This is a genomic window from Mycoplasma sp. 480 (assembly GCF_051353065.1).
Classification (GTDB): Bacteria; Bacillota_I; Bacilli_A; order Mycoplasmatales; family Metamycoplasmataceae; genus Mesomycoplasma_A.
This window is the reverse complement of record NZ_CP195722.1, coordinates 230,686-346,028: the sequence shown is the minus strand read 5'-3', so window position 1 is coordinate 346,028 and position 115,343 is coordinate 230,686. Positions and strand designations below refer to the sequence as shown.

Sequence of the window (115,343 nt, the reverse complement as noted above, 5' to 3'; positions counted from 1 at the left end):
ATTAGGTTTTAAATTAAATTTAAATAAAACATCTCTTAACTTAACCCCTTTATCGAAAAATAATCCGCCTTGATATGAAACAGCTCCTGAAATTTCTAAAAGAACTTTTTCTTTTTTTAAGAAATTTTTCTTGTTTTGTTGCTTATAAATAAAGAAAGAAACTCCGCCAACAAAAACTAAAGAAAAAAGCAACAAGGAAGATATAAAAAATTTTTTTCTTTTCTTAACCATATTAAATATTTCTTTTTTTGATAAAAAAGTCAAAAAAAGGAAAAAAATAGGAAAAATGCTTTTATTTTGCTAAAATAATATAGCATTGGTCAATTGCTGCAAATATATTGTAGAGGAAAGTCCGCGCTAGCACTATCTGAGATGATAGTAGTGTTCATGTTGGATCTAATAAATCCAAGCTTAGACGACAAGTGCCACAGAGACGAGCTTATTAAATTAAGGTGAAACGCGGTAAACTCCATGAGCTAGAAACCCAAATTAAGGTAGGGGAACTTTATTTTTTGAAATGAAAAAAAATAAAGAGGTTTTAAATCTAGATAAATAATTGACACTTTTATAAAGTACAGAACGCGGCTTATAGATGCAAAAAAACCAGTTTTTATTTAACTGGTTTTTCTTTTTGAATATTCACTAATAAGTCGCTTATAAAATTAAAAGAATTTTTTAATAAATAAGGACTTATTTTTCTTATTCCATATATTTCTTGTAAATCTACTAAAATTAATGTTTCATTATTCACAAATGCTTTTTTATAAGAAAAGAGTATTATATTTTTATCTCTTTCAAGTAAATTGGATACAAAACCCTTTAGTGCAAAATCATCATAAAAATTATCAAAAATGATATAAATATCATCATTTATAACATTATTTTCAATTATTACATTTGTATTAGAATTCAATATAATTTCTTTTCTTTTAATTTCAGAATAAAATTTTATAAATTCATTTACATTATAGTTATCTTCTCCTAATTTAAAAAGGTGAAATCTTGAATATTTTTCTAAAACTAAAAATATTTTTTGTAAATTTTTATAATTAGTCATTAATCCTTCAATTAAAAAATCTAAATCATACCCAATTACAGTCTTAAATAAAGCATCTCCAAAAGGATTTTTATCTTTTTCCTTTTGTTTTATATAGTTTTCAGTTACTGTTTTTCTAAATTCTTTATAATTTTCATAACCGATTTTCTTTACATAATGACTTATCGTACATGCTGTATTCATGAAAAATTGTTCAGCAAATTCCATTTGAGTTAATTTACAAAATAACTCAGTGTTATTTTCAATTCAATCTTCCATTTCATGCTCAGTTTTTGATAATCTAACTTCAACTTTATGTTTTACTACCATAATTAAATTTTATCATTTTATTGAATTTTTATGAAGATTTATTAACATATCATTAATTTTTTTGAAAATTTGTGAATTTTTTAAACTTTTTGAGTAACTAAATGGCGAAGGATGGGATGTTATTAAAATTATTTGATCTTCTAAATTAATTAATGGGATAACTTCTTCAGCCTTTTTACCCATAAATAAAAAAATTAGATTTTTTTGTTTATTTGAAATAAAGTTTAAAAAATTAAAAGTAAAAGTTTCTCAACCAATATGTTTATGAGAAAGAGGTTTTCCTTTTTCTACTGTTAAAATAGTATTTAGTAATAAAACACCTTGTTTAGATCATCTTTCTAAATTTCCATTTTCACTTTGAAAATCAGGATAACTATTTTTTATTTCTTTATATAAATTATTTAACGATGAGGGAATTCTTTTAGATTTGCTTGAAAAAGCCAAACCATCCGCAAAACCTTCTGTATGATAAGGATCTTGTCCTAAAATTATAACTTTTAAGTCATTAAAATTTGTAATTTCAAAAGCTTTGAAAATATCTTTATAATCAGGAAAAATAGTTGCTTTTTCATATTCTTTTTCAATTTTTTCACAAATATTCAAAAAATATTTTTTACTTTTTTCTTTTTTTAAAAAATTAAAAACTTCTTCTTGATTCAACATATTAAAATTATAAATAAAAAATAAAAATAACACTTTTTTTATTATAATTTAATAACTATGAGTAATAAAGAAAAGAATATTCAAAATATAATAAATCATTTAAAAAATTCAGGTTTTGTTTTTCAAGGTTCTGAAATTTATGGAGGTTTAGCAAATACTTGAGATTATGGTCCTTTAGGTGTTCTACTTTCTAAAAATATTAAGGACTTTTGATGAAGAGAATTTATAACTAAAATACCAGAAAATTATGGATTAGATTCTAAAATTTTAATGAATCCAAAAGTTTGAGAAGCATCAGGTCATGTTTCAAATTTTTCCGATCCATTAATAGAAAATAAAAAAAATAACAAAAGATATAGAGCTGATCACATTATGGAAGAACTTTTTCCAGAAATAAATGTCAATAAATTATCAAATGAAGAAATTACAAAACACTTAAGAAATAACGTTAAAAACTATGATAATAGTGAAACAGATTGAGGAGAAATTAAACAATTTCACCTTATGTTTGAAACTCATCAAGGAGTTGTAGTAGATAAAAAAGATAAAATTTATTTAAGACCTGAAACAGCACAAGGAATTTTTGTTAATTTTAAAAATATACAAAGAACAATGAGAGCGAAAATTCCTTTTGGAGTAGGACAAATTGGTAAATCCTTTAGAAATGAAGTAACTCCAGGAAATTTTATTTTTAGAACTAGGGAATTTGAGCAAATGGAACTTGAAATTTTTAGTTCTCCAGAAGATTCACTAGCAATATACAAAAATTATTTAGAAAAAGTGTGAGCTTTCCTTTTAAATATAGGAATTAAGAAAGAATCTATTAAATTTAGGGAACACTCTAAAGAAGAGTTAGCTCATTATTCTCAAGCAACAAGTGATGTAGAATTTTTATTCCCTTTTGGTTGAGGTGAATTACTCGGAGTTGCACATAGAGGTGATTTTGATTTAACATCACACAGTAATTTTTCAGGAGAAAAATTAGAATATTTAGATCCAGTAACTAATAAAAAATACATTCCGCATATTATCGAACCTTCTATTGGGATGGATAGATTACTTTTAGCTTTAATTGTAGATGCCTATGAAGAAGAAAATATAGAAAATAATGATACAAGAATAGTTTTAAAATTAAATAAAGATATCGCCCCATATAAAGTAGCAGTTCTTCCTCTTGTTAAAAAATTATCAAAAGAAGCAATGGAAATTTTTAATTCATTAATAGAAGATAATATAAGTGCTTCATTCGATGAAAGTGGAACTATTGGTAAAAGATATCGTCGTCAAGATTCAATAGGAACTTTTTATTGTATAACTTTTGACTATGATTCTTTAAACGATAATAAAGTAACTATTAGAAACAGAGATACAATGCAGCAAGAGAGAATTTTCATTGCAGATATTAAAAAATATATTAAATAAATTAGGAAGGTAAATGAATAAAGAATTAGTAAATAAAATAATAACTGAATTGGATATAATTTCAGTTATTTCCAGTTTTTTACCTTTAGAAAAAAGAGGAAATAACTATTTGGCCATATGTCCATTTCACCAAGATAGCAAACCATCATTAACTATTTCTCCTTCTAAAAAAATTTTTAAATGTTTTAGTTGTCAAGAATCAGGAAATGTTCTAGATTTTGTAATAAAATTTAATAATTTTTCTTTTACCAACGCACTAAAATACTTAAACGAAAATTTTAACTTAAATTTGAATTTGGATGAAATGTCTTCTTTTGAAAATAAACCCCTATATAATGAGTTTGAACAAAAATTAATTAAAGCAAATGAAGATGCCAATATGTTATTTAAATTGTTCTTATTAAATCAACAAAAAAGTAATTTTGAAATTTCCAGTTTTATTCAAAATCGCTTTATAAATGACGAAATAATAAAGGTTTTTGAATTAGGTTTCGCTCCAAATGATAATAAAATTATTGAACTTTTATCTTTAAAAAATAACCAAAAAGACATATTAATTAATGCATCACTTATAACTGAAAACGAAAACTCTTTTTTTAAAAACAGAATTATGTTTCCTATAAAAAATCAATTTGGAAACATTGTAGGATTTTCAGGAAGAGTTATTTCTGATAAAAGTAATCAAGTTAAATATTTAAATTCAGCTCAAAATAAAATTTTTTCAAAATCAAAAATACTCTTTAATTATAAAAATGCGATTGATTTTTTAGGAACAAAAAATGAATTAATAATTTGTGAAGGATTCATGGATGTTATCGCTCTTTATAAAGCAAACATAAAAAATGCCGTTGCATTAATGGGTACTGCTTTAACTGAAGAACATATTAAATTGTTGCTAAACAAACATGTAATTCTACTTTTAGACGGCGATAAAGCTGGTGTAGAAGCTACTAAAAAATCTCTAAAAATTTTATTAAAAAATAATATAAAAGTAGAAATCATTAAAAATGATACAAACTATGATCCAGATGAATATTTAAACATTTTTGGACAAGAAAAACTCAAGGAAATGCTTAATAATAGAATATCACCCCTTTCTTTTTTATATAAAGAAATGATTATTAATGTAGATAAAAATGATTTTATATCAGTTGATAATTTTATAAAAGACTTTAAAGATTTTTTAGTTTTAGCTGATTATAAAGAAAAATCCTTTATTTTAGAAAAAATTGAAAGAGAATTAAACATAAATCCTAAAATTTTTAATCTCCAAAACAATGAAATAAAATACAAAAGTTTTTCAAATTATAATCAAAACCCAAATAAACAAAAAAAAGTATTAAATTTAGAGAGTAATGTAGAAAAAATAAGAAAACAAATAATAACTTCCATTTGTCTTATAGAAGAGATTGAAAAAAATTTTATGCAAAATTCTGAAAAATTCAATCTTCTTGTTTCTGATAAAAAAAATATTAATAAAATTCTTAAATATAAAACAGTTCAAGAAAAAACACAAGCTCTAAATGAAAGTCAATTATTTATAGAAACTTATGCAAAAGATCTTAATGATTTAAATGTTTTAATTAACAATTACAAAAAAATCAATGAAAAAATAAAAGTATTCAAGATACAGAATATAATAAAAGAATTAGAAAAAGAAAAAGAAAATTGTTCCGATATAGATGAAAAAGAAAAAATTGATGAAAAAATTTTATCATTTATTTCATTATTGAATAAATAAAATCATTTTTATGGTATAATTTTTTATACTTTTTAATTGATAAATTTAATTAAAATCTAAAAAACTTAAGGTGACAAATGGCTAAAGATAAAAACTTATCAAATTCATACACAACAATTATAAATGCATTACAAAAAGAGTTAGCAAGACAAAAAAAGAAGAAAAAAGATAAAACTTTTCTTACTCAAGATGAAGTTTTTAAATTTTTATATGCAAAAAAACTTTCTATAGATGAAGATGAAGCAATGGACTTGCTTCCAGTTTTAATTTCTGAAAAAATCTTAAATGACGAAAGTGATAAAGGTGATTTTGACGAAATAAATGAAAAAGAGATAGAAAAAGAAATATCTAAATCTAAAAAAAGAACTAAAAATAAAAAGATATCTGATGAAGATGTTGATTTTGATGATATCGATGAAATTGATGATTTAGAATTAAAAGATTATGATTCTGATGATGTTTTATCTATGGAAGATGATGAAATTTTTGAAGAAGATTTTAACTTAAACGATTCTCAATACAGAAATAAACTAACCGAAACTAATGATATTATAAAATGATATATGCGTTGAATTGGTAAATATGGAAAATTATTAAGCCAAGATGAAGAAATTGCTCTTGCTAAGCAAATTAAAGAAGGTGGTAGAAAAGGTAGAAAAGCTCGTCACACATTAATTAATAGAAATTTAAGACTGGTTATAAATAATGCCAAAAAATACAAAAATAGGGGTTTATCCTTTATAGATTTAATTTCTGAAGGTAATTCAGGGATTTTAAAAGCCGTTCAAAAATATGAATTTGAAAAAGGATATAAATTCTCAACCTATGCAACTTGATGAATTAGACAAGCAATAACAAGGGCAGTTGCTGATCAAGCAAGAATCATAAGAGTTCCTGTTCATATGGTAGAAACAATTAATAAATTGACTAAAATTGAAAGAGAATTACATCAAAATTTAGGAAGAATACCAACAGATGAAGAGATTGCTGAAAAAATGGAAGATGATTTTACAGCTGAAAAAGTTCAATATATTAGAAAAATTAATATTGATCCAATTTCATTAGATAAACCAATTGGTAAGGAAGATGATTCATTCTTTTCTGACTTCATAAAAGATGAAACTGTAATTTCTCCTGTTGATTTTGCTTCAGGAAAAGAATTGGAACAAATTTTAAAAGAAATGCTTCATAAAAATCTAGATGAAGATGAAAGAATCTTAATAATGAAAAGATTTGGTGTTGGTGAAAACGAACACGGAGAAAGATATAGAATACATAGTTTAGAAGAATTAGCTAATGAAAAAGGTGTTTCAAAAGAAAGAATAAGACAAATTGAATCAAAAATTTTAAGAAAATTAAAAATAACTCAGAAAAAAAGAAAATTAAAAGATTATTACCAAGGTGAATAATTCAAAAGAATTTTCTTTATTTCTTGATTCAATTTTCCCTCAAAATTCTAAAGAAGATTGAGATAAGGTAGGGTTTTCATACTTTTTTGATAATCAAATTTCTAAAGTTCTCATTTGTTTAGATTTAACTAAAAAAGCATTAGATTATGCGATAAAAAACAATTTTAATTTTATTTTAACTTATCACACTTTTCTTTTTTATAAAGGATATTTAAAAAACACTTTTGAAAAAGAACCTTACAAAAAATCAATGCATAAATTAATAAAGAAATATAAAATTAATGTTTTTTCAATTCATACCAATTTGGATTTTTTACCAAATAGCGGTGTTAAATCTATACTTGAAAAAATCAATTTAGAAGGTGATTTAACTCCTGTAAATAAATTTAATTCTATTGTTAATTTAAAAAGCGAAATCTCTTTTTTTGAATTGATAAACAAAATTAAAAATATGCTAAATTTAAATAATTTGCAAACAAATTTGCAAAAAAATAAAAAAATTAAAAAAATTGTAATTTTGCCAGGAGCTGCTGGTATTGAAAATATATTAGAAACTTATAAAGTAATTAAAAATAAAGCTCTTTACATCACTTCAGACTTAAAATGAAATGAATTGTTAACAATCAATAATCTAAAAATTGATTTATTGGTAGTTCCGCACTCAATTGAAAAAGCAAATATTGATTTTATGTATAAAATAATAAAAAAATCTTTAACCAATTTAAAAGTAGAAAAATATTTGGAAAATGAATTTATAATAAATATATAATAATTTAAAAATTAAAAGGAAAAATATGATTAAATTAGGATCACACGTTTCATTCAAAAAACCCAATTACTTATATGGAGCAATTGAAGAATCTATAAAAAATGGTGCAAATTGCACAATGATTTATTTAGGAGCACCACAAACAACTTTAAGAACAAATGTTTCTAACTACAAACTATTTGAATATTTAAAAGTCTATAAAGAAATAATAAAACCAGAAGACATAGTGGTACATGCACCATATATAACTAATCCAGCAAATCCTGAAAAAGCTGATTTTGCTAATAAATTTTTAATAGAAGAAATAGAAAGAATGAATTATATAGGTGCTAAATATTTAGTTTTACACCCTGGTTCCCATACTACATTTTCTAGAGAAGAATCACTTAAACAGTTAATTAAATCCCTAACTTTTATTTTAAATAATACAAAAAATGTAGAAATTATACTTGAAACTATGTCTGGAAAAGGTTCTGAAGTAGGAATTAACTTTGAAGAATTACTTTTTGTTTTGAATGAAGTGAATAATCCCAGAACAGGAATTTGCATTGATACCTGTCATATTTGAGATGCAGGTTATAATTTGGAAAATTATGACGAATTTATAAATGAATTAAAACAAAAAAATATTTTAAAACATTTAAAAGTTATTCATCTCAATGATTCGAAAAATCCTTTAAATTCGCACAAAGATAGACACGCAAACATTGGAGAAGGTTTTATTCCTAAAGAAATTCTTAAAAAAATTGTACACGATCCTTTATTTGATAATATACCTATTATATTAGAGACTCCTTGAAAAGAAGAAGGACCAATTTATGATAAAGAAATTGCTTTTCTGCTAGATAAAGAAAATAAAAATAACTAGGTTTTACCCTAGTTTTCTTTTATCAAAATTTCTGCTGCCTTACAGATCATAGCAGCATTATCAGTGCAATATTCCAATTTAGGAATTATAGAATTTGAATGTAGTTTAACAAATTCATTTCTTAAATGTTTATTAGCAGAAACTCCACCTGCAAGAACTATAGAATTAGGTTGAAATTCTTCAATTGCCATTTTTGTCTTTTCTATTAAATAATCAACAATAGTTTTTTGAAAAGAATAAGCTATTTCTTCAACAGGAACACTTAATCTTCTATTTTCAAAGTTATTTATAATATTTATAACTTGTGTTTTTATACCACTTAAAGAAAAATCGTATTTTCCTTCCGTTTTTGGTTTTGAAATTTTTATATTATTAACAAATTGACTTTGTTTGCCTATATTATCAAAATATATTTTATCAATAATTGGTCCGCCAGGAAAGGATAAATTTAATTTTCTAGCTATTTTATCATATGCCTCACCAACTGCATCATCTAAAGTTTCGCCAATTATTTCTATTTGCTTAGGATTTTTAGCATATAAAATTTGAGTATGTCCCCCAGAGACTAAAAGTGAAATAGCTGGATAAATTATTTCATTATCTATTGCACCTGAAAAAAAATGACCATTTAAATGATTTATCGGAAATAAAGGTTTATTTAAAATTAATGAAATTGCTTCTGCAAATAATTTCCCTATTTGCAAAGAACCAATTAAACCAGGTTCTTTTGTAAATGCTATATAATCTATTTTATTTAAGTCTATTATCTTTTTTATTTCTTCTAAAATAATAGCTATATTATTAACATGTTCTCTTGAAGCGATTTCCGGAATTGTACCTCCATATTTAGCATGAATTTTGATTTGACTAAATGTAATATTAGAAAGTATTTTACCGTTTTTTAAAATAGCTACAGATGTGTCATCGTGTGAAGTTTCTATACCTAATATTGTCATTTTTCTTTATTTTTCCTTTATTTTATTCAAATATTCTTTTAATTTTTGTTCATTTTTATTATTACCAAATTCAAAAAATTTATTGTTTTTTATTTCTGAAGGTAAATATTGTTGATCAACATAATTATTTAAAAAATCATGTGGATATAAATAATTTACCCCGTGATTAAATTTTTTAGCACTTTTATAATGAGAATCTTTTAAATGATCTGGAATTTCATATATTTTGCCAGTATCAATTAATTCAGAAACTTTTTGCATCGCTTGATAAGTTGAATTGCTTTTTGGACTTAATGCCAATTCAATAATGATAGTAGAAAGTGGTAATCTAGCTTCAGGCATTCCGAGTCTTTCTGCTGAATTAATTGCTGCCATAACTTTCAAAGAAATATTAGGATGAGCAAGACCTATATCTTCATATGCAACACAAAGCATTCTTCTATATAAACCATCAAAATCTCCGCTTTTTATAATTAACATACCATAATATAAAGCTGCATTAGGATCGCTTCCTCTTAATGATTTATGAAAAGCACTTAAATTATTATAATGTGAATCAGCGTTTTTGTCACTATAAAAATTAACATTTGGTAATAATTTTTCAACAATTTCTTCACTTAAAGGTTCATTTTTACTTAAAGTTAAAACAAAATCTAAATTTCTAAAAATAGTTCTTATATCAAAATTTGATAAAAATATTATTTTTTCTATAATTTCTTTTGCTAAAATGAAGCTTTTTGAATGAAAAAAATTTATTATTTCTTCCAAAGAAGGCTTGTTGAATTTTAAAATTTGCATTCTGCTTCTAATTGCTGGATTGATTTTAAAATATGGGTTTTCTGTTGTTGTTGCATAAATTATAATTTGGTCTTTTTCCAAATAACTTAAAAGTAAATCTTGTTTATCTTTATTTAAACGATGAATTTCATCAATAATCAAAATGTCATTATTTTTAATTTTCTCTAAAAGCGAATCTTTATTTTCTATAGTTGCATTAAATGTAGTGTATTTTAAATTAAGCTTTAAAGCTAAAACATTTGCAACTGATGTTTTTCCAATTCCGCTTTCTCCATAAAAAATAAAAGATGTTCTGTTTTTTAATTCAATTACTCTATTTAAAAGAAATTTAATATGCTCTTGACCTATAATTTCATCCAGTGTTTCTGGTTTAAATTTTTTCAAATCTAATTTTTTATTCATAAATTTTATCTATTTTTTTTGTTATTTTTTGAATAGCAAAATTTTCTATTTTATTTTTTACTGTGTTTAGGTGAATATCAACCACTAAACTAATAGATTCTTTTATTTCTTTTGCGTTTTTTTCTATTGTTTCTGCGTTTTTTAAGATTTTTTCAGTTTGTGTTCTTATGTGTTTAAGAGAATTATCTAAAATTTCATTTTTCATTTTATCAAATTGTTCTAAAATATCCTTTTTTTCTTGGAAAGTTATTTCAGCATCTGCTATTTTTTCTCTTTCCATTATAAAATGTTTAAGTAATGATAAAAAGGGAATTAAATATGCAGGTCTTATAACATACATATTTTCATAATCAAATACCTTAGAAATTAAAAAATCCTTTTCTGGTTCTAATTCGCTAACCAGAATAGCGAAATCAGCTTGTTTTTTAGTTTGGTCTCTTTTTAATTTATCATAATAATCAGAATTCTTTTTATTACCTGTTTCACCTTGACTTTTTGCTTCTATTATTATTTTTCCTAATAATTTTTTATTATTATTTCTACTATAAATATCATATAAAAAATCTGCTTTAGTATGATCTTTAACTTCATTATCTTTATAAAAAGAACAGTTGTTATCAAACGAAAGATTTTCAGAAGCTTGAGAAATTATTCAATTTTCTAAATCTTCACCGATAAGTTTTATATTTACATTTTTTTTCCTTTGTAAATCATTTATAGTAGTTTTTAGTTCAGTGTTTTCCTTAATTCATTTTTGTATTTCATTAGAATGTTGAATTTCTTTTTTAGTCATTTCTACTTGTGATTCACTTTGCATATTAAGTTTAATATTTTTCATTCTTTCTACTAAAGTTGCATTTTCTTTTCTTATGTTTTGCAATGAATCAATTAATTCAAGATATTCAAGAGATTTTTTATATTCATTTATAGTCTTAATTTCAGCATTAACTAATTCATGTTGTAATTGTGTTTTTTCTTTGATTAAATTCTCTTTTTCAGCAACTAAATTATCGATTTTCTTTATTTTTTCTGTAAATTCTTCATTATTTCTAAAATCTTCTATAGCTCTTAAAGAAGCGTTTTCTAATTCTTGTTTGTGATTTTTGATTATATTATTTTTTTCGTTTAAATCATTTTTTAAATTAATGAATTCTTCACTAGTTTTATACTCTAAAAGTGCTTGGTTTTTAGCTGTATTAAATAAATCATCGTCTATTTTTAAACGCACTTCATTTAAATAATTTTCTACACCTTCATCCTTATATTCATCTATAAAGAAAAAATCTCCTTTTTTTGCATCTTCCAAGATTTCAAATTTGATTCTTGGCTCATGTTCTATAATTCTAACTTTTATTTTATTTCCCATTTTTTTGCCTTTCTATATATAAATAATATTATATTAATTTTTACATTTAAACAGTAAAATTTCGAATTTTATTTTCACATTTACTCTTTTAAAATAAAATATTTACATTTCCCCATATTTTCTAAATAAATTAAAGAAAAATATTCTCCATAAGAACAATAATATAAATTATATTTAGAATGAAAAATGATAGTATTTCCATGTTCTGGACATAATTGCAATTCACTTGGTAAAATATATTTTCATTCATTTATTATTTCTTTTTTTGCAATAATTCTATTTACATTTTTATTAAATTCATTAAAAATTTTTAGACTTCATTTTAATTTTCAAAAGTCTTTCTTATCAATTTTTCTTTTTTTATATTGGAGCTTGAATTTTTTTCACTGGTTTTTATTTTCATTTTTAAAAATCAAAAAATCATTAATAGATTCAACATATTTATATACAAAAATAAATTGATATTCTTCTTCTAAAAATGATTTATTTTCCTGTAAAAAATTAAAATATTCATGTTTAGTATGTTTGTGTCTATTAAATTTAGAATAAAAAATTATAATTATTCCTATTATAGTAGGAATAAAAATTAAAAGCATTAAAAATAGTATAAGTAATCACTCTAAACCAGAAGAAAAAATTAAAATAAATAAAGAAAATAAAAATAAAATCAATACATAAAATAAAATTATTATTATTTTTTTTACAATATAAACAACAATATCTTTATGGTAAAAGAAACTATTAAATTTTTGTCTATTTTTTTTATATTCAATATGTTTTTTCCTATCAAATAATCATTCATTTATTTTTTTTCAAATTATATAATAGATAAAAATTAAAGTTGATTTAAATAAAGTGTTAATTATTAATGAAGATATAAATTCAAAAAATTTAATATTTCAAAATCAATTTTTTATAAAAATATCTGGTTTTTTTTCTTGTAAAATATTTTGAAATTGCTCAATTAAATTGTTAGATATTAAATGAAAAACATTAACAAATGAAAAAATAGTAGTTAATATTAGAACTGCTATTTCTATATAAATGGTAGGATTCAAAAATTTATTTTTTATTTTCATTTTTATTATTTCTGATAAATCTGAAAATTCAATAAATTTTTTTACTTTAAAAATTTTATTTTTTTCTTTTTCACTTAAAATAACGTATAAAAAAGCAATTATATAAAAAACTGTTATTGTTAATCAAATAAAACCCATTTTAAAATACCTATAAATGTAATAAAAGTAATAAAAAAATGGCGGGGCAAACAGGATTTGAACCTGCGCGGGCGGTTAAGCCCCTAACGCGTTAGCAATGCGTCCTCTTCAGCCTCTTGAGTATTGCCCCCCAAGTTTTTACTATATAATTATATAATAATTTGCTTAAATTAATAAGCATTTTTTTTATTTTTCAATAAGTTTATAAAATTCCTTTTCATTAATTATTGGAGTTTTGTGTTTTTCTGCTAATTTTAATTTAGATTCACCTGGTAAATCTCCAACAACTAAATAGTTTGTTTTAGAAGTAATTGTATTAGAAAGTACCCCAGAATTAGATACTACTAATTTTTTAAATTCATTTCTTGTTATGGATAAAGTTCCTGTAACAACAAAAGAAATATTTTCTAAATTTTTGCTTTCAATCTTGTTGTTTTCCTTTATAAAATTCAAATTTTGCTCTTTTAATTTTAATAAAAATTCTTTATTTGCTTGAATACTAAAATAATTTTTTAATTCTTTAACAATGGTTTCACCAAATTTATTTACTTCTAAAAATTTTTCATAATCATAATTTAAAAGTTCATCAATATTATTGATCCTTTTACTAATTTCAATAGATGCTTCAACACCTATATTTTTAATTCCAAGTGCATAAATAAATTTACTAAATTCTATGGTTTTAGAATCATTTATGGCTTTTAATAATACAGTTGTGGAACGCATCTTAAAATTCTTAGTTCATTTTTTATTATTAGCACTAATTAAAGCAATATTTTTTTCTAACTCAAATACATCAATAACATTTTTTATTACGCCAAAGTCATAAAATTGTTTAATAGTTTTTTTAGAAAGTGTTGAAACATCGAAAGCATTTTTGGAAAAGAAGTGGATAATTTTTCTAACAATTTTGTCTGAACAATTTTCATTTTCACAAAATTGTTCTTTTTCTGTATTATGTAAAGGAAAATTACAACTTGGACAGTGAGTTAAAATATCAATATTGGTATTTTCGAATTTTTTTACAGATGAAATTACTTGTGGAATAATTTCTCCAGATTTTTTAATATAAACATCTTCTCCAATTCTAATTTTAAGATTTAAAATGTTTTGAAAATTATGTAAATAAGCTTTTTCAACTTTAGTTCCATTTAAAAAAACTGGTTCTAAATTGGCAACATAAGCAATTTTTCCTGTTCTTCCTGTTTGGTAATCAACTGAAAGTAATTTAGTTTTTACGATTTCATCATAAAATTTATATGCAATAGCTCCTTTAGGAAATTTAGAAGTATAACCCAATTCTTCGGAGAAAATAACATCATTTACCTTAATTACCATTCCGTCTATTTCATATTTCAAATCATCTCTATTTTTATCCACATATTCTATAATTTCCTGTATTTCAAGTAAATTATGTACAGTTTTTCCTATTGTATTTACAGGAAAATGATTTGTTTTTAAAAAGTTGATAGTTTGCGAAACAGAATTAATATTATGGTTAATAGGTTCTACAACTTGATAAAAAAATGCTTTAATTTTGTGCATTTCATCAGTGGAAACGTTTTTCAATTTTCTTACTATTCCTGCAGCTGCATTTCTTGGATTTAAAAACAAATTTTTTCTTTCTAAAGATTTAATTTTAGAGTTCGAGGATTCTTCATCGATTTTTTGTTGGTTATATTCATCAATTTTTGCTTTAATTTGTGAATTTAAATCAATAAAATCATCTTTATCAATATATATTTCTCCTCTAATTTCAATGGGTTTATCATATTTTATTATTTTCGGAAAAAATTCATCTTTTGTTTTTAATATATTATTAATGATATTTTCACCTTCAATACCATTACCACGAGTTAATGCTTTTATTAATTTACCATCTTTATAATGAAGAGCAACAGAAAGTCCATCAATTTTAGGTTCAATATAAAAATCTTTAATTTCCTTTATAACTTCTTGAGAATCATTCAAAAATTTTTGAATTTCTTCATATGAATAAGCTTTATTTAAAGATAACATCGCAAAAGAATGTTTAACTTTTTCAAATTGAGTAGAACTTATAGAATGAATTTTTTGAGTTGGTGAATTTAAATTTTCTTCTCAAGAAAATAAAGAAAAATATACATTTTCTAATTCTTTTAACTCTTTCATTTTGTCTTCATATTCTAAGTCGCTAATTTCTTGTGTATTTTCTTCAAAATACAATTTATCATGATATGAAATTTCTTGTCTTAAATCTTCAATAATTTTTTTAATTTCTAAATCGGTTTTTCCTTTTATTTTATCTTTTGTTTTTTTTCTCATAAATCATCCTTATTAAAATTGTTGAGCTGTATAAATTCAAAATAGCGGTAATGGTCCTATTACATTTTGTTCTACTAATATAACAAAAACTATAAAACTAATTAAAAATAATAAAAATAAGTAGTCAAATCATTTTAAATAAAGACGACGATATTTTGTTCTTTTTTCATAAGGATCATAACCTCTTACTTCCATTGCGTTTGATAAATCTTCTGCTCTAGAAAATGATAAAACAAATAGTGGAATTGTTAAGGTAATCATTGCCTTAACTTTATCATTAATTTTTCCGTGTTTAAAATCAACTCCTCTTGAAGCTTGTGCTTTAATAATTCTATTTGCTTCAAGTAATAAAGTAGGAATGAATCTAATTGCAATTGAAATAATCATCGCTATTACATTGGTATTAATTTTTACAAGTTTTAATGGGAAAATCAAATCTTCAATAGCTCTTGTTAATAATACAGGTTTAGTAGTATAAATCAAAAGAGTAGTGATTAAAATCATACAATAAATTCTTAAACCAAGAACAAAAGCCCTTATAAAAGATAAATTAGTATATTTTAAAGTTGTAAATTTTAAGTTCAATGAAAATCATTCTTGACTTATAAATTTATAAGATTGATCGTGATCTAAACCTTTTATAATGAATTCTGGTTTATTAAAATTACTTAAATCATTTAATATAAAAGAATAAATTATAGACATAAATAAAAATATAAAAATAGGTAACTTAGCTACTTTTATTAAGTGAAAAGGTTTTTTAGTGGTAACAGCAAACAAAATTATCATAGGAATTATTAAAAAAGAAAGAGTTAATAAATGTGTTGTTACAAAAAACAAAGTAATAAAAATAATATTAAATATTAATTTAATTCTTGGATCTAACTTATGCAAAAACGTATTTTTAGGTACATATTTTCCAATTACTATATTCATATTACTCCTTTATTAACTTATTTATTTCTGAAATTAACTCATTAATATTTTTAACTTTTGGAATATTTATTCCTTTTTGTTTTAGTTTATTAACAAAACTTAACAATTTAGTTGGTTGCATTTTATTATCTTCTAAAAACTCTGTGTCACTAAGTATTTCGTAAGTGTCTCCATCTTTAATTATTTTACCTTCCTTGAATACAATTGTTCTATTTGTTCAAGTTAAAGCGTTATCTAAATCATGAGTTACAATTACTATAGTTTTTCCTGCTTTGTGTAAATTATCAAAAATTTCCAAAGTTTCTTGAATCCCCACCGGATCTAAACCTGCTGTTGGTTCATCAAAAAAAATGATATCAGGATCCATTGCTAAAATTCCTGCAATTGCCACCCTTCTTTTTTGTCCACCTGATAAATCAAAAGGTGATTTTTGTAAATAAGATTCATCTAAACCAACAAGTTTAATTATATTTTTAGCTTTTTCAATAGCTTTTTTCTTTTCTTCTCCCATTGAAACAGCACCAAATATAATATCTTTTTCGATAGTTTGCTCAAATAGCTGGTATTCTGCAAATTGAAACACAACACCAACCCTTTTTCTTATTTGTTTTAACTCTTTACCTTTAACTCTTTTTGCAAAAAGTTTTTTCTTTTTTAAAATAACATTTTTCTGTATATTTTCTTTATTTTTGTTTTCATTAACATAAATAAATTCCACTTCTCCATCGTCTGGATAAATTAAACCATTCATATGTTCGATGAATGTGGTTTTTCCACTACCTGTTTGTCCTATAATTGAAATGAATTCACCTTTATTTATTTCAGTTGAAACACCATCTAAGGCATTAAATCTTGAAGGTAAATCTTTATCATAAATTTTAAATATATTTTTTATTTTAATTTGCATATTTCCTCTATTAATTCATTTTCATCATATGTTGGTTTTATTTTATTTATTAAAGAAGAAATTTTATAAATAAATGGTGAATCTAATTTTGCTTCTTCTAATACTTTTTTATCATTTAAAATGTTTTTTGGAGATCCTTGTGCTATTACCTTACCTTTTGCTAAAACTATCACTTCATCTGCTAAAACAGCTTCATCCATATCATGAGTTATGGAAATTAAAGTTTTTGTTCTTGTAGATTGAATTTCTCTAATTATGTTTAAAACATCGTGTTTTCCTTTAGGATCTAGCATTGATGTTACCTCATCAAAGATTATAATTTTAGGACTTAAAGCTAAAATGGAAGCAATTGCAACTCTTTGTTTTTGACCACCAGATAAATTTTGCGGTTCTCTTTCAAGATGATCTAGCATATCAACTTTTTGAGCTAAATTGAAAATTATTTCCTTCATTTCCTTTGGATTAACACATCTATTTTCTAAACCAAAAGCAATATCATCTTCAACTGTTGCACCAACAAATTGATTATCTGGATTTTGAAAAATAATTCCAATATATTTTCTTGCTTCATTTAAAGTGCTTTTGGATAATAAAATATCATTTATTCACACTTCACCTTTTTTAGGTTTTATAATTCCTGTTAAAATTTTAGATAAAGTTGATTTTCCCGAACCATTGTGTCCTAAAATGGCAATATATTTTCCTGCTTTGAATTCTAAATTTATATCATCTAATGCTAATTTTGCATTTTCTTCATCGCTGTAACTAAAAGATACGTTTTTAAGTTTTATCATAATTTTTAATTATACTATTTATTGCTTTTTTTATTATTATTTAATAATAAATTAGCAGAATTTATATAAGATCTAATCAAACCACCTGCTCCAAGTTTAATTCCACCAAAATATCTAACAACAACAATGAGACTATTTTCTATTTTTTTTATTTGAAGCAAATTTAAAAGTGGTTTTCCTACAGTTCCTTGTGGTTCTCCATCATCGCTCATTCCATAATGTGTTATACCATCATTATCAGTGAATAAAAAAGCATAACAAATGTGTCTAGCTTTTTTATGTTCTTTTTTTAGATTTTCAATTATTGTTTTTACTTCGTTTTTGTCTTTAATTTCATATAAAAAGGAGTAAAATTTAGATTTTTTAATTTCAAATAAGTTATTCATTATTTTATTTTAAATTGAATATTTCCTTCTCCTACAACATGGAATTTTATACTTTCTAAAACATCTCCCAATGAAATAACATCAAAATTTTCTCTTTTTACAAAATTAATTTTTTCATCTAATGCATAAATTGTTAATGTATAAATTCCATTTGAATCTGAAATATTTGGTATTTTTACCAATCCATAATCGTTTGCTATATACCTAAATATCTCATTACTTTCTCCAAAATCACTAGCTATTCTTTGCGCAAGGTGAGTACCAAAAGTATTAATATAATGATATTTTTGTTCTTTATCAATGTTAAATTGATTAATTATTCTTGAAGGAATTTTTATGAAGTTATCAGTTTCTAAATTCACATTTTCATTTTCTAACTCAGTCCTAATTCAAAATATTAAAGGTGTAGCATAGTTTTTTACTTCAGCGTTTCCCAAAAGTGTCACAACATAACTTTTAGCTTCATTTATTTTGGAAAATTCTAAAGGTAGTGATATTGCATGAAATAAATTATTATGTTTTTGTGCTACATAAAATTTATTTAAAAATATTTCATTGTTTTCTCTATAAAAAGCGCTAGATTTAATTTCAATATTTGTCTTTTTATTACTCTTATAAAAGAAAATTTTATCTTTTTCAAGTCCTTTGTTTAATTCCTGACTTTCTTTGTTATTTTCTACAAATCTATCATTCATAAAAACATATTTTGTTCTATATAAAAAAGTATAAAATCCTGAATCAATAACTTTTCCTTTTATCAAATTTTGAAAATCGTCAAAAAATAATTTATCTTCTTTATTGAAATTTGAATTTTTTAAAATGTCTTCTGTATTTAAAGCATAAATTCTTAATTCATAATTATGGTCACTTTCTACAGGGAATGGTCCTACATAAACACCATTATTTTCAATTGAAACAATTTGTTCCAGTAAATGTTTTTTAGCAAAGGATGACATAGAATTTTCAAATTGAATAATTCTATCTTTATTTTGAAATGAAAAATCCCAATCTACCCTATTTTTCTTTATATTTGCAGCAATTCAATGAATAAAAGGTACTCCTAAAGATTTAGAAGCTTCCTTATCAATTAATGTTATAGCATATGATTTAGCATTTTTTACTTTTGACCATTTTATTGGGAAACTTACAGAATTGTCTTTTAAATTAGAATTACCAAATTGAGTTTCCAAAACACCATTTTTTACATTTTTTACAATTATTTTCATAAATTAAATTTTAACAAAAAATACACAAAATTAAACTTAAATAATTTAATCTTGTGTATTTTGTAAATAAATTGAAAAAACTATTTTCTAATATTAAGTTTTTCAATAGTTTTTTTGTAAGAATCAAAATTGTTTTCTTTTAAATATAATAAAAGTTTTTTACGTTTATTAACCTTTGCCATAAATCCACGTTTTGAATGTTTATCTTTTTTATTAACTTCAAAATGTTTTTTTAATGATTCAATATCTTCAGTTAAAATTGCAACTTGAACTTCAATCATACCTGTGTTTTTTTCGTTTCCACCGAATTCAATTGTTAATTCTCTTTTACGTTCTTTTGAAACCATATTTTCTCCTTTGATTTAATCCCAGCAAAAACTTGAACGAATGTTAAAACCGAGAAAAAATATTTTATATTAATTTTATTAATATTTAAATTTTATCACATTATTTGTTTAATGTTAATAATTTTATGAAAGAATCTGCTTTTAATGAAGCTCCACCTACAAGTGCTCCATCAATATCTTTTTGATTCATTAATTCTTCAATATTTGTTGGACTTACTGAACCTCCATATTGAATAACAACATCTTTATGTGTGTTTTCTCTTATAAATTCACAAACTTCTTGTGCTATTTGTGCAGTTGCTGTTTTTCCTGTACCAATTGCTCAAACAGGTTCATAAGCAATTACAATTTTAGAAAAATCTTCTACATTTTTTAAAGAATTTTTTAATTGATGTAAAATAACATCTTTTGTTTTATTATTTTCGTATTCTTCTAATGTTTCTCCAACACAAACAACAGGAGTTAATCCTTCTTTTAATGCTTGATGAACTTTTAAGTTAACTAATTCATCTGTTTCACCAAAATATTGTCTTCTTTCAGAGTGTCCTAAAATTACAAAAGATACAGATAAATCCTTTAACATAGATGCAGAAATTTCCCCTGTATATGCACCAGAATCAAAATTTGAAAAGTTTTGTGCTACTATTTTTAAATTTGATTTTTCAAATAAAAATAAATTAGTAAAAGGTGCAGCAATTCCGAAAGTAACTTCATCTGAAATTTTTGTTTTGTTTTCACTGTATAATCTACTAAATTCATCTAAAAATGCTTTTGTTTCTTGAGCATTTTTATTCATTTTTCAATTACCAATAATTGTTAATTTTTTCATTTTTCTCCTTAAAAAATAATCATTATTCAAATTATACTAAAACTCTTGAATTAATAAAAAAATTAATTATTTTATTATAAATTTCAATAACAAAATCTTCAGTTTATAGTAAAATTTAAATAATATTAATATAATAATAAATGTTAGAAAGCAGGCAACAATGAAAAGTATAAAAAATGTAATATTAAATGCTAAAGAAAATGATAAAAAAATTTTTAGTATTCAAGGATGACTAACAAACTTAAGAGGAAATACAAAAATTAAATTTTTAGAAATAAATGATGGTTCTACAATAGTTAATTTGCAGGTAGTTTTAAAAAACGAAAAAATCAATTTACAAGAAGTCGATAAGGCAAGGGATGGAGCAGCTATTTATGTTAAAGGTGTTTTAAATTACACTCCAAATTCAAAACAACCTATCGAACTTCAAGCTGATGAATTTAAGTTATTAAAAAATACAGATGAAGATTTTCCAATTCAGAAAAAAGAAATTTCAATGGAATTTTTAAGAGAAATACCTCATTTAAGACACAGAACAAAATTAATAAAAGCTATAATGCTAATTCGTTCTACTTTGGCGATAGAAATTCATAAATTTTTCTCTAATCATGATTTCCTTTATGTTTCAGCACCTATCATAACTTCTAACGACGGAGAAGGAGCAGGAGAAACTTTTGTTGTGGATTCAGAAAATGAAAAAATGTTTTTTGGAAAAAAAGCAACTTTAGGTGTTACTGGTCAATTACACGCTGAATCTTATGCAATTGGAATGAAAAAGGTTTATACTTTTGCTCCAACATTTAGAGCTGAAAATTCTCACACTAAAAAGCATGCAGCAGAATTTTGAATGGTTGAACCTGAAATCGCTTTTTACGAATTGCAAGATGTGATTAAATTATCTGACCATATGCTAAAAACTGTTATTAAAAACACTTTAGAAAAACATAAATTAGAATTTGATTTTTTAGAAGAAGTTGTTGATAAAAACTTGAGAGAAAAACTAAATTTATTTTTAAACAAAACACTTTCTATTATCTATTATAAAGACGCTATAGCAGAATTAGTAAAAGTAAAAGATATTTTTGAAGAAAAAAATATTTATTTTGGTTTAGATTTAGCTACAGAACACGAAAAATACTTAGCAGAAAAATTATTTAACGGGCCTGTTGCTGTTATAAATTATCCAAAAGAATTCAAAGCTTTCTATATGTATCAAAATGATGATAATAAAACAGTTGCTGCTTTTGATTTATTAGTTCCAGGTATTGGTGAATTAATTGGGGGTTCCCAAAGAGAAGTTCGTTATGAAAAATTACTACAAAGAGTTCGTGAATTATCAATCCCAGAAGACGATTTAAAATGATATTTAGATTTAAGAAGATTTGGTGATGCTGGTTCATCAGGATTTGGACTTGGTTTTGAAAGACTTGTTATGTATGTTACAGGAATCGACAATATTAGAGATACTATTCCTTTCCCAAGAACAGTTAATAACTTAAAAATGTAAATAAAGGAGTAAAAATGAAATTATCAATATTAATCCCATCATATAAACAAAAAAATGAACTTAAATCTCTTTTAGACTCTTGTTATGTTCAACAGAAAAATGAAGATTTTGAAGTTATTGTCACAATTAACAAACCTACAAATGATGAATTGAATTTAGTTTATGAATATAAAGAACTTTTCAAAGATAAATTAAAAATTTTAATTAATACAAAAAGACAAGGTGTTATTCGCGATATTTTTGATATGCTTACAAAAGCAGTTGGAGAATATTTTATTGTTGTTTTTCCTGAAACTAACTTAAAAAACTTTTTTGTCAAAAGATTTATTGAAATTGAAAAAAAATACAAGGTTGACATTATTGAATTTAAGCCTAAATTTAAAGGTTTTTTTCAATTAGAACCTAAAAAAAGAATTCAAGACAATAAAATTTTTAAAATTCAAGAAGATAAAAAGGTAATTGCATACACTTTTCCAATTATTTTTAACAAATTTTTTAGCACAAATAAATTTTTAGAAATAACAGCGAACACAAATTTTAAAGATGCTAGTTCTAAATATTTGATTGAAATACTATACAAAACACTACCCTTTTTAGAAAGTTATGTCTATATCGATGAAATCATCGTTAATGAATGAAATAATGAAATAAGCATTTTTAACCCTTCACAAGTTATTAGGGACTGAAAAAATATTGAAAATTTCACAAGAGAAAATAAAATTGAATTTATGGAAGAGATTTTATATGCCAAACTTTACTTTTTACAAATTTTTATTCCTGTAATTTTAGGAGTAACTAAAAAATCTCTATTAACAAGACTATTAACAAGACAAGAAGAATTTCCAATAACTGTTTTAAAATATTATGAAAAATTAAAATTATTAAGAAAAAATGAATTTAATTTACTTTTATCAGTAAATAAATACATCCTATTAAACAGTAACGAAAGTAAACTTATTACAGAAAATACAGCCCCATCAAAATGACATTCAATTTCCAAAAAAATTTAACTAAAGCAGAAGCGAGTATTTCAATAAAGTTTCTCTCTTCTTTAATTGATATTTTATTATATTTCTCTTTTGCTTTTTCTTCTTTAGGTTTTTTATTCTTTTTAATATTTAAAAACGATTATAACTTAGCTTATTATTTTTGACTTTTCTTTCAAATTATATTTATTTTGGCTTTCCAATTACTCATTCCTTTGTTAAATCAAGGCAAGAGTATTGGAAAAATAATTTGTAAATTAGAATTACAAACAGAAAAAAAAGTAAACAAAAAAGAATTACTTTCTTGCTTATTAAAAAGAAATTTATTTTTTTCTTTAAATTGAGTTATATTAATTTTTCTTTTTATTCTTTTAATTAACCCTCAATTATCACAGAAAATTGTTTCTAGCAACAGTTTACTAAAAGATAAAAATAAGCAATTTAGTAATTTGACTTCATTAGAAAAAGTTTTAATAAATATTTTTATTGCTTTTTCTAACTTTAACTTTATTTTGCTTTTAATTTTATTTTTTTTCAACATATTTAATCCAAAAAAGAACATCATAAATATTTTTTCCAAAAGCAAATTAGTATACAAAAACAAATTCATCGAAACTCAAAAACCTTTAGAAATTAAAAACCTAAATTGAACCAAAGTGCAATGAGACACGAAAGGAGATTATTATGAAGAATGATAATAATGTAAAAATTCTCTCAAATTTAAATGATAAACAAAAAAGTGCTGTTGTTTATAATCAAGGTCATCTTCGAATAATTGCCGGAGCTGGTAGTGGTAAAACAGGAGTATTAACAAGAAAAATAGCTTACTTAATTGAAAATCAAATTACTGATGCTAAAAAAATTTTAGCAGTTACTTTTACTAATAAAGCCTCAAACGAAATGAAAGAAAGGGTTATAAATTTAGTTGAAGAAAAAGGAAATGAAGTTTTTATAAGTACTTTTCACTCTTTATGTAACTATATTTTAAGAAGAGAAATCACCAATCTCAAAGATTATAATTCTAATTTCGATATTCTTGATTCTTCAGATCAAAAAAATATTTTAGAAAACATATATAGAAAATTAAAAATAACAAATAGAGACATTAATTATTCAACTGTTTTAGAAAAAATTTCTAAATGAAAAAATTTAGAAATTTTGCCAGAAGAAATAGATATAGATAAATTAGAAGAAGATGATGAAATAATAGTTGATCTTTATACTGAATACTCAAAAGAATTAAAATTATTAAAAGCATTAGACTTTGATGATTTAATGATTTTTACCGTTAAAATCTTTCAACAATTTCCAGAAATAAAGGAAAAATGAAGAAATAAATTTTCTCATATTCTCGTTGATGAATTTCAAGATACATCAGAATTGCAATTCGAAATTATTAAACATTTAACAGGAGAAAAAAATATTTTAACAGTTGTTGGAGATCCTGATCAAACAATTTATACTTGAAGAGGTGCTGATGTAGAATTAATTTTAAATTTTGATAAATTTTTCCCAGGTGCCTTAACAATTACCCTGGATCAAAACTACCGTTCTACCAATCAAATACTAAATGCAGCTAACTCTTTGATTAAAAATAATAAAAATCGTTTAGAAAAAAACTTATTCACCGATAATATTTCAAATGAAGAAATTATATTTCACCATTCTTTTAACGTAGAAGTTGAAGCTAGATGAGTTGCAGAAGAAATAAATGATTTAAAAAGAAAAAAGGTTCAACTTAAAAATATAGCAATTTTATATCGTTCCGGTTTTTATTCAAGAGCTTTTGAAGAAGCTTTAATTAAAGAAAATATCCCTTATCAACTTTTAGGTGGAACTAAATTTTTTGAAAAAAAAGTTATAAAAGATTTAATCGCTTATCTAAAAGTCATAAATGATGGTTCAACTGTTGGTTTACTAAGAATTATAAACATTCCTTCTAGAAAAATTGGTCCTTCAGCGATTCAAAAATTAACTGAATATGCAAACAAAAGAAATGTTGCCCTTTTTGATTGTTTAATTGATTATTTCACTAATAGAAAAACTTATATGAAAGAAGAAGGATTTGAAGAATTACCTTTAAATCATTCTCTTCAAAAAGAACTGGTTGATTTTTTAAATTCTATTAACTTCGCAAGAAAACTGCTAAAAAGTGAAAAAAGTATCTCCTTTGTTCTTGAGAAATTTATTGAAAAAATTAAATACATAAGTTCAATTAAAAACATTTTAGATAAACAAGATGCTCTAAATAATTTACATAGTTTAATGCAAGGGATTAAATCTTGAGAATCTAAAAATCCTAATTTAACATTAAATGATTATTTACACGAAATTTCTTTATTAACAGATAGTGATGACTCGAACTATGAACCAAATACTGTAACTTTAATGACAATACACAGTTCCAAAGGTTTGGAGTTCCAAAATGTATTTTTAGTAGGAATGGCTGAGGGTATTTGTCCAAATAAAAGAACTTTAAAAGATGAAGAAAATATAGAAGAAGAAAGAAGACTTGCTTATGTAGCTATCACAAGAGCTAAAGAAAGATTATTTATTTCTGATTCTGGTGGAAACTACTTTGAAAATCAAGCATATTCTCAAACTTCGAGATTTATTTCAGAAATGGGAATAAAATCTGAAATTTTACAAAATTTCACAAAAAGAACCAATGATGGACAATTAAACTATAAAAGAAATGATAAAACAATCAATTTAGTTGCTGGTGATTTAGTAAATCACATTGTTTTTGGAGAAGGAATAGTTCTTACTGAAGAAGGTGATACAATAATTGTTAAATTCAAAAACTTACCTGAAAAAGATGCAACCAAAAAAATAATGAAACAGCACAAATCTTTAGAAAGGATAACACCTATCTAAGATTATGAATAAAAATAATTTTCAATTAGATCATTTAGGTATTATTTTAGTAGTTATTATTATTTTGTTATGTATAGCGGCATCAGGAATTTTATTTTTTGTTTATTCCAAAAATGAAAAACATATTTTAAAAAATAGTTCTATTATCATTCCTTTAAGTTTTGATGAAGAAAACGAAAGAATAAGAGTAATAGATTCTAAATTTAAAGACAGTGTTTTAGAAGTTTTTAAAAATAAATTAAATATTTATACAGGAAATTGAGTTAAATTAAATGATTTTATACTTTTAATTGATGCAAAAGATCGTAGCAAGTTTATTGAAAATATGAAAACTTGATCTAATAAAGAGTTAGATTTAAATATAATTGATAAAGAAAACAAAAAAGAAACAAATAAAAAATATAAATTTATTTTTTCAAATGAAGGTGGAAAATATATATTTATTTATAGAAATAGATATAGCAAAATAAATATTAAATTTTTACAAAAAATTGTAAAAAAAATTAAAATTATGAAAATCAAAAATTTTAAAACTAATAAAAGATTTTCCTTATTTTTCAATTTTTCTTTAAGTACATGATTTATAAATGAATCTATTTCCAAAAACATTTTAGAAGAACTTGTGTATAATAATTTTTTACTTTATTTTAAAATAAAACAACTGTTTTTAGAAGAAGGAATATTAATTCTAGCTTTTAATTCCAATAATAAAAGAAAAATAAACAAAATAAAATATAAACTATATAAGTTATTTTCAAAATTAAAAAATAATTTTTTCTTTTCAGAACAATCTGTTGTTATTATTGATAATAAAACTCAGCAAAATTCAAGTTCAGGAAAAATAAAAAAAATGATTAACTTCTCACTATGAAAATCTAAAAATGTTAATAAAACTATTGAACTTGAACATCCTTATTTTTTAGAATATACAGAAGAATTAGAAAAATACGATAAGGCTATTGAAGAATTTAAAGAAATTCTTAAAAAAGATGTAATAACAACAAACAAATTAGAATTAAGAAAAGGAAAAAGAAAAATTGGCGAAATAGAAATAGATAACATTCGCCCCGAAATTAAAAAATTTCTTTTTGTTAGAGAAAAAATAAAAATAGCTGAAAAAATTCTCAAAAAAGATATTGAGTTAAAAAGTGAAGAAAAAAATCATAATTTTATTTATACATATACTGATGTATTTTTAAATTATTGAAATAAATTAGATAAAAATACTTCTAATTTAATTATCAGAATTAAAAGTTATTCTATGTTTTTAAAAAAATTTAAAGAAGCATCCAAACATAAAGAATTAACTTTTGACAGATGGGGAATTTATGTTCAAAAAATAAATTTATCGTTATTTTCTATATTAAAAGAAATAAAACCTAAATTTTTAGTAATTTCTTACGAAATACTAAATAACATAGAAGATGATTCCTTTTTAATTTCTTTAGAAACATTAAATAAAATTTGTTCTACCAACAAAATAACAATAATTTATGAAAACAAAAATAATATAATTAAAAACGAAAGGATTCTTGAAAAAATAGGTTATAACTATTATTTCAATATTTAAAATGCAAAAAATCAATCAAGAAGATGTAACAATTTTAATTAACGGAAAATATGATAAATATACTAAAAAAAGCATTAATTCATTAAAAAAACGTTTTCCTAAATCAACAATTTTGGTATCATGTTGAGAAAATGATGAAATTGATGAAAATCCTAAAGTTAGTAAATTTATTTTAAACAAGGATCCTGGTGGTTTTTATATAACTAAATTTAAATATGGTATTAATATTAATAGAATTATTGTTGCAACTCAAAATGGTTTAAAAGAAGTTAAAACCAAATATGTTTTAAGAATTAGAAATGATTTATATTTCAAAAACGATAATATTCTAAATGATTTTGCAAGTTTTTTCCACAAAAGAGATGAAAAATATAAAATATTTGAAAAAAGATTAATTTCTTCTACTTTTTTTAGTTGTGATTACAATAATTTAAGTTATGGTAAAATTGATTATGCTTATTTACATATATCTGACTGATTAAATTTTGGATTAACAACAGATGTGAAAAAATTTTGAGAACCAGTTCAGTTAATAAAAGACTTAAATGAATTTGCTTATTTTAATAAGAAAAATGACTTTCTTCCTGTAAAAATGCATCCAGAAAATTATTTACCTCAGTTCGTTTTTAAAGAAAATACTAATTTAAATTTAGAAGAAGTTGTTGGTGATGATTTAAAGAAAAAAGAAGAATTTGACAAGTATGTAAATGAAAATTTTATAACTTTAGAATCTAAACAAATAGGTTTTTATAATTTAAAATCCAGATATAAAGCGGTTACCAAACTTTCTTTACTAAATCTTGCTACACAGCCTTTTAACAAAAAATATATTTCTTTTTTAAAATATTATATAGATACATATGAACCTAATTGAAAAATAGCAAATAAATATAAGTTTGAAAGAAAAGAACAACTTCCTAGCATACCTTACAAAATACCTACAAAAAACTCTAAAATTCAATTTACTTTTTTTAAGTTAGCAATAAAATTTTGCATTAAAGAATTATTCAAACAACATTTAATTAAAATATTTTTTATCTTTTCTAAGAAAAATATTTTAAAATTAAAGAAAGAAAAATCCCAAAATAAAGAACATTATCTAAAGGAATCTACAAATGACAGAAAAAATAAATAAAGAATTTTTATCAAGATATTTTAATTCAATAGAAAAGAAAAATAACTTGATATATAAAAGTTCTGCCGATAAAAACAAAATATTAGATGAATACTATTGATTTATAAAATTACCTCAAAATTTGAAACAATTCATCCCAAACATTTATTTATATCAAGAACTAAACGATTTTAATACAATAGTTATGGATTTTGTAGATTTTCCTAATATTTATAACTATTTACAAAAAGAAGTTTATATAAATAATTTTTATGAATTAATTGACAAATTATTTTATGTGTTAAAACAATTTAAAGATACTTCTTTTTTAAATCCTTATGAAAATAAAGATGATTCTTTATCTCGTTTTATTTATATCGAAAAAACAAATAATAGAATAAATCAAATAAATGAATCAGAATTTGTAGATATTAATAAAAAAATAATTTTCAATAATAAAGAATTAAAACCTTTCAATCAAATTAAAGAAAAAGTTTTTAATTTAATTGAAGAAAAATTAATAAATAGAGAGTTACTTTCAATTGTTCATGGAGATTTTTTCTTTAGTAACATTTTATTTGATGAAAAAACAAAAGAAATTAAATTAGTAGATCCAAGAGGTAGATTTGATTATTACAGAGATGTTATAGGAGATTTGAGATACGATTTAGCAAAATTAAGTCATAGTATTTCTGGAAAATACGACTGAATTGTACACAATAATTTTTCTTTCCAAGAAAATTCTAATAATTTTATTCTAAAAGAAAATTTTCCTTTTTCTGACAAAGAAAATAAAGAAATTTTGCTTTATTTTAATAAAAAAATTATTGAAATATTTCAAATTTCTTTTGATGAAATTAAATTAATTGAAGGTTTATTATTTTTAACTATGATTCCGTTACATAAAGAATCTAAAATTCATCAAAAAATCTTTTATTTAAAATCTATTGAAATTTTCAATGATTTATTAAAATCGGAGGGTAAATGAGAATAGTTATAGATTTAGATGGCACTATTTGTGAAATAAAAAAAGAAAATCAATCTTATTCAGAAGTAAAACCTTTGCCCGGAGCAAAAGAATTTATAGATGAAATGAAACAAAAAGGTCACACAATTATTATTAATACAGCAAGAAATATGCAAACTCAAGATCATAATATAGGAAAAGTTATGAAAAATATAGGATTAGTAACTTTAGAATGATTAAAGAATCATAATATTCAATATGATGAAATTTTTTTTGGAAAACCTAATGGTGATATTACAATATGCGATCGTTCCATCCACTTTGAAGGATGAGATAAAATTAATGAAGATTTTTTAAAAAAATATGCAAAAGAAAGATAAAAAAACACAAAAAGCACAGATTGTAATATTAATGGCTGGAAACGGAAAAAGATTTAAAGAGAAAGGTTATACAACTGATAAACCTTTTATTACAGTAGAAAATAAAACATTCTTAGAACTAGCAATTGAATCTTTTGACAAGCAAAATACATTTATTCTAGCAATGAAAAAAGAATTTACTTCAATTTATAAAAAAGAAATTAGTTCTTTACAAAAAAAATATAAAATTAAAATTTTTACTGTAGATCAAACAACTACTGGAGCTGCTTCCACTGCTCTTTCTATTTGAAAAATTATAGATAATAAAAAACCTGTTATTTTTGCTGATGTTGATAATTTTTATTTAGAAAAAGAAGCACAAAAATTTTTAGAATTTTCTCTACAAAACAAATTTGATGCTGCTGTTTCAACTTTTTATTCTACATCTAATAGTTTTTCTTTCATAAAATACAAAAATAATTTAGTTTTAGAAACAAAAGAAAAAGAAGTTATTTCTAATCAAGCAATTTCTGGTCTTTATTTTTTTAAAAATGGAAAAAAATTTATTGATTATTGCATAAAAATGCATATTTATAATAAAAAAATAAAAGAAGAATTTTATATGTCTAATATTTTTAATTTAATGCTAGAAAATAAAGAAAAAATAGGATGAATGCCTTTAAAAGAAAACGTTTATATTTCACTTGGAACTCCTGAACAACTTGAAAATTATTTAAATAACAAATCTCCTAAAAATTAACGGAATAAAACTAAATATTTTTAAATCAAGGAAAAAGTTATATAATTATACTTATGAAAAAATTAGGTATTTTATTAGACTCATTTGGTGGTATTTCTAAACAAACTATAGAAAATAATGGTTTTGAAATGGTTCCATTGCAATTTACAATAGATGGAAAAGATTATATAGATAATGGAGAAGAATTAACAAATTTACAAATTTGAGAATTAGTCAAAAAATCTAGCAGTGCTTCCACTTCTTTACCTGCATTAGCAACCATACAAGAAAAACTTAAAAAAATGAATAGCGAATATGAAAATGTTATCGTTTTTTTAACTTCTTCAAAACTTTCATCTACTTATCAAACAGTTTTAGTAGAATCTAAACAATATGGAGACAAATTTCACATTATAGATAATCACTTTTTTACAGATGAAGCACTAGAACTGGGTAAATTTTTAGTTCAAAAATCTAATGAAGGCGTTGAACTAAATAAACTTTTAGAAATATCAAAATGAGTTGCTAAAAAAAGTATGAATTTTTTAATTGTTAAAGATCTAACTTCTTTAATTCGTGGTGGAAGATTAAAGGGAGTAAAAAAACTCTTACTTAATTCTCTTAAATTAATCCCTTTACTCAAAGTAGATGAAGAAGGAATTAATTTTGGTGGATTAAAAAGAACATTAAAAGGTTCTTATGAAAAAGTTTTAGAAAAATTAATCGATTTTATAGGTGGTAAACATAATTTAGAAAATTTTGAATTTAAATTTATGTATGCCAATGATTCAGAAATGAAAAACGAAATTATTAACTTATTTAATAAAGAAAAATTAGAACTTGGAAATATCGAAATAGCTTCTGCTACCGTTATGATACATACTGGAGTAGGTTGTTCTTCATTAGGTATTTGACCTAAATTATCAAAAATTAAAATATAAAAAAATACCCTTATTATTTTTTAGAAAAATTTGCCTTTTGGGTATTTTTTTTATTCAAAATTGCTGTTACTAACATTATTGGAATTATAGAAAAAGAACACAAAATAATTAAAAATATTCTTAAAATAATTCAATATTCAGTAAATTGATAAGTAATTAAAATGACAAATAAAGATAAAATTAATGGGAAATTAAAATTAAAAAAATTTATTTTTAAAACTTTAAGATATACAAAAATTGTTATTATTATAAAAGATAAAATAACATAAGAAAGTCCTATTAAACATAAATATTTATATTCTATGATTTCCTTTTTTTGAATTTCAGGAGAAAATAGAAAATAAATAACTAAAATAGGAATTATAACTATTAAAATAGTAAATAATCAACTTGGAGCTTTTGTAATTCTCATTATTTTTTATAATGTAATTTATGAAGCATTTTTATTATAAAATTATCAATATTTTCACTGGTTGAGTTTTCTTCACCGTATTTTCTATAAGTAACCAAATTATTTTTAATTTCATTATCACCAATAATAATTTGGTATTTTGTCTTCATTAATTGCGCTTCTCTTATTTTTTTATTAATTCTTTCATCTCTATCATCTAAATCAACATTAAAGTTTAATAATTGTAATTTTTCTTTTATTTTTTTTGCAAATTCTAAGTGTTTATCATTTTGAATTGGAATTACAACAAATTGTCTTGGACTTGCTCAAAATGGTAAATTCCCCTTTGTTTGTTCAAGAACAATAGAAATAAATCTTTCATATGTCCCTATTAAACCTCTATGGATTAAAACTGGAGTTTCCTTTTCATTATTTTCATTTATGAAACTTATTTTAAATTTTTCAGGAAGCAGAAAATCTAACTGTAATGTAGACATAGTAATTTCATGATTTAAAACTGTTTTTACTTGAAAATCAATTTTTGGTCCGTAAAATGCTGCTTCTCCTATTTTTTCTTCATAATCAATATTCAATTCTTTTAAAACTTTTTCTAAATCACTTTCTGCTTGGTTTCACATTTCATCATTATTGAAAAACTTTTCTTTATTTTCAGGATCTCTTTTAGAAAAAGAAACATAATCTAATTTAATATTAAACATATTTAATGTTTCAATAATCATTTTATATAAATGTTTAAATTCATCTACAATTTGACTTTTTCTAGCAAAAATATGACCTTCAGTTAAATCCATACCCCTTACTCTTTCAAGTCCTGTTAAAGCTCCTGATTTTTCATATCTATATAGTCTTGACTGCTCAGAATAACGTATAGGTAGTTCTTTATAACTTCTTTTTTGTCTATCAAATAAAATAATATGATGTGGACAAGTCATAGGACGTGCAATTAATCTTTCATTTTCTACCTCTATAGGTTTAAACATATCATCTTTATAATGTTCTAAATGACCAGAAGTTTTGTAAAGTTCTTCTGAACCAAAATGTGGAGTTAAAACTTCTTTAAATCCATATTTTTTGTCAAAAAATAAAATTCTATCTCTAATTGCGTTTCTAATTTTCATTCCATCTTCTAATCAAATAGGAAGTCCTTGACCTGAAAGATGTGAAAAAGTAAAAATATTTAATTCTTTCCCAATTTTTCTATGATCTCTTTCTTTTCTTTCTTTTAAAATTTCTAAAAATTGATCTAATTCTTCTTTAGTTTCTCAAGAAGTTCCGTAAATTCTTGTCAACTGTTCATTTTTTGATTTCCCTCTTCAATATGCACCAGCTATTGATAGTAATTTAAAATGTTTAATTTTTGATGTTGAATCTTCATGACCACCTGAACAAAGGTCTTCAAAAAGAATCTTATTGTTAGAAGGATTTATTAAAGAATAAAATGTTACTTCTTGATTTTTAGAAATTATTTCATCATATAATTCTTTTTTAAACGGTTTATCTGTAAAAGAATAATTTTCTCCACTTGTCTTTACCATTTTGTAACCACCAGAAGCTAAACTTTTCATTTTCTTTTCAATTTTATTTAAATCTTCATCACTTATTGGCTTTTCAAATTTAAAATCATAATAAAAACCTTCTTCAGTTGAAGGACCAAATCCTAATTGAACATTGGGATATAATTCAATAACTGCAGCAGCTAATAAGTGACTTGTTGTATGGTTTAATTCTTTATTAAATTTCATTTTATAATCCTATTCTTTCTTTAAATTTTTCAATTGTTTTTAAAGCTACTAAATTAGCTTTTTCTTTTCCTTTTAATGATAATTCTTTTATATCTTTTTTACAATCTCTGTATTTTTCCTGTAAATTAGTTAAAAATTCTTTAACTACAGTAGCAACTGATTCTTTAAATTCTTTATAATTTTTTTCTTTAAATAATGTTTCAGTTTCTTCTAAAGTGATATCTTTCAAAGAACTATAAATCGTTAATAAATTCAATATCCCAGGTTTGTCTTTTGAAATATAAACTTTGTTTTCAGAATCAGTAACAGCTTTCATTATTTTTTTATAAGCAATTTCTGGATCATCCAATAAAAAAATGGAGTCATTTTGATTAGTATTAGACTTGGACATTTTCTTAGTTGGATCCTGTAAACCCATAATTTTTGAACCCGTTTTTTGCACATAAGCTTCTGGTAATTTAAAATTCATTTTATAACTTTTATTTAATCTTTCAGCAATGTTTCTAGTTAATTCTAAATGCTGAATTTGATCAATTCCTACTGGCACAATATCAGCATTATAAAGAAGGATGTCTGAAGCCATTAAAGTAGGATAAATAAAAAGCCCTGTTGGAATTAAATATGTTCCATTTTGATTTTTTATTTTACTACTTTTATCTTTAAATTGCGTCATTCTTGATAGTTCACCCATAGTGGTGTTTACTAAAATAAATCAATTCAAAACTGAATGAGCATCAACATCAGATTGATAAAAAATTGTGCTTTTTTCTGGATCTAAACCACAAGCTAAATATAAAGCAAAAACATCTTCTCTAAATTGTTTTAAATCTTTTCTTTCTATCGGCAACGTTAAACTATGTAAATCAGCGATAAAAATAAAAGATTCATATTCTTCTTGAAGTTTTACTGTATTTTTAATTGCTCCAATATAATTACCCAGTGTTATTTTACCAGTTGCTTGAACGCCTGTTACTAATCTTTTTTTCATATATTAAATTATATAATAATCTATTTAAAATATTCTATTAAAATTTATAATTAAAGAATGATTATAAAAAAATAAAAAGGAGTAATAATATTTTATGGTTTTAAACCATTTTATATTAAAATAATAGTTATATGGAAAAACAAGATTATCAAGCACTTTATAGAACTTATAGACCAACTAAATTCAGTGATGTAAAAGGTCAAGATTTTATAATTAAAACATTAGAAAACATTATCATAAGTAATAAAATCTCTCATGCTTATCTTTTTTCAGGTCCAAGAGGAACTGGAAAAACCACAGTTGCAAAAATTTTTGCAACTGTTGTTAATTGTGCTCATAGAGAAAATATTGATGCTTGTGATTTTTGCATTAGCAACATAAACAAAAATTTTGATATTATCGAAATGGATGCAGCATCAAATAACGGAGTTGATGAAATAAGAGAATTAAAAGAAAATATTCAAAATTTACCAACTAATTCTAAATTTAAAATTTATATTATCGATGAAGTTCATATGCTTTCTAAATCAGCATTTAATGCTCTATTAAAAACTCTAGAAGAACCACCAAAGCATATAATTTTTATTCTAGCTACAACAGACCCACAAAAAATACCTTTAACTGTTTTGTCAAGATTACAAAAATTTAATTTTTCTAAAATTAATCTAAACATAATCACAAATCAGTTAGAAGAAATTTTAAATAAAGAAAAAATTTCTTTTGAAATAAAGGCTTTAGAAAAAATAGCAAAACTTTCTGATGGCGGTTTAAGAGATGCACTGTCATTGTTAGAACAAGCAATTTTGTTCTCTAATAATGATTTAACTTTAACAAAAGTGGAAGAAATTTTCTCTCTTATTTCTAATGGTGATTATGTTCAAATATTAAATTATTTAAATAGTAATTCTGTAGAAAAAATTATAGAAATTGCTGACTCGCTTTTTGAAAAGGGTATAGATTTTGCATCATTTATCAACAATTTTTTAATCGTATTGAGAGATTATATAATTTTTTCTAAAACAAAAAAAGTTAATATTTTAGAAACATTATCACAGCAAGAAGTTGAAAATATTAATATAAATATAAAATATGCTTTTAATATTATTACTGAATTAAATAATTCTTTAAAAAATTTATATGTAATTGAAAATAACAAAACTTTTATTGAAATTTTATTATTAAAACTCCTGTTTTTAAATAATAATTCTTCTGATGAAAATTTAAAAAACGAGCAAAAAGAAACAATAAAAGTTGAAAGTATTTCTGAAGTTGCAAAGGCAATAAAAAATTTAGAAATTGACAATTCTGTCAATATTATAAATAAAGAAAATACAACAAATAATTTACACAAAATAGATAATTTATTCTTAGAAGGAAAAGAAATAAAGGAAAATCCTATTAATAGAACTTCTTTAATAAAAGAAAAAACAGAAATAAAGAATGAAAATTTAAATTCAAATATTTTTAAAGAAAGTTTTTTACAAGATGAAATTTCAGAAGAACAAAATGAAGAAATAGAAAATAAAAATACTTCCATATTTCAAATAAATAACAATCCTTCTAAAGATAATAACAATAAAGCAACTCAAGAAATTACTTCAATTTTTTCTCAAGACTTAAATAAAGACTTAACCGATACAACTTTATTAAAGAAAAGTACAGAAGTTATTTTACTTGATAATGAAACTATTGATGAAAAATACCAAGAAACAGAAAATATCATAAATAGTCAAGATTATTTAACACAAACTAAAGAAAACATATATCAAACTAATCAAATTAATTTAGACAACAAAAAAGATGAAGAAAATATACAAACTGAAAAGCATGAAATTAAAGTTTATGATGATTTATCTTTAGAAAATACTGAAAATATAAAAATAGAAACAAAAGAAAAAAAATCTGCATTTTCCCTTTTAGACGATGAAGATGAACCAATACCAGGTCTCAAAACAGAAAGTATAGATATCGGAATTATCGAGGAAGATATTTTAACTGTAGATGAAGTAATTAATTTGTTTGGTTTATTCAAAACCAAAGCAAATTCAAAAGATTTTCTTCAAAAAAGAAAAGAGCAACTAAAGAATTTGGAACTAATTTCTCTTGGCAATAAACAATATGAAGAATACATTAATTACTTATTAGATGTTAAAATTATTACTGCAACTGATAAATTTATTTTAGTTTCTGCTAGTCCAGAAAATGAAAATTCAATTTGAGCTTTAAATAGTGTAAAGTCTCAAATTAATTTTAGAGAGTTAAATAAACTAATTTTTGAAGAAGAAATTCATTTCTTTGCAATATCTAAAGAATTATTTGACTTAGCGTCTCAAAAATGAAAAAGAATGCAAGAATTAAAAACTCTTCCTGATGTTTTTAATGAATTACCAGAAATAGTTTATAAAACTCAAAAAGAAATCGAAGAAGAAAAAATGATTTCCATATTCGGAGATAAATTTAAAAAATAAAAAAGAGGTAAAAATGAATATACAAGAAATGATAAAACAAGCAAAAAAAATGCAAGAAAGTTATACAAAAAAACTTAATGAATTAAACTCTACAGTTTTTGAATTAGAAAAACAAGGAATAAAATTAGAAATGTATGGGGACAGAACATTAAAATCAATTAATGTGCATGAAGCATTAATTGATCCTGAAGATAAAGAAACACTTGAAGATGTTATTATTTTAGCAATAAATGAACTTGTTGAAAAAATAAATAAAAAACATGATGAAATTGCACCAGCAAACGGAATGATGTAATGATAGGAAGTGAATTTAATGAGTTAGTTGAGAATTTAAAAAAAATTCCTGGAATAACAAAAAAACAGGCTGAAAAAATAGCTTTCTATACTCTAAATCTTAATTATGAAGAGTTAGAAAAATTACTAAATTCTTTTAAGCAACTCAACCAAAATTTAAATAAATGCATTTCATGCAATTTTATTTCCAAAAACAAACAATGCGATATTTGTTTAGATGAAAAAAGGGAGAAAAAATTATTAATAATCGAAAGTGACAATGAATTATTAAAAATAGAACAAAGTGATTTTTATAAAGGAAAATACTTTATTTTCGATATTAAAAACAAAGAAAATTATCAACTTGAAATTGAAAAAATATTGAGTTTTTCTTCTCAATTTCAAGAAATAATAATTGCTCTTTCTCCAACAATTGATGGATTAAAATTAACAAATTTAATTCATAAAAACCTTAAAGAAAAAACTAAAAAAATTATTATTTCTCAAATAGCTTTTGGAATCCCAATGGGTGCTTCATTAGATTATATGGATATAATAACAATCAAAGAATCAATAAACAATAGAAAAGAGTAAAATTATGTTTATAACTTTTGAAGGATTAGATGGTAGTGGAAAATCTACAATTTTAGAAAAATTAAAAAAATATTTTAAAGAAAATTATTCTAATTTATCTTTTGTTTATACAAGAGAACCCGGTGGAAATAATTTAAAAGAAGCAGAAAAAATAAGAGAGATTATTCTTGATCCAACCAACTCCATCGATGCAATGTCTGAAGCAGTTTTATTTGCTGCTTCCAGAAGATTACATTTAGAAAAAATAATTTGACCAAGTTTAAAAGAAAATAAAATTGTTATTTGCGATCGGTATGTAGATTCTTCAATTGCATATCAAGGTGCTGGACAATTAATCGGAACAAACAAAATTAAAGAATTAAACGATATAGTTATTAATGGTACATATCCAAACTATACTTTTTTATTTGATTTATCACCTGAAGAATCAAGAAAAAGATTGATTTCACAAAATAATCATTGTGACGATAGAATAGAAAAAAATGCTCTTGAATTTTTTCAAAGAGTTTATGATTCATATCATCAAATGGCAAAAAGTGATTCAAAACGTTATATAATCATTGATGCTTCAAAATCCGTAGAAACAGTTTTTGAGCAAGTAAAAAATAAAATAGATAAAATTTTGGAGTTATCAAAAAATGGATAATATTGCAAAAACTATAATTGAAAATTCTTTTTCTACAGGTAAAACCTTTCATTCATGAATTATAAATTCTCAAAATAAACAATTAGCAGAAAATATTCTGTTATTTTTAATTTCTAAAATACAAAACACAACCATTGAAAAAATAAACAAAAACTTTTTTCATTTTACAAAGGAAAATCCTTTAGATAAAGATATTTTAAAAGAAGTAATTAAAAAAATGACTACTTCTGCAGAAAAAAACGAAAATAATATTTTAGTTATTGAAAATGTTGAAAATTTACATATTGCTACATTAAATTCATTACTTAAGTTTATTGAAGAACCTAATAAAAATACTTTTATTATTTTTACAACTAAAAACATTAAAGCTGTTTTAAAAACTATAGTATCTAGGTCTTTTGTTTTAAATTTAAAAAATCCAAAACATGAATTATTAACAAAAAACGATGTTATTAATGAATTATTAAGTTTAACAAATAATTCAAAAGATAAAATTGAAAAATTTATTAATTCTTTTGAATCAGAACTACATAAAATAAAAACTACAAAAGATTTTTTTAGTTTTTTAATTTTAAATTGGCAAGAAGAAAATCATTCCATTTTTTGATTTATTTTTTTTGCACTTATTAAAAATTTAATTTTAAATAAGCATTCTTTTATTCAAAAACAAACTATTATTAATTTACAAAAAATTTTAAATTTAAGTTACAAAGATTATGAATTCATAATGTTGTTAATTAATGATTTCAATGAAAAAAAACATTATTATATTAATTTTGAACTTCAAAAAATGAATTTTATAGTTCGTTTAAAAGAAAGGTTTTTAAAAAATGAATCAAAATAAACTTTTTATTGTAGGTACTCCTATTGGAAATTTAAAAGATATTACACTAAGGGCTTTAGAAACTTTAGAAATGGTTGATATTATTTTATGTGAAGATACAAGAGTGAGTTTAAAACTTTTAAATCATTACAATATAAAAAATAAAAAATTAATTTCTTATCATAAATTTAATGAAAAAGAAATTACTAATAAAATAATGGATTATTTTTTGGAAAACAAAAAAATAGCTTTAATTAGCGATGCTGGAATGCCTAAAATAAGTGATCCTGGTTATTTTTTAATAAAAAAATGCTATGAATTAAACATTTCTTTAGAAGTTATTCCTGGACCAACTTCTTTTGTTTCTTCTTTTGTTTTATCGCCTTTTGAAGGAAATTTTACTTTTCTTGGTTTTTTAGCTGATAAAAGCAATCAAAGACAAAAAGAGTTTAAATCCTTAACAAAAGGAAACTATATTGCTTATGTTTCACCTTATAAATTAGTTGCTACATTAAAAGATTTGCAAACAATTTTTAATCAAGAAATTGAAGTTTTTTTATCAAAAGAAATAACTAAAATGCATGAAAAACACTATTTTGGTACTGTAGAAAGTGTTTTAAATTCTTTACCTGAAGTTATTAAAGGTGAGTGAACCATTTGTTTTAAATATAAAAAACACACAGAAAAACGCCAAAAGATTAACAAATATCAACAATTTTCCAAAAATTAACTATTTTTTGAATCTTTTTTAATTTATTTTACAGAATATAACATATAATTTTATCACCTAACTATACTTTATTATAGTAGGTAATTTTAGAAAGGATAAAATGAAATTTTTCTTTAAAACAAAAAGCAAAGATAAAGTAGTAGTTAATGACAAAAACTTTAGTGCAAAAGCTAAGTTGATTTTATCAAAAATTTCAGGTGCTTTTTTACTACCTATTGCTGTTATGGCGATAGCTGGATTATTTCTTGGTATAGGTGCTACCATTGAAAATTTATCATCAGGTGGTGGAAAAGTATTTGGGATTTTTATTAAACAATTAGGTCAACCAATTTTTGACGCTTTACCTTTATTATTTGCTGCTGCATTTGTAGTTTCCTTTACAAATGATGCAGGAACAGCTGTCTTTTCAGCTATTGTAGGATACTTTGTATTTTTAGCTTTACAAGTTCCTTTTATATCACCAGTTTATGAAACATTATCTAATAGCAGTCAAGTAACTGCTGGAAATGTTAATAATATTGTAGTAGAAGTTAATAAACAAGGAGAAATTGTTTATAAAGAATTAAAAGGTTATGTAGTTCTTTTTGGTGGTGCTGGTAGAAGTTTAGAATCTTCATTACAAATTGTAAAAAGTAGTTTTGGAATTCTATCTTTACAAACTTCCATTTTCGGATCTATAATTGTAGGTATTTTAATTTCTTATTTATATAATAAATTCTACAAAATCCAATTACCACAAATGATTTCCTTCTTTGGAGGAAAACGTTTTGTGCCAATTGTTTCAATCGTTGCTATGATTCCATTAACCTTTTTATTCTTGATCTTTTGACCATGAATAGGTGCTGGACTAACAGCATTTGGTAAACTTTTAAATAAAGCTCCAGTAGGTCTTGAATCACTTGTGTTTGGAATTATTGAAAGATCTTTAATTCCATTTGGATTGCATCATGCATTTTATGCTCCATTATGATACACAAATGTTGGTGGAGATGTGTACTCTTCTTTAGGAGATGCTCTTAAAGAAGGTGGTCCTTTATCTTCTACAAACTATGCATTACAAGAAAACTGAAAAAGTTACATTACAGCAACAGAACTTTATAAATTAATGGCTAAAAACCCAACTAAATGAGCTGGAGACTCTCTAATTTCAAATAGTGCTTTATCATTAGAATTTAACAATGTTGTTTATAATGTAAATGGAAAAACTGAAATTGCTCCTGTATTTACTTTCTTTGAAAAACAACTTGGAATTAAAGTAGGTAGATACTTACAAGGTAAATATCCATTTATGCAATTTGCTTTACCTGCTGCAGCTGCAGCAATGGTAATGGCAGCTCCAAAAGAAAACAGAAAAATAGCATTAAGTAGTGTTGTTCCTTCAGCACTTACTTCATTTGTAACAGGAGTTACAGAACCAATTGAATTTACATTCCTATTCTTAGCTCCTTATATGTTCTGAGGATTCCACGCAATAATGGCTGGATTTGCATTTATGTTTATGAACATTTTAGGTGCTCATATAGGTCAAACTTTCTCTGGTGGAATTCTTGACTTAATTATTTACGGAGCAATTCCTGTATTAAAAGGAACTAACTTCTGATGATGAGCAGTAATCGGAATTGCTTATGCTCCAATTTATTACTTTGTTTTCTACTTTGTAATCAAAAAAATGAATTTAGAAACTCCTGGTAGAGGAAGCAATACTAAATTATTTACAAAAGCAGATTTCAAAAATCAAAAAAGCTCAAAACAAACAACCAAATCTTCTTTAAATGCACAAGAAACTGAAATAGTTCTTGCTTTTGGTGGTTGAGAAAATATTGAAAGTTTTAATAACTGTGCTTCAAGATTAAGATATGATATTCTTGATAAAACAAAAGTAAATGAAGAAAGATTAAAAGCAGCAGGTGCAAAAGGTGTTAAATTTATCGGTGATAAACACGTTCAAGTTATTTTTGGACCAGTTGCTGAACAATTAAATTCAAAAATTAGTTCTCACAAAGGTGAAAAACTTGTTTTAGACAACGAAGAAAAACAAGAAAACGAAATTCAACAAGATACAAATAATAATATGAATTTAGATAATAAAGAAGTTGTTAAATTTAAAAATATTACTTCAGGTACTATTAAAGATATTTCTGAAATAAACGATGGTGTTTTTTCAGAAAAAATGCTTGGTGATGGTGTTATTGTTTCTCCAGATGCAACTAAAAAAATAGTTAAAATTTATTCACCATTTAATGGTGTAGCAACTACTGTATTCCCAACAAAACACGCTTATGGTTTAACCACAAAAGAAGGAATTAATATTTTAATTCATATAGGAATTGACACAGTTAATTTATCTGGAAAAGGTTTCACTTCATTTATTGAACAAGGAAGTGAAGTAAAAGAAGGACAATTAATTGCTGAAGTTGATATGGAATTCTTAAAAACAGCTGTTGAAAAAACTGATATTGTTTATATTGTTACTTCAGATTCAACAAAAACAGAAGTTATTAATAAACAATTGAAAAACTCTTCTAAAGATGAAATTGTCTTTGAAGTAAAATAAAAAACAAAAAAGAGATCATTTAAAATGATTTCTTTTTTTATGCTTTTAATGCTTTAAAAAAGAATTTTTTTTGGTATTATTTTATATTATTAAAATGAAAGATAACATATGAAAAAGAAAAAAATATTTAAAAACTTATATTCTATAGGTCTTATAGCAGTTCCTACTTTCTTAAGTGCTGTTTCTCTATCTTGTTCTGTTCAAAAGAACGAAAATAAAGAAAATCCAAGTGAAACAAACAATAAAGTAAATGTTATTAATTTTAACAATTTAGTTAAATTTAATAATTCTTCTGAGCAATGAGAATTAAATATTGAATTTGATAAAAATGTAAATTCACATTTAGAAATTGAACTACAACTAAAAAATGAAAATGAAGAAAAAGAGTTAAGTAGTGTTTCAATTATAAAAAACGAAAATTATGTAAATGGTAAAATTGCAACTTTTTCCTTTAAAAATAATATTATTCCAAATAAGCCATATTTATTAAAATCAATTAAACAAACCAATCAACAAAATGATAATTTGGAATTTTCCATAAAAGAAGAAATAAACAAAGAAATTGTATTTTCTAATTCAAACATTTCTTTTACAACGAATGAAAAAAATAAGGAAATTGAAACAAGTGATTTTGGTAATACTTTCAATTTAAATTATGACTTATCTTCTAATGATTTAAATAAATACATTTCATTAATTATTTATGAATTAAATAATGATAATATAATAAAAGAAGATTCTAAAATCACAACTGATAAAGAAATTATTAGCAAAAAATGAATAAGTATTCCAAAATTAAAGGAAAATACAAAATATTTAGTTAAATATGCATTAATTTACAATAATGAAAAAGATAGTGATTTTTTTGTCGCTAATCTAGAAAATAATTTTATTATATCAACTCCAAAAGAGATTTTAAATAAGCAAGATGTTGAAATAAAAGAAATTTATTCAAATTTACAAAATGATAAAAGAGTAATGGGTGAATTTTTAGAAAAACGTTCTATGAGAATTACTTACTTTGATGAATTATGAAATGTTTATAGCGATAAGGCTGGTAAAAGATCAGTATTATTTCCGTTTTCTTCAATAAATGGAACAGCTTGAGTTATTGATAAAGATCCTTCTGATTCAGAAAATTTAACTTATTATTTAGCAACAAATATCCATGTTACTAAAGTATTAAAATTTCCACAAGTTTATACAAATTCTTCGCAACTTATTAGTCAAAATAACAATTATAAACAAATAACTGAAGAAAAATTATCAATGCTTAATAATGTTTTTCAAGCTCAAGCTTCACTAAATTATGATGGTTCCATACCTGAAAAAACCTTTACAAATTTATTTCAAAATGAGTTATTTCTTTTAAAACCAAATGACAGTCAAGAATGAAATGATACTAATAAAAATCCAGTTAATACAAAATTAGTTTCTGACATTTTGAAAAAACATTTTTCTTATTACAATCCACAAAAAGACAATGGAGATAATTTTGGTTTCAATTATGACTCTCAAGTAATAAATACAAACTTCCAATCACCTTTCTCTTTTATAGAATCATATGAAATTATGGAACCATTACTTTATGATCATAACTTTAAAAACTATTGAAATCTAGATGCTCAGCATCAACCTACAATAACTAATTATCCAAATACAGGAACTGATTTTTCAATAATTAAAATTAAACTGAAAAATAACATAGAAAAACCAGAAGCTTTTAAAGAATATGATTTAAATCCAACTTTAATTGGAAATATTCAAAGTGAAGAAGGAAATAATTCCAAATTGAATCTAAATGTTTTTGGTTATTCTACAGTTGTAGATTCTCAACAAAATGCATTTGAAAAAAATTCTTTTATTGGGGAAACAACAGCTAAACGATATTTTAATGAGTCTTTAATTTCTTTTAACAATTCAACAAATACATTTACTGTTGATCCAAAATATAATGAGTTTGTAACAAAAGAAACATCCATATTAAAAGAAAATATCAATTTTAAAAATTCACAATTAGAGGGCGAAGGAAAGTTTTACTATAATAATGCCAATTTTGAAAATATTTGATATTTAAATGGTGTTGGGATATTAAATTCATTTTGAACTGGAAGTTCAGGTTCAGCAGTATTTGATAGTAATAAAATTCTTGTTGGATCCCTTTTTGCAACAAATGCTAAAAAACCAGGAACCATTGATAATGAAAATAGTAAAGAAAAAATATTATTTAGTGAAATAAACCCTGAAAATAAAGAAATTAACCCAATTTTATTTTATTTAAATACAAGAACTTCTGAAAATTCTTGACTAAAAAAATATTGAAATTCAATTCAAAAAATATTATCCAAAGAAGGTTATAGAAAAGATTAAAATTTAAGGAGAAAAAATGAAAAATTATAAAAATTATAATGAAATACCAGAAAAATATAAATTTGATTTAGAATTTATTTTAAAAAATAAATCAATTCAAGAATGATTAGATGATTTTGAAAAATATTCTATTCCAGTAATAAAAACAAGTAAAACTAAATTTGAAAATATAGATAAATTTATTGAATATAAAGAAAAACAAAAAGAATTTGATTTATATTTTTCACAAATTTATAACTATTTATCTAACAAAAAAAATACTAATTTAGTTGAACCAGTGGTTTCAACTCATTTTGGTTTGCTGTTAAATAAATACTCAGATTTTATTAAAGAACTTGGTTCTGAAGAAAATGAGTATTTTAAAAATTCACACAAAATAAATGAATGAAAATCAGATCCAAGATTTCAATTATATAATAAAGATGTTGAAGAGATTTTATCTAAAAAAGAACATAAGTATGTAGACGAAGTGGAAAATTATATAACACAAACATCAAAAGGAGAGGTTTCTTTATACCAAACTTTTGCAATTTTAAGAGATTCTGAAACTAAATTCGATGAAATTATAAGTAAAAATAAAAAGTTTACCTTAAATCAATCTACTTACTTTTCATATTTAAAAAGAAAAGATGAAAATATAAGAAAGCAAGCATATACTAACTATTTAAATGGTTTTTTAAATCATAAACAAACTTTTAGTTCCTTACTTGAACAACATATAAGAAATAAATCTACAGATGCTCTAAATAGAAACTATAATTCTTTGGTTGAAAAAGAAATATCCAATGACAAAGTTCCTTTAGAACTTTTAAATAAACTATTTTCTATTGTTCAATCAAACTCAAATTTATATGATCTTTTTTACAAAACTAAAAAACAATTTTTTAAACAAAAATATAATAAAGATTATAAACCATGAGATTCAATGCTTCCACTTGTAAATATTAAAGAAAAATACTCAGTAGAAGATGCACAATCTTTACTTTTTGAAGCAGTTAAACCGTTGGGAGAAACTTATTTAAATAAAGTGAAAGAAGCAATAAATCAAAGATGAGTTGATTATTTAACAGTTCCTAACAAAAGAAGTGGAGCATATTCAATCGGAAGTCATTATTCACTTGAAAAAAAATATATCCTTATGAATTTTAATGGAACATTAAATTCAGTTGCTACTTTAGCACATGAAATGGGTCATTCAATGCACTCTTGATATTCAGATCAAAATCAGCCTTATGAACACGCAGACTATCCTATTTTTCTTGCTGAAATTGCATCAATTTTCAACGAACTAATGCTTTTTGATTATATGTTTACTAATGCAAAAAATGAAAAATTAAAATTTCATTTGCTTGAAAAATCTATTCAAGATTTTCTTTCAACAGTAGTAAGACAATGTCAATGAGCTAATTATGAATATGAACTTTATAAAAATATTGATAATTCTGTTCCTATGAAAACTTTTGAAAGTTTTGAAAAAATTTATGTTGATGTTTTAAACAAATATACAAATATCAAAAATAAAGAAAAAGTAGGAAATAAAAGCAATATTTATTCAGTAATTGTACCTCATTTTTATTATAATTTCTATGTTTATAAATATGCTATTGGTTATATAGTAGCAAATATTTTCTTCCAAAAATATAAAGAAAATGGTGTTCAAGAATTAGAAAATTACATTAATAAATTTTTAAGTTCTGGTTCCAAAGATTGACCTTTAAACATTTTAAAAGATTCTAATATTGATTTACTCGATAATAACACTTTACAAAAAGTTTTTGACTTACTAAATAATAAAATTAAATTATATAAAACATTAGGTAAGAAAATTTTTAAATAATTTATGAAAAAGAAAATCTGAATTTTAACAAGCACCCCTTTATTTTTAACAACTTTAATTTCTTGTCAAAATAAAGAAATAAATAAAAATGAAGACAAAAATTTTTATATTATAGATGATATAAAATATAAAAATTCAAAAAATTCTTCAGTAGAAATAGAATTAAAATTAAATTCCAATATTAGTACAACAAAAGAAAATATACAAATATATTATAAAAATTCTGATAATCAAGAAATATTAGTTAATAATTCTTTTATAAAGGAAATTCCTTTAGAAAAGAATTTATTAGTATTTGAAATAAATAACTTGACAACCAATTATGAATACTTTATTTATAAAATAATAATAAATAATCAAGAAGTAAATTTTAATAATTTTAGTACTAAATTTCAACTAGAAATAGCAAATATTGAAATTAATAATTCTTCAGTTTTAAATCAAAGAGAAGAAGTTTCTAATATCAATTTTATTCTTAACAATACTGAATATCTAGAAGAATCTAACCCAATTACTATTGTTGAATTAATTGATGAAGAACAAAATACATATTTATTTGAAGATATTTTACAAAACAATATTTTAAATATAAATTTAAATAAAATCTTATCTTCAAGTTCAAAAACATTAAAAGTTTCAAAAATAAATTTTAAAGATTTAAAAAACAAAATAATAATATCAAATGAAATTTTAAATACTAAATTTACAACTAAAAAAATTAGCAATGAAATAGAAAATAAAGAAGATAATTTTGTTATAGATTTTATAAATTTTAAAAACATTACAGAAAACAGTTTTTTAGTAATATTCCATTTTTCAGAATTTAATTTATCTAATGAAAATCTAAAAACTTTTAAATTAGTATTAAAATCTAAAAATTCTGATGAAGAAGAAAAAGAGATAATAGTAAGTAATTACGAAGTTAATTCTCCTTTTATTGAAATAAATGTAAATGAATTAAAAAGCAATACTCAATACTATATTGATTCTTTTTCTTTAAATAATAAAAATTTAACTATAGAAAAACTTGTAAAAGAAGTAACTACTGCAAAAACTACAATAAAAAACTTTTCAAGTTCAGAATTAATATTTGATGAATCAAAAAATCTTTATTCAATAAAACTTAGTTATGATAAAAACCAATTTTATATTCCTAATAATGCTGTATTTTCCGTGTTTTTATCACCAACAAGTGAAGAAAATAATCTTATAGAATTAACTAATGAAGAAATTTCAAGTGACAACTCTTTTGTATTTTTTAATATAAAAAATCAAATAAAAAAAGGTGTTGAATACAACTTAATAAAAATTCTTTATGAATCAAAAGAAATTTCATTCCCACCTTTATCAATTTTAATTAAAGATAAATTATTTTCCTTCCCAAAACCTGATATTTTAGAAAATAAAACTTTAACTCAAAGTGGTAATATCAATAACCCTAAAATTATTTTTGATAAAAATATTTTCCCAAATAGTGTCCTTCTAGAAAAAACTGATAATAATTTAAATCTAGTAAAAAATTATTTTAATATTGAAATGACAAAAATATTAAAATATATTCAAGGGACTTTTAAATTTAGTGATGAGTTTCCAAAATGAACAAACTTTAGTGATTTTAATAATCCTATTCCTGCTGAAAAACTTTTATCTAAAATACCAGATTTACAAGCAAGATTCAAAGAAGAAAATAATATTTATAAATACGTTAATAAACTTATGCCTATTTTTATTCAATATCAAGAAATTAAATTATCAGGAAACAAAAAAGAAGCAACATTAAAACTTAATTTAAAAAACTTTTTAAATAAACCATTTACTGATAAAAAAATAGGAATTACCTTTGATTTTAGAAAAAAAGATGATTCTTTTGAAACAAAAATTTCTCAAAGAATACTAATAAATTTAGAAGAATTATTAAATAATAAAAATGTTTTAAATAACGAATGAGTAACTGAGTTTTTTGAAGAACCTTTTGTAAAATTTAATTATAATATCGATAATGATTCTAATTTAATTATAAAAATTAAACCAAACGATGAATATAGTGATTATATTCCTGATTTTAGTTTCACTCAAGATGAAACTAAAATTGAAAACAATATTTTTATTTCTAAATATAATACTTTAGTTGATGTTTCATATTTAACAAAAGATGAAGAAGATGAAAATTTCTCACTTGTTCCTGAAACTTATCAATCAGATTTACATGCTAAATTAAGTTCTAATGGACAATATTATTCAAACAAAATTAATAATCCACTTAAATTTAGTAATGGTAAAAGAATTTTAGAACAAGAAACCGACACAAATTTTCAAGAAATTAGAAAAAGAGTTTTTGTTGTTGGTGGTGGAACTTCAACTATGCTTGCAAAAGTTAAACCCAACGATCCAAATGATTATAGATATTTTTTCATAACAAATAGACACGTTAGTGACATTTTAGAAACAAGATGATATGATTCTAGAGTTTTAAAAAAATTTTTAATTCCAGATTTCAACGATTCCAAGGTAAATAGTGCTAATAGTGAAATTTCAATAAATGTAGAAAAAAAATGATTCAATTTTAATTTTTGACAAGCAATAAATCAAACCAAAAGAGATGAAACAAAAGAACAAGATTCAAATAGAAATAATGCTGATATATCAATATCTATAATTGATATTGAACCAATTTTAAAACAAGCAAAATTAGAAAAAAATACCAAAATTATCAATTACTTAAATGAATGACAAAGATTAAAACCACTTAAATTAAGCAAAAAAACTAATTATATTTCCCAAAATAATTATGTAAAATTCTTTGTTAGCAGTTTCCCACAAGATCCTCATCTAAACTTTTCTGGTAGAAGATATAGAGAACATATTATTAATAGAATAGAAAAAGTAACTATAAATGATCAAGCACAAGAATTTGCAAAATATGGTTATTTTAAAACTTTTATTCAATATGATAACAACAATAATAACGATAAATATGATTTAATTTCTGGAGCATCAGGAAGTATAGTTTATGATGAAAGTGGAGAAATGGTTGCTATCTTTATGCAAAATACAGGAGATGATGGTTATGGTTTCGGTTTTCTTTCTTCCTTGGAATTTGACTATTTCGGTTTTGAAACTTCTAGCAACCCTAATTCCTTTAAAAATAAATTATTAAAATCAATAGAATTAGAACCATCAAAATTTGAAATGATTGAAATATAAAAATGCGGATTTCCGCATTTTTTCTTTATATTCGTTTTAATAAGATTATTTTCCAATACCATTTATTTCATTTTTTCTAGATAAAGTTATTGATCCTTCTTTTGTAACAAGTAAATCATCTTCAATTCTTGCTCCACCAAAACCTTCTATATAAATACCAGGTTCAACTGTAATAACCATTCCTTCTTCTAATACAAAATCACTTAATGATGAAACATTTGGTAATTCATGAACATCAATTCCAAGACCATGCCCTGTAGAGTGAACAAAATATTCACCATATCCTTTGGATTCAATATAATCTCTACATACTTTATCAACTTCAGAAGCTTTTATACCTGGTTTTACAAATTGTCTTCCAAGTTGTGCAGCTTCTTTAACAATTTGTAAAATTTCTTCTTTTTTAGGATCTACTTTTGAGTTATTAGGATTAAAAATAAATGTTCTTGTTATATCTGCTCCATAACCTTTATAAATAGCACCAAAATCAATTTTTAATAAGTCTCCTGACTTAACTACTGCAGAAGTTGGGTGGTGATGTGGAACTGCAGAATTAGCTCCCGCAGCAATGATAGAATCAAAACATTCTTTTTGTGCACCTTTTTCTTTCATTAAAAAGTTTAATTTTCTATCAAGTTCTTGTTCGCTTTGTCCTTCTTTAATTTCTTTTAGTAATTCATCATAAGCCTCTAGTGAAATATCAATAGCTTTTTTAATTAATTTTACTTCTTCTTCATCTTTTAGTATTCTAAGTTTTTGACCTGAAATTTCAACTATTTCACTGTTTGGAAATGATTTTTTTATTCTATTTAACTCAACAAGAGTTATATAATCAGCTTCAACTCCAATTCTTTTGTATTCTTTGCTTTTAGAAAAATTATCTCAATTTTCTTTGTTAAATAAAACTAATTCAGCATTTTTTACTTGTTTTTTTGCATATTCATAGTAACGTCCATCAACAAAAACATATGATTTATTTTTTTCCATCACAGTAATTCCATCTGTTGATTGAATTGTTGATAATCAAAGTCTTGTTTGTGGAGCAAATGAAATTATTGCATCTAATTTTTTCTCTGTTAATGTTATATCTAAATATTTTCTATTCATTTTTAACTTATCTCTTTTCTTATTTTTTTTCTTTATGTGATGTATGTTTGTTGCATTTATGACAGTGTTTAGACATTTCTAATTTTTCTGTCTGTGTTTTTTTGTTTTTTGTTGTTATGTAATTTTCCATTTTACATTCATTGCATCTTAAAGTAACACCTTCTCTTGGCATTTTTCCTCCTAATATAAAATAATAATTTAATTAATTTAATTTTAACAAAAAGAAGAAAATATTTTTAAAATTAGATTTTAATAAAAAACTCTGCATTTATAATAAAGCAGAGTAGAAACTAAAATTTAAATATAGTATTTATTCTTTTATAAAGGAAACACAAGGAAAATTATTTTTTTTCTTTATGTGATGTATGTTTGTTGCATTTATGACAGTGTTTAGACATTTCTAATTTTTCTGTCTGTGTTTTTTTGTTTTTTGTTGTTATGTAATTTTCCATTTTACATTCATTGCATCTTAAAGTAACACCTTCTCTTGGCATTTTTCCTCCTTATTGTATTTTTATAAATAAAAGATAAAAAAATTTTATCAAAAAATTCACATTTTTTTATTTTTTAATCTTTTTATTTTTGTAAATTTATATTTAAAATCATTTTTAATCTATAATAATATTATATAAGAAAGGAAAAGTTATGAAAATAATTCAAAAAAATAAAATAGCAAATTTCAACTATGAAATTTATGAAAAATATGAATGTGGAATTTCTTTACTTGGTTGAGAAATTAAATCCATAAGAGCTAACAATTTTAACTTAAAAAATTGTTATGCTACTTTTAAAAAAGGTGAATTATATTTAACTAACTTACATATTTCCTTATATATGGCCGTAAAAGGAGATGAAGAGAGAGAAAGAAAATTGCTTTTACATAAAAATCAATTAAAGAGAATTGAACTAAAACAAAAACAACAAGGATTTACTCTTGTTCCTTTAATGTTTTATTGAAATGATAAAAATAAAGTTAAAGTTGAATTAGCTTTAGTTAAAGGTAAAAATAAAATAGATAAAAGGATTTCTGAAAAAGAAAAAGAATTAGAAAGAACAATTAAAAAAATTATTTATTAAAAAATGCATAAATTTCAAAATTATGATAAAATAAAATTGCTTTTTTAATAAGAAGAAAAAAAATAAAAAATTATTTTGTTTTTTTAAAAAAAGTAGTATAATAATAAAGCATTATTATTTGCAATGCTAAATGCCGATTTAGCTCAGCGGTAGAGCAGCTGGCTGTTAACCAGTTGGTCGCAGGTTCGATCCCCGCAATCGGCGCCATGGCCCATTGGTGAAGCGGTCAACACACATGGTTTTCATCCATGCATTCACGGGTTCGAGTCCCGTATGGGTCACCATTTTTAGGAAGATTAGCTCAGTTGGGAGAGCATCGCCCTTACAAGGCGGAGGTCGTGGGTTCGAGCCCCTCATCTTCCACCATGCCGTCTTAGCTCAGCAGGCAGAGCAACTGACTTGTAATCAGTAGGTCGTAGGTTCGATTCCTATAGACGGCACCATCATGTTATTGGTTTAAAAAAAGGTTCGATTCCTTTTAACATGACCTTAAAATGCGCGAGTGGTGAAATTGGCAGACACGCTAGATTTAGGCTCTAGTGCTTTACGGCGTAAGGGTTCAAGTCCCTTCTTGCGCACCATATAATTTTTATAATTATCATTAAAGCAAAATTATTAAATTTTGCTTTTTATTTTGTTTTTTTAAAGTAATATTTATTATATGATTAAACTTTTATACAAAGAAAAAAATATAAGTTCATTTCAAAAAATAAAAAAATTTGCAAAAGAAAATAATATTAAAAAAATCGGTCATACAGGAACTTTAGATCCAATGGCTACTGGATTGTTGTTAGTTGCAACAGATGAAGATACAAAATTAATTAATTATTTAGATAAAAGCACAAAAACTTATATAACCACAATGAAATTTCACTTAGATTCAAATACCTTAGATATAGAAGGAAAAATTACTGAAATCAATTACACAAAAAAAATAGAATTAGCAGAAATTGAAGAAAAAATAAATTCTTTTATTGGTTGCTATATGCAAACTCCACCTATTTTTTCTGCTAAAAAAATCAATGGAAAAAGGGCTTATGATTTAGCAAGAGAAAATAAAAATATAGTTTTATCCAAATCAAAAGTTTGCATTGAAAAAATTAAAATCATAGAGTTCAATTATGAAAAACAAGAATTAACTTTTGAAACAACAGTTTCTAGAGGAACTTATATAAGAAGTTTAATAAGAGATATATCTAATAAATTAAATACTTCTGCCATTATGACCTCTTTAGAAAGAACAAAGTTAAGTAATTTAACTTTAGATGATCTTCATTTGGAACAAATAGATCCTTTGAGTATAATCGATAATAATTTGCCTAAATTTGTTTTAAATGATATGCAACTTAAAACTTTAGTAAAAGGACTTAATTTTGAAATAGAAGAAGATGATAAACAAGAAATTGTATTAATTTTTAATAATAAAATTGTTGGATTTGGTAGAATTTATAAACAAAAAATGTTTTCTAATAAACTTTTTGGAAATATAATAAATAAAGTTTTAAAAATGGAGTAAAAATGAAAAAATATAAATTAATTTCTTTTGATATAGATGGAACACTTTTACCATACACACAAAAAGATTTTTTTCCAGAAATCAAAAAAATGTTTGTTGATTTAAAAAAACAAGGAATAGTGGTTATTTTTTGTACAGGTAGAGAAATGATTACAATCGGTAATCTTCTTGATGAAGTAGAAGTAGATTACTTTTTAGGAGCTAATGGAGCATTTATTTTTGATTGCAAAAAGAAAAAAATTATTTATGAAGATAAAATAAATTACAATGATTTTATTACATTAAGTAATTTTTTAGATAAGGAAAATTGTGATTATAGTGTAATGACAGATAAATACGGTTATTTTTCAGAAGGTCATGATTTTAATAATTGATTTTTAAAAGATCACACCGCAAAATTTAAAAAATTAACTGATTTAGAGTTTGATCAAAATAACTTGCATATCATAACTGTAAAAAGTTCTGATCCTAATTTAATTTCTAAAACAGCCGATTTTTTAAAGAAAAATGATTTAAATCTTGAAATAAATTCCACATGATCAAAAGGTTTTTTTATTAGTACATTAAACAGTAATAAAGCTAAAGGACTAAAAGAATTAGGAAAAATTATAAACATTTCACTTCAAGAAATGATTGCTTTTGGTGATGGTTCAAATGACTATGAAATGATAAAAGAAGTTGGTTATGGAATTGCTATGGATGGTGCTCCGGATTTTGTTATAAAAGTTGCTAAAGATACAGCACTTTCTTCTGAAGAAAAAGGAACATATTTAAAACTAAAAGAATTAGGAATTATTTATTAATGACAAAAGTTATACTTTTCAATGATGACAATAACCAAGAATTGCAAGATTCTTGCTTTATTTTAGGATCTTTTGAATCTTTTCATAAAGGGCATTTAAAACTATTAGAAAAAGCAAAAGAATTTAATAAAAAAATAACAATTTTACTTTTTGAAAATCCTGAAATTTTACCTAAAAATAATCAAAAGTTTTTTTCAGATTTATTTTCCAGAATTCAAGTTATTGCCAATTTAAAAATTAACTACATTTTACTTTTAAAATTTGATGAAAACATCAAAAATACTGACGGTTATGATTTTATTAATCTTTTAATTAAAAAAGGAGCAACTAAATTTATAATAGGTTCAGACTTTAAATTAGGAAAAAATGGTTTATTAAATGCACAAAAAATAAAAGATTATTTTGCAGATACTGAAATAGTAGAACTTTATAAAGAAAATGAAAGAAAAATATCTACTTCTTTTTTAAAAGAATTGCTAGTTAGTGGAAATTTTGAAGCAATTAATAAAAATTTAGTAGAAAATTTTTTCATAAAAGCTAAAATAAATTTTAAAAATGAAGTTTTCTTCCTTAAAAATCAAACTATTTTTCCAGCTGGAATTTACCTTTGTTATTTAATATGAAATGAAAAAAAATATCCAGTTATTCTTTGAAGGGATTTTGTTTTAAAAAAAGATAAAATCTTTTTCTTTGAGGGTTTAAAAGTAGAAATTGAATCAATAGAAATTGTTTTTATTGAATTTGTAAAACAAAAAAGAATAATCACAACAGAAATAGAAAATCAATTAACAACTAAAGAAAAAGAAGAAATTAAAAAGCTTTTTAGTTATTAAAAATTAGTTTTTTTATTAAAATAAAAGCATTTTTTTATTTCTCTTAATAAAATAAAAAATATGTAATATAATTTTAAAGTTATGGATTTAATTAAATATATAAGAGATGTTCAAGATTTTCCAAAAAAAGGAATCTTATTTAAAGACATTTCTCCATTACTTGCTAATGGGGAAGTTTTAAGATATGTGATAGATAAAATGAGTGAATTAAGCAAAGATGCAGATATAATAATTGGACCTGATGCTAGAGGTTTTCTTTTTGGAACTCCAGTTGCTGCTATGCTAAAAAAACCTTTTATTATGGTTAGAAAACCAAATAAATTACCAGGTGAAGTAGTATCTATGAATTATGATTTAGAATATGGTTCAAATGCTTTAGAAGTGCAAAAAGGAATGATTAAACCAGGGCAAAAAGCTATAATTATAGATGATGTTCTTGCAACCGGTGGAACAACAAGAGCTATTATTAATTTAGTTGAATCACAAGGAGCTACTGTTGAAAAAATTGTTCTTCTTATGGAATTAGAAGAACTAAAAGGTCGTGATATGCTAAAACCTTATGAAGTAGAATCATTAATAAAAATTTAAGATACTTTAACCAGCAAATTCTGGTTTTTTTATAATAAAATGTCTTAATTATTAATTTGAAATATTAAAAAAAATGATACAATTTTATATTATTTTAATTGGAAAGGATAAAAATGAAGATTGCTGGATATTGAAGAAGATTTTTTGCTAGTTGAATTGATACTTTTTTAGCAGTTATTACAGTTGGAGTAATGTTTGTAATACAAATTATTCAATTCTGTTCTGGAAAACCTACTTTCGGTATGAAAGTAACAGGGATAACTTATAGTTATGGTTCTGGAAGAATGTTAAGATTATTCTTATTTAAATTATTGTGAACATGTCTTTTACTTAGTTTTATTATAGATTTTTTCACAATTATTATGAAAAAAGGAACATTCCCTGAAATCTGAGCAGATAATTATATAGTTGTTGGCTTAAATTAATTATCAATTTATATAATTTTCAAAGCAAAATATTTTAAATAAACAAAAAACAATAATAATTTCTTCCTATTTTGTAAAAATAGTGTATAATAATATTGTTTTATGGGGGGGTAGCGAAGCGGCCAAACGCGGGTGGCTGTAACCCACTTTCTAACGATTCGGGGGTTCGAATCCCTCCCCCCCCACCATAATGCCCCATGGCCAAGCGGTAAGGCAGCGGTTTTTGGTGCCGCGATGCGTTAGTTCGAATCTAACTGGGGCAGCCAATCAAAAATGACCTAAGAAGCAAAATACTTTGCTTCTTTTTTTAATCAAATTTAAAAATATGCTACAATTAAACTAATAAAATAAAAGAAAGAGATAAAAATAATGAATAACAATTTTAAATACATTATTAAAAATAAAAAAATTATTGTTAAAATTTTTAACACTATTTTTGTCTATAAATCAAGATTTTTTTAAACCTTATAATAATATTTATAAATAGAAAAAGGTCTTGAAAAAAGATCTTTTATTTTATTATTTTTATTAGGAGGAGAAAATGATTAAAATTTCAAATTTAAAAAAGTCTTTTAAAAACAAAAGAGTTTTAGATATAAAGGAACTAAATATAGAAAATAAACAAATTTTCTGTATTTTAGGTAAATCAGGAAGTGGTAAAAGTACTTTTTTAAACATAATTAGTAACTTAATCAATCCTGATTTTGGAACTATTACCTTTGAGAAAGAAAACCCAAAAATTGAATTTGTTTTTCAAGATTTTAACTTAATTGAAGATTTAAACGCTTTTCAAAATATAAAAATTTCTTTAAATGTTAATTCTGAAACTATTGATGAAAAAGAAATTATTGAGCTAGCAAAAGATTTAGAGTTAGATGAAACACTTTTAAAGAAAAAGGTTAAACTATTATCTGAAGGAGAAAGACAAAGAGTAACTATTCTTCGGTCTCTAGTAAGAGATTTTGATATTTTGCTTGCAGATGAACCAACAAGCAACTTAGATGAAGAAAATTCCCATAAAATTTTTGATATATTTAATAAAATATCACAAAATAAACTTGTTATTGTTGTTTCTCACGATATTGATCTAGTTAAAAAATATGCTGATAGCTATTATGACTTAAATGCAAAGGAATTTAAAAAGAATGAAGAGAAAACACCTACTCCAAAAGAAGAAATTTTTAATCACAAAATAAGTAAAAAAAGAAATAAATTCTATAAATTATTACCTGCTCCTTATTTAAGTTTAATTGACATAACTAAAAAGAAATACTCTTTCTTTATTTCTTTTATTATTATGTTAATAGCGATTTTAATAGTCCCTATTTTTATGCTATTTTCAAGCAATAATTTAGCTCTTAAAAATGAAAATACAAGATTTTCAGATTTTGATAAAGCGTTTATAACAAAACAAATTAATCAATCTTATGAACTTAATCCTGGAGAAAAAGAAAAAATAAAGCAACTAGAATCAATTAATTATAGTTTAGATACATATGATAATTATGTAGTAAAACTTGTAATTAACAACGAAAAAGAAATATTAAAATTTCAAACTATTGAAAATGACAACTTTTTTAAAGATAGGTTGAAGTATTTAAATATAGAAGGAAATTTTCCAGAAAATGAAAATGAATTTATAATTTCAGAAGAAATTGCAAAAAAATATAATTTAAAAATCAATGATAAGGTTAACGTAAATTTTGGCAATTTACAAAAGGAATTAACTATTAGTGCAATTAATAATTCTTTAAATTTTGAAAACAAAAACTTAAATTTCTTTTCTTCAAAAACCCTTTCTTCCTTTATTAAAACAAATGAAAATTATTTTTTTAAAGGTTTTTCACTAAGAAAAACTAATCAAATAACTAAATATAATGTTGCTAATGAAAATGAAATAAATATCAAGTCCTATTCTGTTATAAATGATACTGACCAAATAATTGAAGGTCAAAAAGCTAAATCATATGAAGAAATTAATTTAAGTAAAGAAATTAAAGAAAAATATGACGTGCAACTTAATTCGTTTTTAGAATTAAATACAGGATATAATGATTTTTTAGTTAAAGTTGTTGGTTTTTTTGAAAGCACTAATCCTGAACTCAAAACAACAGATAGTAACTTTAAATATTTTGCATCAGAATATCAACCAACTTTTACAATTTTTACAAAACCCAACTACGATACTAATCTTTTAAAAGAAGAATTAAAAGAAATTAATCCTTATTTAAAATTAACAACAAATAATTCCCAAGTTTATAAACAATTAGCAGTTGGTAATAATTTCATTGCCTACTTATTATTACTTTTAGTTATTGTTGTTTCTGCAATTAGTTTTATTACAATTATTCTTTTTTCTAAATTTTTAACAGATTCTAAAAATAGAGTAATTGGAATTCTAAAACTTTTAAAAACAAAAGTTTTAAATATATTTTTATACCATTCCTTTTCTTATCTTATTTTAAGTTTATCGGTTTTAATATTTTTAATTCCTTCATTTTTTGCTTCATTTTATCTTGTTATAAATATAAGTCCTGGATTTAAACTTTTAGAGATAAACTATTCATATTTTTTAAGTATTAGTTTACTTGTTTGATTAATAATAAGTGTTGGTTATTATTTATTTTATTTATTAATCTCATTTTTAACATACAAAAAAAGGGCAATTAATCTTTTAAGATAAAATATTTTCTAAAAAGAAACTATTTTGATAATAAAAACAAAATACAAATGCATAATTTAGAAATTCACCTAAAAGAAAATCAATATTTTGTTTTAGGTAAAAATGTTCTTTCATCCATAGATAGCAAAAATTTTGGTTATGTTTTGTATTCTCAAATTATTGCTAAAGTTATTTCATAAAATTAAAAGTTTAAGAAAGCAGGATAAAAATGCCTGTTTTCTTATTTTTTTATCAAAAACTTGCTTTTTTTTTTTTTTTTGTAAAATGAAACTAATAAAAATAAAAAGAAAAGGAAAATATGAAAAAAATTAAATTTTTATCTTTAAGTACACTAACTGTTTTACCAGTTTCTGCTCTATTTATTGTTTCTTGCCAACAAACTAAAACTGAATCAGGAAATCAAACTAACCAACCAACTAATCCTGCTCCTGCTTCACCAGCACCTGTAAATACTGATCCAAATCCTGTAACACCAAAATCAACTACTCCTTCTGATTCTAATCCTAAAGATGATGAAGATGACAAAGATTATGAAAATCAAATTAGTGATGAACATTTTGACAATAATGAAAATGATTCTGATTACTCTAAAGTAAAAGCATACAAAGAAAACGAAGTATCTAAAAAGAAAGCAATTTTTAAAAAAATTCTCGTTCCTTTTTATAAATGACAAGGAAATTCAGAAGAAGAAGCAAATAAAAAGGCAACTGAATTTATAAATAAAAGTACAAATCCAAAAGAATTAAAAGTTTTATGATACAAATTCATTCGTTCTCAACAAGTTAGAAATTTTGTTAAAACAGCAATTAAACAACGTTCCATTAGACAAATTGGAAAACTTTTAGCAAAAGAGATTTTCTATTCACTTAAAGAAGTTATAAAAAGAAAGAAACACTAAAAATATTAAAAATAAGGAAAATTCTAAAGGGATTTTTCTTTTTTTGCCAAAAACTTGCTTTTTTTTTTTTTTTGTAAAATGGTATTATCATAAACTTAAAAAAGGAAAATATATGAAAAAAGCAAAAATTTTAACATTAAGTACACTAACTGTTTTACCAGTTTCTGCTTTATTTATTGTTTCTTGCCAACAAGCTAAAAGTGATAATAATTCAGAAACCAAACAACCTGCAACCCCAGAACAACCTGTTCCTACAACCCCTACAACTCCTACAACCCCTTCAAATGAAAATCCAAGTGAACCAGGTTCAAACATTCAAACAACCCCTGTAAATAACAATCCAGAAAACCCTGCTCCTGCAAATCCTTCAAAAACAACAAGTTCAAACGAAGAAACAGAAGAACAACCTTCTGATAGCGAATTTGAAGGAAATGAAAATGATTTTGATTATTCTAAAGTAAAAGATATAAAAGCTAATGAACTTTCAAAACAAAAAGAAATTTATAAAAAAGTTCTTGTCTTTTTCTATAAATCACAAGGGGATAATGAAGCAGAAGCACAAAGAAAAGCAAATGAATTTGTTAATGTAACTTCAGATAAAACTAAAGAATTAAAATTAAAATGATATAAATTCATTCGTTCCAAAGAAGTTAGATCTTTTGCTAAAACACTAGCAAAAACTGCTGCTAAGTCCGCAGGAAAAGAAATTGGTAAAATTATTGCAAAAGAACTTATAAAATCAATTAAAGAAATTTCTAGAAAGAAAAGACATTAATTTGAAGTTATTAATAACTTCATTTTTTTATTTCAAAAAATTTGGCACTCTTTTTATTAGACTGCCAAAAAATGTGCTATAATTTGTTTAGAAAAAAATAAAAAGGAGTGATAATATGAATTTTGAATACAAAGAAAACAAAAGCCCTTTAAAAGAATTTGGGAAAAACTTAACTGATTTGGCACTAAAAAATAAATTAGATCCAGTAATTGGAAGAGATGAAGAAATCAGAAGAATAATAACAATTCTTTCAAGAAAAACAAAAAATAATCCCGTTCTTGTTGGAGAACCAGGAGTAGGGAAAACAGCTATTGTTGAAGGTTTGGCAAGACAAATTGTTGAAGGTAATGTACCTGAAAGTTTAAAAAATAAGGAAGTATGAGAAATAGATTTAGCTTCTATAATTGCTGGTGCTTCTTACCAAGGTCAATTTGAAGATAGATTAAAAAAACTAATTAAAGAAATTGAAGATTCTAACGGTGAAATTATTGTTTTTATAGATGAAATTCATCTTTTAATTGGAACAGGAAGAAATGGTAATAACGCTATGGATGCTGCTAACATTATTAAACCAATTATGGCAAGAGGTGGAATAAAATTAATTGGTGCAACCACTCTTGAAGAATATAAAATTTATATCGAAAAGGATGCAGCACTTGAAAGAAGAATGCAAAAAATAGATGTAAGTGAACCTTCAATTGAAAGCACTATAACAATTTTAAGAGGAATTAAAAATAGAATGGAAAATTTCCATCAAATTAAAATTTCCGATGAGGCATTAGTAGCTGCTGCAAATCTTTCTTCAAGATATATTAGTGATAGATTTCTACCAGATAAAGCAATTGACTTAGTAGATGAAGCTAGTGCTACTTTAAAAGTAGAAACTAATTATCAACCTGAAATAATTGAAAAATTAAAACAAGAATTTGCAAAATTGAATATGGAAAAAATTTCTTTAAAAGGTTCAAAAAATGACGAAAACAAAGAAAAAATACAGGAATTAGACGAAAAAATAAAAGATTTAGAATTAGAAATAAAATCAAAAGAAAAAATCTTTAATGAAGAAAAAAACCAAACTTCTAAAATTGCTGAATTAAAAAATTATCTTGATGATTTAAAAAATAATTTTAAAATTTTTCAAAATGAAGGGAAATTTAAAGAAGCATCTGAAATTATCTATAATAAAATTCCAGCAGTGGAAAATCAAATTAAAGAAATAGAAACAAAAATAGAAAATAGCACTAATTCCTTTATAAAAGACGAAGTAACAGCTGAAGATGTTGCAAAAATTGTTTCAAAATGAACTAAAATTCCTGTTGCTAAATTAATTGAAGAAGATAAAGTTAAAGTATTAAATTTAAAAACTGATTTAAAAAATATAATCAAAGGACAAGACGAAGCAATTGAATTAGTTAATGCAGCTATTTTAAGATCAAAAGCAAATATAAATGATCCAGATAAACCAATAGGTTCCTTTATTTTCGTAGGTTCAACTGGAGTTGGAAAAACAGAACTTGCAAGAGCTTTAGCCCTTCTTTTATTTAACTCAGAAAAACAAATGATTAGATTAGATATGTCTGAATATATGGAAAAACACTCTGTATCTAAATTAATTGGTTCTCCTCCAGGTTATATTGGTTATGAAACAGGAGGACAACTAACTGAAAAAATTAGACAAAATCCTTATTCTATAATTTTATTTGATGAAATAGAAAAAGCACATCCTGATGTTATTAATATATTATTACAAATTTTGGACCATGGAACTTTAACAGACTCTAAAGGAAGAAAGGTTAATTTTAAAAATACTATCATTATTATGACAAGCAATATTGCAGCTCTTGAAATTCTAGATAATCCTAAAATTTCAATGGAAACAATTAAAGAAAAATTACTTGAGCATTTTAAGCCAGAATTCTTAAATAGAATTGATGAAATTATTAAATTTAATCCTTTATCAAAAGATGTTCTTAAAAATATTGCTAAACTTGAATTAGATAAATTATTAACTAGAATTAGAGAAAATACAGGATTTTCTATTGTTTGTGAAAATGAATTATTAAATTACATTGTTAATAATACAGATGTGTTAAACTTTGGTGCTCGCCCTATTAAATTATTTATTAAAAGAAATATAGAAACATTAATTGCAAATAGTATTATTAATAAAGATATTTCAAAAGAAAATATAAATATTTTAAGTGTTACTAAAAACTCTATTACTTGAAAAAAGGAATAAAAAAATGGCAGAGGTGACAGGACTCGAACCCATAACACACGGGGTTGAAGCCCGTTGTTCTACCATTGAACTACACCTCTACTAACAAAATATATTGTAGCATATTTCCCTTTTTTTGAAAATAAAAAATAAAATAACTTTAAACAGGGACATAAATTTGGGACACCAAATTTATGTTTTTATTTAAGGAGAAAAATGTCAAAACAATTAAAACCAGAAGAAGAGAAAAAAATTTGGGATAGTATCCCAAGAGAAATTTTAATTAAATCCATAAAAATTTATCAAGATGTTTTACCTAAAGAAGTTTTTGATGAGATTTTTAATCGTGTTGTAAAAGAACATGAAGAAGAGCAAAAAAAAGAAAAAAAGAAGCAAGAAATTTTAGAAAATTTCTCTTCACTATGAAAATTTCTAAATCAACTTTTTACAGAAACAAGAATAAAAATGTTGAAGCAAAAGAATTGAATCAAGAAGAAAAATTGATTTATGAAGGTTTTACTGAAAATAACTGTTTGTATGGAAGAAAAAGACTTGAAGTTTTTATCGAAAAAAAAACATAAAATAAAGATAAATTACAGGAAAATAGGTAGAATTATGAATAAATTAAATTTATTTTGCATAGTTAGAAAAAAATCCAAAAGAAGAGAAGATAAAAATACTTCAGTAAAATTTGAAAACATAATTAATAGAGATTTTCAAGGAAAAAACAACAATATTTTTGCAACAGATGTTTCTTATATAATCTCTCCTAAAGATGTATTTGATTCTAATCATGTATATTTTTCAGCAACAATTCATCACAAAACTAAAAAGATTGTTTCTTGAAATTTATCAAGAAATAATGATTTAAATTTGGTTATAGAACATAATAAAGATTTAAGTTTTAATGAAAAATGAATTATGCATACTGATTATGGAAGCGTTTATTCTTCTAATAAATTTGTAGAAATTATTGAAAAAAATAATGGAATAATTTCAATGTCAAGAGTTGGTAATTCATTAGATAATAGAGAAATTGAATATTTCTTTTCTAATATAAAGAGCGAATGTTTATCACACATTAAAATTAAAAATTTAACTTTTAATAATTTAAAAGAAATGATTAATAATTATATAAATTGATATAATGAAGAAAGACCACAATCAATTTTAAATTGAAAAACCCCAAATGAAATTTGAAATTCTTGAATTTCAAAGTAAAAAAATTTTACCAGTGATATCACTGGTAAAATGTGTCCCAATAAATTGTCCCACTTTACTTAGTTTTTAAACTAAGTTTTTTAAATTTAAATAATTTGTTTTAGTGCTTCTGAAAATTGTTCATATGCACCATAACCAACAATGTGAGAAACTAATTTTCCATCTTTATAAATAAAAGTTGTTGGAGTTCCTGAAACTCCCATTTCTCTTGCGAAGTTTCTATCTTGATCTACATCTACTTTATAAACTTCAATGTTCATTTTTTCTGCAACTTCTTTTAAAACAGGTGCCAACATTTTACATGGACCACATCAAGTAGCATGGAAATTTAATAGTTGCACTCCTTTTCCATTTTCAATACTTTGTGCTAATGTTTCTTTTGTAACATCTTTTACAAACATTTTTGTCTCCTTATTAATTTAAATATTTTCAAATAAATTGTAAAGGAAAATTAAGAAAAAAATACAAAAAAGTTGTTTTAAATGAAAAAAATGCGAAAAAATTAACTTTTTTAATTCAAAATAACAATTAAAAACTATTTTTAAACTAAAAATGGAAAAAAATAAGTAAAAATATTAAAATATTTTTTGATTTTTCTTAAAAAAAATTTATAATTTAATAGTTATTTATTAAGGACACAAATGAAAAAAGAAATTAAAAAAATTGCAATATTAACTTCTGGTGGTGATGCACCTGGGATGAATAATGCTGTTCGTGCAGTTGTTAAACATGCACTAGCAAATGAAATAGAACCTTTTTTAGTTTTTGAAGGTTATAAAGGATTATATGAAAAAAATATAGTTCCTGCTTCAAAATTTAATGTTGATGACTATGTTTCAAAAGGTGGAACATTTATTTTTTCAGCAAGATTCCCTGAATTTAAACAAGAAGAAACAAGAAAAATTGCTAAACAAAATTTAGAAGAATTAGGAATAGATGCACTTGTTGTTGTTGGTGGTGATGGTTCTTATATGGGAGCTCAATTACTACACGAACTTGGAATTAAAACCATTGGATTACCAGGCACAATTGATAACGATATTACATCAAGTGATTTCACAATCGGATATGATACTGCTTTAAACACAATAGTTGAAGCTGTAGATAAATTAAGAGATACTTCAAATTCACACAACAGATTTTTAATGTTAGAAGTAATGGGACACGGTGCTGGAGATTTAGCTTTATATTCTGGTCTAGCAACTGGTGCTGAAATTATTATTACAAACGAATTAACAATGACTAAAGAAGAAATTGCTAAAGTTGTTGAACACCAAATTAAAACAATGAAAAAAAGAAGTGTGATAGCTATAGTTAGCGAATTTATTTATCCTAATCTAAAAGAAATTGCAAGTTTTGTTCAAGAAAAAACAGGAATTTCTTCTAGAGCAATGGCTTTAGAACATGTGCAAAGAGGTGGAAATCCTTCAGCACAAGAAAGAATCTTAGCTACTTTAATGGGAATGAAAGCTGTTGACTTACTTAAAAAAGGTGAATCTGGAGTTGCAATAGGTGTTAATAAAGGTGACATTGTTGCTACACCTATATTAGAAGCTTTACAAGCACCAAGAAAAAGTAATAAAGAAAAAACAATAAAATTCAATAAATTAAATCAATCATAATAGGAGAAAAAATGAGAAGAATTAGAAGAAAAGAAATGGCTGAAAGAAAAGCTAAAAGAGTAGAAAAAATTAGAAAAGAATCTAAAAAAGCAGCAGCAAAAGCTGCACAAACAAAATAATAAAGAATTTGAGTTTAAACTCAAATTTTTATTTTAAAAAAATCAGTAATTTAATACTGATTTCTTTCTCTAATGTGTAATGTTTCTTGCTCAGTTAGTTTTAAAATAAAACAACTCATAAATAAATAATTTTACTAAGTCCGAAGTGAATAAAATAAAGTAATAAAAGGCAAATTGATAATTTAAACTTAAATTAAAATTCGGTATAAAAACAAAAACTATTAAAGTTAATCACAATATTTGACCAATTCCTGAACCAAATTGTAATATAGAAGTTAAATTATTTTTTCCTCCCGCTTCCATAGTTCTAACACTAGAACTAAAAATTATTCATATAGGATTAAATATAGCAATTGAAATTGATGTTAGTTGTATTTCTTTTAAATAATATGCTGAAGCTAACTCTTTTTGTTTATCAATTATATTTTGTGATACCCCTATTTGTTTTAATTGCTCTTCTAAACCAGTCTCAACACCAGAAGAAAAGAACTTCATAAAAGGAATAAATATAATTAAAATCGCAAATATACATGATAAACCTAATGCAATTACAAAATGAAATCCCTTTAATTCTTTAGCATTTTTCTTTGCTTCTTCAATTTCATTGTTTCCTAATTTTTTTCCAACAAACAACGTGACATTAGCACCTATAATCCCAAAAGTCGATGTAAAGATATTGGTTAATGATGTTGTTATTCCTAAAATAGCTGCAGCACCAAGTCCTCAGTACTCCTTATATTCTCCATAACCCAATGAACCAACTTTATAACCTGCTGCTCATAAAAAAGTTCTTATGGAAATAAAAACAAAGCTAGATGAAGATAAAAGAAAACTTGGTATTCTTTTTAAAAATAATATTCATATTTTTTTGCTAATCTTAAATATTTTTAAAGGATTTACAAGTGTTTTTTTACTTTTGAGTCCCATAAAAACTAAACTTACAGCTAAACTCACAATACCTGAACAAACAGTTGCTCATGCAGAACCAACAACTCCAAATTTTGGTATTAATGTTAAATTTAAAATTATATTTGTTAATAAACTAGTTAATGATATATATAATGAAATTCCACCATTACCTGTTTCTCTTAATAAAGAAATAGTAGTAAAAGAAATAGACATTAAAATTCAAGATATAACAATTATTTTTATATAATCTGTTGCTTGTTTTACAATATCTAAATAAGTTTGACTATGCTCTCCATTGACTATATTATTATCTTTTGCAATCGTCTTTATAAAAAATTCTGGAGATATTAAAATCATAATTGAAAATATAAGTCCAAAAGCAAAAGAAATTAAATATCTTGTTCTCAAAACTTCTTTTGTTTCTTTTGATTTTTTGGCGCCCCAAAATTGACCAAATAAAGGCATTCCAATTGCATTGTAACTTATTAAAATTCCACCAATAATTCCGGTGAATGCGTTTGCAAAATTTAATGCTGAAACACCACCTGAAATTCCTGTAACCATAAAATTATCAATAAAACCATTTAAAGATACTAAAAAACCGGACAATACTACAGGTATTGCGATTTTTGAATATAATTTTCAACGTTCTTTTGTAGAAGGGAAAAACGATAAAATGAAGGATAAAAATTTATTTCTCGTCGTTATCATTATTTTCTATTTTTCGAGTAATTTTTAATAATTTCAATAACTTTTTCTTCCACTTGCTCTTCATTTAAACCGTTGGTGTCTACTACAACATAATTTAAGTTAAATTCTTTACATAATTTTTCAAAATAAGGTTTGTAATTTCTGTGTAAAACTTCAAAATATTCTTTATTTTTTTCTCAATTGTCTGTTTCTACAGCTCTTTCTCTCTTGAAAAATCTTTCTTTAAATGTTTCAAAAGAAATATCTAAAAAAATTGCAAGATCAGGAAATTCTTCTGGTGTAATCAATTCTCTAAAAGCTAGTTCATATGCTCTCATATATTTAGGTTCTTTTTTTGCTAAATTTATTTGAGCAAAGATGTGATGTTCAATTGAAAATCTATCTAAGAAAAAAAATCCTTTTTCTTTGTTTTTTAGATTTCTTTCTTTAAATTTATTTAGTCTATCTGCAAAAATTGATGAATGGTTTTCAATAATGTATGTTTGAAAACCAATTGTCAAATTTTCTCTTTGTTCATATAATCACTTTAAAAATGTGTTGAAAACTTCGTCGTTTTCATTAAATTCTAATAACATTTCTGAATTTGGAAATTTTTTTACTAAAGATGATGTTAGTGTACTTTTTCCACTACTAATCATTCCGCTAATACCTATAACCATTTTATTTACTCCTTGTTTTTTTGTGTGTAATTTAATAATAAACATTTTTTTAAAAAAACAAAATAAAAAAAGCAATAATTTCAAAAAAACATTTTATAGAAATCTTTTTTTTATTTTTTGAAAATTTTTTTTATTTTTTTTGAAAAAAATATAAAATATTAACGTAAATAGCACATAGGAATAATATGAAAAAAAACGATAATACTTTTATTAAAAAAATTAAAAAACTTGAAAATGAATTAATTAACACTGGTGATAATAATCCTAAGAATTTTATTGATGTTTGTAAAAAGAAACCTTTTTCAATCTTTATGATGTTGGTTTCTTCTTTTCTTTTTACTTTTTCAATAGTAATTGTACTTGCAAAAGCTAAAACAATTCCTTCTGGATTAACAGCTATCCCAACTCTTATTACATATATTTTTAGTGAAACAAAACATTATTTTTCTTTACTTTACTTAGCACTAAACTTACCGCTAATCATTTTATTTTGAAAACATTTAAAAAGAAGTTTTATGTATTTAACGATAATTTGAATGATTTTTCAAAACTTATGAAATTTATTTTTTAATATAACAGTAGTTCATGACTTTTTAAGTAACCATATAACTGTTGAATCTGATAATTGAGATGTAGTAAAAGCACTAGAATTAAACACAGATTTATGACCTATTCTATATTATACCTTTTTAGGTTCTGTACTAATAGGAGTTTCAATTGGTCTTGCTTGAAAATTTGGTGGTTCAAGTGGAGGGACAGATTTTATTTCTTATTACTATTCAACTAAAAAAAGAAAACCAATTGGAAAAATATTATTTTCTATTTCTATTAGTATAGCTTTTGTTTCATTAGTACTTTTTGGAACACTTGGTTATTTTAATATTGGAGAAGGAAAAATACATAAAATTTTAGGAATTCAAGTTGTTTCCACTATTATGTATATATTCCTAACATCAATGATAGTAAACTTAATTTATCCAAAATACAAAAAAGTGGAATTAACTTTTCACACTTCTGAGCCTGAAAAAATTCTTGCTCATTTAAAAGTTATGAAATATTGACATTCCTATAATTTATGAGAAGGGATTTCTGGATATACAGGAAAACCAACATATAAAATCAAAACTATTGCATTATATTTAGAAGTAAAATACATTGTAAATGAATTAAAAAATGTTGATCCAAGCATTTGAATCTCTATCAAACCTGTTTTAGAAACAAGTGGTTTATTTGACACCTCAAGAATAGAATAATTTTTAAATTATTTTATTCTTTTTTTTGTAATTACAGATATAAAATGTCACTTTTTATAAATATGTGTTAATTTAATGATATCACAAATTATCAATTGTATCAATTTAATTATTTAATTAAAATTAATATATAAATTTTAGGGATGTTTTTTAACCCCCCGCCCCTTAATTGCAATTAAGGGGAGCGTTCTTTCTCAGACCGAAGAACCAAAGGCCAGTAAGGTTAAAATTTATTATTAGAGAAAATGTTGGAGGGGATTAAATCATCTAATTTTTTTATAAATTCTTTTTGCGTTTCTATATATTCTTTAATTAATTTAATATTTTTAGGACTTAAATTATTTTGATTTCTAAATACTTTATCATCAAGCATTCTGTAAAAACTTTGACCATTTATTTTTGTAGTTTTGATTGCTTTTAAAACAAAATTATTTTCATAATAGGTAATTTCATATTGCTCTTTTAATTTATCACTAAATTCTTTATCTAATTCAACTACATTTCATATCGCTCCATTGATTTGAATTTTTAAATCAAGGTTGCTATCTAAGCATAAAATAAATTGATCATTATTTAAATCGATTGTTCTTTCTTCAGTTATATCTGCTAAAGTATAAAATTTATAATTATGTCTAAAACATTTAGCAATAAATTTTCTGTTTATAGGAAGATAAATTTTGATTTCTTCTGGCTTTGCAGGAGCAAAAACATTTTCTTTATTAATTATTTTTTTGTATTTTTTATTATAAGAATTTATAATTAAATCAGAATTGATATTTAAATCATCTATTGTTTTAAGATCATATTCTAAAAAGAGCACTGGAAAATATTGTTGAATGTTTCTAAAGGATCTTTCCACATTTGGTTTATGAGTAGGAACACTACTAGAAATTACTTTTATGCCCCTTTTTTCCATTTCTTTGGTTAAATTTGTTTCGGAATCTTGGGTTCCATAAAAGGTTTTTCTTTTGTCAGAAAAAATTTGTTGTGGTTTTCCATATTTAGCAAAAACCCTTTCCAAGAGTTTCATATAACCTTGGTTTGTTTCTTGTCTATCAAAATGAGTAGCTAAAAGACGACCAGTACTTGCATCTATAGCATTATAAACAAAAATTTTTTGATCATCATCAGGTAAAAAATACTCATAACAAGCATCAATTTCAACAATTTCACCAAATTTTAAAGATTCTTTAAGCAACAATTTTCTGTTGCTTTTTTCATCTTTTAATTGTTTATTTATAAATTTAAAAACACTAGCAGGAATTGTGATTTTTTCACTGCCTTTTTTGATGGAATGTATTTTCTTATCTATTTTTCTTTTAGTTTTTCTGTGTGAATACATAGTTACAAAACCATTTTCAATCAGTTTGCTTCTTATAGTTTCATAACAAGGATAATCCTTTTTATTGTATTTAAAAAGTTCAATAAAAGTTTTAATTGGTATTCCTAAGCTTACAGATTTTTTATTTATTATTTCTTCTTGAACTTTTTGATATTTAAAAATAAAATCAACAAATATTTCATTTTTAAATTTTTGATTACGATTATGTCCTTTATTTTTGTGTTGAAAAATAGATTCAATATTTTCATTTTTTCCCATTTGTTGTTTTATTCTTATAATCTGTCTTTCAGACATTTTAAATTTCAAAGCTATTTGTTTATTTGTAAGTTTTTTGCTTGAAGAAATTGCCTTTAAAATTTCTTGTCTTTTAATTTCTCATTTTGTCATAATGGTTGCATTCCTTTTTTTATTTTTATTATATCAATTTAACCACATAAACAAAAAGTGACATTTTATATTGGGAATGGGGGGTGACATTTTATTTCTGTTTTAATATTTTTAAATTATTTTATTCTTTTTTTTACAGATTTTAATAAAATTATTTTATGGCAATAGCAATAATAGCAGAATATAATCCATTTCACAACGGACACAAATATCAACTAGAATATGTTAAGAAAAATTTCCCGAGTGACAAAATATACATCATACTTTCTGGAAAATATGTGCAAAGAGGGGAAATGGCAGTAGCTTCTTTTGAAAAAAGAAAAGAACAAGCACTTAAATATGGTGCTGATTTTGTTGTCGAATTACCCTTTGAATATGCAACTCAAGCAGCCCATATTTTTGCAAATGGTGCTTTAAAAATCATTAATGATTTAAAAATTGATAAACTTATTTTTGGAAGTGAATCAAATAATGTTGATAATTTATACAAAATTGCTGAAACTATTTATTATAATGAAGAAATTTATAATAAACTAGTTAAAAAATACTTAAAAGAAGGGTTTTCCTTTCCAAATTCAAGTGCAAAAGCCTTACAAACTTTAACTGGTGAAGAAATAAGATTACCTAACGATATTTTAGGATTAGAGTATGTTAAATCAATTGTCTTCAATAATTATCCAATTCAAGCCTTTTGTATGCAAAGAACAGTTGATTTTCACTCAGAAACCACTTTTAACGAATTTGCTTCAGCAAGTTTGATAAGGAAAATGATTTTTGAAAAACAAGATATTTCTAAATATACACCTATGAAATTTGATAAAATTCCTGATAGGATAGAAAATTATTATTCTAAATTTCAAGATATTGTAAGAAATACCCCTGCAGAAATTTTGAAATTAAATCCAATGATTAGTGAAGGAATGGAAAATTTATTTAAAAAGCATATAGAAGAAAAAACTTATGATGAATTTGTAAATAAATGTAATTCCAGAAGATATACAAGTAGCAGAATCAAAAGGGTAATGCTTTATATTCTACTTGAAAAACATAAAAAAGGAGATGAAAATGAGAACAAAAGATAAAATTTTAATTGTTTTTTTAACAATAATAACTTTGGGTTTTATTTGGATTTATTGAAAAAATAAATCCAAAAACAAAACAGAAAATCAATTATCAAAAAGTTATAAAACAAGCATAAATGTTGCTTTATTAATTGAACTTCTTGGTAAAAAAGAAAACATTAATAAAATAGAAAATAGTCATAAAAAAATTAAAATTTATTTAAATAACACTAAATTAGTTAAAGCTGAAGAAATACAAAAATTAAAAGGAATTTCGGGTGTTTTAGTTTCTAGTACTTATGTTAATTTAATAGTAGGAAACGTTGCTGAATACCTAAAAACAGAAATTGAAAATATAATGAAGTAAAAGGAAAAATATGAATATCAACTTTGATGTAATAAAGAAAAATAAAGAAAATTATAAAAGAATTTTAGACAACTTATTTGATGTAGATAGATTTGATACATCGCTTTTTGTTAACATAAATGATCATGATTTTATGGATGTATTCAAGTTGTTTGATCAAAAACAATTTGAAAAAATCTATACACAAGCAAATTTTAGAGTTGCCTTAACTGAAAACAACTTAAAAAAAATAGTAAATGAAATAAAAGACGCTTCTTCTGTTGAAGAAGTTGAATCTATTTTTATAAAAAATAATGATATTTTAAGTGCAGAAACAAAAGTTAAATTAGAAAAAGATTTTGATAAAGAAAATAAAGCACTGCAATCCGAATTAAAAGAAAAAATACAGAAAAATAGTTATAAATGAAAGAAATTTTTAACCAAAGCAAGAAGTTTAAATAGTGAAAGAAATATTTGACCAATGCAGATAGGAATGCTTTTTGTTTCTGTTGAAATTGAAAAAAGAAAAATATTTGCTCCTTTATTTTTTAAAGAAGTTAATATTGATATTTCTAATTCACAAGCTTTTTTATTTTCTGATGGAGAAATTAAAATTAATGAAAAATTAATTTGAGTTTTAGAAAAAGGAAATTATTTACTAGGAGTGGATATTGATGTTTCTAGATTATCTATTGAAGAATTGGAAAAAGTTATAAAAACTAATTGATCAAATTTCAATATTAAAACTTTTAAAAATAATATTTCCAAAGTTAATGTGGATTTAATTGATAATAATTTACATTTTCACCCTGGTATGGTTTTAGGAATTTTTAATTCATTCGGAAGTCACCAAAGAAAAATAATGGAAAAAATTATTGAAAATGATGAATTAGATGAAATTTTAGATGTTGACTTTAATAAAAATAATTACAAAAACAAAGTTAATAAAATAATCTTTAATAAAGTTTTTAACTTTGTAAAAATAAATAAAACTAATTATTCTCAAGATAAAGCAACAGTATCAGCTCTTTCTCAAAATACCATAATTTGAGGTCCTCCAGGTACTGGAAAATCACAAACTATTTCTAATATTATTGCTAATATTATTATTTTTGATAAAAAAGGTCTTGTTGTTTCTCAGAAAAAAGCTGCTTTAGATGTTTTAAAAGATAGAATGAATAAGTTATCAATTTTTTGCTTATTTATTTTAAATGATAATTCTATGAATAAAGCAACATTCTATGAACCTATAGAAAAATTAATTAATATATTAGAAAATTTTGAAAATAAATCCAATATTGAATCATTGAAAATTATTTATGATGATGAAAAAGAATATATAGATTTATTTAATAAATTTGCTAATAATGAAAATCTTGAACAAAAAATTGAAAATTATTCTTTTATAAAGAAAAATGTGGCATCTTTATCTCCAAATACAATTGAATCTTTATATAAAATTAGTAAAAATATTAGTATTAATACAGATGATTTTAAAGAAAATATTAAAAAATTAAAGTGAGCTATTTTAGATGCAAAATCAGGAAAGAAAAACAATTTCTTTCAAAAAATTTTTAAAAAATTAACTGATGAAGATAAACAAGATATTGAAATTATTAAAAAAGAAATTCATAATTTTAATGGGAATTTAAAAGAAATAACCGATAAATTAAGTTCTTTAACTCCACAAGAATTGAGTGACATTAATAGTTTCTATGAATTTGTTTTTGAAAGCTCAAAACAAGATATTTCCAATGAAGAACAACTTGTAAACTTTACCTTTTATAGATTATTTAAAAAACTAGAAAAAATTAATCAAAATAAGGAGATGAAAAAACTTTATTCAAAATTTGTTCTTGCAGTTAGAACAAAACATAGAGATCCTTATAAATTTGTTCTTGAACACCACCAAATTATTAAAGAATTATATCCTATTATTATTTCTTCAGTAGATACAGAACTAAGTAAGTGAGATAAAAATGAATTTGACTATGTTATCCTTGATGAATCATCACAAATCTTTATTGAAAAAGCATTTCCAATACTATATTTAGCAAAAATCAAAATTTTTGCTGGTGATGACAAACAAATGCAACCTACAAGTTGATTTTCAACACGAAGCAATGTAGAAGATGCTGAATTAGGAAACATTGAATCCATCTTAAATTATGCAGTTTTTAAAGGTGTTTATAGTATTTTACTAGATAAAAATTATCGTTCCAATTATGCTTCATTAATGACTTTTTCATCAAAACATTTCTATAATTCAGAACTTGATGTAATAGATAAATTTAATACAAAAAATCATAACTCCATTGAAGTTATTCAAACAGATGGTGTATGAGAAAATAAAATCAATAAAAAAGAAGCAGAAATTGCAATTGAACAAACAAAAGAAAACCTAAACAAGTATAAGAAAATTATTCTTTTAACCTTTAATAGTTCCCAAAGAGAATATATTGAAAATCAAATTTTAAACAATCATCCAGAATTAGAAGAAGCTCTAATTAGTGAAAAAGTTTTATTGAAAAACATAGAAAACATTCAAGGGGATGAAGCCGATTTATTAATAATTTCTGTTGTTTATGATAAAACTACCGCATTACATACTACTTATGTTTCCCGTTCAGGTGGAAAAAACGCTTTAAATGTTGCTGTTTCAAGAGCAAAAGATAAAATAATTGTAATTAAATCTCTAAAAGCAGAAGAAATTGAAAATACTAATCAAAATGAAGATATTGCTTTATTTAAAAAGTGATTATTATTTTTAGAATTAACAAATGAACAAAGAACCAACTATTTAAACTTAGAACTTAAAGATGAAGATGAAAGTAATAATAATAATAAAGTCCAAATCCATAATAAATTAAAAGAAGAAATTTATGATACTTTTGAATCTGATTCCTTTTTTGAAACTCAAAAATTATATGTAAAAAAAGATTTTTCTATTGGTAGTCAAAATATTGATTTAGCAATTACTAATGAAAAAAATAAAATATTAGTAGCATTTACGATCGATGATTATAGTAGCTATAATTCATATGAAAACTATATAATCAATAAAGATAAAAATAATTTTTTAAAAGCTAAAAATTACAAAATAATCGAAATAAAAAAAATAGATTGATTAATTAATAAAGAAACAATTATTAACAATATAAAAGAAATGATTTCTAGAGATGATAACTAAAATATTTTTTTATAATCAAAAAGGTGAAGGTGTTGGTTTATGAAATCAAAAACCTGTATATTTACCTTTTACAATTTTAAATGAAACTGTGGAATTTACCTTTATAAAAGAAGAAAAAAATTATTATATAGGTAAGGTTACAAAAATAATAATAGCAGATAAAAATAGAAATCTTGAAATCCCTAAAAATGCAGATTTTATAGGTGGATATGAATTAATGCATATGAATAAAGAAGCAGAAAAAGAATACAAAATTTATAATTTAATTTCTGTATTTAAACAAATTGCAAAAATAGATTTAAATCAATATAAAATTAATTATTTTCAAGGAACAAAAGAGTTAAGATATCGAAATAAAATCACTTTATTTGATGGTGGATTAAAAAAGAAAAATTCAAATGAAATTTTCTATTTAGACGATTTCTTATTAACAGATATAAAACCATTTAGTAAACAAAAAGGGAAAATTATTATAAGAAAACTTGAAACACAAATTGAAGGACATAAAAAAGACAATATCTTTACATTTGATAATTTTCAAAACCTTCGTTTTAAGGTTTCTATTGGTTCTTTTTACCAAGTAAATAAAGAAGTTGCTCTTGAAGCTTATTCCAGAATTAAAAATTTTATAGATCAAGATGCTAAAGTGATAGATTTATATTCAGGAATTGGTTCAATTGCTTGTTTTATAAGTGACAAAGTTAAAACTATTGAAGCGGTTGAAATAAACAAAAATTCATATAAAGATATGTTATACAATATCGACTTAAATAAAATAAATAATATTATTCCTTTCAATCAAGATGTTTATAAATATTTAAAAAATTTAAACTCTTTAGAAGGAAAAACTATAATAGTAGATCCTGATCGTACTGGTTTAAAGAAAGAAGTAATAAATGAATTACAAAGGTTATTACCTGATAAAATCATTTATTTATCTTGTAACATTTCAACACAAGCATATGACATTTCTCTTCTAAAAGAAAACTATAAAATTGAATATATTGAAATTTTTAATATGTTTTGTAAAACTTTTCACATTGAAAATTTAATAGTTTTAACCAAAAAATAAAATATGTTATAACAAAAACTCCATCTTATTTTAAGTGGAGTTTTTTGTTTATGAATTTCAACATAAATCCATTCTTTAATTAATGATTTATAGGATTAAAAAGTAATATTTATATTCTCAAATTTTTAACTTGGGTTATTTTGTTGTTTTTCGTTTTCTAATCGTGCTTCTTCTAATGCTTGTTCTTTAAGTGCATTTATTTTTGCAATAGTATTTGTTTCCTTGCTTCTTAAAGCTTCTAAATAGTATTGTCTTCTTTTGAAAATTACATGTTCTACTTCATATATAGCATCACTTCTTTTGCTTTCAACATAAGAAATAGCATGTTTTATTATGTGATCTTCTACATACTCTTGAAAATTTGCACCTCTTGTGTCTTTACTATCGAGAATTTCATTGGCTTTTGCTATTTCATAGTCATCTCCTTCTAGTATAAGAATTGTTTCTCTTGCTTTTTGTATAAGATCTTCAATAATTTTATTTACTTTATCTGATATTGTTTTTAGTTCATCAAAAGTAGTTGCTGAATTTACAGTGTTAGAAAATTGATTTTTAGCTTCACTTCCTTCTCTTAAATTCTTATAAATTAAATGTAAAAGTTTAGGTTTATAAGATTTTATTAATCTATCTTTTTGTTTCTCTCTAGTTTCTGTTGCTTCATTTTTAATTTCTTCTAATTTAGTTACATTAGGTGCTAAAGAAAGTTTATTAATTAACTCTTCTTTTTTAGCTTTGAACTCAGAATTCTCTTCTACTTCACTACCTTCTATACTATCAATAACTTCTCTAACTTCCTGTACTTTTTCGTTAAATTTGACATTTGATTCATTTATGATTTTTTTCAACTCTGCTTGATTTTCTTTATTAGTTTCAATTTGTTGGTTCAAAAAATCATACTCACTATGTCCTACTAGTTTAATAATAGATATTCTCGCTTCATTTAATGAAGTTGCAAGTGAATTTTGTGCAGTTTCTTTAGCTTCAGTAATCTCTTTCAAAGTTGAATTATAATTATTAACAATATTTAATAAATTAGTTTTTTCTTCTCCTTCTGCTAACTTATTAATTTCATTTTTTGCAATTATACGAGCCTGTTCTTTTTCCTGTTCATTTATTGCTTTGGATTTAATAACTTTAACTTCATCAATAGTATTTGCAGATATTAACTCATTTGTTAACTCTTCTTTTTTTGTTTCATTAGTTAACTTAGGAATTTCTGCTTCTGCTTCTTTTTTAGCATTTGCTAATTCTTTTGCTAGTTGCTTTTCAATTTCTTGTTTTACTTTGTTTAAATCTTGAAAAGTTGTTGTTGAATCAACTTTTGATTTAAGATTTGTTTTAATATCGTTGTCTTGAATTTTATCTGCTTGAAGATGATTCTTTCTTTTCTCTTCATTTAATTCTTCTTGTTGTTTTGCAATAGCTTTATCTATTACTGCTTGAACTAATTCAACTGTATTAGCAGAATCTAATTCAGTATTTAAAGGATCTTTATTTTCTTGTTTAGTTAATTTAGATATTTCAGTACGAGCATCAACTTTCTTTCTATCTACTTCAGTAGTGTATTGTTCTTTTTCTTTTTCTCTTACTGCTTTGTCTTTAATTACATTAGCAGCATCAGTAGTTGTTGCTACTTCTAATTCTGTTCTTAACTCTTGTTTTTTAGATTCATCAGTTAGTTTAGAAATTTCAGTTTCTGCTGCTTGTTTTGCTGCCGCTAGTTCTTTAGCAAGTTGATCTTCAATTGCATTTTTAATTTTTTGGATTATTTCTTCAACTTTTGCTTTATCTTCATCATTTATAGAATTAAGTTCATTAGCAAATTTTATTCTTTCATCAGAAGATTCAAGTTTATCAATTAATAAATGTGCTTCAAGTAATACTTGTGCAAATTCTTTAATTTTAAAGATTTCTTCAGGAGAATTAGTACTTTCTAATTTTTGATTTAAAAAAGGTTTTTGTGCTTCTTTTTCTAATGAATTAACTGCAGCTTGTGCTTCTGCTTTTAATGCTTTAGTAATTCTATCTTTAATTGCTTCTAACTGAGCACTTGTAGTAGCATCATTAATTTCAGCAGTGAATTTATCTTTAATTTCTTGATTTGAAAGTTTATCTTTTAAAGCATTTGCTTTATTTTTTTGCTCGTTTAATTGAGTTGTTAAATCATTTGCAATCTCATCTTTAATTGCATTGATTTCTTCAATTGTAGTTGCTGCATCAATTTTTTGTTTAAAATTGGATTTCTTATTTTCATCAAGTAGTTTATCTGCTTCTAAATTATCTTCAACTTTTGCTTTTGTATAATCACTTTGATTATTATTTCTACTATTTCAAAAAACAGTTGCAGTTGTTCCTATTGATGTTGAAAGAGCTGTTAATGCTAGTACACTTATTAGAATTTTTGCATTTGGTTTTGCCATAATTATCTCTCTTTTTATTAGTTTATTTTTAAATAATATTCTTTAAAATATGGTTATAAAATTATCTTTGAACTGCAAGTATAATTACTACTACAAGTAAAATTATGTATGCGATTCAGTAAATAATTGTTGTTCAAACTGCCCTTCTTGTTCAACCACTTTTTAAAGCAGAATTTTGATCAAATTTTTCAACTTTTTGAACTACATTGTTTTGAAATACTAAAAAGTGTGATTTATTCAAACTATAGTTTTCAATAACACCATATTTATAATTCTTTTCTTCCACAAATCCTATGTGTTTATTTTCATAGTTAATGAATGAAAGTTCATGTGATAATTTATTTTTTTTGTAATAAATTGCATTTTCATCTGAATAAAATAATTCTTCTGAAATTTTAATTTTTTCAAGCAATTTATCACTTGATTCTTTAGTTGCTTTTTTAACTAAAAGCAAGAGTTTTTGTGAATAGTCATCTTTAAATGTTTGATCTAAAGAATCTAATGCATTTGTAACTAAATCAAGTTCTTTTTTAATTTCATTGTAATCTTGTGTTGAAGTTATCATTGTTTCATCATAAGAAGAAGCAATTTTTTCTAATTTATGAGAATAAATTGCTAATGCTTCAAGCTGTTTAGAAGATTCTAAATTATAGAAGTTAGAGTATTTTGTTGGTTCTTTCTTATTTTCATTAATATAAACTTCTTTAACTACTTCATTTACAACTTCTTTTTCAATATAAACTGGAACTTCTTTAACTACTTCCTTAACTATTTCTTTTTCGATGTAGACAGGAACTTCTTTAACTACTTCTTTAACTACTTCTTTTTCTACAAATACAGGTTTTTCCTTTTCAACAATAACTTTTTCTGGTTCTTTATCAATAGATTCAAGAATTTTTTTCTTTAAGTTTTCTATTTCTTTTCTTAAAGCTTCTTTATCGGAATTACTATCTCTTAGTTTTTCCATTAAAACAGCAATTTCTTTTGCATATGATCCATTTGAACCTTTAAATAATTCTTCAAGATCAGCTATTTGTCTGTTTAATCTTTCTATTTCTCTATCTTTACTTGAAACTTTTCTTTCTGGAATATAGTCATCATTAGTAGGGAAGTATGTTTTGTGATCTGCAAGAACTTTGTAGTCTGTAATTTCTTTTAAAAATTGATCCGCTTGTTCTTGATTTCTTAATCTAGAATTTGTAAAAATATAAAATTCTTCCATTACTTCATCATATTTGATGTTTCCATCAAATTTTTCAGTATTCAATTCAAATTCGAAACCATCTGGTGTTTTATCCATAATTAACAATCCACCAAAGATTCTTTTTTCAGTTTGGAATCAAATAGCACTTTCATATCCTATTGCTAAAAATCAGTTCATAGCTTCTTTTCTTGTTTTAAATAAAGCTAATCCTTGTTTTAATTTTGGGTGTTTTAACACTCAAGGGTATGTTTTTGAGAATTTTTTATCAAAATCTCTGTTATATTGGCATAATAAACGTTTCATAATTTTCCTTTTATTTGTTTTATTTTTTGGATAAAATATATTATTTAATCTAATTCATACTTTTATATTAAATATTTTTAAACTTTATTTAAATTAGTTATTACTTTATGTTAATCTTGATTTATGTAAATAATTTTTAAAAAATTAATTCTTCTTAAATAACGAAAAACAACTTTAAAATTTCTTTTAAAATCGTTTTTTATAAAATTAAAAACAAGAATAATAAAAAAATTAATAAGAAATTTCTATATATATATATATATATTATAGATATTAAATTTTTGGTTTAATAATTCCTTATATTTTTGTGTTTTCATAACTTATAATATTATACATTAAAAAAGCAAAATATGGGATTTTTACCGTGTAAACAGAAATATTTGAACTAATATTCATTAAAACTAAAGGTTTAGTTTTAATTTTAAATAATTAGATTTTAAAATTTTCAAAATTTCTGTTTGCTTTATTGCATTAAATAATTAAATTTAAATTTACTAAATTAAAAAAAGACATAAACTAGAATATCTACATTTATGTCTCTATTAAAATATATTTATTTAATTAAATAATTTAAGTAATTCTTCTAAATTAAGTTCTGCAGTTGATGAAACTATTTTATCTGCAATACTTCAATTTTCTTTTTCATTATGTGTGATAGCTACTGTATGAATATTAGCATCTTTTAAACCTTGAACACCAGCAATTGCATCTTCAAAACCAATTGTTTCTTCTGGTTTTAAATTAATCCCTTGTGCAGCTTTTATAAAAATTTCTGGATCTGGTTTTCCTTTAGAAACTGTTGCAGGATCAACGATGAAATCAAAATAATCAAATAATCCAATTTTTCTTAAAATTAATGGAGCATTATAAGAACTTGAAGCAATTGCTAATTTTAATCCTTTTTCTTTTGCTGCGTTTAAAAATTCTTTAATGTTAACTAAAATATCTTTTTGATCGATATCTGTTTCTAATAATTTTTTGTAATATTCATTTTTGTTATTAGCTATTGTTACTATTTCTTGTTCACTTAATGAAACATTAAAAAGTTTTAAAATAGCATTTAAAGTATCAATTCTGTTTAATCCTTTTAAAGAACTATTTTGTTCTTCTGTGTAATTTAAACCAATTTTAGCTACTTCATTTTTTCAAGCTTTATAGTGTAATGAAGCGGTTTCTGTTATAACTCCATCTAAGTCAAAAATTAAACCTTTTATCATTTTTCAATAACCTCAAATTTTTGTTTTTTATTAGATATAATTACTGGTTTTTCATTTACATAAACTTCAAGATCACTACCTGAAAGTTTTTCAATTATAAAGTCTTTTCTATTAACAGTTACTTTTAATTTAGTATTTTTTACTAATATTGAATAAGTTAATTTTGTTCATTGTTTAGGTAAAATCGGAGCAATAAATACTTTTTTATCTAAAAACCTAAATCCTCCATATCCATAAACAATACTTTGTCAAATTGCAGCTAATGAACCTGCATGCACTCCTGCATCTGCAGAATGAAAATTAGTTCCCATATCAATATTTAAAGAATATTTAAATAATTTATACGCAATGTTCATTTTTCTTAAATCTACAGCTTTAATTGCATAAGTTGTAGGACTTAAAGATGAATCGTGAGTTGTAATAGGTTCATAATAATCAAAGTTTGCTGCAGCTACTTCTTTAGAAAATAGTTCACCTAAAACAAATGTAGAAAGAACAACATCTGCTTGTTTTACAAGTTGAGAACTTAATCTCTTGTGTCCTTCAGTGGTATTAAATAATTTTTTACCTGCATCACCTAATAATTGGAAAGGAGTAACATCAATTAAAGGAAGGTTTTTGAACTCATCATTTTCTCATATGATGTGGTTTTCATTTGGTAATTGTTGCACTAAATTATCTCTAACGTCTTTCATTAATTCTAAGTCTCATTGATAAGGTAATTTAGCTGCAATTTTATCTAAAATTGCCTGATTTTCCTTTGTATTTGATAATTCTTCTATATAGAAAATAGCTAATTCTAAGTTTCTTTTAGCAATTAAGTTAATAAAGTTATTGTTTGTTATGTTACCTTTATATTCATTTGGGCCCATTACATTACTAATATGATATTCTTTGCCTTTTTTCTCAACTCTAGAAGTTCAGAAAATAGCTGTATCAATAATCATTTCATAACCCATTTGTACCATAAATTCTTTATCATTGGTTACTTGGAAGTATTGATCTACAGCAAAAGCAATGTCACCAGGAACGTGAATTTCTTGTTCTCTAGATGCAATTGGAACTTGTTTTCCTGTAACTACATCAGGTTGTCCTCAATAAGGTGTCATTTCTCCATCTGTTGGTCAAGCCATTTCTCAAGGATATTGAGCACCAATCATATTTTTTTCTGCAGCTTTTCTTCTTGCTCCTTCAATTCCTTTGTAACGGTATTCTAAAAGGTTTCTTGCAACTTCTGGTTTAGTAAATAGATAGTTCGGAACAATGAAAAATTCAGTATCTCAATAACAATGTCCTTGATATCCTTCTCCTGTTAATCCTTTTGCTCCTACTGACATATTTGAAGAATGTGTAGGAACAAAAGAATTCATATGATAAATTCCAAATTTTAGTGCTAATGTATCATATTCAGCATCTTTTTCACCTTCAATTTGAACATCAAATTGTTTATAAATTTCATCATAAGCTTTCTTATTTTCTTTTACTAAATTCGAAAATTTTAGTGTTTCTAATAAAATACTTAAATTTTTAGCATTTTCTTTAACTTCATCAAAACTTAATATTGGATCTTTATCAACAGAAGTAGAAACTGACATTATTTTTTCTAATCTAAAGTTTTTTTCTGTAGAAATGGTTGTTTTAATTTCGTATCCCACTTGTCTACGAGACATTTTTAAAACATAATCATCATTTCCGCTTTCTAATAATTTTCCATTTAAGTAAGCTTTTACTTTCATATTATGAATCACTCATCTTTGTGATTCATTTGTTTGTTCTTGATATTGTAAAAGTGAAGGAGCAATTAAGATTTTTTTACCTTCATCAAAATGTTGAATTCCATGGTTTGTTGTTTGACCATTAATTAAAGGTAAAATTTTAATTTTTGAAGGTTCTCCACTTATTTGATTAATTTCTATTTCTTGAGCATAAATGTTTTTATTTATTTGTGAAACAACACGCTTAAAAGTTAAAACAAATTTTTTGGATTTTTTAGAAAATTTAATTTCTCTAAAAAGTAATCCGTTTTTTAAATCTAAAGACTTTGTATACTCCATTTTTTTATCGATCATAAAAATTTCATCATCAATATAAATAGAAGTTTGAATTAAGTCAGCTAAGTTAGCAATTTCAGAAACTTCTGTTTTGTCTCCTTGATTAAAAATTCCGTTTACAAAGAAATCTTCTTTGTTAAACACACTTCTTTCTTCATCAACTGCTCTTATTCCTAAATAACCATTACCTTGTGAAAAAATAGACTCTGTTTTTTTAGTTACAAGTGGATCGAAACCTGTTTGACTAATAATAAAATTTTTTGTATCATAAAATAATTTAGCCATTTTATTTTTCTAAGAACATAATAGACTCATACGGTCTTAAAGTATTCTTAATTCCTTTCTTATCTGTATATGAACTAATTAAAATTTCTTTATTTAAAATATTTTTAATATTTATATCTAATTCTTTTTTAGTTAAATTTATCAATGAAATAATTTTGTTATTAAAATCATCAAATCTTTCAATTTGAATAACACCATTATCTAATAATTTCATTTTTGAATTTCCGCTAATTAAAATTTCTTTATATTTTTTTCTTAATTGAATAATTGATTTATAAAAATTTAAAATTGAATCACTTCTTTGTTCTTGTTCAGCAACAGAAGATTCTCTATAATAACCTGATTTTTTAATTCAAGTTTTAGTTCCTTTATTAAATCCAAAGTTTTCAGTTTTATCTCAAACCATCGGTACTCTTGAATTATCTCTACTGTTTATATTGTGAAATCTTGTCATTTCTTGTTCTGTATATAATTTTTGTTCATCAACAAAAATTCTGTAAGCATTTAAAGCATCTACATCTCTGAATTCATGTCTGCAATTAAAAACAGGATTTTTTAGTCCAATTTCTTCTCCATATAAAATTGTTTGGATTCCCTTTAAAGAGAATTGGTAAAGAGCAAATGATTTTGCTGATTCTTTTCAATAAAGATTTTCATCACCTCATCTTGAAATAGATCTAGCTGTATCATGTGATGAACTAAAGTTAGTAATCATATAATTTTTGATTTCAGAATTGTTTTGATATTCAAGAATTGAAGAATTTGCAAAATCATTAGTATTTCAATTTGCATCATAACCATTTCTTCCTGTTTGTTTTCCTCAACCAATTCATCATGAACCAAAATTATAGAAGTTATCTGCTATTTTTTCTTTACCTTTTCCGTATTTTAATGCTGTATCTGGTTGAATTCCAGATGCTTCACCAATAAAGAAAACATCATTTTTTGTTTCATAAATTTTGTTTAAAAATTTTTGTAAATATTGAACCATTTTTGAACCAAATGAATGTTTAAATTTACCCTTATTTATTTCTTTATGAACATGTTGAATAGCGTCTAATCTAAATCCCCTTACCCCTAATTTATATCAAAAATCAATAACATCTACCATAGCATTAATAGTAAATTCTGATTCTCAATTTAAATCCACTTGTTCTTTAGCAAATAAATGGAAATAATATTTATTTAAAGAAGGTACATATTGTCATGCACTACCACCAAAAATTGATTCTTCTTTTCCTGGTTTATCTGTTCAAATGTAATAATTGTGTTCTTGGTTTTTCTCTGATTCAATAGCTTTTAAAAATCATTGATGTTTGTTTGAAGTGTGGTTTAAAACAATATCCATAATTATTTCAATGTTTTTTTCTTTTGCTTTAGAAACCAATTCTTTAAAATCTTCCATTGTTCCAAAAACTGATCATATTTTTTTGTAATCCAAAACATCATAACCTGCATCTGCAAACTCTGTGTCATAAATTGGACAAAGTCAAATTGCATCTACTCCAAGTTCTGATAAATAATCTAGTTTAGAAACAATTCCTTTTAAATCACCGTTTCCGTCATTGTTTGAATCTTTAAAAGATCTTGGGAAAATTTGATATATTACTTTTTCCCCTCATTTTTGTAAATTATCTTTCATTTTTCACTCCATTATTTTGTGTATAATCTCTATTATTTTACTACTAAAATAAAAATAAAAAAATTTTTTTATCATTTTTCAAAAATTCAAATAATATCAAATGTTATATCTTATTTGAGAATAAATAAAAATGCCCTATAATTGGGCATTTGACTAATATTTTTCTCTTATTTTTTCACCATATATAGAATTATAAATATTTTTATTTGTTTTCTAAAATTATAGATGTTTTTGCTGGTACTATATTTTCTTTTTTATCTTTTAAAGATATGTGTCTTGAAGATAAAACTAATTTATATTTATTATAATCAAAATGTTCTGGGTGGTCATTAAAATTATGAATAACTATTGCTTTGTTTGTTTTTTCTTTTACTGAAAAAACAACAAAATTTTCTCTTATTTCTTTATATTTTAATTTTCTATTTATTTCCTTTGCGGTATGTAGTCTAAAATATTTTGTTTTATTTCTAAATTTTAAAAGTTTTTTAAGAAAATCATAAACTTTTTCTTTAATTTTTCTATTTTGAAGATGATTTCATTTTAAACCATTAACGTAGTCTGTTGTTTTGTATGAATTATCAACAACAAAATCATTTTTATCATTTGATAAATTATTATCATTATTTAAAATTTTTAAATATCTATTATCGTGTTGTCCTGATTTATCTAGAGGTTTTGTTTGTAATAATTCTGTTCCTGCTAAAATCAATTGTCTACCTTGTGAAGTTAATTGCATCATTAAAGCTTGATTATATAAATTAATATTTTCGCTAAATGACAAGTTAGAAGTGGTTATTATTTTATCTCAAAGGGTAAAACCATCATGGCAAGCGGCATATTGTAATGTAATATTTGGCTCATTAGCAAAAACTGAATAAGCATCTTTTTCGATAAACTCTGAATTTGGATAATCAAATTTCTGTATATTTCCCGTAATTGAAACAAGAAAATCACTAAACTTACTGTAATTACTGGTTATAAGTCCTTTTTCATTATCTTCTATACTATCAGCACCTTTAATTGCGTTTCTAATAGTGTCATTAAAATAAGCAAACTTAATACTATTGGTATTTACTCCTTTAGTAAAAGAGTTTTCAAATTTTAAATCACTAAAAGGTCATGCTTCTCCGTGTAAAACAATATTTTTATTGATCTTTTTAAGTTCATCTTGCATTTTGCAAAGAGTTGTTTTATCAATAAAAGTTGATAAATCGAATCTAAAGCCATCTACTCCAAAGTATTTAGCAAAATATACTAAAGAATCAATCATCATTTTTCTTACCATTTTTGCTTCACTATTTAGAGCTGGTAAATCAACAGGAAAAACTTCAGAATTATTTCTAAAATAATAATTTGGAGTTATTGTTTCTAATAAATCATTAATCATCATATGGTTAAAAACAACGTCCATTATTATTGCTATACCATTTTTATGTGCTTCATTTACAAAGTGTTTAAATTCTCTTAATCTTGCATAAGGATCCTTAGGATCGGATGAGTATCATCCAGCAATTGAAAAGTAATTTAAAGGATCATAACCTCAGTTATAATTGGTTGTTCATCCTGTTCCTTCATTTTTATTTAAAATGTTTAAGTTTTTATCACTTAATGTATAAATAGATTGAATAGGTAGAAGTTGTAAATGAGTTATTCCTAAATCTTTTAAGTATTCAAAAATATTATTTTCCAAAGCAGCATTAAATGTTCCTAAACGATTCTTAAAGTTATTTTGATCTAAAAGTGAAGTAAAATCTCTAATATGTAATTCATAAATTAAAGGATCAACACCATTATTTAAATTAGTTTTTAAAGGGATAGTTTCTATTTCTTCAACTAATGTTTTTTCTCAATCAACAATTACAGCTAAAGGGATTTTTTGAGTTGTTCCTTCTCAATCAAAAGGTGCAAAAACTTTAGCATATGGATCAAAAATATATTCAAAAGGTTGATCTTTAGTTCTTTTTATTTTAAATAAATAATAATATCCTTCATAAATTTCAGAAATTTTTCCTGTTCATAAATCATTATTTCTTTTGCAACCGATTGTAGTAATCTTTTGCATTCTTTCATTTTTATTAAATATTTCAACATAAACTTCAGCCACATCTGGTATTCAAATTCTAAAAAAGAAGAAGTTATCTTTTTTAAAAATTCCTTGCGAACTTATTTTTTTAGAAACTCTTTCATCAATTCTTTGTACATTTTTATTTACAATTTCATAATTTCCTTTATATTCCATCATTTTTCCTCTTTTTTGATTTTAATATAATTATATTTTATAACATTTTTAAAATTTTTTAAAATTTAATGTATGATATTTGTTATATTAAATATAATATCAGCAAAATAAAATACCAAATTAATGGTATTTTAATTTTTATTGTTCTTCACCATCTTGAATCATTTCTTTTGCTTTTGCAAGTTCAACACTAAAGAATGATGTAACACCACGTTTTTGCATAGTTGCTCCAAATAAGTGGTCTACTTTAGTCATTGTTCCGTGACGGTGAGTAATAACTATAAATTGTGTTTTTTCTTTTAATGACTGTAAAAATTCTGCATAACGAATAACATTAGCTTCGTCAAGTGCTGCTTCTACTTCGTCCAAAATACATAATGGAATAGGTTTAGCTTTAATTATTGCAAATAATAAGGAAATTGCAATAATTGCTTTTTCTCCACCTGAAAACAGTTTTAAATTTTTAACTGATTTACCTGGTGGTTGAGCTATGATATCAATTCCTGTTTCTAAAATATTTTGTGGATCTGTATATTGGATTTGTGCATCTCCACCACCAAACATTGTTTGAAATACAAATCTAAACTCATTATTAACAATGTTAACAGTTTCTTGAATTTTATTAACAATGATTTTATCCATTTCACTAATAGCTTCAAGAATTGTGTTTTTAGCATCATTTAATTCTTCTTCATTATCTTTTAAGTTTGTGAATCTTTCTTCAACTTCTTCACACTCTTCTATAGAATCCAAATTAACATTTCCTAATTGTTTTATTTCTTCTTTTAAAGCATTAACAAGAGTTCTGGCATTTTCAATTTCCATTTCAAGTTTGAAATTATTTTGTGCTGTTTCTAAAGTTAATTGATAATGTTCAGTTAATCTTCTTTGACTTTCAGTTAAAACCATTTCAACTTTATTTTTATCATTTTCATGCTGAGCATTTACTTTACTTAATTCATAAAGTTCTTTTTCAACTTCATTTTTTTGGTTAATATAAGGTAAAAGTTCATTTGCAAGAGAAGCAATTCTTGTTTTTTTAATTCTAAGATTTGCTGCCATTTCGTTTTTTTGGTTTGTTAATTCAACAAGATTATTACTAATTTCATCTGTTTTTGAAATTTCAAGTGCTTCAGAACTTACTGATTCATATTTTGCTCTTAAAAAATCGTATTTATCTGTTAAATCTACTCTTTTTTGTTTTGTGTTAGCAAGTTCATTTTTTCATTCATTAATTGTAGAAATTAATTCTTCTTTTTTATTTTTTAATTCTACTTCTTTTTGTTCGAACTCTTCTTTTTTCTTTAATAATAAAGGAATTATTTTCTTTAATTCATTAATGTTATCATCAAGTTGCATTAAACTATTATCTGTTTCTTCTTTTGCTCCACCAGAAATAACTCCACCAACTCTAATAATGTCTCCATCTAGCGATACAACCATATATTTAAGTTGTAAAAGTTTGGATAATTTATTGGCATCTTCAATGGTTTTTGCTACAACTATATTACCAAGTAAAAAGTCTCTTAGTTTGAAAAATTCTTTATCTGTGTCAACAAGTTCTGAAGCAATTGCAACAAATCCAGGTTGTGTTTGTAAAGCAACTTTGTGTTCTTGTTTCATTTCTTTAGGTTGTATAGATGTTAAAGGAATGAAAGTAGCCTTACCACCATTATTTTCTTTTAAAAAGTTAACTGCTTTAACTGCTGTTTCAGGAACATCAACAACAATGTGTTGCAATGCACTTTTAAGAATTGCTTCAATTGCTGGTGCAAATTCTTTTTCAGCTTTTATTAAGTCAAAAACTGTTCCTTTGAATCCTTTACCAAATAAAGTTTTGTTTTCAACAATAGTTTTTGTACCTTTAAATAAATTGGTTTTATTGTTTTTGTGCTCTTCTAAAATTCTTAATTTAGTTTTAGCACTTTCGTGTTTATTGTATGAAGAATTTTTTTCAGAAGCCACTCTATAAAGTTCTTTTTCGATATTTGTTAATTCATTTGAACTTTGAGAAATAGTTTCTTCTGTTTTTTGTTCTGAACTACGGAAATGCCCGATTCTTGCGTGGATTTCTGCAATTTCTTCTTTTAAACTAGCGATTTGTTCTTCTGGAGTTGCTTTAATATCTCCATTAATAATATCTTGTCTTCTTTGTGTTATTTTTGATTGTCTTAGTTCTAATTGATGGATTTCATTTTCAACTTTAGTTAAATCATTTTGTAATTGATCTGCTTCTGTTTCTAATTTTAATTTTTGATTAGTATTTTCATTGATTGTAGTTGAATATAAAGATAATTTTGATTCTAAATCATCTCTTTTTTCGATTATATTAGTTAATTCTTGTTTTAAAAATCCCATTTTATCTGTAAAAAACTTAAGATCTTCAACAAGAAGACCAACTTCTACAGATTTTAATTCAGCTGATTTTTCAATAAAAATTTTTGCTTTTTCAGCTTGTTTTTTTAATGGAATTAATCTTTTTTCAAGTTCAGCAATAATTGTTCTAACTTTATCCAAAGCTTCTTCAGTTGTTTCTAATTTTCTTAAAGCTTCAACTTTTCTAGCTTTATATTTTGAAGTTCCTGCTGCTTCTTCAATAATTCCTCTTCTATGTTCTGGTGAAGCTTCAGCAATATCACTAATTGTTCCTTGAGAAATAATCGCTAGTGATGATTTGGAAATCCCAGATTCCATAGCAATTTCTTTAATATCTTTAAATCTTGCTAATTCTCCATTGATATAATACTCATTTCCGCCTTTTCCTCTATGTAAAACCCTAGAAATGGTGAAAATATCGTGTGGAACAGAAACTGCTTTATCACTATTATCAAAGGTTAAAATAACTTCTGCTTTGTCTAATTCTTTTACTGTTTTAGAACCAGCAAAAATTACATCCTCCATACTATCTCCCCTAAGTGCTTTAGATGATTGTTCTCCTAACACTCATCTAATAGCATCATTGATGTTAGATTTACCTGAACCATTTGGACCAACAATTCCAACAACTCCACCATCAAAATTTAAAACCACTTTATCAGCAAATGATTTAAAACCTTGTGCTTCAACTTTTATTAATTTCATAATTACCTCTTTTTAAAAGTACTCAATGCATCTTTAGCTGCTGCTATTTCTGCATTTTTCTTATTTTTTCCTTTTCCTTTTCCAAAAATTTTACCATCATAATGTAATTCAGCATAAAATTCTTCGCCTATTTTTTGAACCCTGTATTCTCCAGGATGTTTTGTTATCGATTGTAAAATTTCTTGAAATTCAGATTTAGGATCTTTCTTTATTTCTAAAATCGATTTGTTTATAGTTTTGTATAAAGTTTTTTCAAGAAAATTTTCTAGAACTTTATCTCCTTGATCTAAATAGATAGCCGCTACTAAGGCTTCAAATAAATCAGCATTTGTTTTTTTATTATTAAGAATTTCCATAGCTCCTTTAGAAATTCTTAATAATTCATTTAATTTTAATTCAAAAGACAACAATGAAAGCGAATTTGTATCAACAATTTGGGATCTTTTAATTGTTGCTTCACCTTCATTAAAATTCTTATACTTTTGATAAATGTAATATGTACTTTTAAAATTTATTAGTGAATCACCAAGAAATTCTAAAAGTTCATAATTCTTTTCATTTTTATGTTCATTTGTAAATGATTTATGCGTAAAAGCCTGTATAAAAAGTTTTAAATCATTTGGTATTATATTAATGCTTTTTAAAAATTCTTCAACTTTTTTCACTTTAAGCAATAGCCTCTTTAGTTTTTTCTAAAACATCACTTTCAATTGCTATTTTTATTTGATTAAGAGCTCCTAAAAATGCTTTTGCGTCTGATGAACCATGTGATTTAATTACTATTCCGTTTAAACCAATTACTCAAGCTGCTCCAACATTTCTATAATCAAATCTTTCTTTTACTTCTTTAAATGCTCTTTTCAAAAATAAAGCAAAAATCTTTCTAAAAAGTTTTTTGGTTAATTTTTCTTTTAGTAATTTAGAAAAATTTAAAACCGTACCTTCCATCGTTTTTAGTGTTATGTTACCTGCATAACCATCAGCTAAAGCGATGTCAATATCTCCTTTTAAAAGATCTCTTGTTTCTATAAAACCTTTATAATTAAGACTTTGATTTGATTTTAATAAAAAGTTAGCATCTTTGTGATAATCATAACCTTTATAGTCTTCAGTTCCTATATTAATCAAACCAATTTTCGGTGATTTAACTTTAAATAAATTTTCATAAAAGATGCTTGAAATAATTCCTCATTGAACAAAGTATTCTGGTTTTACTATCAAATTAGCACCTGAATCTAAAAGTAAGAAGAACTTATTTTCAATTAATGTTGGAATCATTGGCATAAATGCTGCTCTTGCAACATTTGTAAGTCTTTTGATTTTTAAAGTTGCCATACCTAAATAAGTACCAGAATCTCCAGCAGATAAAACTGCTTTTGCTTGATTTTGTGCCACTAAATCTAAAGCAACAGACATACTTGTAGTTTGTTTAGAAACTTCACGCATATTATTCTCATTTGCTTTAGCAACATTAATTTCGTTAATGATTTCCACTTGATTGTTTTTTATATATTTATTTTTAAGAAGTTTTAAAATTTCCTTTTCATCTCCTATTAAAAAGATTTTATAATCACTATTTTCATCTAAAAACTTACTAACAGCAACTATTTTTTCTTTTAAAGGTGTATCTGTTCCAAGTAAATCAAAAGCAATTGTTTTCATTATTCAACTCCTATTAAGTAATGATAAATTTTTTGTTGTCCATTTTTTATTTCTACTTCTACATCGTATCTAGATTCAATGTAATTTAAAACTTCATTAGCATCGCTTTTTGTAGAATCTGTTCCGTAGTAAATGGTAACAATTTCAGTGCTACTTTTAATTAAAGATTCAATAACTTTTTTAGCAGCATCGTTGTAACTAGAAGCTGTTGCAATAATTTTTCCATTTGCTATTGCTAAATAATCACCTTCTTTAATTTTAATTCCATTCATAGTGGTTTCTCTACTTGCAATCGTTACTTCTCCTGTGCTTACGCTTTTAATTGCATCTTCCATTAGTTCTTTATTATCATCTCAATCTGATTCTTCATTAAAGTTTAAAGAAGCACTTATTCCTTGTATTTGTGTTTTGGTTGGAATTATAATAACTTTTTTGTCTTGAATGGTTTGAACAGCTTGTTGAGCACTTAAAATAATATTAGAATTGTTTGGTAAAATAAAAACTGTTTCAGCATTTATAGAATTAATAGCTTGAATGATGTCATTTGTTGAAGGATTATTTGTTTGTCCTCCTTCAATGATAAAGTGAACACCGTTTTCTTTCATTACATTTATAATTCCCTGACCTGTATTACATGAAACTAAACCGGATTTGTATTTTTTTTCTGTATTTTTAGTATCATTTGCAATATTTTTAGATTCATTTGCTTGAATAGTCATATTTTCGGATTTGATTTTAATAAATTCACCATATTTTTGAGCAGCATTTAAAAGCATTCCTGGTTTTAAAACATGACCGTGAATTTTTACTCAATCTTCATCTTGAACTACAACTAATGAAGTAGCCATTTTGGAAATTTCATTAACGATTTTATCTTTAGAAAATGTTTTAGGGTTTTTTAATTCAATAATGAATTCAGTACAGTATCCAAATTCACCTTCATAAATTTCTGTATCACTAACAAAATCAGAAATATTGACTTGTTCATCACTTAATTCAACTGGTTCATTGATTGTTAATTTGTACATCCCTTCTAAAATTAAACGAAGTCCTTCACCACCTGAATCATTAACACCAACTTCTTTTAAAACCGGTAATAAGTTTCTTGTGTTGTTACAACTAATTTTAGATTGTTCAACTGCAATTTTAAAAATTTCACTAATGTTAGTTGAAGGAGTAATTGTTTGTTCTAATTTTTCAGTAACTTCTCTTATTACTGTTAAAATGGTTCCTTCAACCGGTTTTAAAACTGAAGAGTATGCTTTAGAAGTAGCACTACGAAATCCTTCAATTAACTCAAAACTATTAATTTCTTTCTTATTAGCAAATGAATCGGCAAAACCTCTAAATATTTGAGAAACAATAACCCCAGAATTTCCTCTAGCTCCAAGTAACATATTTCTTGATATTTTTTGTGAAATTTCATCAATTCTAGTACTTTTTGTTTCTAAAATATTCTTAACTCCTGCAGAAATTGTAGTAGCCATATTGCTACCTGTATCACCATCTGGAACAGGGAAAACATTTAATGCATTTATTTTTTCTTTAGAATTAGCTAAATTGTTAGCACCTGAAATTAACATTTTTGCATATAATTCACCATTTAAAATTTTCATATTACTTAATCCCCTTTATATGAATATTTAAAGTTTCTAATTTTAGTTCGTTTTTTTGTAAGTGGTATTCAATAACTGATTTTATTTCTTCAACTGCAGTTTTAACACTAACAGAAAATAACAAAATTATGGCTAAATTAATTTTTAAGCCATTATTTCCTTTAATAATAAAAATTGATTTTTCTCACTCTTCTCTTTTGAGAGCTTTAGCTAAAACATTTGCTTCAGTATTAATATTACAAAAACCATAAATTCCTGGTATTAAAGAAATTTTTTCTAAAAGTTGGTTTCTTAATTCTTCAACCATTTTCACCTCTTTAAAATAGATAACTATAAATATTTTAAATTATATAACATTTTATTCTTTTTAAACAGTAAAAAAAAGAAAAAAACGTTTATTTTTGAGTAAAATAAATTTTAAATTTTGAAAAAATCTAATAATAATTTTTCAAAATATTGACTTTCTATTTCTGAAAAATTAAAATAATTTATTTTTCCTTCCATTTTTTCTAATAAAAAATCGGCATTTTTACTTCAAAATGGTCCGTCAGTTATTAAAATAAAAGCTACTTTATTATTTTTTAATTCCTTATTTCTATTTATATAACTATCTATTATTTCTATAGGTTTTGAACCGCTATTAAAAAAGAAATTCACTTCAATATTAATCATTTTATCATTTTTCAGAAGAAGAAAATCTCCTATTTTATGCATATCATTTATATTCTGAACATTCTTAAAATTTTGCTGTTGAAATAGGATTATGTTGTTTTTATCACAAATTAATTTCAAAGAATCAAAGCACCTTTTTTCAAATCAACTGCCACTTCTATTTTTTCTTCCATTAGAATCTAAGCCTACTAAAATACCTAAAACATAATCAATTACACTATTTTGTAAAAAATCCAAAAATAACTTTTTTAATCCTGTTTTATGGAAAAATAATAGAAATTTTTCTATTTCATAGTCTGATAATTTATTGTCAAAATTGAAATTAAAACATTCAGTTTTAATATCTTCATCAATTATTTCTAAATTGATTTTTGTCTTTGTAAAAAGTTCTCTTTCTTTTTTACTTAAAGCAATAAGCAATGGGAAAACTTTAATAACTTCTGGATTTTGTTTTAAAATCATTTTGAATGTTTGATCAAAATTCTTGTTTTTTATTAAAATATCTAATTTATCTAAAAAAGGTAAATAAATTTTGTAGTCTTTTATATTTTCTCAATTAACAAAGAAAGAATAATTTCTATTTGTTTTGAGTAAATTCTTTTTAAATTGTTCTATTCTATTCATAAATTAATAATTTGTTATTATTATTTCTTCTCCTGTTCTTTTATTTTTATCTCTATTAATTAACCTTTTTACTTTGATTATTTCTTTATTAAAATCCTTATATAATTCATTTATTAAATCCGTATTATGGTTAGTTAACATTATATAGCAACCTTTTTTGTCCAAAACTTTTACAACTTGAGATAATCTAATGTGTTCTTCTTTATCAAATCCTGCTTCTGTATAAGAATCAAAAGATTTATTTTCTAAAGAATCATATGGACTATCTATGAAAATAAAATCTCCTTTTTTTGCTTTTTCTAAAACTGTTGCAAAATCAAAATTCATAATTTCTGTTTTTTTATTCAAAAAATTAGAAATATTGACTATATTTTCTTTAGAAAAAGAAGAAAAATTTTCTTTTCCATTAAAGGGAACATTGAATTCTCCTTTAGAATTAACTCTATATAAACCATTAAAACATCTTTTATTTAAATAAATAAAAAATGTTGCTAATTCTACATCAAATTCTTTATTTTTAATTTTTTCATTATATTTTTCTCTAATTAAATAGTAATCACCTTTTGTTATAAAGGTTTTATCTAATTTTTCAAGATTAGATATAACTAAATCTGGATTTTCTTTTATTTGAATATAAGCATTTATTAAAGAACTATTGATGTCATTAATAAAATATTTCTTTGCTTCAATAGAAAAAAGAACAGCACCACCACCAACAAAAGGTTCAAAATATCTATTTATTGTTTTTGGTAATTTTTCTTGTATTTTTTCTATAATCTGCCTTTTTCCGCCTGCTCATTTAACAAAAGGAATAGTCTTAGTTTTTGTTTTATCCATTGTATTATTTTTATTTTCCATCTTTTTCTCTTTCTCTTATTATTGTAAGCATTTTAGAAGCAATTTTTTGAATTACAGTTACTGTCATTGCATTTCCTGCTTGTGAAAGGAGTTTATTATTATTTAAGTTCATTTTTTTAGCTTTTTCAACTATTTCTTTTGGAAAAACTTGCAAAAGCAAAGCTTCATAACCATTAAGTTTTTTAATTTGCTTATTTTGTATGTATAATAAACCGTGTCTCCCTTTTCTTAAAGTAGGAAATATTTCATTGTATTTTCTTAAATCTGATTGTCTTGTATCAATTACAGTATTTTCTCATTTTAATATATCATTAATTGAATATAAATTTTGATTATAAGGATTACCTAAATATTTTAAAAAAGTTTTATTATTTGTTTCAAGTATATTAGTATTATTTTTATCAATAAAATTATTAAAATTATATATTTTCTCTTTTTCTTGTGGAAATTCAAAATTTAAAATGTTTAAATTGTTTTTAAAATCTACAATATATATTCTTTCTCTAGAATGTGGTATACCAAAATCTTTAGTATTTAAAACTTTGTAAAAAATGTTGTAACCAGCATTTTGTAACTCATTTTTTATAATTTCAAAAGTTTTTCCTTTATCATGATTTATTAAACCTTTAACATTTTCCAAAATAAAATATTTTGTTTGTTTTTCTTTTAAAATTCTAATAATATGATAAATTATTTGACCTCTTTCATCTTCTAAACCTTCTCTTTTACCTACTATAGAAAAAGTTTGACAAGGAAAACCTGCAATCACAAAATCAAAATCTGGCAAATCTCTTGCTTTAATTTTAGTTAAGTCTCCAAAATTTTTATCATCATTAAATAGTAATTTATATGTTTCAGCTGTATTTTCTTCTATTTCTGAATGTCCTATGCATTGTAATCCATTTAATTCTAATCCCAGTCTGCCTCCACCTATTCCAGAACATAAATCCAAAAATTTCATAGATGTTTCTCCTTTATAATTTTATTATTGTTATTTTGTATTTTTAATTCTATTGATTTTTTTAACACTAATTTCTATTATTATTTTACTTTATTTTAAAGTTTATTTATTAAAAACAAATAAAAAAATAGATGCATTTTTCAATGCATCTATTAAGAATAATTATTATAATGAAGATAATAATTTTAATACTCTTACATATTGGTTTACATATGATGATTCATTATCGTATCATGTGTAAATTTTGTAAAGATTTTTTCCATCAACTGTTAATACTTTTGTTAAAGTTGCATCGAAAATTGATCCTTCTGTTGCTCCAATAATGTCTGAAGAAACGATTGGTTCATCTGTATAACCAAATGATTCACTTGAATGTGATTTCATAACTGAGTTAATTTCTTCTGCTGTTGCATCTTTTTTAAGTTCAACTACTAAATCAACAAATGATCCTGTAATTGTTGGAACTCTTAAAGCAATACCGTCTAATTTTCCTTTTAATGAAGGAACTACTAATCCAATAGCTTTTGCTGCTCCTGTTGAAGAAGGAACGATGTTAATAGCTGCAGCTCTTGCTCTTCTTAAGTCTGAGTGAGGTGCATCTTGTAATCTTTGATCTGCTGTATAAGCGTGAATTGTTGACATGTATCCACGTTCAATTCCAAAGTGTTTATCTAAAAAGTGAACAACTGGTGCTAAAGCGTTTGTTGTACATGAAGCTGCTGAAACAACTTTGTCATCTTTTGTTAAAATGTCGTGGTTAACATTGTAAACTATAGTTTTTAAATCTCCTGAAGCTGGTGCAGAAATTAATACTTTTTTAGCTCCTGCTGTTAAGTGTTTTTCAGATCCTTCTTTTGAAGTAAAGAATCCAGTTGATTCAACAACAACATCAATACCTAAATCTTTTCAAGGTAATAATTCTGGGTTTCTTTCAGCTAAAATTTTAATTTCTTTTCCATCAACTACTAAGTTTCCGTTTTTAACTTCTACTGTTCCTTCAAATCTTCCGTGAGCTGAATCGTATTTTAGTAAGTGTGCTAATGTTTTAGCATCTGTTAAGTCGTTAATAGCAACAACTTCTAAATCATTTTTATGTAATTTGTGAATTGCTCTGAAAACTAATCTACCAATTCTACCAAATCCATTTATAGCAATTTTTTTCATTTTATACCTTTCTTTAAAAATAAATGTATTTTTACTTTTGTTTTTAAAATTATTTATTTCCTTTAAATTATATTACAAATTAAAAAAAGATTATTTATTTTTATTTAATAGTAAAATCCAAGATTTAAAGTTATTATGAATTGAATAATTTTTCTTCAAGTTTTGAGTCTCTGTATTTTTCTAATCACCTACTAGTGTTTGTATTATTTAAATCATTTAAATCTATGCTAATACGATATTCTTGTTTGTTATTATTATTGTTTTGTTGATAACTCCATGTGCACTATGTCCTAAAATTTTAATTTCTTCTTCCATTTCTTCTTTGGTTAATAAAAATAGAAAATTATTTTTATAAAACAAATCATCTATAAAAACACATAAATAATAATCTAATTCATGGTGTAATCTGATTTGGACAATATTTAAAATATTGCCATTTGCAGAAGGAGTGGAACATTTTATTTCATAATAAAGGTTGTCTTTATCTTTTGAATCACCTTTTTCTAACTTCGGTGATATCTTTTCAAATTCAAACTTTTTTTCTATAAAAGTTTGTTGTAAGGTGGATTTACTTTGTGGACTCAAAACAGAGATAATAAAAAAATATTTAATAGAACTTGTGATATCTTCTAATTTTTGCTCATCAATACTTTCTTTATTTACATATTTGTTAAAATTATTTATTCTTATTTTATAACTTTCAATAACTTTGAAAATGTCTTTAATTTCTTTACTCACGTGTTTTTTTCCTTTCATTTCAAGCGATTATTATTTCATCTTGATTTATTCAATAATTACCACCATTTATTGATGATTTAGGTTTAAAAACTAATTTTCTAAATTCGTTTTTAATTAGTTCAATATCATAATTTTCTTTTACTTTTATATAATGTTCAGATTTTGAATTTGTCACTTCTTGTAATGATTTAATTTTTGCAGAATTTCCATTTATAGTAAAATCAGCTTCTTGGCTTCCTCTTGGTAAAAAAGTAAATTCTTTTGGAATAATTGTAGGTTTTTTCTTTCTTAAATCTTTTTGTTTATTTTCTGTCATTTTTGTTCAAACAAAAAACGTACAAGGAACGTGATATACTTCTTTTTGTTCTTGATTATAAACAAAAAAAGAATTTTTCGGTAATTCTCATTCTGTAACTAATTTCCACTCTTTTGGAAATAAACTAGTTGATTGATTAGTTATTTTACTAAAGGTATTAGGTAAAATAAATGCAATTGTTGAAGCATTTAAATCTATTGAATGTTTGATAAATTTTTTAGCTAAAGATGATCTATAACCAAAAGGCGGATTCCCTATAATTAAAATTTTTTCAGTATTTGGTTTATTGATTTTGACACAAAAAAAATCTTGTTTAATGATATTGCTGTTTTTAGGCTCAATATCATAAGCAATAACATTATTTAACAAATCACTAAAACTACCTTCTCCAGCTGAAGGTTCAATTATAATACTATATTGCTCTAAATTATCAATTTTAGAGATACATTTTTTAGCAATTGCCTTTTTTGTATAAAATTGATCAAGTTTTATTTGCATATTCTTATTTTACTATATTTCAGATATGATTAAGAAAATAAAAAAAACCATTTTTTAAATTTCTTAAATTTTAAGATAACTTAAAAAATGGGGCGGATGACGGGGATCGAACCCGCGTATGTCGGAGCCACAACCCGATGCGTTAGCCACTTCGCCACATCCGCCATAATTATTAATATTATACAATAATATCGTTTTTTGCCAAACAATTTTATAAATTATTAATCTTCATTAAAAGAAAATAAAAGTTTCTTTAGTTTTAAAAATAAAAAAGAAATTAATATATAATAATATTATGGATTTTACTAAAATATTTATTTTTCAAAAAACACTTGATTCTAAATTTGAAGAATCAATAAAACAAAGAAATGTTTCAATGGATGTTTTGGAGTGACATAAGCAAGTGACTTTGGCAATAATTGTCGAAATTGCTGAATTTGCAAATGAATTGCAATCATTCAAATATTGAAAACAAAATAGAAATATTAATAATGAAAAATTATTAGAAGAATGAGCTGACATAATTCATTTTTTAAGTTCATGTGCTAATAATTTAAATTTAAATCCTATAATTAAAAAAACAGCAGTTTCAGCTGATATTAACATCCAATTGCAAAATGTTTTTAAAGCTGCAGTTGATTTTCAAACAGAGTTTAACTCAACAAATTTATCAACTCTTTTTAGCTTAATTCTTGGTTTTTTAGATATTTTAAATATTAAAGAAGAAATGCTAATTAATGCTTACTTTAAAAAAGCAGAAATTAATTTAAAAAGAATTAAAGAAAAATATTAAATTATGGTATAATACATATTAGTGGTTCCGTAGCTCAGCAGGATAGAGCACAAGCCTTCTAAGCTTGTTGTCAGAGGTTCGAATCCTCTCGGGATCGCCATTTTTTTATTCTTTTTTTTATAAATTAAAATAAGGACTCCTATCCTTATTTTTTTACTATTCAAAAATTTGTATTGTCTGAAATTTCTAAAATTTTTTTACTTTCTTTAAAATGTTCATCGCGACTTATGATATCTAAAATTTCAAAATTTTGATTTTCAAGAATTGTTTTTAATTCATTTTTAGAATATAAATGTAAAAAATCACAAATTTTATCTTCGTTTTTGAAAATAAAATCACCATATTTTTCAAATCTAAATTCATTTTTACATTCTTCTATAAAGTTTTTATAATATTCTAAATATTCTACTTCTTCTCTATCGTGACAAGAAAAAATGAATATTCCCTTTTCTTTTAAAACTCTAAATACTTCTTTTAAAGCGTTTATTCTGGATTTTTCACTTGGTATTCCAGGTCAACCATTAAAGGAAAATAAAACATAATCAAAAGAATTATCTTTAAAAGATAATCTTGATGCATCTTCAACTTTAAATTCAATATTATATTTTTTGGATAAATTGATTTCTTTTGCTTTTTCGATCATATTTTGTGAAATATCAATGGCAACTATATTTTGATAACCAAGTTCATAAAGAGCAAATGTTGTTCTACCAACACCACAACCTAAATCTAAAATTTTTAATTCTTTATTTGGAAAATATTTATCAATTAAAAATTTTTCTGATTCTCACAATCCTATTTCTTGAAAGTCTTTTTTATATCTTTCAACTGTTTTTCTTTCTTGAAAAACTTTTTTATTATTTAAGTTCATTTAAATTAAATTCAATTAAGTCTTTTGTTCAGTGTATTTCTTGATCTGAAAAAGTAATAGATCTTAAGTCATTAATAGAACTAGAAACAAAAGGAAAAATCTTTAATTCAAGTTGCATTATTATTTTATTTTCTTCAGAGTTAGTTTCTTTAAATACATAAAAGTCAACATTTTCAATAATCTCTTTTGTAATTGATGTTATAAAAGGATATATTGAAGTTTTATCTTTTCTTGCTATAAACTTAGTTGCTCTTGGTAAATTATCTCAGTTGTTATAGATTTTTTCTTTTTCTTGATCATAAACAGCAATTAACAATTTATTAAATATAGCATTTTTTAGTGTATCTTTTTCTTGGTTTGTAATAGAAAGTGTTATTTTTTGTTTTTCATTAGTTATATTCATATTACTAATGCTATTTTCAATTTTGGATTTTAGTTTATACTTATTAATTATTTCTATTGCTTCATTTTCAAGTAAATAAACTGAAAATGGATTAGAAATTAAATTACCATTTTGATCTTTTGCAAATTTTCTAAATCCTGAAAATTCAAAATATTTATGATAAGAATCAGTAACTCCTGTATTATTATCAATTTGCTTGATAGAGACTTCAACTTGCATAGTCCCTTCTAAATCATTAGCAGATACCCCAACAACTTCATAATTATATTTTGGTTTAGTTGAATCTTCGTGTTTTTCAAAAAATAAAGCACTTAATGAAGGATTTAAAACAATATTTTTGTCTTTGAAAAGTTGTTTTAAATTTTCTTTATTTCCAGATCCTAAATATTCATAATTTAAAGTAAAATCATCGCTTGTTGATGAATTTTGCAATTCTCTAAAACTATCAATATTTGAATTATATTGCAGCATTGAAGCAACTAAAGAAGCAAATAGTTTTATTACGCTTGAGCCATTTAAATCTTTTTTTGTTAAAAAGTTTTCTCTTTCATCAACTGTATTTGTTGAATTAGTTTTAAATCCTTGTAAAGATATAGTGATATTTTTATCTTGATTATTTTTAGTAAAAGTTAAAACTAAATCACTAATTTTTCCTGTTGAATTATTGATTTTATCAGTATTTGGAAAAGTAGCTCTTATCTTATATTCTTCTTGCAATTCTCATTTAATTGCGATGTTTTGAGAAATTAAATCAGGAGCATCTTTATATTTATAATAAAAAGAAAGTGCGTCTAATTCTTTATTTCTTTCTGTTACTTCTAGTATTGTTGGAAAATCCTTTAACGAAGCGAAAACATCTGTATTTTGCTGTATATTGGTGTTTTTATCATTGTTTAGATTGTTATTGGAAGAATTATTATTTCCTGTTTGTGTATTGGGAATTGTATTTGTTGAAGTATTTGTATTTTCACTTGGATTTGTGATTTTTGGTTGTTCTGGTTTTATTGAATCTTCATTTGTTGTTTTTTCAGTTTTATTCTGCCCACATGCTACTAAAGATAAAGTAATAGGCGATAAAACTATAAATGATTTTCAAAATTTAAAATGATTTTTATTTTTTTTCATAATTATTATTTTATCACTTTTAAAGTAATAAAAAAACAAACCATTTTTGGTTTGCTTTAAATTTAACGTTTTGATTTGTCATATGGTTGTCCAACTGCAGCTGGAGCAATCGCCCTTTTCGATGTAAATATTAAAATAAATATTGTAATCAAGAATGGTGTAGCTGTAATTAAGAAACCATATTGACTTGCAGCTGCTAACACTCCTGTGCTTGATGCTTGTAATGTTAAAGCTGTTCCGTAAATTAATGAGAAGATTATAGTTACAAAGAAGATTCATGATGTTCTTCATCTACCCATAATTAAAATAGTAAGAGCTAAGAATCCAAATCCACCAGCATTTCCTGTAAAACTAATTCCTTTTCATTGATAGAAGATTCCTCCTCCAAGTCCTGCAAGTAATCCAGAAATAATTAATCCTTGTCATTTGTAGAAATTAACATTAATTCCAGCAACATCTGCTGCTTGTGGATTTTCTCCGATAGCTTTTAGTCTTAAACCTCATTTTGTTTTATTTAATGTTATTAGTGCAACAAGAAATATAACTAATATTAAAACTAATTTAAGAGAAACAATATTTTTGAGATTTGCAAATGAATCTTGAGATCATGCTAATTCTTGTGTATATTGCGGGAATTTATTAGCATCTCCAAAAGTTCTTAAGAAGAAAATACTTAATGCAGGAGCTAATAAGTTTATTGCAACCCCTGAAATAATATGATCTCCTTTTAATTTAATGGTAACAAAACCATGCAATAATGCAAATAAAGCGGTTGCCAATGAAGAAATTATTAATAATGGTATTTGCATTCAAGCACTTTCTACTTTAAATAAATAATTAAGTAATCCATAAACAGTAGCACCAATTATTAACATCCCTTCAATTCCGATATTAACAATTCCAACTCTTTCACTGAACATTCCAGAAAGTGCTGAAAAACCAAGAATAACAAACAGTAAAGCTGATGAAACTAAAATTATTGAAAATATTGCCATTTTATATTACCTCAATTCTAATTCATTTGTGTTCGTTTTTCATATTTTGAACAATTAAATCTTTTTCTTTGGTGTATTGAGCTTTTAATTCAACTCTATTTGCCTTGTATTGGTCTTTTAAAACTTTTAAGTCATAAAAACCAAGTTCAGAAAGTTGTTTGTTAATTTCTCTTCTTTTTTCAGATAATTCTCTAAATAACTCAATTTTTTGCTCTTCATTAATGTCTTTTTGATTCATAGCTTTTTTAAAGAAATCAGATTTAAGTTCATTTTGAAGAACTTTTCATTGTAGTTTGTTTGGTTCGTTTGTTAATTCGATTATTTTAACAGATAATTTGTTGTTTTTTCTCATGATTTTTTTACTAAATCAATATGCTTTAAATATACTAATTTTATGTTCTTTTGATAAATTGAATAATTTATTTAAAAATCTTGTATTAATTAATAATTCTTTTTCAAGATGTTTAATATATTCATTAATTGTAGCATTTTTACTTAATGGATTATTATTTTTAAAGTTTATAAATTCTTGAATATATTCTGCTTTTGCTTTTTTAAATACATAAGGTTTTTCTTTATGTAAATTTTGCAAGTGTTTAATATAATCATTTAAAATTTCTAATCTTTTACTTCATAGCTCAATTGTTTCTGAAGAATTATTTTTATTTTTAATTTGTTTTTTGATTTTTGATCTTAGTTGTTTATATTCATAAATTTTTCTATTTTCATGATAGAAATAATGACTTTTAACTAAGAAAACAAATTTAATAAATTTAGAAATTGGTTTAAATTTAAAGAAAATTACAGCGATAGCGGCAAAATAAATGATTAGTCCTGAAATCATTTGAACAGCTTGTGCATCTAATTTTGGATTTAAAATTTGAATATTATCTGAACCAACTGTTAAAAGTGAATAGAATATTGCTGTGAAAATAATTCCTATAGGTGAATTATAAGCCAGCAAGGAAACTGCTATAGCATCAAATCCTAAAGGTTCTGGAGATGAAAGTATAGGTAGATTTTGTCTTGAGAAAACAAATCAAAGGAATCCTGCTATTCCTGCTAAAAGTGCTGAAACACTTAAAATAGATATAATTAATAATTTTTCATTTGTTCCAGAATATTTAGAAGCATTTTTGTTAAATCCAGTCATTTTAATTTTATAACCAATAGGTGTTTTTTTGATTATAAATCAAACTGTTATAGCAAAAATAAATGATAGTCCTAATAAAATTCCTGCAAATGCTTGTGAATTAAAAAAATCATTTTTAAAAATTATTTTTTTAGATATTGGTAAATCTGTTAAACCTGGAGGTAAAGTAAAAGGAAGGCCTTGAATTTTCCCAACAAGTAATTGATAAGCAATATAGTAAATAATTCAATTTAATAAAATTGTTGAAATAACTTCATTTATGTTAAAGAATGCTTTTAGTAATCCAGCAATCATCCCTACAAAAACTGCTGCAACTAATCCTGCTAAAAGTCCAACTATTAAATGTCATCCTTTAACAACTATTTCGGTATTACTGGTTGAACCTAAATAACTTACCACAACAAAACAAACAAGACCTGAAGCCATCATTTGCCCTGGTATTCCTATATTAAACATCGATGCTTTAAATCCAACACCAACAGCAATCGATGCAAATATAAATACTGAAATAGTAATTAAAAATCTATAAATAAACTCTTCTTTTAATGAAGAATTTATAATTTGGTAATAAATTTCAAACGGATTAGAACCTAAAGATGCAATAAAGATAGAAGCAATTATCATTCCAAAGAATAATGCTCATAAAGAACTAAATATTTTCTTTCTTGCATTTGTATTATCTTCTTCAAAAAAGAAGTTTGAAAATCTTTTAAATAAAGATATTTTCTTTTCTTCTACTTTATTCATTGTGTACTCCTGCCATTAATAATCCTATTTCGTTTCTTGTAATATTTTTTACATCTCTTTTGTCTGAAACTTTTCCTTTGTTAATAACTACTACTGAATCTGCTAAAGCAAAAATTTCATCTAATTCGTAAGATATTAGTAAAATAGTTTTACCTGCCGCTTTTTCTTGTAGTATTTTGTTATGAATAATGTTAATTGCTCCAACATCTAATCCACGAGTTGGTTGAACAATGATAATAAAATCGTGTTCAGTTAACATCTCACGCCCAACAATTGCTTTTTGTTGGTTTCCACCTGATAATGATCTAGCTTTGGATTTTCCATCTCTTCCACCACGAACATCATATTCAGTTTGTATTTCTTTATAAAAATTGTGAATTTTTTTAGTTGATAAAATTCCTAAATTTTTGAATGATTTATCTTTTAGTCTTCTAATTATTGAATTATCTCCAATTGTAAAATCTAAAACTAAACCATATTTATGTCTATCACCTGGAATATATGAAATTCCTTCTTCTTTCTTTTTACTTACTGACATATGAGTGATATCTTTTTCAAGAATTTGCCCTTTTTCATCTTCTTTATAAAGGATAATGTTACCATGCGAAGGTTTTAACATTCCTGAAGCAACAAATTCAATTTCTTCTTGTCCGTTACCTTCAACTCCAGCAATTGCTAAAATTTCTCCTTTGTTGATTGTAAATGAAACATCTTCAATTCCTTTTAGATGTTTGGCACTAACGTTTCTAAACTCAAAACCAACTTGTGTAAAGTTGTTTTCAGTGTTGTTTTTTGGCATTACTACTTTTTTACCAACCATTGCTTCTGAAATTTCTGAAATTGAAACATTTTTTAAAGAATTAAAGTGTCCAACAACTTCTCCGTGTCTAATAACGGTTGCTTCATCAGAAACTGATTTAACTTCATTTAATTTATGAGAAATAAAAATAATTGTTTTTCCATTTTCTCTAAATATTTTCATTGTTTCTAATAAACCTTCAATTTCTTGTGGGTTTAGAACCGCAGTAGGTTCATCAAACACAAGAATTTCAGCATCACGGTAAAGCATTTTCATAATTTCTACTTTTTGTTGTGTAGAAACAGTAGCATCACCTGTTTTTTGATTTAAATCAAAATTTAAATTATATTTTTTTTGTATAGTTTGTATTTTTTGAATTGCTAATTTTTTATCTAAAAAACCTCTATGTGTAAATTCATCACCTAAAATAATGTTTTCTAAATTAGTATATGCATCAACAAGTTTAAAATGTTGATGAACCATACCAATTCCTAAATCATTAGCTTGGTTAGGATCTTTAATATACATACTGTGACCATTTATTTTAATTTGACCACTAGTAGGTGTATAAAGACCGAATAGAATTGACATTAAAGTACTTTTTCCAGCACCATTTTCACCAATTAAAGCATGAATGGTACCTTTTTTGATTTTAATATTAATGTTCTTATTGGCAATTATTGTTCCAAATTCTTTTGTAACATTAATAAATTCAATTGCATTTTCTACTTTATTAACTGTATTTTCCATTTTTCTCTTTCCTATATAATTTTAACAAATAAACAAATAAAAAAATAACATAAAAGTTATTTTTTTATTTTAATCTAATTGTTATAGTAGATTATTGGATTATTTTAATAAGATTATGAACCTTGGTGTGTTGTGTCGTTACCAGGTTGTGAAGCAGTATTGCTTCCTTGTGATTGACTTCCTTGATCACCTGTTGTATTTGTAGTTGGAGTAGTTTGTCCTGTTGGGGTTCCTGAACCTTCTGTTTGTCCAGAAGGATTTTGTGCTCCTGGTTGAGCTGCTGCTCCATCAGCTTGTCCTGTACCATTTTGTGTTCCTGAAGTTGTTGAATCAGTTGTACCTCCTCCAGAAGGGTTTTGTGGGTTGTTATTTGCCCCCCCCCTGTTGTGTTCCTCCAGGGTTTGATGGTGCAGCAGGTTGTTCTGGAGTTGTTGCTTTTCCTGTTTGTTTGTTAATTTCTGCAGCTAATGAATTTAAAGTAGTTTGGTTACTTGCTGCTCCTGCTGGATCCATAACTGGAATACTTAAAAGAGTTTTAGCTTCTGCTTTTTTAGCTTTTGTAACAAGTTCTTTGAATTTTGTTGCTGCTTTGTCTAATGAAGCATCTGCTGCAGCTTTTTCACTAATTTGTGATTTTGCTAATCCAACAAAATCATCTCAGTATCCTAATTTAACATGAGCATTTTTTGTTCCTTCAGCAAATGTTGAAATAATATCTGAAGCTGCTCCTTTTTTAGTAAATAAGTCAGCTAATACTCTAAATAAAGTATTTCCGATTCTTTTTTCAATTGATGTAAAGAATAGTGTTTTTGAATCTTCAAAAGTTAATGATTGATCTGTATCCACACCAATTACAAATTGACCTTTATTTGATTTTTTAATTTGATCAATAGTTGTAGAAGTTAAACTTCCTGCAACTGGTAAAACAACTTTTGGTGTTTCAGTTGTTACTACTGAATTAACTTTTGGTGTTGATGTTGCATCTGCTTTAAATCCTGTATCTAAAGTTAATGTGTCTGCTGTTAATTTTGTAACTTTAGGGTTATTAGCATTGTAGTATTTAATTCCTGTTAAGTATCCTGCAATAAAGTCAGTAACTCCAGCTCCTAATCCTCCACCAAATGCTGCAACTTTTCTTTTTGCATCATCAGTTTCTTTAGTTGAGAAGTAGTCAGCTGTTGCATAACCTGCAATTCATCCTGCTTCATCTGTGTTGTAGTTTAATGAAATAAATCTACCTGATGGTAATTCTGAATCTGGTAAATCTCAGTCAATTGCAATAACAATAATTCCTTTTTGGTTGAATTTTTCTTTATTTACTTTATATCAGTTTGAAAAAGCACCTGATTGTTGGAATCCAGTTAATACTCAAACATTAGAATCAGTTGTTAATAATGAATTATAACTTTTTTCTAAGTTAGATGAATCTCCCAATACATATTTGTTAGCTTTTGATTTGGTTTGGAATGATAATTGAGAAATTGCTTCTCAAGCTGATTGGTTAAATGATTTATCATTAACATTTCCTCCAGCTGTTAATAAAGTAATTTTCAATTCTTTAGCTGTTTTATCTGTGATTGCTTTTTGTATTTCTGGAGCTTTTTGGTCTACTAATGCTTTAATACCTGAGTAATCAGTTGTATAGTAATTGTTTTTATCTCCACATGAAACAACAGTTGCTAAAGTTGCAAATCCTGTTAATGTTCCACCGAGTCCTAATAATAATTTTTTACTTAATTTCATATTATTCCTTTATTTTATTATTTTTTAATATATATAATATTCACTTAATATTTGAAATTTTTCGAAAATTTGAATATCATATACATTAATTTTACCACTTTTTGAATTTTTTGCATAAAAGTGGAATAAAAAATGCATTTTATTGAAAAAAATGCAAATTTTTTGAATTTTTGAACTATTTTACTACTTCTAATTGTTTATGAGAAAATTTTGTAGGAGTTTTTCTACCAAATATTTCAATTTCTACTCAAGAATCACCTAATCTATCATCAGTTTCTATAATTGTTCCTTCTTCACCTTCAAAACTACCTTCAATCACTCTAACTACAACATTAGGTTTGAAAGGTGAATCAATGATTCCGGCATTGTATTTTTCTCAACCTTTTTTTTCTGCTTCAAACATTTTTTTAATTTCCCGATTAGAAACTGGTGTTGGTTTAGCACCTTTTCCTGATGAACCAACAAGTCCGGTAACATATTGAGTATTACGCACAATAAATCAGGCATCATCAGTCATAAGCATTTTAGCAAAAATGTAACCCTTATAAAGATTCTCTGTTTTTACAACAAATGGTTCCCCTTTTATTTTTTTATCGATTTCTTTTTGAGTTAAATGTGGTACTGTAAACATTTTAATTTCTTCAAAAATACTATCTAAAAATTCTGATTTTATTCTGTTATTTAAAGACTCAATAACTTGTTCTTCTTTTCCTGATATGGTTGAAATCATATATCATTTAAAATTTTCTTTTTCCATTATTTAAAAACCTACTCCTATTGAATTTCAAATTAAAGTTGCAACGAAAGAAATAGAAACAAATAAAATTGAACAAACAACCACAAAGATAATAGTTCACATAAAGTTTTTATTAGCATCTTTACCTTTTGGTCACTTAATTCTTTTTATTTCTTTAATTCAATTTCTGAAATAATATTTTTTTTCTCTTTTCTTTTTATTTCTTTTTTCTTTCATTATTTTTCTTCCTTGTGTAAAGTTTGAGAATTGCATTTTCTGCAAAACTTGTTAATTACTAATCTGTCATCTACAGATTTATTTTTAACATAATTTTTTGACTTACAAACTTCACAAGCTAATGCAATTTTTTCTTTAGACATAGTTTATTAATTATATATTATTTTTGCAATTATTTGAAATATTCAACTGCTTCGAGTTTTACTTTTTCTAAAAACCTTTTAATTTTAAAGGATGATGTATAAAACTGATTAGATATTTCCTTAATTGTTTTGTTATTAAGATAATATAAATTTAAGATATTTAATTCTTCATGAGAAAACTTTTTAAAAAATCTTTGACAGTCTTCTTTAAAAAGATATTCTTTTGAATTTTCTGATTCTAGTTTGGTTAAAATTTCATCTTCAAATGAAATACTAAAATTCATTATTTTAGAATTATTTTTAGTAAATGATTTAGCATAAGTCATTAATTTATTAAACAAGATAGCATAAATTACACCTTTTTTGTCTTCTTGATTATATTTCTTTGCTATTTCTGCTACTTCTAAAACGATGGATAAACCATAAATATTAATATCTTCTCAAGTTAAAGGAATGTATTTGAATTTGCTAAAAACATTTTTAGAAGCTGCGATTACTAGTTCTTTATATTTTTCTATTTCCTTTTCTGATTTGTTCATCTTTTCCTTTGTTTTACTTTAATTTAAATAAAACAATTCCGGCTGCTACAGATACATTTAGTGATTGCACTGTTCCTTTTAAAGGGATATAAATATTTTGATCACACATTTTTTCTACACTTTTAGATATCCCGTTTGCTTCAGAACCTAAAATTAATGCCAGTGGATAGTTAAATGTTGTTTGATTAATATCGATGGAATTGGAACTTAAAGTTGTTCCATAAATTCAGAAGTTTTTTTCTTTTAGTTTAGTTATTGTTGCACTAATAGATGCAACTTTAATAAATTTCATATTTATAAATCCGCCAGATGATACTTTTAAAACCGTTGGGGTGATATCAACAGAACGTTCTTTTGGAAAGATAATATGATTAATTCCGCTGGCATTTGCTGTTCTTATTATTGCTCCGAAATTGTGTGGGTCTTGAATATGATCTAAAATTAAGATTTTTTCTGGTTTATCTTTAAATATAACATTTAAATCATGTGTTTCAATATCACTTATTTGTGCAATAAAACCTTGATGGTTTTCTTTTGTTAAATTATCTAAATATTTGTAATCTTTTTTTATAACTTTAATGTCTTTTTGTACTTTGATTAACTCTTCAGGTCTTGAAGAAAAAATTTGAATTATTGGTAATTTATGTTTTATTGCATCCAATACTGAATTTTTCCCACAAATATATTTTGCCATTATTTAAACTCTCTTTTCTTCTTTCTTTTATTTATTTTTCCATTATTTGTTTATAAAATATTTTTTTCATATAAGATTACTCTTAACTTATCTGCTTGTTCGTATTTTTTCTGTTCTTTTAGCTCTTTTCATTTATAATAAATTTCTTTAATTTCTTTATCTAATTGTAAATTTACATAATTAAAACCAAGTAGTCTATAAATTTCAAATAGAGTCGAAAAGTCTTTATTTTTCTGTATTTCACTTATTTCTTTATTTGCTTGTGCAAATTTAAATTCAAGAAATAAGTACATTATTTTTTCAACCTTAGAAGTATCAATTACTAAATTATTTTGTTCTAAAATAAATTGATAATATGATTTAGTTAATTGTTGAATTTTATTTTTATTAGAAATAATAAGTTCATCACTTAAATCAACAGGAGCAAAAATATTAGTTGTTAAAATAATATTTCTAAAAGTGTCAGTTCCGTGTAAAGAAGCAAAATCTTTCGCAAGCAAAATATTTCCTAAGGATTTAGACATTTTATGCCCGTTTTTATTAATAAAACCAGCATGAATTCATTCTTTGGCAATTGCTTTATTTGTTAAAGCAAAATGTTGTGCATTTTCATTTTCGTGATGGGGAAAAAGCAAATCAACACCACCAGCATGAATATCAATGGTTTTTTTATTAAAATAATAATAAATCATTGCACAACACTCTGTATGTCATCCTGGACGTCCTTGTCCAAATTCAGAATCGTATTTTATACCTAATTCTGTATTCTTTCATAAAGAAAAATCCTGTATATTTTTCTTTTTTCAAGAATTATCTTCTTCATTTTTCATATCTTCTAATTTGCGATTAGATAGACTTCCATAATTATTTATTGTTTTAACATCAAAAAAAACATTACCTTCACTTTTATAAGCATTTTTGTTATCTAATAATTCTTTAATGTAATTTTTAATTCAGTCTAGTTTATCTGTAATTTTTAAAATTTTAGTTGGTTTAACAACATTATAAATTTTAAATAACTTTAAATATTCTTGAAAATAAAATTCACTGATTTCTTTTTCACTTTTATTTTCTTCAATTGCTTTTTGTATGATTTTATCATCAATATCAGTGATGTTGTGAAGATAATTTATTTGGTAATTAAAGTATTTTTTAACTCTATTTAAAATATCTATAAAAACAAGAGAGCGCATATTTCCAATATGCACATGGTTATAAACTGTTGGACCACATAAATAAATATTTTCTTCTTTCATTTTATTGATATTCCTTATTGTTTAATTTTTTAGTTTTTTGGTCATAATCAGGACAGTATCTATATACTATATCTCAAAATTCTTTTGAATGATTAGGGACAAAACAATGAGCTAATTCGTGGTAAATTACTGAATCAATGATATCTTTGGAAAAAGGGGATAATGCTTCTGAAAAATAAATTTCTTTTCTAAAAATATGATTAGTACCTCAAGTAGATTTTTTAACTCTTACAAATACTCTATTTTGATGTTTTATTCCCATTTCTTTTTCGATGTTTGTTAATCTCACTAATAAATATTTTAATAACTCTCTTTTTCTAATTTCTTCTATATATTCTATTACTTGCTTTTTAGTTTTTAAGAGTCTTGGTTGAAAACCAGTTCTTAAAGGAACGAATTTATATTTTCCAAAAAATAAATCAAAAAGGCAATGAATTTTTTCTCCAAATAAATAAAAATATCTATTGTCTAAATCTATATCTTTTGTAAATAAAGTAGTTATTATTTTATCTTTATATTTATTAAAAAAAGGTCTAATAAATTCTATTAATTGTTCATCATCAAGTATTTTTTCATTTTTAACTAAAATAAAATCTTTTTTTAATGCTATTTTTTGGGTATTTGAAGTAGTTACTTCTTGCTCAACTTTAATTGCTAAATTATCAATTATTAATTCTCTTGATACTTTTTGTTTTTCTTTACTTTCCATATTTTACCTACTTGTTGAAAAAGATTTTAATGCTAAATAATCTTTTTTATTATTTGTTTGATATTTTTCAAAAGCTTCTTTAATAGCTTTTAGAGTTTCTGGGTTTATTCTTTCTTCTAATGAAGTGTTTATATCAAAAAGAATTTGATTGAGTTCATCTTCTAAGCAAATGATAACATAAGCTAACTCATTTTCGATTTCTAACCTTTGTGCTCTGTTTGAAAACACAATTAAAGAAAGAATAGGAAAATTTCCATCTAACATTTTTTTTATATGATAAATATGCTTATCATTTTGATAAATAGGATTAGAAATTTCAAAACTCTTATTTCCTAGGACTTTATTTAGTGTTTTTTCTGTTGAATTTCCTTTAATAACACCATTTATTGATTTTATTTCTACAATAATAATTGCTTTGTTTGTTAATAATATTCCATCAACTTCAAACAATTGATTATCATTGTATTTATACAAACTGCTTTCTAAAAAATAAAAATTATTTTTTTCTGCTCATTTTCTTAAAAGAAAATTAATATTTTTTTCTGCTTCTAAACCCAGTTGCTCTTGTTTAGACATTTTTTTAAAATATTTAAACCTTAAAAAAAGCAAAAAGAAAGTTATTAAAAGCATCAAAAACATACTTACACTAATTCCTGCAATTACCGATATTTGCTCTTGATTCATTTTTCCCCTTTATTTTTATTTAAATTATACTATTTTGTCTTTACAAATAAAAAGAAAAAGACAAGATAAATAAATATCTTGTCTAAAAATAATTTGTCAATAATTTTTCATTTTTATATAAAATTAAAAAATTATTCACTATTTTAATATTACTTTGTTATTTTTCTAAAGTAATTACTGTGTTTGTATCATA

Annotated in this window: 101 protein-coding genes, 11 tRNA genes and 1 other RNA gene (2 of these 113 only partly in view); 53 read left to right on the top strand and 60 right to left on the bottom strand. The window is 24.1% G+C overall.

The annotated features are described in order from the left end of the window. On the bottom strand, window positions 1-231 hold the beginning of the coding sequence (locus tag ACR34G_RS01620) for an MAG0490 family ComEA-like DNA-binding protein (protein ID WP_436359064.1). The gene continues 270 nt to the left of window position 1, outside the view; the window shows 231 of its 501 coding nt (coding positions 1-231); its start codon is at window positions 229-231; the stop codon falls past the left edge of the window. A gap of 81 nt (window positions 232-312) precedes the next feature. Between ACR34G_RS01620 and rnpB the strand changes: the two genes are divergently transcribed. After that, window positions 313-594, top strand: an RNA gene (gene rnpB / locus ACR34G_RS01615) — RNase P RNA component class B. Between the two features lie 16 nt (window positions 595-610). Here the strand turns inward: rnpB and ACR34G_RS01610 are convergent. Next, on the bottom strand, window positions 611-1,366 hold the full coding sequence (locus ACR34G_RS01610) for a hypothetical protein (RefSeq protein ID WP_436359063.1): 756 nt from the start codon (window positions 1,364-1,366) through the stop codon (window positions 611-613). A 9-nt stretch (window positions 1,367-1,375) separates the two neighbouring features. Beyond that, window positions 1,376-2,029 carry a uracil-DNA glycosylase gene (locus ACR34G_RS01605; RefSeq protein ID WP_436359061.1) on the bottom strand — a complete coding sequence of 218 codons (654 nt, stop codon included), beginning with the start codon at window positions 2,027-2,029 and terminating at the stop codon, window positions 1,376-1,378. A 57-nt stretch (window positions 2,030-2,086) separates the two neighbouring features. Here ACR34G_RS01605 and ACR34G_RS01600 point away from each other — a divergent pair, with 57 nt between their 5' ends. The 5 genes from ACR34G_RS01600 to ACR34G_RS01580 all read left to right on the top strand — a co-directional run bounded on the left by ACR34G_RS01600 (window position 2,087) and on the right by ACR34G_RS01580 (window position 8,238). Continuing rightward, window positions 2,087-3,451: a glycine--tRNA ligase gene (locus ACR34G_RS01600; RefSeq protein WP_436359059.1), complete on the top strand. Its 1,365-nt coding sequence runs from the start codon at window positions 2,087-2,089 to the stop codon at window positions 3,449-3,451. 13 nt (window positions 3,452-3,464) lie between these two features. After that, complete coding sequence (dnaG, locus tag ACR34G_RS01595; protein ID WP_436359057.1) at window positions 3,465-5,192, top strand: DNA primase; 1,728 nt, start codon at window positions 3,465-3,467, stop codon at window positions 5,190-5,192. 77 nt (window positions 5,193-5,269) lie between these two features. Beyond that, on the top strand, window positions 5,270-6,601 hold the full coding sequence (locus ACR34G_RS01590) for an RNA polymerase sigma factor (RefSeq protein WP_436359056.1): 1,332 nt from the start codon (window positions 5,270-5,272) through the stop codon (window positions 6,599-6,601). Continuing rightward, a complete protein-coding gene (locus tag ACR34G_RS01585) occupies window positions 6,594-7,370 on the top strand; it encodes a Nif3-like dinuclear metal center hexameric protein (RefSeq protein WP_436359054.1) in 777 nt (258 codons plus the stop codon). The genes ACR34G_RS01590 and ACR34G_RS01585 overlap by 8 nt, the downstream gene beginning before the upstream one ends. A 25-nt stretch (window positions 7,371-7,395) precedes the next feature. Further along, a complete protein-coding gene (locus ACR34G_RS01580) occupies window positions 7,396-8,238 on the top strand; it encodes a deoxyribonuclease IV (RefSeq protein ID WP_436359053.1) in 843 nt (280 codons plus the stop codon). 8 nt (window positions 8,239-8,246) lie between these two features. Here ACR34G_RS01580 and tsaD read toward each other — a convergent pair whose 3' ends face one another. From tsaD to tpiA, 13 genes are all read right to left on the bottom strand, one after another. After that, window positions 8,247-9,194: a tRNA (adenosine(37)-N6)-threonylcarbamoyltransferase complex transferase subunit TsaD gene (gene tsaD / locus ACR34G_RS01575; protein WP_436359051.1), complete on the bottom strand. Its 948-nt coding sequence runs from the start codon at window positions 9,192-9,194 to the stop codon at window positions 8,247-8,249. Window positions 9,195-9,200: 6 nt separating this feature from the next. Beyond that, window positions 9,201-10,394: a replication-associated recombination protein A gene (locus ACR34G_RS01570; RefSeq protein ID WP_436359049.1), complete on the bottom strand. Its 1,194-nt coding sequence runs from the start codon at window positions 10,392-10,394 to the stop codon at window positions 9,201-9,203. Further along, window positions 10,387-11,760 (bottom strand): DUF2130 domain-containing protein, encoded by a 1,374-nt coding sequence (locus tag ACR34G_RS01565; protein WP_436359047.1) that lies wholly within the window; start codon window positions 11,758-11,760, stop codon window positions 10,387-10,389. Before ACR34G_RS01565 ends, ACR34G_RS01570 begins: the two co-directional genes overlap by 8 nt. An 80-nt stretch (window positions 11,761-11,840) precedes the next feature. Then, window positions 11,841-12,977, bottom strand: a complete 1,137-nt coding sequence (locus ACR34G_RS01560) for a hypothetical protein (protein WP_436359045.1) — start codon at window positions 12,975-12,977, stop codon at window positions 11,841-11,843. Between the two features lie 39 nt (window positions 12,978-13,016). After that, a tRNA-Ser gene (locus tag ACR34G_RS01555) sits at window positions 13,017-13,107 on the bottom strand. 56 nt (window positions 13,108-13,163) lie between these two features. After that, window positions 13,164-15,281, bottom strand: coding sequence for an NAD-dependent DNA ligase LigA (gene ligA / locus ACR34G_RS01550; protein ID WP_436359043.1), 2,118 nt, complete (start codon window positions 15,279-15,281; stop codon window positions 13,164-13,166). A gap of 12 nt (window positions 15,282-15,293) precedes the next feature. Then, window positions 15,294-16,217 carry an energy-coupling factor transporter transmembrane component T family protein gene (locus ACR34G_RS01545; RefSeq protein ID WP_436359041.1) on the bottom strand — a complete coding sequence of 308 codons (924 nt, stop codon included), beginning with the start codon at window positions 16,215-16,217 and terminating at the stop codon, window positions 15,294-15,296. Between the two features lies 1 nt (window position 16,218). Further along, window positions 16,219-17,124 carry an energy-coupling factor transporter ATPase gene (locus ACR34G_RS01540; RefSeq protein WP_436359039.1) on the bottom strand — a complete coding sequence of 302 codons (906 nt, stop codon included), beginning with the start codon at window positions 17,122-17,124 and terminating at the stop codon, window positions 16,219-16,221. After that, the gene (locus ACR34G_RS01535) at window positions 17,109-17,918 is read right to left on the bottom strand and encodes an energy-coupling factor transporter ATPase (protein WP_436359038.1); all 810 of its coding nucleotides are present in this window, start codon (window positions 17,916-17,918) and stop codon (window positions 17,109-17,111) included. Before ACR34G_RS01535 ends, ACR34G_RS01540 begins: the two co-directional genes overlap by 16 nt. Before the next feature lie 14 nt (window positions 17,919-17,932). Continuing rightward, window positions 17,933-18,304, bottom strand: a complete 372-nt coding sequence (locus tag ACR34G_RS01530) for an IMPACT family protein (protein ID WP_436359036.1) — start codon at window positions 18,302-18,304, stop codon at window positions 17,933-17,935. Next, window positions 18,304-19,530 (bottom strand): YbhB/YbcL family Raf kinase inhibitor-like protein, encoded by a 1,227-nt coding sequence (locus tag ACR34G_RS01525; RefSeq protein ID WP_436359034.1) that lies wholly within the window; start codon window positions 19,528-19,530, stop codon window positions 18,304-18,306. Before ACR34G_RS01525 ends, ACR34G_RS01530 begins: the two co-directional genes overlap by 1 nt. 80 nt (window positions 19,531-19,610) lie before the next feature. Then, window positions 19,611-19,877: a 30S ribosomal protein S15 gene (gene rpsO, locus ACR34G_RS01520; RefSeq protein WP_436359033.1), complete on the bottom strand. Its 267-nt coding sequence runs from the start codon at window positions 19,875-19,877 to the stop codon at window positions 19,611-19,613. 100 nt (window positions 19,878-19,977) lie between these two features. Further along, entirely contained in the window at window positions 19,978-20,706 is a 729-nt protein-coding gene (gene tpiA / locus ACR34G_RS01515) for a triose-phosphate isomerase (RefSeq protein WP_436359032.1), read from the bottom strand. A gap of 160 nt (window positions 20,707-20,866) precedes the next feature. On the opposite strand from tpiA, the gene asnS reads away from it, so the two are divergent. From asnS to ACR34G_RS01465, 10 genes are read left to right on the top strand one after another with little or no spacing between them, the layout of a single operon-like run. Continuing rightward, entirely contained in the window at window positions 20,867-22,213 is a 1,347-nt protein-coding gene (asnS, locus tag ACR34G_RS01510; protein ID WP_436359031.1) for an asparagine--tRNA ligase, read from the top strand. A gap of 14 nt (window positions 22,214-22,227) precedes the next feature. Beyond that, window positions 22,228-23,223, top strand: a complete 996-nt coding sequence (locus tag ACR34G_RS01505) for a glycosyltransferase family 2 protein (protein WP_436359030.1) — start codon at window positions 22,228-22,230, stop codon at window positions 23,221-23,223. Beyond that, window positions 23,196-23,897: a hypothetical protein gene (locus ACR34G_RS01500; protein ID WP_436359029.1), complete on the top strand. Its 702-nt coding sequence runs from the start codon at window positions 23,196-23,198 to the stop codon at window positions 23,895-23,897. The genes ACR34G_RS01505 and ACR34G_RS01500 overlap by 28 nt, the downstream gene beginning before the upstream one ends. Next, window positions 23,884-26,076, top strand: a complete 2,193-nt coding sequence (locus ACR34G_RS01495; protein WP_436359028.1) for an ATP-dependent helicase — start codon at window positions 23,884-23,886, stop codon at window positions 26,074-26,076. The genes ACR34G_RS01500 and ACR34G_RS01495 overlap by 14 nt, the downstream gene beginning before the upstream one ends. 4 nt (window positions 26,077-26,080) lie before the next feature. Beyond that, window positions 26,081-27,646, top strand: a complete 1,566-nt coding sequence (locus ACR34G_RS01490; protein ID WP_436359027.1) for an MHO_4530 family protein — start codon at window positions 26,081-26,083, stop codon at window positions 27,644-27,646. Between the two features lies 1 nt (window position 27,647). Next, window positions 27,648-28,781, top strand: a complete 1,134-nt coding sequence (locus tag ACR34G_RS01485) for a WavE lipopolysaccharide synthesis family protein (protein ID WP_436359026.1) — start codon at window positions 27,648-27,650, stop codon at window positions 28,779-28,781. Next, window positions 28,762-29,754, top strand: coding sequence for a hypothetical protein (locus tag ACR34G_RS01480; RefSeq protein WP_436359024.1), 993 nt, complete (start codon window positions 28,762-28,764; stop codon window positions 29,752-29,754). Before ACR34G_RS01485 ends, ACR34G_RS01480 begins: the two co-directional genes overlap by 20 nt. Continuing rightward, a complete protein-coding gene (locus ACR34G_RS01475; RefSeq protein WP_436359023.1) occupies window positions 29,745-30,107 on the top strand; it encodes an HAD hydrolase family protein in 363 nt (120 codons plus the stop codon). Before ACR34G_RS01480 ends, ACR34G_RS01475 begins: the two co-directional genes overlap by 10 nt. Beyond that, complete coding sequence (locus ACR34G_RS01470) at window positions 30,091-30,846, top strand: sugar phosphate nucleotidyltransferase (protein WP_436359022.1); 756 nt, start codon at window positions 30,091-30,093, stop codon at window positions 30,844-30,846. Before ACR34G_RS01475 ends, ACR34G_RS01470 begins: the two co-directional genes overlap by 17 nt. A 53-nt stretch (window positions 30,847-30,899) precedes the next feature. Then, complete coding sequence (locus ACR34G_RS01465; RefSeq protein WP_436359021.1) at window positions 30,900-31,766, top strand: DegV family protein; 867 nt, start codon at window positions 30,900-30,902, stop codon at window positions 31,764-31,766. 13 nt (window positions 31,767-31,779) lie between these two features. Here the strand turns inward: ACR34G_RS01465 and ACR34G_RS01460 are convergent, their stop codons facing one another. The 3 genes from ACR34G_RS01460 to trpS are packed head-to-tail and all read right to left on the bottom strand — an operon-like array spanning window position 31,780 to window position 34,908. After that, entirely contained in the window at window positions 31,780-32,178 is a 399-nt protein-coding gene (locus tag ACR34G_RS01460) for an MAG3450 family membrane protein (RefSeq protein WP_436359020.1), read from the bottom strand. Next, a complete protein-coding gene (gene thrS / locus ACR34G_RS01455) occupies window positions 32,178-33,920 on the bottom strand; it encodes a threonine--tRNA ligase (RefSeq protein ID WP_436359019.1) in 1,743 nt (580 codons plus the stop codon). Before thrS ends, ACR34G_RS01460 begins: the two co-directional genes overlap by 1 nt. 1 nt (window position 33,921) lies before the next feature. After that, entirely contained in the window at window positions 33,922-34,908 is a 987-nt protein-coding gene (gene trpS / locus ACR34G_RS01450; protein ID WP_436359017.1) for a tryptophan--tRNA ligase, read from the bottom strand. A 131-nt stretch (window positions 34,909-35,039) separates the two neighbouring features. On the opposite strand from trpS, the gene dnaX reads away from it, so the two are divergent. The 10 genes from dnaX to ACR34G_RS01400 all read left to right on the top strand — a co-directional run bounded on the left by dnaX (window position 35,040) and on the right by ACR34G_RS01400 (window position 50,407). Beyond that, entirely contained in the window at window positions 35,040-37,376 is a 2,337-nt protein-coding gene (gene dnaX / locus ACR34G_RS01445) for a DNA polymerase III subunit gamma/tau (protein WP_436359016.1), read from the top strand. 13 nt (window positions 37,377-37,389) lie between these two features. After that, the gene (locus ACR34G_RS01440; RefSeq protein WP_436359015.1) at window positions 37,390-37,671 is read left to right on the top strand and encodes a YbaB/EbfC family nucleoid-associated protein; all 282 of its coding nucleotides are present in this window, start codon (window positions 37,390-37,392) and stop codon (window positions 37,669-37,671) included. Next, entirely contained in the window at window positions 37,671-38,243 is a 573-nt protein-coding gene (locus tag ACR34G_RS01435; RefSeq protein ID WP_436359014.1) for a toprim domain-containing protein, read from the top strand. Before ACR34G_RS01440 ends, ACR34G_RS01435 begins: the two co-directional genes overlap by 1 nt. A gap of 4 nt (window positions 38,244-38,247) precedes the next feature. Continuing rightward, window positions 38,248-38,889, top strand: coding sequence for a dTMP kinase (tmk, locus tag ACR34G_RS01430; protein ID WP_436359012.1), 642 nt, complete (start codon window positions 38,248-38,250; stop codon window positions 38,887-38,889). Continuing rightward, window positions 38,882-39,733, top strand: a complete 852-nt coding sequence (locus tag ACR34G_RS01425; protein WP_436359011.1) for a hypothetical protein — start codon at window positions 38,882-38,884, stop codon at window positions 39,731-39,733. Before tmk ends, ACR34G_RS01425 begins: the two co-directional genes overlap by 8 nt. Continuing rightward, window positions 39,720-40,442 (top strand): 16S rRNA (cytidine(1402)-2'-O)-methyltransferase, encoded by a 723-nt coding sequence (rsmI, locus tag ACR34G_RS01420; RefSeq protein ID WP_436359010.1) that lies wholly within the window; start codon window positions 39,720-39,722, stop codon window positions 40,440-40,442. The genes ACR34G_RS01425 and rsmI overlap by 14 nt, the downstream gene beginning before the upstream one ends. A 100-nt stretch (window positions 40,443-40,542) precedes the next feature. After that, on the top strand, window positions 40,543-42,996 hold the full coding sequence (locus ACR34G_RS01415) for a glucose PTS transporter subunit IIA (RefSeq protein WP_436359009.1): 2,454 nt from the start codon (window positions 40,543-40,545) through the stop codon (window positions 42,994-42,996). Between the two features lie 108 nt (window positions 42,997-43,104). Next, the gene (locus ACR34G_RS01410; RefSeq protein ID WP_436359008.1) at window positions 43,105-45,366 is read left to right on the top strand and encodes a DUF31 family putative serine protease; all 2,262 of its coding nucleotides are present in this window, start codon (window positions 43,105-43,107) and stop codon (window positions 45,364-45,366) included. 16 nt (window positions 45,367-45,382) lie between these two features. Next, a complete protein-coding gene (gene pepF, locus ACR34G_RS01405; protein ID WP_436359006.1) occupies window positions 45,383-47,203 on the top strand; it encodes an oligoendopeptidase F in 1,821 nt (606 codons plus the stop codon). A 3-nt stretch (window positions 47,204-47,206) separates the two neighbouring features. Next, complete coding sequence (locus ACR34G_RS01400; protein ID WP_436359005.1) at window positions 47,207-50,407, top strand: hypothetical protein; 3,201 nt, start codon at window positions 47,207-47,209, stop codon at window positions 50,405-50,407. A gap of 45 nt (window positions 50,408-50,452) precedes the next feature. On the opposite strand, the gene ACR34G_RS01395 is transcribed toward ACR34G_RS01400, so the two are convergent. The 3 genes from ACR34G_RS01395 to rpmG (ACR34G_RS01385) form a co-directional block, all read right to left on the bottom strand. Next, window positions 50,453-51,514, bottom strand: a complete 1,062-nt coding sequence (locus ACR34G_RS01395) for an aminopeptidase P family protein (protein ID WP_436359003.1) — start codon at window positions 51,512-51,514, stop codon at window positions 50,453-50,455. A 19-nt stretch (window positions 51,515-51,533) separates the two neighbouring features. Continuing rightward, on the bottom strand, window positions 51,534-51,686 hold the full coding sequence (rpmG, locus tag ACR34G_RS01390) for a 50S ribosomal protein L33 (RefSeq protein WP_436359001.1): 153 nt from the start codon (window positions 51,684-51,686) through the stop codon (window positions 51,534-51,536). Between the two features lie 169 nt (window positions 51,687-51,855). Next, complete coding sequence (gene rpmG, locus ACR34G_RS01385) at window positions 51,856-52,008, bottom strand: 50S ribosomal protein L33 (protein WP_436359001.1); 153 nt, start codon at window positions 52,006-52,008, stop codon at window positions 51,856-51,858. 151 nt (window positions 52,009-52,159) lie between these two features. On the opposite strand from rpmG (ACR34G_RS01385), the gene smpB reads away from it, so the two are divergent. From smpB to ACR34G_RS01295, 18 genes are all read left to right on the top strand, one after another. Beyond that, window positions 52,160-52,591 carry an SsrA-binding protein gene (gene smpB / locus ACR34G_RS01380; RefSeq protein ID WP_436359000.1) on the top strand — a complete coding sequence of 144 codons (432 nt, stop codon included), beginning with the start codon at window positions 52,160-52,162 and terminating at the stop codon, window positions 52,589-52,591. A gap of 132 nt (window positions 52,592-52,723) precedes the next feature. Continuing rightward, window positions 52,724-52,798, top strand: a tRNA-Asn gene (locus tag ACR34G_RS01375). A 1-nt stretch (window position 52,799) separates the two neighbouring features. Then, window positions 52,800-52,875, top strand: a tRNA-Glu gene (locus tag ACR34G_RS01370). Window positions 52,876-52,881: 6 nt separating this feature from the next. Then, a tRNA-Val gene (locus ACR34G_RS01365) sits at window positions 52,882-52,957 on the top strand. Window position 52,958: 1 nt separating this feature from the next. Next, window positions 52,959-53,034 (top strand) — tRNA-Thr (locus ACR34G_RS01360). Window positions 53,035-53,087: 53 nt separating this feature from the next. After that, window positions 53,088-53,172, top strand: a tRNA-Leu gene (locus tag ACR34G_RS01355). Window positions 53,173-53,252: 80 nt separating this feature from the next. Then, complete coding sequence (gene truB / locus ACR34G_RS01350; RefSeq protein WP_436358999.1) at window positions 53,253-54,107, top strand: tRNA pseudouridine(55) synthase TruB; 855 nt, start codon at window positions 53,253-53,255, stop codon at window positions 54,105-54,107. Between the two features lie 2 nt (window positions 54,108-54,109). After that, window positions 54,110-54,910, top strand: a complete 801-nt coding sequence (locus ACR34G_RS01345; protein WP_436358998.1) for a YcsE-related riboflavin metabolism phosphatase — start codon at window positions 54,110-54,112, stop codon at window positions 54,908-54,910. Further along, entirely contained in the window at window positions 54,910-55,743 is an 834-nt protein-coding gene (locus ACR34G_RS01340; RefSeq protein ID WP_436358997.1) for an FAD synthase, read from the top strand. The genes ACR34G_RS01345 and ACR34G_RS01340 overlap by 1 nt, the downstream gene beginning before the upstream one ends. Window positions 55,744-55,824: 81 nt before the next feature. After that, the gene (locus ACR34G_RS01335) at window positions 55,825-56,331 is read left to right on the top strand and encodes an adenine phosphoribosyltransferase (protein WP_436358995.1); all 507 of its coding nucleotides are present in this window, start codon (window positions 55,825-55,827) and stop codon (window positions 56,329-56,331) included. A 113-nt stretch (window positions 56,332-56,444) separates the two neighbouring features. Then, on the top strand, window positions 56,445-56,756 hold the full coding sequence (locus ACR34G_RS01330; protein ID WP_436358993.1) for a hypothetical protein: 312 nt from the start codon (window positions 56,445-56,447) through the stop codon (window positions 56,754-56,756). Between the two features lie 104 nt (window positions 56,757-56,860). After that, window positions 56,861-56,944: transfer RNA gene (locus ACR34G_RS01325), tRNA-Tyr, on the top strand. Between the two features lie 3 nt (window positions 56,945-56,947). Further along, a tRNA-Gln gene (locus tag ACR34G_RS01320) sits at window positions 56,948-57,022 on the top strand. A 275-nt stretch (window positions 57,023-57,297) separates the two neighbouring features. Next, a complete protein-coding gene (locus ACR34G_RS01315) occupies window positions 57,298-59,439 on the top strand; it encodes an ATP-binding cassette domain-containing protein (protein WP_436358992.1) in 2,142 nt (713 codons plus the stop codon). 47 nt (window positions 59,440-59,486) lie between these two features. Further along, on the top strand, window positions 59,487-59,618 hold the full coding sequence (locus ACR34G_RS01310) for a S26 family signal peptidase (protein ID WP_436358991.1): 132 nt from the start codon (window positions 59,487-59,489) through the stop codon (window positions 59,616-59,618). A 119-nt stretch (window positions 59,619-59,737) separates the two neighbouring features. Further along, a complete protein-coding gene (locus ACR34G_RS01305) occupies window positions 59,738-60,337 on the top strand; it encodes a hypothetical protein (RefSeq protein ID WP_436358989.1) in 600 nt (199 codons plus the stop codon). Window positions 60,338-60,449: 112 nt separating this feature from the next. Next, a complete protein-coding gene (locus ACR34G_RS01300) occupies window positions 60,450-61,112 on the top strand; it encodes a hypothetical protein (RefSeq protein WP_436358987.1) in 663 nt (220 codons plus the stop codon). A gap of 115 nt (window positions 61,113-61,227) precedes the next feature. After that, window positions 61,228-63,351 carry an ATP-dependent Clp protease ATP-binding subunit gene (locus tag ACR34G_RS01295; RefSeq protein WP_436358986.1) on the top strand — a complete coding sequence of 708 codons (2,124 nt, stop codon included), beginning with the start codon at window positions 61,228-61,230 and terminating at the stop codon, window positions 63,349-63,351. A 5-nt stretch (window positions 63,352-63,356) separates the two neighbouring features. Here the strand turns inward: ACR34G_RS01295 and ACR34G_RS01290 are convergent. Further along, a tRNA-Trp gene (locus tag ACR34G_RS01290) sits at window positions 63,357-63,431 on the bottom strand. Window positions 63,432-63,546: 115 nt separating this feature from the next. Here ACR34G_RS01290 and ACR34G_RS01285 point away from each other — a divergent pair. After that, window positions 63,547-64,551 carry a transposase gene (locus ACR34G_RS01285; protein ID WP_436358984.1) on the top strand — a complete coding sequence of 335 codons (1,005 nt, stop codon included), beginning with the start codon at window positions 63,547-63,549 and terminating at the stop codon, window positions 64,549-64,551. Between the two features lie 86 nt (window positions 64,552-64,637). On the opposite strand, the gene ACR34G_RS01280 is transcribed toward ACR34G_RS01285, so the two are convergent. Continuing rightward, complete coding sequence (locus tag ACR34G_RS01280; RefSeq protein WP_436358983.1) at window positions 64,638-64,952, bottom strand: thioredoxin family protein; 315 nt, start codon at window positions 64,950-64,952, stop codon at window positions 64,638-64,640. Window positions 64,953-65,192: 240 nt separating this feature from the next. On the opposite strand from ACR34G_RS01280, the gene pfkA reads away from it, so the two are divergent. After that, window positions 65,193-66,173, top strand: a complete 981-nt coding sequence (gene pfkA / locus ACR34G_RS01275) for a 6-phosphofructokinase (RefSeq protein ID WP_436358982.1) — start codon at window positions 65,193-65,195, stop codon at window positions 66,171-66,173. A 188-nt stretch (window positions 66,174-66,361) separates the two neighbouring features. Here the strand turns inward: pfkA and ACR34G_RS01270 are convergent, their stop codons facing one another. Then, a complete protein-coding gene (locus ACR34G_RS01270; RefSeq protein ID WP_436358980.1) occupies window positions 66,362-67,912 on the bottom strand; it encodes an MATE family efflux transporter in 1,551 nt (516 codons plus the stop codon). Continuing rightward, window positions 67,912-68,571 (bottom strand): deoxynucleoside kinase, encoded by a 660-nt coding sequence (locus tag ACR34G_RS01265; protein WP_436358978.1) that lies wholly within the window; start codon window positions 68,569-68,571, stop codon window positions 67,912-67,914. Before ACR34G_RS01265 ends, ACR34G_RS01270 begins: the two co-directional genes overlap by 1 nt. Before the next feature lie 185 nt (window positions 68,572-68,756). On the opposite strand from ACR34G_RS01265, the gene ACR34G_RS01260 reads away from it, so the two are divergent. Continuing rightward, window positions 68,757-69,824 (top strand): YitT family protein, encoded by a 1,068-nt coding sequence (locus tag ACR34G_RS01260; RefSeq protein ID WP_436358976.1) that lies wholly within the window; start codon window positions 68,757-68,759, stop codon window positions 69,822-69,824. Between the two features lie 223 nt (window positions 69,825-70,047). Here ACR34G_RS01260 and ACR34G_RS01255 read toward each other — a convergent pair whose 3' ends face one another. Beyond that, complete coding sequence (locus ACR34G_RS01255) at window positions 70,048-71,553, bottom strand: hypothetical protein (RefSeq protein WP_436358975.1); 1,506 nt, start codon at window positions 71,551-71,553, stop codon at window positions 70,048-70,050. A 158-nt stretch (window positions 71,554-71,711) separates the two neighbouring features. Between ACR34G_RS01255 and ACR34G_RS01250 the strand changes: the two genes are divergently transcribed. Genes ACR34G_RS01250 through ACR34G_RS01235 form a run of 4 tightly spaced genes read left to right on the top strand, consistent with a single transcriptional unit; the run spans window position 71,712 to window position 77,222 of the window. After that, window positions 71,712-72,635 (top strand): nucleotidyltransferase, encoded by a 924-nt coding sequence (locus ACR34G_RS01250; protein WP_436358973.1) that lies wholly within the window; start codon window positions 71,712-71,714, stop codon window positions 72,633-72,635. Continuing rightward, entirely contained in the window at window positions 72,619-72,981 is a 363-nt protein-coding gene (locus ACR34G_RS01245) for a hypothetical protein (protein WP_436358971.1), read from the top strand. Before ACR34G_RS01250 ends, ACR34G_RS01245 begins: the two co-directional genes overlap by 17 nt. A 10-nt stretch (window positions 72,982-72,991) precedes the next feature. Continuing rightward, window positions 72,992-76,150, top strand: coding sequence for an AAA domain-containing protein (locus tag ACR34G_RS01240; RefSeq protein WP_436358970.1), 3,159 nt, complete (start codon window positions 72,992-72,994; stop codon window positions 76,148-76,150). Beyond that, the gene (locus ACR34G_RS01235; RefSeq protein WP_436358969.1) at window positions 76,140-77,222 is read left to right on the top strand and encodes a class I SAM-dependent RNA methyltransferase; all 1,083 of its coding nucleotides are present in this window, start codon (window positions 76,140-76,142) and stop codon (window positions 77,220-77,222) included. The genes ACR34G_RS01240 and ACR34G_RS01235 overlap by 11 nt, the downstream gene beginning before the upstream one ends. Before the next feature lie 125 nt (window positions 77,223-77,347). Here ACR34G_RS01235 and ACR34G_RS01230 read toward each other — a convergent pair whose 3' ends face one another. From ACR34G_RS01230 to ACR34G_RS01145, 18 genes are all read right to left on the bottom strand, one after another. Further along, the gene (locus tag ACR34G_RS01230; protein WP_436358968.1) at window positions 77,348-79,642 is read right to left on the bottom strand and encodes a hypothetical protein; all 2,295 of its coding nucleotides are present in this window, start codon (window positions 79,640-79,642) and stop codon (window positions 77,348-77,350) included. A gap of 61 nt (window positions 79,643-79,703) precedes the next feature. Next, complete coding sequence (locus ACR34G_RS01225) at window positions 79,704-81,149, bottom strand: MAG3090 family protein (RefSeq protein WP_436358967.1); 1,446 nt, start codon at window positions 81,147-81,149, stop codon at window positions 79,704-79,706. 557 nt (window positions 81,150-81,706) lie between these two features. After that, window positions 81,707-82,366 (bottom strand): beta-phosphoglucomutase, encoded by a 660-nt coding sequence (gene pgmB, locus ACR34G_RS01220; RefSeq protein ID WP_436358966.1) that lies wholly within the window; start codon window positions 82,364-82,366, stop codon window positions 81,707-81,709. Continuing rightward, entirely contained in the window at window positions 82,360-84,702 is a 2,343-nt protein-coding gene (locus tag ACR34G_RS01215) for a glycosyl hydrolase family 65 protein (protein WP_436358965.1), read from the bottom strand. The genes pgmB and ACR34G_RS01215 overlap by 7 nt, the downstream gene beginning before the upstream one ends. Window position 84,703: 1 nt before the next feature. Further along, on the bottom strand, window positions 84,704-86,344 hold the full coding sequence (locus ACR34G_RS01210; protein ID WP_436358964.1) for an alpha-amylase family glycosyl hydrolase: 1,641 nt from the start codon (window positions 86,342-86,344) through the stop codon (window positions 84,704-84,706). A gap of 202 nt (window positions 86,345-86,546) precedes the next feature. Next, complete coding sequence (locus tag ACR34G_RS01205) at window positions 86,547-88,583, bottom strand: alpha-amylase family glycosyl hydrolase (protein ID WP_436358963.1); 2,037 nt, start codon at window positions 88,581-88,583, stop codon at window positions 86,547-86,549. A 138-nt stretch (window positions 88,584-88,721) separates the two neighbouring features. Then, window positions 88,722-91,664, bottom strand: coding sequence for an AAA family ATPase (locus tag ACR34G_RS01200; RefSeq protein ID WP_436358962.1), 2,943 nt, complete (start codon window positions 91,662-91,664; stop codon window positions 88,722-88,724). A gap of 2 nt (window positions 91,665-91,666) precedes the next feature. Beyond that, window positions 91,667-92,329, bottom strand: a complete 663-nt coding sequence (gene rnc, locus ACR34G_RS01195) for a ribonuclease III (protein ID WP_436358961.1) — start codon at window positions 92,327-92,329, stop codon at window positions 91,667-91,669. A gap of 1 nt (window position 92,330) precedes the next feature. Next, window positions 92,331-93,326, bottom strand: coding sequence for a phosphate acyltransferase PlsX (gene plsX / locus ACR34G_RS01190; protein WP_436358960.1), 996 nt, complete (start codon window positions 93,324-93,326; stop codon window positions 92,331-92,333). After that, window positions 93,326-94,942, bottom strand: coding sequence for a DAK2 domain-containing protein (locus ACR34G_RS01185; RefSeq protein ID WP_436358959.1), 1,617 nt, complete (start codon window positions 94,940-94,942; stop codon window positions 93,326-93,328). The genes plsX and ACR34G_RS01185 overlap by 1 nt, the downstream gene beginning before the upstream one ends. 1 nt (window position 94,943) lies before the next feature. After that, window positions 94,944-95,249, bottom strand: a complete 306-nt coding sequence (locus ACR34G_RS01180) for an Asp23/Gls24 family envelope stress response protein (RefSeq protein ID WP_436358958.1) — start codon at window positions 95,247-95,249, stop codon at window positions 94,944-94,946. A 110-nt stretch (window positions 95,250-95,359) separates the two neighbouring features. Beyond that, a complete protein-coding gene (locus tag ACR34G_RS01175; protein ID WP_436358957.1) occupies window positions 95,360-96,238 on the bottom strand; it encodes a DpnII family type II restriction endonuclease in 879 nt (292 codons plus the stop codon). Window positions 96,239-96,241: 3 nt separating this feature from the next. After that, window positions 96,242-97,096, bottom strand: coding sequence for a DNA adenine methylase (locus ACR34G_RS01170; protein WP_436358956.1), 855 nt, complete (start codon window positions 97,094-97,096; stop codon window positions 96,242-96,244). Next, window positions 97,086-98,057, bottom strand: a complete 972-nt coding sequence (dcm, locus tag ACR34G_RS01165; RefSeq protein WP_436358955.1) for a DNA (cytosine-5-)-methyltransferase — start codon at window positions 98,055-98,057, stop codon at window positions 97,086-97,088. The genes ACR34G_RS01170 and dcm overlap by 11 nt, the downstream gene beginning before the upstream one ends. Before the next feature lie 165 nt (window positions 98,058-98,222). Continuing rightward, complete coding sequence (gene gap / locus ACR34G_RS01160; RefSeq protein WP_436358954.1) at window positions 98,223-99,221, bottom strand: type I glyceraldehyde-3-phosphate dehydrogenase; 999 nt, start codon at window positions 99,219-99,221, stop codon at window positions 98,223-98,225. Window positions 99,222-99,443: 222 nt separating this feature from the next. Further along, complete coding sequence (locus ACR34G_RS01155) at window positions 99,444-99,959, bottom strand: hypothetical protein (protein WP_436358953.1); 516 nt, start codon at window positions 99,957-99,959, stop codon at window positions 99,444-99,446. Further along, window positions 99,952-100,773, bottom strand: a complete 822-nt coding sequence (locus ACR34G_RS01150) for a hypothetical protein (protein ID WP_436358952.1) — start codon at window positions 100,771-100,773, stop codon at window positions 99,952-99,954. Before ACR34G_RS01150 ends, ACR34G_RS01155 begins: the two co-directional genes overlap by 8 nt. Before the next feature lie 88 nt (window positions 100,774-100,861). After that, window positions 100,862-100,937: transfer RNA gene (locus tag ACR34G_RS01145), tRNA-His, on the bottom strand. Window positions 100,938-101,068: 131 nt separating this feature from the next. Here ACR34G_RS01145 and ACR34G_RS01140 point away from each other — a divergent pair. Next, entirely contained in the window at window positions 101,069-101,566 is a 498-nt protein-coding gene (locus ACR34G_RS01140; protein WP_436358951.1) for a dUTP diphosphatase, read from the top strand. A 23-nt stretch (window positions 101,567-101,589) separates the two neighbouring features. Further along, a tRNA-Arg gene (locus ACR34G_RS01135) sits at window positions 101,590-101,666 on the top strand. A gap of 45 nt (window positions 101,667-101,711) precedes the next feature. Here the strand turns inward: ACR34G_RS01135 and ACR34G_RS01130 are convergent. The 15 genes from ACR34G_RS01130 to ACR34G_RS01060 all read right to left on the bottom strand — a co-directional run. Further along, window positions 101,712-102,437, bottom strand: coding sequence for a class I SAM-dependent methyltransferase (locus ACR34G_RS01130; RefSeq protein ID WP_436358950.1), 726 nt, complete (start codon window positions 102,435-102,437; stop codon window positions 101,712-101,714). Continuing rightward, complete coding sequence (locus ACR34G_RS01125) at window positions 102,424-103,965, bottom strand: LppA-related lipoprotein (protein ID WP_436358949.1); 1,542 nt, start codon at window positions 103,963-103,965, stop codon at window positions 102,424-102,426. Before ACR34G_RS01125 ends, ACR34G_RS01130 begins: the two co-directional genes overlap by 14 nt. Before the next feature lie 62 nt (window positions 103,966-104,027). Further along, entirely contained in the window at window positions 104,028-104,960 is a 933-nt protein-coding gene (locus ACR34G_RS01120; protein WP_436358948.1) for an ABC transporter permease, read from the bottom strand. A 1-nt stretch (window position 104,961) separates the two neighbouring features. Continuing rightward, window positions 104,962-106,860 carry an ABC transporter permease subunit gene (locus ACR34G_RS01115; protein WP_436358947.1) on the bottom strand — a complete coding sequence of 633 codons (1,899 nt, stop codon included), beginning with the start codon at window positions 106,858-106,860 and terminating at the stop codon, window positions 104,962-104,964. Further along, window positions 106,853-108,409 (bottom strand): ABC transporter ATP-binding protein, encoded by a 1,557-nt coding sequence (locus ACR34G_RS01110; RefSeq protein WP_436358946.1) that lies wholly within the window; start codon window positions 108,407-108,409, stop codon window positions 106,853-106,855. The genes ACR34G_RS01115 and ACR34G_RS01110 overlap by 8 nt, the downstream gene beginning before the upstream one ends. A 366-nt stretch (window positions 108,410-108,775) precedes the next feature. Beyond that, complete coding sequence (locus ACR34G_RS01105) at window positions 108,776-110,152, bottom strand: BMP family ABC transporter substrate-binding protein (protein ID WP_436358945.1); 1,377 nt, start codon at window positions 110,150-110,152, stop codon at window positions 108,776-108,778. A gap of 175 nt (window positions 110,153-110,327) precedes the next feature. Next, window positions 110,328-110,909: a transcription termination/antitermination protein NusG gene (gene nusG / locus ACR34G_RS01100; RefSeq protein ID WP_436358944.1), complete on the bottom strand. Its 582-nt coding sequence runs from the start codon at window positions 110,907-110,909 to the stop codon at window positions 110,328-110,330. A 3-nt stretch (window positions 110,910-110,912) separates the two neighbouring features. Further along, window positions 110,913-111,125 (bottom strand): preprotein translocase subunit SecE, encoded by a 213-nt coding sequence (secE, locus tag ACR34G_RS01095; RefSeq protein WP_436358943.1) that lies wholly within the window; start codon window positions 111,123-111,125, stop codon window positions 110,913-110,915. Further along, window positions 111,125-111,268 carry a 50S ribosomal protein L33 gene (gene rpmG / locus ACR34G_RS01090; RefSeq protein ID WP_436358942.1) on the bottom strand — a complete coding sequence of 48 codons (144 nt, stop codon included), beginning with the start codon at window positions 111,266-111,268 and terminating at the stop codon, window positions 111,125-111,127. The genes secE and rpmG (ACR34G_RS01090) overlap by 1 nt, the downstream gene beginning before the upstream one ends. Window positions 111,269-111,297: 29 nt before the next feature. Continuing rightward, window positions 111,298-111,807 (bottom strand): hypothetical protein, encoded by a 510-nt coding sequence (locus tag ACR34G_RS01085; protein WP_436358941.1) that lies wholly within the window; start codon window positions 111,805-111,807, stop codon window positions 111,298-111,300. 13 nt (window positions 111,808-111,820) lie between these two features. After that, the gene (rlmB, locus tag ACR34G_RS01080) at window positions 111,821-112,501 is read right to left on the bottom strand and encodes a 23S rRNA (guanosine(2251)-2'-O)-methyltransferase RlmB (protein ID WP_436358940.1); all 681 of its coding nucleotides are present in this window, start codon (window positions 112,499-112,501) and stop codon (window positions 111,821-111,823) included. A gap of 50 nt (window positions 112,502-112,551) precedes the next feature. Then, window positions 112,552-113,757: a cysteine--tRNA ligase gene (gene cysS, locus ACR34G_RS01075; RefSeq protein WP_436358939.1), complete on the bottom strand. Its 1,206-nt coding sequence runs from the start codon at window positions 113,755-113,757 to the stop codon at window positions 112,552-112,554. A 1-nt stretch (window position 113,758) separates the two neighbouring features. Further along, entirely contained in the window at window positions 113,759-114,466 is a 708-nt protein-coding gene (locus tag ACR34G_RS01070) for a M48 metallopeptidase family protein (protein ID WP_436358938.1), read from the bottom strand. A gap of 3 nt (window positions 114,467-114,469) precedes the next feature. Next, on the bottom strand, window positions 114,470-115,150 hold the full coding sequence (locus tag ACR34G_RS01065; protein WP_436358937.1) for a nuclease-related domain-containing protein: 681 nt from the start codon (window positions 115,148-115,150) through the stop codon (window positions 114,470-114,472). Window positions 115,151-115,307: 157 nt separating this feature from the next. Beyond that, a protein-coding gene (locus ACR34G_RS01060) for a hypothetical protein (RefSeq protein ID WP_436358936.1) crosses the window boundary here: on the bottom strand, window positions 115,308-115,343 show its 3' end. Its footprint extends 537 nt past the window's final position; 36 of the gene's 573 nt are visible here — the last part of the coding sequence; its start codon lies beyond the right edge, outside the window; its stop codon occupies window positions 115,308-115,310.